We start from the raw sequence: 108,034 nt of genomic DNA on the forward strand, positions 1-108,034 counted from the left end.
TTCTTCATATCCCTGATTTCAGGTATTTTGAAGGCCATTCACTTCACTCCAGTCATCGCAATAGGCCGAACACCTTGGCGGTAGCCGGTGTGGTCGGGATTGTGCTTGGCTGGATCGTAGACTTCATACTCCAGCTTGCCCGGAGCGCGCAAACGGGCCTCGCGGTTGAACTTGGCCATTGCTTGATCGGGCGTGAGAACGGGTTTGCAGAGTTGTGCGGTTCGTTTCATGTGTGATCCTTAGATGATGACGGCTGACATGCGTGGGCCTTTTCTGTGCGCGCTTGCAAGCACGTCGCGCACTACGTGCAACGCCTTTTCCATCTGCCGGGGCGTACTGTTGCGCACGATTTCTTCGTTAGCGCCAATGGCATCAAGCACGGCCAGTAGGCCTGGGCCATCGAAGCCAAAACGGCCATGAGAATCAAACCGGGCTTTGCAGCGCATCATCGCGTCTTGCGCGACTTCGATGTGATCGGCAAGGATTTCATCGATCTGCAGGGCCCGCACTTTGGCAAGATTGATCGCAACCGCCACGCGATTGAAATCGTCCTCAGTGCCGCTGCCATCGCGCAACCGAGCGAAGCACGACCGAATCTTGATGTGATCCATCGTTAAGTCGTGGTCGTCGTACTGTCGGCAGTCATCAAGCAGCCGCAACGGCGCCAAGCTGCCCAAGCGACTGCGCTGTAGTTTTTGCGGGGACTTTGCAAGCCGTGCGGCTTGGCGTCGTTGCTCTCGGTTCATGGTCTGGTCCTTACAGTGGTGTTTCTTCGCCACCCAGCGCCTCGATCAGCGCAGGGATCATGATTGCTAGCTCGCCGGTGGTCAGGGCCACATCGGCATCAAAGTGGTCATCGGCTTTGTCTTTGTCCTGGTGCACTACATCACTGAAATGCAGCTTCTTGACCTGCAGTGTGTCGGTTAGCACAAAGGCTGCGCGGTCTGCGTAGCCCAATGACAGCCGGGTAGGGCGCTTGCCCGCTTGCAGATGGCCGCGCACTTCCTCAATCTCTAGCGAGTGCCGCGCATACTTGACCGTGGCCTTGGTGTCGTCTGCTGCTTTCAGCTCGCACTCGGCGCCCAGTGAGAATGCGCCAGGCGCAACCTGATCTTCAAGCCATGCCGTCATGGCCGTGGCCGGTGAAACGACGGTCTGCAAAATCTTGGGCACAAAGCCCGGCAGCTGCTCGACCAGCGCTGTGAGGATTTCGTCGGCTTTGGCTGGGCTGCTTGCGTCAATGACCAAGAAGCCTTGCTTCACGTCCAGCCATACCCAGTAGCCGACTTTCTTTGTGAACGCAGCGGGCAATAGTGATAGCCGCGCATCGTCCTTGATGTCGCGCATTTCTTTACGCCCAGGTTTGCGGCCTGTTTGCTGTTCGATCTCTTTGCACTTTGCTTCGACTGCCGCGTCTACGACTGAGCCGGGCAGCACCTTGGTTTCAACGACGAAGCGAGTAATCCAGTGGCCGCCGATGTTTTCGATGATTGCACCGTGTTCTTTGCCTCGTGGACTGACCCAGCCCATGCTGCGCTCTTGGGTTGGCGCGCAGGGCGTGAATGGGTGAGCCTCTAGGGCTTCGCAGGCCTTCGCCAGATCGGCAACCCAGCTCGACGCGACACGGAAAATAAGTAAATTCTTGAGCATGCTTTATCCAAAAAGAAACCCGCACTTGGCGGGCTGGGGTTATGCGGTGGCGAGTTGCTCTGCCGAAAGACGCTCTGCGATGGCCAGGAAGTGCCGCGCCGATGCCATGGCAATTGCTGGCAGGTCGCACTCGCGGTAGAGCTTGGCGCTCTTGTCTGTGTCTACGTGGACAAAACCGAGTTGCGCCAGACCGTCAGCAGTGAGGGTATGCGGCGCAATCAATGCATTGATCTGGCCCAGCTTGACGCGGCTGCCGTCGTCTTCTGGCGCGCTGGCTTCATGCTGAGGCACTGGCTTCACATAGTCGTTATGGCCTGAGTGGCGGCGGTAGCCGGTGGCACTTGGGCTATACGACGTTGCGGGCGGTGCTGGCGCGGCCACTGAGGATTGCGCAGCTGGTGCCAGTGCTCCCGCCGCGATGCGCTCAGACTCCGCCTTGGCTTTGGCTTCTTCCGCTTCCTTGGCATCGTTCTTTGCCTTCAGCTTGGCTGCTTCTTCGGTGCGGATTTTCTCGCGCTCGGCCTCCAGGCGGTCGGCTTCGGCTTGTTTGTGCTGCCCAATGCGCAGCGCGGCAATGGCCTTGAAGTCAGCGGTTTCCTTTTGGCCTGCGTCGTTGAAGTCTGCAAACAAGAGAATCCAGTCTTTGCCTTCGGCGTCATTCAGACTTGCGCGATTCGCTGTCAGCTTGAGCGCCAGGGCATCTACTGCTGCAATTTCCGCAGCCAATGCGCCCTTTACCTTATCCTGCATCGAGTCAAAGCTTTTGAGGCCTTTGATTTCTTCGCCAAAGTTCTTGAGCTGCTGCGGGATATGCGCCGGAGCGGGCAAGGCAGCGTTTGTCTTGGCGACATGGTTGGCCAATGCCGTCTGCGCCTCCATCACGATCTGCAGCTTGCGGTTTTCTTTCTCGGCCTTGACCAGCTTGTCAGTCGCCAGCCGTGTAGTACGGGCCAAATTTTTGAGGTTGGCCACAGTGCGGCGCAACTGCTCAACGTCGCTGATTTGCGCCAGTGCCTGGCTTTCGGCTGCGTCGAGCGCATCTTCTGCTTGCTTGAGCGTCTTGCATGCCGCCTCGGCATTGGCAAACTCTTGGTCTGTGGCGGGTTTGGCTGGAATACGATCTACAAAGGCGCGCAGCGCATCGCCAAACTTGTCGAGGTTGGACACAACAACCAGTGCGCCATTGAGTTGCACAGCCACGGCGGGCAGGCTTTCCACGACTTCGGCCTGCACCTTAACCACTTCGGCTGGCGGGTTGGCCTTGTACGCCGCCACATCCTGCTCAAACAATGCCCAACCTGCAATGATCTGCTGGCGAATTTCAGCGTTCGGCGTGTACCAGCAATGGCGCTCTTCGACCAGGTTGCCCTCGGCATCCCATTGGCTGGCCATGAACAGAACCTTGTCGCAGCCGCTGACCATGCACTGCTGCTCCATCTGGATTTGGTAGTTCAGTGGCAAGGCTGTGCCGGTGGCTCCGTCAACCAGAGCTGCGCGCAGGCCGTCATTCAGCGTCTTGTGTTCAAAGGCCACATCTTCAAGCATCGTCAGGCCGTCGAAGCTGGCTGAGAGCTTTGAGCCATCCAGCACACCGGTGACGGGGTACAGCTCTTCGCCAATGATTTCTTCGGCCAGTGGGCGGGCCAGCGCTTCAAAGCGGTGACCAGCATCGAAGCGCCGCTGCGCAGCCGGATCGACATCGGGCACGATGCCGGTGGCGTGCTGCTTGACCAATTCGGCGCGAGTTTTGTATGGCGACTGGCCCAGCATGGCCGGCGCATCGCTGGCATTGAAGTGGGCCGCGCGGTGTGCATGCCATTCTGGCGTGCTTTGCTGCAAGGTGATGTGCTTCATTGGGTGGCTCCTTCGAGGTGTTCGCGCAATTCGTGGTACATGCCAATCAGGCGGTCACGATCTTCTTGCTGGGTGATGCCAGCGATTGCCTTGGCGGCCAAGTCGAGCTGTTCGAGGCTGCTTGCGCTGGTCATGCTGTCGGCGATTTCATCGGCGCTTGTCGTGACCGGCTTTGGCTGCACATCCGTGGGCTGCTGCTCTGCCACTGCGGCGCGCAAGCGGCCAATCTGCTCGAGCGTCAAAGGTGCTTTGGCGCCGACCGTAGCCACCACATCGTCAACGCTCTTGCGGCCTGTTGTGATTGCCTTAACCCAGGCGGGCAGGTTCTTGGCAAAGTCGGCATCGTCATATTGCGCAGGCTTTGGCGGGGCCACGGGGGCGCCCACTTCTTGGGCCATGCCCATGTCCTTTGGCGCGTCCACCACTTCTTCAGCGACTGGCAGGCCGCGCAGCACGTCGGGGAACACGTCGCGCAATGCAAAGGCCCGGGCACGCATCTGCCGCATGCGCTTTGGGTACTGAGTCCAAGGTCCTTGCTTGCCTGCGAGGCCTGCCGCCTTTGCGTCATCCATGCCGAACGTGCGCACCTGCTCGGGCTCGCCGCGGCGCTTGACCTTGCATGTTGCTGTCTGGCCGTCGTCGGTCTCCAGCACATACTCGCAAATCGGGCTGCTGCGCACCAGCGCAATGACCGCATCACCCCAGAGAGCAGGGCGGCCATTGATGACCGCCAAATTCTGCAGTGCCTGCAGAGGCTTCAGGCCCAGCTCAGAACCCCACTGCATGGCGATCATGCAATTGCCTGGCTTGCCTTTGTAGTCCTTGGGCACCAGGTCAGAGTCGGCCAACATGTTGCTGAACGCCATGGCTTGATCGAATGTTTGAGGGCTCAAGTCAAAGGTCTTGGTCGTTGCGATTGCTGCGCTCATGATTTCTCCATGAAAAAAAACCGCTATTGCGGGCTATGGTGTGTCTAATTCGATTTATGCTCGCAACTTTTATGTACGACAAAATCGCCATCAGCATCTTTGCTGGCTTCGTTGTGCTGGCATCTGCAACTTATTTCGGACTCACATATGAGGGACGACAAAAAGAAGATGCATGCAAAAAATCAAGTTGGTCCATGACAGGCGACGAGCGCATACTTGCTGCGTGCCTTTTGAAATCTCATTAGTCCTTTGATTTTCTTGATGTCGGCAGCTTAAAAGCGCGCCGTGTTTTTGCTTCGATGCAGTGCCAGGCCTTTGATGTGATGGGGCAGGGCGTAGAGGTCGCTGTGGTCGTTAAAAAAGCCGCTCTTGGCGGCTGTGGTTGCTTTGTTTTCATTCATTTCCAGGATGATCTGCTGCCATCCTGTGTCGATCTGTGGCCGTTTGGCCGGGTCGTATCGGCTGCCGATAATCAGCTTGCCGGTGTCTGTGAAGGTCATATCAACCGCCTTTTCTGCGCATCAGGTCATTGAAGGCGCATTGCAGTAACCGTTGGCCTTTTTTGGTTGGCAGGCCGGATTTCTGAATCAGTCCCAACTCACCCATAATCACTGTGATCGTGTGCCCACAGTGATAGCCGACCGCCTTCTTCAGCACGCTGACTTCAAGCAGCTGCCGGTGGTCATCTGTGCCAAAGTTCGTATTTGTGAAGGCCTTCTGCAATTCTTCTTTGCTGACGACTTCCTCTGAGGGTGCGCCTTTCGGCTTCTCCTGAGGGGCATCCCGCAACTCTTGGTACTTCATGATGGCTTCCTCCGATGTGTGTGATTCAGGAATCCCCAGCCACCAGACGGCTTAGAGGTGTCTGTGTGGCCCTCGCAGTTGTCACAGAGGGGAGCGCCACAAACAAACTGACCTGTGTGGTCGCATTCGTTTGTTGCCTGCTCGCCGCATACTTTGCACTTCGTTTGCAAGTGTTTGTCGCAGAATGGCTGCCCATCCGCACACGCGGCCTTGCACGGGCCACGCCATGATTCATCGAATGTGCACTGACTCATTCCAACCCCTTTCCCTGTTCTGCAGCGATCTGAGCCACAACCCGGTCAGCCTTCATTCCGGTAGATTCGGACGGAAAAAAAGCGCCTAGTGAGACGCTGGTGATGATGGCCGCAGCCAAGATTGTTTTAATACTCATAGCTCAATTCCCTGTGTGCTTTTCGCCACTTGCTCATTGGGGTTTTGTCGGCCAAGACGCCTTGAATTTCGCGCTCAATTAGTGCCTGGGCAGCTTGCTTGTGCTTGGTTGCCAGTTCAATATCACCGGCGCACCATGCGTAGAAGCTGGCAAACACGTTGTCCTCGAACTTGCTGCCGACAATGCAGGCTTGCGCGTCGTCGATAACGTCGCGGTTGGGCGCTTGATTGAGCAGCACGCTGTCTGCCTGCGCCGCGATCCAGTCTTGATAGGCTTCGCGGTCGTCTGCTGCCTGCTGCTGGGCTTCGTATGCCCGCTCATGCGCCCAGGCGTGGCTGTTTTCTAGAACTTGCATTGCTTGCTCCAATGAAAAAGCCCCGCGTTGGGGCTGTGTGTGGTGGCTACTCGCTGCATTGATTGGCCTGCACCAGGCTTTCCCAGCGCTCAACATCTGCTTTCGCCGTAACTCAATGGCGCCCTCATTGAGGAAGGCGCCATTTGGTAACTTGTTGATATTTATTAGATATCGCAATCACGATATCCGTAAATGCGATTGATTGGGCGGGCTGGCACTGATCTCCAGCATCTGCGTAATGGGTACGTCGAACATTTAGACCGCAGCCAGCCGTCGATCCTTGGTGCGCATCAGCCTGCGCATTCCGCCCAATCAATCACACTCGAAAAGGTGCAGTCTTTCCCGCTGTCCGCAATAGCAATCAGGCCGATGAAACATCGGGGCTACTGGCAGTAAATCCGTTGACGCTGCGCTGTCGCATTACCCACTCGACCCACCGAGCTTAGAGCGTTGTCCAGAAATGCTGCACCTTCATCTATTGCTGCATCGTGTTATGTGCGCCACACAATGCTGGGCTGATTCAATCCACAACACCGCACGCGATGCTCTGGATTGCTCCCTGATGCGCTCAGGGTACGCGGCCTTTCTTCGACTCAGGCTGCGAAGTGTGTTTTCTTGCATTTCTTCGCGTGGTACTTTCCAAAATGGAAATAACCACTCGCATGCAGCCCTCACCAGGGAGCGACAACTAGCGCACGACCGCCGTGATAGTTGAAGTTGATCGGTTTCTTTTCTTGGCCCTAATCAGCCTCACCCGGATTCGCTGCTAAGCCGCTCCCGGTTTGCGCCCACTACCAATTCAATGGCTGCCAACTATTCGGAAATCCCTAATAGTTGATCCGCAGGAAGCCAATTTTTAAAAAGCCTGTCGGTGCTGCGTCGATCCACTTCACCCGTCGCAGTGTTTTGCTGCAATGGGATGGATTATGCATAAGTGCATGATATGAGTCAATGCAGTTATGCATTATTTTTAAAATTTCTTCTACAATCTCACCCATGCACCCATCCGGGCGCAAAAAAAGCCCGCGAGGTGCGGGCAGGGGAATCGGATGATTAAATTTTTACTCTCGATGATCGCGGCAATGAAAACAGCTCCCGGCGAGGATGGTGCCCAGACGGGTTGGCGTGTGGCTCGCGCCTATACAAGTTGCCGCGACGAAATTACTCGTCAGCAGAAGGCAGGGGCTGATTCTGAAAGCCATTAATTAATTGCTGGCGGAATTCAACAATACTCTGCGCTTTGGCGCTAATTGCGTTGAAGTCGGCCGCATCGTGCCTACTATTACTGTAGACGGCGGGATTGACTCCAACCAGCGCCTCTGGCTTTGTATTCAATATGATTGTGATGTAGTGATCGGCTAAGTCTGCTGCTGCAATAGATTTCTGGTCGGTCGACATAGTTTCACGCCCTCCTTGGCGATGGTTGATTGGAAACTCCATCGTAGCCCAAGGAGGGGCGGTTTTTACATGGCGCAGACATGAAAAAGCCCGCTCGGGGCGGGCTGCTGGCTTATCTGTCTCCTTCATTAAGATCCAGAGGGATCGTGTCTCCAAAACGCGGATGAAGAATATTTAATTTGTCGATAAAGTCTTTGTAGTCTTTAGATAACTTCATCGCTGTAATGACGGATGCAAGGTGCTCCCTAAGTTTTGGGTGTCCAACCTCTTGCGTGAGTCTTCGGTGTAGGTGTGATTTTTTTTCATCTTTTGCCGCCTGCCTCTTCAGTTCTTCAAGTAGACCTGGGGCCAATCGCTCATAAACAATATCATTTGTCAATAAGCCAAAATATTGCGGTCTAAATTTTGGATTTTCTGGGGGGAATTTAAGGCCGCGCAACCGAAAAAGTTGCTCGTAATAAGTCGCATCGAAGGTCTTAACGTATGGTTGCAGTTCTTTTGCGACATAGGCCTCCAATATCTTTGCCAGTGCATCACGCGCACGATCCTTCTGGTATCCGGTTACTTCATCGACTAAGGCAATAATCCCAACACGAGCGAAGGCCCTGACAAGAAGCTCACACTGATTTGCGATATTTTCGTAATTTGGCGGCAGCGTCCCATTGGCTCTGGCTGCTAATACACCCTCACAAATGTCAGCCAAAACAGTTGCTGGGTAGCCATAGTTAACACGTCCAGCATCTGGCCTTTTAAATTTGATTGGATTCTTTAGAGTCTCGACAAGATTTGTTGGGCTTGCTGCTGATACTGCAGGGTGTGCAGCAAAGACAGTGAGGCGCGAGTCTCCGCTGGCGGTAGAGCCGCGACTTATTGTTAGCGCAGCAGTGAGGCCGCGCTCTGACAGAACGCGCTCGCCAGTTTCCAGAACATAGCAAGGGATTTGAACATCGCCCAGTATTAGTGGGCGATTATCAGAGCCATGCGTTGCCATAGGTAGTTTTTTTAGCTCAACCTTTGCTTTGGCCGCGTTGCTCGCGGATTTGCTTCTTTGCTCTGGCGTGAGCGCTGCTGCCCGAGCTTTACCGCCTGCGGATTTGGATGACGACATTTGGCACCACACTTTCTCAGTTGAAGTGCGTGCATTTTATTGATATGCACGCAAAAAAGTCAAGTTGCGTGCATAAATAGTTTATTCCGGCACCAGCATGGATTGTTGCAGGATGGATTTTCTGCTGTCCTCTGCCCCCCCCGGCAGCCATTCGCCGCTTCGCCTCTGCCTCGCCTACACCGCAAACTGCTTAATCGAAGACGTCACCACACCCCATATCTCCAGCGTCAGCCCATCCTTAAAGCTGATGTTGGGGAAGTCAGGATTTGCTGCCTGGAGCTTGGTCACGCCGCCCTCTTGACCACCTGAAGTTCCATGCTTTCTAAGCACTCAGAAGTTACAGACGTACCTGTTTTGCCCAGTTATGCGGTCACAAGCAATCATCAATACCTCTTGATGTTTGCTGTCCGATTCCCATCGACCAGCAAAGAATCCGCCAAGAACGACGAGCCAAGATAAACCAAAGACAGAGCAAGACTTGCCGAAGTCTTTCTCTATTGCGTGGTAGTAGATAAATCCGGCTGCGAAGGGTAAAAGTGCAGCAGTAAAAAAGTACATACAAGTGTTTGTGGTGTGGTTCGGATCTCAAAACCGCGTCATGATCTGCTTGCGGTTATCCCAGCCGACGACGATGCTTCACTGCCTTGCCAATGATGCGGATAGATCGGGAGTAAGGCGGATTGGGCAAAATTCGATAGGAGCCCATGCTGCAAAGATTACAGCTGGACTTGTGACATTGGCTGACCGGGGTTCAATGTGCTCGAGTAAGGGGATGGGTAGGTTTTCAGGATTAGGGGCTGCGACGGATCAAAGTCGCCCTGAAGAGCTAAAGTGAATGGAGTCCGTGTTTTGCATGACAGAAGAAGATCAAAACCTGGTGTCGCAGTCACTTCCTTGCCATTTTGAGTCACGTAGAAAGATTTACTGGAAATTACTGAGCGTGTTCCGCAGAGATTCAAATCTTCTCCAACACGAACTAGCAAGACGGCTTTGCCATCGTCTTTGTATTGGCGCCATGCCTCATATCCAAATTGATAAATGGAATTTTCAAAATAGCTCGGCGTTACTGCAAATGATGGAGCCTCGTCTGGCAAAGCAGTTGGTGCACCATTATTGACCGGAAATTCCTCCGCTGACCAGCCGCACACTTCGCGAGTTTGATCGACCATGGCTGGAAAGCCGTCGGCTCGAAGAGTCGACGTCCGCATGCCGCCGCCATAGCGATGGGCCTCAAAAACTACATTCCAGTTTTGATAAAGCTGCCGGTAGATATTAGGATTTGCATAACTTGGCACTAACAGTTTGTAGCCACTGGCTTCTCTCCATGTCTCATTTCGAATCTCATTGTTCCCAATACGATATGCGACCTTGCCTGATCCGGTTATGAAATCTGTGGTTAGGTAATATGACCTGCGACCTTCGCTGCATGAAATCTTGAATTCGATGTCGCCACTATTTGATGCTGTTAGAACGGTTGTTTTTTTTCCATCTAAAGCTGACGTGAAGCTAAAGCTAGTCCACTGAGTCTTAGTTCTATCCACGTCATATGAGGGGCGCGGCAATTCAGGCTCTGGAGCTGGAGCTGGAGCGGACTCATCTCCGCCGCCGCCGCAACCAGCCAATAGAGCGACCGTAGCAAAAGTCAGTGCATAACCCAATTTCATAACCACTCCAGCGTTAAAAAAAGTGTGTATTGTATGCAAAACGTGTCCGTTTATAACTTTCGCCCATTCCAGACCCAAACAACTTTGCCTTTAACTTGCACCTCACTGTCACCATTCAGCTCGTCTGTGGTCTTAATGCTGGGGTTGTCACTTGTGACGATGTGTCCGCCGCTAAGCTTTTCTGTTACTCGTTTGATGAAGATGCGGTGATTCGCCTCCAGCACATAAACGCCGTCTGCGCCAGAAGGGTCGCGTAGACCGGTATCGACTAGAAGAATGTCACCATCCTCAAATGTTGGGCTCATAGAGTCGCCGTAGGCATGGATAAATCCCAAAGCCCTGTGCGAAGTAGGCCTGATGCGTTTGTCGAGCCATTCAGGCGACAAGGAAATGGCCCCCACGATCACATCACTGTGATGCACGTCATTGCCTGGCCCCATGCTGCCCGCATTTGCCAGCAACGGCACGCGCACAGCATCTTCACCCGGCGCAGGCGCGGGCGAAAGGTTGGCGGTCACTACAACAGAATCTTGCTCGCCTGATTTTCCACTGATTCGATTCCACTCCGAGTCAGCAACCCGCTCGTCGTAGAAGGCAAGTACATCAACTTTCAGGTACTTGGCCGCATCTTCGATTGGCCCGCCGCGCTTGGGCTGTTTGATCTCGCCCTTTCTTAGGCGGTCAAATCCAGATTGTGCCGTTTGCTTGCGTATGGCTGCCGCAAGGGCGTTTGGGTTTAGCTCGCGCAAGGCAAGCACTTTGTTGAAGAAGGTTGAAGCATCCATAGCGCAACTATGCACAAATACATAATGCTTTTATGCTTGATTTAATAATGCAGATGTGCATAATTGATGCATGTCTCAAATTCAAAATGATCTGAAAAAACTGCGCACGAAGATGTCTCAATCCGAGATTTCTCGCATCACAGGAGTATCGCAACCGAAGCTCTCGCGCTGGGAGTCAGGTCGTATTCCAGACGGGGCTGATGACGCTCTGAAAATTTCCGCATTGGCTCGCAGCACCTTCCCCGAACTCACCAAGGAGGCGGCGCATGGATAAGCGACCTAACGAGTCCACTAAAGGCAAGTCTACAGACGATCCCTTGCCATTCCACGCCAACAAATTCGGGGTTGTACTCTCATCAGTAGCCGCAGAAGTCAATAAAGCACCTTTGTATTCTGCTCTGAAAGAGAAGGCGCGTTTGGCTGAGTTCATCCACCCCCAAAAAGTCAAACTTCGAGAACAGGAAGCCAGAGCGCAAGAGCTGCTTACGCTGTTGGAAGGATTGCCGTTCTCCGATGCTTCTGATGTGCTTGCTAGGGCGAGCGAAATGTTCGACAGATCAAAGGATTTGCTTTTTGAGAACAGTGTTTTCAGCCGGGTGACTTCCCAATGTTCTGCTCCCAAAGATTTGGGAGATCGTCCTTGAACAAGCGACGAAGCTTTTTGTCCAGCGCATCGATTTGGTCGCGAGTGGAGTTTACGTACTCGTACCAGTCGTCGTCGTTGGAATCGGCAATGTTGAGCTTGCGTCGTATCTCCTGCAACTCTACGAAGTTGGCAATGCACATCATCTTGATTGTGCGCAGCTCGTCGAGCAACTCTTTTTCCATGGCAAAGGCCCTTTCTAACGTGATTGAGTGGAATCGTCATTTTAGGTCGGCGTCCTTTGCCTCCAGTGTGATTCACAGCAGCCCATGCCTAACAAGCAAGTCATATGACTCTGGCCCCAATAGTCGCGCTAGCTGCGCATGGCTCTCCATTTCATCAACTGACGAAATCCAATAAGCGCACCAGGCGCGGACAAGTTGCAGGTCATCCATATTTTTCCTTGAGGCGCAAGCCATGACTGATTCACTGTTTTCTCGGGGTGTGTCGAGCCCACTAGGTAAATGCGACGAGCCCATGAAGACGCTGGTGCCTGAAGTTGTGCGCCTTGAGTTTCAGCGCATCGCTTCCGCCGTTGGCGCCAGTGAGGCCGAGCTGCTGCGCGATGCAGTTTTCAAAATTTGCTACGGCAAAACCTATGTGGAGCATTGCGCCAATCTTCGCGCATCGGTGTTCGACAAGGAAGTTGAGCAACAGGGCCGCAATCGGGCCGCAATCGGGGAGTAGTCATGAGCGAAACGGCTGACATCAAGACGCATCAGCGAGTAGCCCGCAAGCTAGGGCAAGAGGCTGGCCAAGCCTGTGCTGATAAGCAAGAGCAGGCCACGCCTGGGTTTAGTGAGCGAGCCTATGCATTCATCGTTGAGTACATCGCGGTGCACGGACCAATCAGCGGAGAGCTTGTGACGAATGCGGCCAAGATGGCCGGCATCCGCCCTGCAGATGACCGTGCATTTGGCTCCATTTACGCACGCGCATTGCGTGAGGATGCAATTCGAATAGTTGGCTCTACAACCCGCATTAAGGGCCATGGCACAGGTGGTGCGCGGGTGTATGCGGCAGGAGGTGTGTGATGGCAGGCGACTGGATCAAGATGCGTGCATCACTGTGCACAAACCCCAAGGTTCTGATGATTGCGGAAATCATCGGCGGATCGACTGACGTTGGTCGCCGCATGTCCACCGGCTTTACTGGAACGCTGTCGGAGATCGTAACGAGTGACGTAACGCGTGACATAACGATTGGCGGGCTGTTACGCGTGTGGTGCGCAACCAATGAACACACAGTTGATGGCGTTTGGCATAACAGCACGCTGAAGGTGATCGATCAAGTTGCGGGCATACCTGGTTTTGGTGACGCAATGGCGTCTGCTGGCTGGGCTGTATTTGATGCTGAAGAAGGCACGGTAACCATGCCCAACTTCCTAGAGAACAACGCGCCTGCGAAGAATAACGCTCGGTCTTCTTCTGCTGAAAGACAGGCCCGATATCGCGAGAAAAAGAAAGCAAAAAGCAGCGAAGTTACGCCCGCTGATGACGTAACGCAAGGCGTAACGCGTGACGTAACAAGTAACGCTAGAGAAGAGAAGAGAAGAGAAGAAGTAAATACATCCTCACTTCGTTCGGAAAGCGCGAGCGAGGAAGGTTTGGCGACAAAGGCCATGAGGACTGCCGGACTGCAAGACGCAAACCCATCGCACCCCTTGCTGACAAAACTTCTCGCCGAAGGCGTAACGGTTGACGAGCTTGTCTACGCAGCATCCGAAACTGTGAGACGGGGCAAGGGCTTTGCCTACGCACTGACCATGGCCGCAGGACGGCGTGAGGACGCGGCAAAGCTGCAGGTGGGCAAGCCGCCGGGGCGTCGAATGCCGCCGCCTGAGAACTTTGAAAACAAAAACTATGGCCAAGGAGTAGAGCTGGTATGACCTTCGACACCATCATCCACAACCCGCCGCTCGAGCGCGCAGCGCATTGCGAGACGCACGGCGATTACATCGGCAAGTGCCACATGCGGTCCGTCTGGCTTGGCTGCCCAAAGTGCTCGGTCGAAAAGCAGGCGCGAGAGGAATCGGAGCAGGCCGCACACGACGAACGCGTTAAAACGCAGGAGTGGAACGCGAAGATTGAGCGCGCAGGCATTCCCCCACGGTTCCGCGATCGCACGATTTCCGGCTACGTGGCCACAACGCCAGAGCAACGCGCCGCCGTGGCATTTGCCCGCGACTACGCCATGAATTTCGAGCAGGTCCGCGACAGTGGCCGCTGCGCATTATTCCTTGGCAAGCCTGGAACCGGCAAAACGCATCTGGCCACGGCTATCGGGCTACACGCCATGCGCAAGCACCACGCAAAGGTCATGTTCACCACCGTGCTGCGCGCGGTCCGCATGGTCAAGGACTCATGGATTAAAGGCTCGGGCGTGTCGGAGTCGCAGGTGATCCAGTCGATGGTCGAGCCAGACCTGTTGATCCTTGATGAAGTCGGCGTGCAATTTGGCTCTGAGTTTGAAAAGAACATCCTGTTCGATGTGTTCAACGAGCGCTACGAGCTGCGCAAGCCGACCATCCTGCTGTCGAACCTGACCAAAGATGAGGTGCAGTCCTTTGTTGGTGAGCGCGTCATGGATCGAATCAAAGAGGATGGTGGGGCCGTCGTGGCCTTCACTTGGGATAGTCATCGGAAAAACGTTACGGCAGGAGGCTGAAGGGCATGTATGACGATTTGGCAATTTCAGAACCCACCTGCGGTGCGCAGACAGGCGCCGGAGAACCCCAAGCCGCTGGGCACCCTGAGTGCGACCGGGGCGACGGCTCAGGTGCTATTCATCCTCTCGGAGGCACCTCAGCGCTATTGGAGCTATCGGGAAATAGCCAAGCGATTGCCGCAGCCCAAGAGCCTGTCATGGGCGCTGAGGCATGCGCAGCTGCTGGGCTGGATAGAGCGCGCAGAAGATCACAGATCCAGTCGCTATCTGCGCTATCGCATCACGGAGCTGGGTGCGCAAGTGTTCGGGTAGATCCGTACTTTGGTAACAAGCCAGCTTGGCCAGAGGTCGGAAAAGCCCCACCGCCTTTGCCGGCCAAGCATGCGGCCCCCAAGTTGACGATGCCAAAGCCAGGTAGCCGCGGTGAGCGCGAGCAACTGAATGCTCTGGTGCAGCTGGTCGGTGCACGAGGTGGGTGCATTCAGCAATACCAAGATCGGCTTGCGGACTTGGGAGGCGTCAATGACTAATACCAATCCAAGTTTTGCGCTGGGCCGCTTGAAAACGGGCCAGATGAATAAAACCGAGGCTGCTTATGGTGCTCATCTTGCGCTGCGGCAGCATGCTGGCGAAATCCATTGGCACAAATTCGAAGGCTTGAAGCTGCGCCTAGCCGACAACACGTTTTACACGCCAGATTTTGCGGTGATGGCTGCCGATGGAGTGATGGAGCTCCATGAGGTGAAAGGTTTCTGGCAAGACGACGCGCGGGCAAAGATCAAGATTGCTGCCGACATGTACCCGTTTCGGTTTATTGCGATCAAGGCAAAAACAAAGAAAGCCGGTGGCGGCTGGGAAGTGGAGGCGTTCTGATGGCTGAAATTCAATTGGTGCGCATGCCAGGCGTTGAGTTGTCGGAGGCTGATCGGTTGGTAATGCGCCGCGGGATTTTTGAGCACATCGATGGCATTGGCGAGAGCAATCAAAAGAGCTGGAGACGCTGGTGGAATAGGGTGCTTCGATTAGAGCCCGGCGAAGTCATGGAAGTTAGGACACATCAAGAGCGCCTTGGCTGGTATCACCGCAAACACATGGCCTTGGAGCAAGCAGTATTTCAGGCGCAAGAGCGGTTTGATGTGTTTAAAGGGTTTCGTGACTGGATTAAGGTCGGCGCCGGGCACTGCGACTGGTATCCAGGGCCCAAAGGTGGAGTGTTTCCCGTCCCTAAGACCATCAGCTACTCAAAGCTGGAGCAGGCCGACATGGAGCGATTTCACGATGAGGCGGTGGCTTTTCTGCGTACTGCGCATGCTGGCAAGACATTGTGGCCCCACCTGACGCCTGCTGCGCGCATCGACATGATTGAAGTGATCCTGAGGGGGTTCAATGAGTAAGGTTGCGCGAACTGCATGTTTTGTGGTCCTGGCTGTCGCCGGAATGGTGGGGCTACACATAGGCGTTGAGTATTCAGGCTGGGTGTTGTTTGTCGCATTGATAGGGGCGCTTGGATCATGAAGAAAAATGCAACACGCGCAGAGCGCGAATACATGGGCCGGGTGGCCGCGCTGGGCTGCTTTGTGTGCCGAACGATCGGCTACGGCGAGACGATGGCCGTCGTGCACCATGTTCGGGAAGGCTCAGGCATGGCGCAGCGGCCAAGCCACTTCCTGACCGTGCCGCTGTGCCCGCGCCATCACGACAACCACAGCAAAGACGGTATCCATGGCGGGCGTGAAGAGTGGAGGCGTCATGGCCTGGATGAGATGGATGCCCTAGCGGACACAATACAGCGTTTGGCGTCCTAGGTGTGAATGTGGTTTGAGACTCAGACAGCGCCAAGGTCAAGCGCTGCTTTGTGATAAAGCTGGGAGACTACGCGGATGTTTGACGCGGTAGGCCAAAAGTTTGTGAGGTCAGAAGATGTGTTTCAAGTAGTAATTTTGACGGTGCTAGAATGCTGTGAAATGATTTAAGTGCTTACAAAATTTCTGTTTGAAGGAAAGATATGGAAAAAGAGTTATATGATTTTCTTGCCTCGTCAAATATTTCTCACGAAGTTTGGGTGAAGAGTGGCTGTGATTTATCTGAAATGATGGAGATTAAGAAAGATCATGCTGACAATATTTCTAGGCTCTCGCAAAGTGCTGCGATGTATGCTGCATTAATTCAGAAAATAGAAGGAGTGCATTCCGTAAGATGGAGGGTCAAAGATCCGTCTCATCTTATTGAGAAGATCATAAGAAAGAAGGCGTCCGATGCTGATTTCAAGGATGAAGATGACTCTGAGCCTTCTAAATATAAAAATTTAAATATCAATAATTATCATGAAATAATTACTGATTTGATTGGAATTCGAGCGCTGCATTTATTTAAGGATGATTGCTTTAATATTAATGATGAAATATCTAGATTGTGGGAGAAGGCAGAGAGTCCGGTTGCTTATGTTAGAAGCGGAGACTCTGACTCTATAATAGATAAGTATAAATTTCATGGTTTAGATGTAAAAGATCATCCAGCTGGGTATCGATCTGTGCATCATGTTGTTAAGGCGAGGCCATTAAATAGAGATATTTACTTTGAAATTCAGATTCGTACGATTTTTGAAGAAGGATGGAGTGAGATCGATCATAAGGTGCGCTATCCAAATTTCTCGAATGATCAGCAAATTATGTATTTTTTGGGAATATTTAATCGTTTGGCTGGGAGTGCCGACGAAATGGGGGGCTTTGTTAAGGATTTAGTGGCGACAAACGAAGCCTATGAAAAAAAGATAGTGATAGCTGAAGAGTCAAGAGATAATAGTTTCAAGGAAATTGACCGACTTTTGGGAGAGCTTTCTCAAATGGAAAGCCAAGATGGAGAATCAAAAAAATTAATAGCTTCTCTTCAGCGTGAATTATCTGGATTGAAGGAAGTGGGTGTTGATCCTGCAGTGGATGTGGTAGGCGATGATGCAGTTAATTCGGCGCCAAGACGTGGTTTGGCGATTCATGATATTGATTTAAGCAAGCGAAGCGCTGAAAATTCTAGTGATTTTTGGTTGAGGGTGATGGAGATGAGCGCTGCTGCGGCATTGACTGATGATCATGCATTGTCGAAGATTAGGGGCGTGCGTGCGAATAATAAAGCAACGGGTAAGTGGCTGGATTATTTTAATCAAAAAAATTTTAAAGCGAACAGTAAGCCCGACACTAAAGATGACGAGTGACGTTGAAAATAACTTGCACTTGTTAGTCTGAAAAATTGAGAGGGGTGCATCTAGATTTGATGTTAGCCCTTCTACACAATTCCTTTGCTCGATGCTTGACTGCCGTTCCAATCATTGCCCAATGTGGAAATGACGGATAAAGCCAAACAAACACCCGACTGGGAACGCATTGAGCTCGACTATCGGGCGGGCGTCAAAACACTGCGCCAGATTGCAGAGGAAAACGGCGTCTCGCACCCGGCAATCACGAAGCGCGCTAAGCGTGATGGCTGGAGCCGAGACCTGTCTGTGAAGATTCAGGCGAAGGCCGACGAGCTGGTAACCAAGAGCATGGTTACCAAGGCGGTTACCGTGGAAACCAAAATCGCAGAACGCGAGCTGGTAGAGGCCAATGCGCTGACAATTGCCAACGTTCGGCTGGCACACCGAAGGGACATCCACAGAGCCAGACGCCTGACCAATGCATTGCTTGATGAGCTGGAGCAGGAAACTGATCCAGAGACGCTGCAGGCATTGCGCGGGCTTGGTGAGATGCTGCGCAATCCGGATGAGCGCGGCAATGACAAGCTCAACGACATCTACCAGGCAATCATCAGTTTGCCCGAGCGGTCCAAGACTATGAAGGTGCTGGCCGAGAGTTTGCAGAAGCTGGTGGATATGGAGCGCACGGCATTCAGCATGGATGCAATCACCGGCGGCGACGTGCAAGGCTTAGCCCAGGCGACTCGTGCGCTGCTGGGCAAGGTGGTTGGTGCAGGCGGCGTGAGCATGGCAGATGGCGAAGCGGATTGATCCCTCTAAGCTAAGTGACGCAGAGGCGCTGGAGCTTTACCGTGATCCAGCCTGGCGGCTCTCGCACCTCTACAAAATCGTAGCCAAGGGTGATGGTGAGGGCGGCGAGGGCTCGCTGGTGGTCACCTTTAAGCCAAATCGAGCGCAGCGGCGCTTGCTGGCGCGGCTGCACAGCCGCAATGTGATTCTCAAGGCTCGGCAGCTGGGCTTCTCCACGCTGGTCTGCATCCTTTGGCTTGATACGGCGCTATTTTCTGAAGACCCCATGGCGTGCGCCATCGTTGCGCAGGACCGTGACACGGCCGGCAAGCTGTTCGCCAAGGTGATATTTGCCTACGACCGACTGCCAGATGCGCTCAAGGCGCAATTCCCAATCGTCAAGCGCACGGCAGAGGAAGTGCAGTTTGGGCATAACGGTGCCAGTGTGCGTGTGGCAACTTCGGCGCGGGGCGGCACGATTCACCGTCTGCACGTCTCTGAAATGGGCAAGATCGGCGCAAAGTACCCGCAAAAGGCCAAAGAGATCGTGACCGGCTCCATTCCAGCCGTGCCATTGACGGGCATCGTCATCGTGGAGTCCACGGCAGAGGGGGAATCGGGGCGCTATTACGAAATGGTCAAGGCTGCAGGAGAGCTGCAGGCCAGTGGCAGGCCATTGACGGCGCGTGATTATCGGCTGCACTTCTTTGCCTGGTGGGAGCAGCCAGAGTATCGAATGGACCCGGATGGAGTGCTGCTGACGCAAGAGGATGAGCAGTATTTCAGAGACGTAGAAGGGCGCTGCGGCATTGCGCTTGAAGCCAGCCAAAAGGCTTGGTATGTGGCCACGCTGCGCAGCGCAGACATTGCTGGCGAGCGGCCGCTGATGTGGCAGGAGTATCCCAGCTATGCGGATGAACCGTTTAAGGTACCGCAAGAGGGGTGCTATTACTCGGTACAGTTGATGGCGGCGCGCAGAGAGGGGCGCGTGCTCCCAATACTGCCAATCGAGCCTGGTGTGCCGGTCAATTCCTTCTGGGACATTGGCAGCAACGACAACACCGTCATTTGGTTGCACCAGCAGGTGGGGCCAGAAGATCGCTTTGTTCGCTTTCACAAGTCAAGTGGTGAGCCACCAGCGCACTATGCCAAGTGGCTGCAAGAGCAGGGCGTGGTGTTTGGCGCTCATTATCTGCCGCACGATGCGGAGCAAAAGCGCCAAGGCACAGACCCCCAGCGCAACAAGTCTTTCCGGGAAATGATGGAAGAGTTAATGCCTGGCCAGCGCTTTGAAACCGTAGACCGCATTCCTCGTGTCCTGGATGGCATTCAATCCACACGTATAGCGCTGGCAAGCTGCTGGTTTGATGAGGCGCACTGCAGCGAAGGCCTCAAGGACTTGGGCACATACCGCAAAGAATGGGATGAGCGGCGCGGCACATGGAAAGACACGCCGTTTCACGGTCCAGACTCGGATGCGGCTGACGCATTCCGGCAATTCGCACAGGCCAAAGCCATGGGAATGATCAAAGGCTTTGTGGGTTCGGCAAGTGGCGGCTACGTGCGTAGGGCTAAGCCGGGTGTGCTGCGCAGGCGCGGCGGCCCCATGTCCGTCTAGATCCGTCCGATCCAATCATGCGAAAACCTCTGCTATTGCAATCAGGGGTAACGATGGGCATTTCGATCAACACTAAGCGAGCACACAAGGTACGGCACTTAGGTGACCTGACCGTGATTTTGACGTGGGTCAACGATGAGCGCGCGCTGGTGCTGCTGCCAACGCACAGGCCTGGAGCGCCCTGGTACATCGTGATGGACAGCGCTGCATGGCAATACGACGACATGGCCTATCTTGCCCGTGCATCAATCAAAGCGGCCGAAGTGCTGGGCATGCAAGGCAGCGAAACAAAGATCGGTTCAATCCTGCATGACCACCTTGGCGACCTGGTGACCATGCCCAGCGCGCCGCCGGTGGAAAAGACCAAAACCACGTTTGGCGAAATGCGCGCCATGGCCGATGGCCAATTGATCGGCGGTGAAGAGATCCGCATGGATCGCGCAGAGGGTCCAGTCTATGGATGATGTGCGCACCAATCACCGGGTGGCTGGCGATTCTCTCTTTGATGACGAGTCCTTAGAGGGCGCCAAGCCCGGCAGCCCCCTCGATAGCGACGAATCCCGTGCGCTTTTGCGGCAGTTGCTGGCGTGGCTGTATGACGAGCGTGAGTTGCAGGCCGAGAACCGTCTAGACATGGCCATTGATGCCGACATGTACGACGGCATGCAGTGGCGGCCAGAAGATGCGGCAGAAGTTGAGCAGCGCGGGCAGATGCCGCTGGTGTTCAATGAACTGGCCCCGATGATCGACTGGATGATTGGCACAGAACGCCGCAGCCGCGTGGATGCCAAAGTTCTGCCGCGCTCCGAAGACGCGGTGAAGATGGCCGACATCAAGACCAAGGTCATGAAGTACATGAGCGACGTGAACCGCGCTGTGTTTGTGCGTTCACAGGCTTTTGCTGAATCAGTCAAGTCTGGCTTGTCGTGGATCGATGACGGTGTACGCGACGATCCGACCAAAGAAAAACTCTACAAAACCCACGAGTCATGGCGCAATGTGCTGCACGACTCGCGCGCTGTGCGCAGCATGGACTTGAGCGGCTGCCGCTATGTCTTTCGTTGGCGTGATATCGACTTAGATGTGGCGCAAGCCATGTTTCCTGAGCGGGCTCGGTTGCTGGAAGAGGCGGCCATGGATTATTCCGCACTGGCTACTGAGGATGAATCCCTTGATGGCTGGGGTGGGCCAATGGCTAGCCATATGGCAGAGACGCGCGCCATGATTCGGCGCGGCGGCACGGGCTCAATGATTGCGGGACCAGGCGGGCAAAGCCAAGCGCGGCGCGTTGTGCGCATCTATGAGTGCCAGTATCGCAAGCCTGAGCAGTCGCGCATCGTGGAGTCAGGGCCATTCCGTGGCTCCATCCTGTCTGAATTTGACCCAATTGTCCAAGCCATCATGGAGCAGGACCAATCACTGGGCATCGTGGATAAGGTGGCTATGCGCATGCATGTGGCGGTGTTTGTGCCTGGCGGCATGCTGGCTAAGGGGCCAGCACCGTGGCGGCACAATGATTTCAGCCTGACACCAGTGTGGTGCTTTCGCCGCTCGCGTGATGGCGCGCCTTATGGGCTTGTGCGCCGTGTGCGTGATCTGCAGCTGGATTTGAACAAGCGTGCCAGCAAAGCCAACTTCCTAATCAACAGCAACCAAATCATCGCAGAAGAGGGTGCAACGGACGATTGGGACAATTTGCGCGACGAGGCGAATCGGCCGGATGGGGTGCTCATTAAGAAGCGCGGCACTGAGCTCACAATTCGCCGCGACTCTGAGCAGGTCGCCGGCCAAGTGCAGATGATGCAGTACAACGCCGCTGCGATCCAAAAAACTGGTGGTGTGGCTGACGAAAACCTTGGTCGCCAAACCAATGCAGTGTCAGGCGAGGCAATCAAGGCGCGGCAGCTGCAAGGCTCCGTGGTAACGACTGAGCCATTTGACAACCTGCGCCTGGCCACCCAGCTATCCGGCAGCAAAGAACTGTCATTGATCGAGCAGTTTGTCACCGAAGAAAAGGTGATTCGCCTTGTTGGCGAGAAAAACCGCATTGACTGGCAGAGGATCAACCAAGTTGAAGTGGATGCCACTGGACAAGTACGCGTGCTGGATGACATTACCGCGAGCATGGCCGACTTTGTGGTGTCTGAGCAAGACTATGCCGGCACGCTGCGTCAGGTGATGTTTGACAGTATCAATGCATTGGCCATGAAGGTTGCGCCCGAACTGGGTCTGCGCTTGATGACCATGGCCTTTGAATACTCCGATTTGCCCAATAAGGATGAGATCGCCAATGCATTCAGGCAAATCACTGGCGATAAAGATCCAGATCAAGAACTGAGCGAAGAAGAAGTGCAGCAACAGGCCGAGCAGGCCCAGCAGCAAGCCGAGGCGATGGAAATGCAGCGCCAAGATGCCAAGCTGGCACTGGAAGAGCGGCAAGCCAGAGTGCGCGAGATCAATGCACGCGCCTCGGAGCTTGAGGTAAAAGCCCAGCAGGCGATGCAAGCGGGCCAGGTGACTGGCGAGCAGGCTGGCGCGGTTGAGAGCGAGGCATTGCGTGCTCGTGCCCAGGCGCAAGACGAGATTGAGCGGCTCTCCATGCAGTTGGCGCAAAGCCAAGGCGAGATTGCCCGCCTCAAGGCGCAAGCCGCAGGCGAAACGGAGCGTGCCCGCATCGATGCCGAGGCCAAGGTGCGTGTAGCCCAAATCAATGCTGGTACGGACACGAAACTGGCCAATATCACCAAACGCCTTGATGCACTCGCAAGCGACTTTGCGCAGGCGCAGCGCACAACCCCAATTCAAAACCAAGCGGCCACGGAGCCGCAGCAACCACCACAGGAGTCTCGGGTATGACAAATCAAGTCAATGCATATGAACCAACCGACGAGGAAGTCGCGCTATCCCTTTTGTCACCCGAAGAGCGCGAAGCCCTTGGCTACGAGCTGGAGCCAGAGCAGGGCGGGCAGAGCGCCAAGGGCGGCGATGATGAAGACGACGACAACGACCGTGATGACGACGAAGAAGGCGACACTGCGGGCGAAAAAACGCCTGGTGATGATGGCGCACCTGATGCAGGTGCAGCAGCCGCTTCTGCGCCAGACGAGGCGGCAATGCCGGAAGTCAATGACCCTGCAGCCGCTTCAGCCACGCCAGTGGTGCAGGCGCCAGTGGCTGCGCCAGAACCTGCTGGCATCTACCAATACAAGCTGCCGGACGACTATGGCGACCGCGTGAAGGCGTTGCAGGACAAGTTTGAGGCCTTGGACCAGCGTGTCGAAGATGGCGATCTGACCAGCTCTGAATACGCCAAGGAAGTGCGTGCACTCACGCGAGAGCAAAGCGAGCTGGATTCAATTCAAGCCCGTCATGACATTGCCAAGGACATGGCGGAGCAGGCGCAGCAGCAGGCTGCCCAGCGCGAAGTCGGACTATGGGAGGCTGCTGTGGCAAAGCTGGTGGATGAAGTTGAGGCTGATGCAACGCTGAAAGATAAGCCAGACTATCGCAACGATCAGCGCGTTGGTGCGGCGCTGAGCCAGCAAGTGCAGGCCATCATGGCCGCGCGCGGTATTGATGGAACGCAGCCCATTGCCGACAAAGAGGGTTTGCTGCGCGATGCGCATCGCGCACTGCACTTCCTGCGCACCGGCACGATGATTGGCACATCGCCAGCTCCAGCGGTAGCAGTCGCTTCTGATGCGGTGAATGCCAAGGCAGCCAAAGAGAAGGCAGTCAAGCAGCGTAAGGCTGATTTGAGTTCTGCGGTGCCAAGTCTTGGAGCGCTGCCAGGGGCAGACTCAGGCACTGATGGCGGTGAGTTCGCATCTTTGGCCAGTTTGGATGGCGACAAGCTGGAAGACGCTCTTGGCAAGTTGGCGCGCAGCAACCCTGCGGCTTATAAGCGCTACATGACTGAGGCTTAACACAATGGCATTGACGCTTGATTTGCGACCCGGAGAGGCGCTGAGCATTGGCGATGTTGTGATTCACTATGAATACAAAAGCGGCAATGCTGCGCGCCTGCATATTGAGGCCGCGCCCAGTGTTCCAGTGCGCAAGGCGGCGCCTGATGCACAACAAAAGTCTGCCATGGCTCAGGCCCCTACGGTTCCAATCATGCGGAAATAGATCAAGGGTTCAAAAAGTTAACCCCTCCCTTTGCGAGCGCAAGAGTGCTGCGAGGTCAATCAAACCTTTCAGGAGAAATAAATGGCTCGTACTGTGGTGGGCGTTAATGACGCCAAGGCCGTCAAGAAATACAGTGCCGCCCTGGCGATTGACACATCGCAGAAGGCGTACTGGAACCAACGTTTCATGGGGCGCGGCGCTGATGCTGAAGTGCCCCTGCAAATCCTCACGGATCTGGAATCGGATTCGGGCGAAGAAATCAAATACGACCTGTTGGCCGAGCTGCGCATGGAGCCGGTCGAGGGCGACGACATTCTCGAAAACAAGGAAGAAGCCCAGCGCTTCTTCACGGATTCGGTCTACATCGACCAGGCGCGTTGCGGTGTCAATACAGGTGGCCGCATGACCCGCAAGCGCACATTGCACGATCTGCGCGAGAAGGCGCGCCGCCAGCAATCCAACTGGTGGGCGCGATTCATGGATGAGTTGTGCTTTATCTACTTGTCTGGTGCGCGCGGCGTGAATGACAACTTCTTGGTCCGTCAAGGCTACGCTGGTCGCGCTGGCAATGAGTTGACTGCGCCAACTGAGAACCACCGCTTCTATGGCGGCAGTGCAACCTCGTTTGCCAACTTGGCCGCCGCCGACAAGATGACGCTCGGCATGGTGGACACCCTTGTGACTCGCGCCCAAACGCAAGGCGGCGGTGCCACCGACATCCCTGTGCTCCAGCCCTGCAAGATCGACGGTGAAGACCACTTCTGCATGGTGATGCACACATGGCAAGAAGATGACCTGCGCAAAGAATCTGGTGGTGCAAGCTGGTTGGACATCCAAAAAGCGCTGGCCACTGCAGTTGGCAAGGCATCTCCGATCTTCAAAGGTGGCCTGGGCATGTACCGCAACGTGGTGCTGCATTCGCACCGTAATGTGATCCGTTTCGACAATGCAGGTGCAGGCGCAAATGTGCAGGCAGCACGCGCATTGTTCCTCGGTTCGCAGGCTGGTGTAGTGGCCTTTGGCTCGCCTGGTACTGGTTTGCGTTTCGACTGGCACGAAGAGTCTCGTGACAACAACAACCAGATCGTCATCACCTCGTCTTCGATCTTCGGCATCAAGAAAACGGTGTTTGAAACTGATCGTGGTGCGCAAGACCACGGCATCTTTGCTCTTGATACTGCTGCGGCCAGCCGCTAACGGTCAAGGGCTGCGCTCAGGTGAGCGCGGCTCGATCCACTTAAACCTCATTCTTAGGAGTACGTCATGGGCTTTCAAACCCCTAACGACTGGATTACTGGCCGCAAGCCGGTGCCTACTCAGTCCGATACGAACATCAGCGCGCCACGCTTTGTGCAGATTCTTGCGGCTGCAGATTCCGCCGCCAATAACGTGGGCGTGATTGGCATTTTGCCCGCTGGCACCACACCAGCACTGCCGTTGCTGGTAGATGCGAGTGCATTGGGCGGCACTGCCGCTATTTCGATTGGCATCCTCAATGCCGATGGCAACGATATCTCTACTGCTGCCGTCGATGGTGGCGCAGCTTGGGCCACTGCTGTAGCTGTGGCTGACGCAGGGGCCGCTCAGATTGAGCCAACTCAAGCATTGCTGGCGGTCAAGGCTGCTGGCTATGACCGCAAGATTGCCGTGAAATTCACTGCGCCTGGCGCTGCTGCCGGTGAGCTGGGCCTGACAGTGGCCTACCGCTCGCCGAACTGATCGACTTTGGTGGAGAGGTTTTGGCCAGCTTCGGCTGGCCTTTTTTTAAGGAGCGTTGCCACATGAAGTTGATGAGCAGTTTGGTGCCCCGTAAGGATGGAACGGTGTTGTTCGCCTTCGGTGCTGCCACGTACAAGTTTCTGCCCGCCGGTCAAGGTCAGACGGTTGCGGACGTGGATGACCCTGAGGCTGTGCGCCATGCGCTAGCAACGGGTAATTTCTATCCTGCCTCAGAAGAGGACGAGGATGCTGCAGAAGCGCTTTTGAGTAATACTGCCTCGCCTGAGCCTGAGCCGAAAAAGCAGACCCGAAAGCGCGCAGTTGGTTCTAGCGCGGAGTAAGCAATGCGGCTGGCCGAATCCATTTACCCAGATCTGCTGCCTACGCTGCCTGGTATTCCTGAGCCTCGCGTGGAGCGGGCTCTTGTGCGTGCTGCACAGGAGCTGTGTCGGCGTGCGCGCTGCTGGAAAGAATGGACAGACCCGGTGCGCACGCGTGGTGCAGGTGAATACGACGTCGATTTGCCAAGCTATGCGCAAGCCGAGGTCGTTGAGCTGATGACCGTCAACGGCAATCAGCGCGACATGCTGCCATATGGCTTGCTACCTGAAACTCCCGCAGATGCACGAGGCGCAAATATTGTGCCTGGCAGACTGCAATTCCATGTGACAGGCAACTATGCAGACGGCGCGGAAATCCGCTTTCGTTTGGTTTTGGTGCCCACCGATAACTCGCCCGGTGTGCCCGATTCAGTCTATGACCAGCACAGTGAATTGTTAGCCATCGGGGTCCGATCGATTTGCATGCTCGACCGGGATAAGCCTTGGACGGATTTGCAAATGGCAGCAGTCAATGCTCAAGCCTTCAGCGCCGGAATTGCCCGTGCAACTGTGCGAGCTTGGCGGGGCTACACCGACGGCACGCGCCGCGCGCGAGTGGGGTGGTGCTGATGCGAGCCATGGAATTGATCCAGTCTGCGGCCACAGAACTGCAAGACGCTAGCCACATCCGTTGGTCAGTCGCGGAACTGGCTGGCTTCATCAACGATGGCCAGCGTTACGCGCTCTCCAAGATGCCTGCCGCAACCTCTGACGAGCGTGTGCTGGCCCTGGCTGCCGGTGTTGCGCAAACGGTGCCAGCCGACTGCTTTGGTCTGCTGGACTTGGTGCGCAATGACGGCACCAGCAAACGCGCTATTCGCCAAGTTTCACGCGACGATTTGGATGGCAGTGCACCAGGCTGGGCTTCTGGCTCACAGCGCAATGCTGTTATCCACTTTATTCAAGACCCCAGAACGCCAAAGCGTTTTGATGTGTATCCGCCCGTGGCGGCCAATGTGCCAGTACTGGCCATTGTTGCGCGCACGCCTGAATCAGTTGCTGAAGATGGCACGGGCGAAATCGCCATGCGTGAGGAGTACACGGAAGCATTGCGCCATTACTTGCTGTTTCGTGCGTGGTCAAAAGACGCGGAATACGGCGGCAACAACGCTATGGCTTCGGCACATTGGGGTGCATTCACCGAAGCACTGGGCATTGTGCCAGCGCGTTCATCGACTGGCGCAGACCCAACACAGTAAACAACCATCGGCGGCCTATGGGCGCCGAATAAGGAGGATCTATGTTTTCATCTACATTTGCCAATGAGTTGGCGCGACTGGTGTTTCAAGCAGTCCCAATTGCAGGCATTGCTGATAACGCCGCGGCCTCTGCTGAAACCCAATTGTTTGTTGCGCTACACCGAGCGGACCCAGGCGCCGCAGGCACACAAGCAACGAGTGAGGCAAACTACACCGGCTACGCGCGTGTGCCGGTGATCCGCACGTCAACTGGCTGGACTGTGAACAACAACGTCGTGCGCCCGGCGGCTACCGTGGAGTTTCCAGAGATGACTGGCGGCGCAGAGCAAACAATCACCCATATCACAGTGGGAACGACGCTGGCCGGTGCTGGACGTGTGTACTTTCGCGGTGCAATTGCCCCAACCATCGAGTGCAAAGTCGGGGTGGTTCCGCGACTGCGCGACACGACAACCATCACATTGCTGACCGCAGCCCCCTAACCATGAGCGCGGAGTTCGGACTCAGCGAGTTCGCCCGACACGAGTTTGCGAAAGACCCGCGCACCTATGTTGAGGCGGTGGGCCTCGCCGTGTTGGAGGCGCTTCTCGCTCCAAAGATGCAAGCCCTGGTCAATGCGACCGGAAATATAGGCAGTCCTGGCGAACTTGATCCTGAGTTCCAGGTACTGGCTACGACCGATGCAGAGATCGAGGTGATGGCGCAGGCCGTGGCTCGCATGCAGATAGTTGCGCCTGCCGTGGGCGCAGCTCGTATGGTCGTGGAGGCTGCCGCTGTAGGTGGAGCAAAGGCCAACGCAACAGCGCTGGCAACATGGGCTGTCGTTTTCCGTGCGTCAGGCTTGCTTGATGCGGAGGCCGCCATAGAGGCTGCCGTGGAAGTAGCGGGTATTAGCGGCAGTGTGAACAAGGCGGCAGCGAGTAGTAGGGCGCAAGTTGCTGTGGTGGCGCGGGTGCAGCAGGTGTACCGCGCAGTTGCATCCGCTGTTGGAACGGCAATATTTCGGGGCGCTGTGTCAGCGGTTGCAGCAGCCAGGGCTACATCACAGCCGCAGACCCTTGTAGAAGGGCGAGGATCTGCTTTTGCCTCAGCACAGTCAGATGTACTGTGCGCAGCGCAGGTCCATGCCGCGTTTTCGGTATGGGCTACGGCAGTGTCTGGGATTGAGTTGCAGGCAGCTGTGACTGCGGATGGCGGCTCTATCTTGCGCGTCTACACGGTCATGCAGGCCACGCTTGCGGCTCTACTTCAGGGGCATACCTCAGTGGCAGCAAATGCAGCCGCTATGGTCACGCTAACCACATTGCTGGCTGCGGCAGGTCTTTGGTACTTCAACACAGCGGGCCAGATCAGGGCGATGGCTCTACTGGAAGGCGTGCGCGGTTCAGCCAGGCTGACGCGGATGCCAGAAGCATATAGGACATTCGACCGGCCGTTCGTGAACCGCGAGTTCGTCCGGCCACAGTCTGTAAGGGAGTTCGTTTCAACATGACAGTTTTCAAACCGCCAGAGGCGAAGCAGCCATGGGAGCGCATGGATTACGCTGTCACGTACCAAGATTGGCTCAATGGCGGTGATGTGCTTGAGGACGTTGATGCGTTTGTTGAGTGCATCACAGATCCTGCTGACATCAGCTTGTTAGTTGATGGCGTTGAGTTCACCGCAAATACGGCCAAAGTTTGGATTGCCGGTGGTACGGCTGGCAATCGTTACAAGGTGACGGTCCGTTCAACAACGCAGCAGCAGCGCCGTGATGAATCGGAAATCATTATCACAGTCAAGGAGTATTGAGATGGCTGAACTGTTTTGGAATGCTGGCAAATACAAACTTGCCTCGCCTGTATCTGCAAGCCAGACAACACTAGAACTGGAGAGTTATGAACAAATACCTGCAGGAATTGGCCCAAACACATTCCGCTTAGTGTTGGAAGATAAAGACGGAATTGAGGTTGTTGTTGTTCGAGAAGTGACTGTAAGCAGCGGAGCAATTACAGGATTGGCTAGAGTGCTTCGTGCTCAAGAAGGTACTAGCGCAAGGGATTGGGTGGTCGGCACTACAGTAGGCAACCGCTGGACTGCAGCGTTAGCGAGAGCAGCTCTGGCCCCTCCTGACCAAATGAATAACCCGTATGGTTCAGGTCTTGTGCCTTCGCAATTTGCCGTACATGCCAGTAATGCGTATTACGGTGAAAAGCCTGGCACTGAGACTATAGATTGTAATAATCTACCTAATGGGTTTGCTGGATGTGTGAGTGCTGCATACGCATTAAGCGCACCTGAAGATGTTAGTGCGCAATTTTGGATAAGCCAACAAAAAGTAGATAACTTCAATAATTGCGTACAAACTATATACAGTATCGATGATCGCAATCAGATTATCCCAACACGGGTATGGAGAAGAACAGGAGTAATTGGGGGAAGCTCAGAGTCTTGGACGAGTTGGGCAGAATTTTCCAACAAAGGTGAATTGCTGACTGTGACTGATGCTAACAACATCAAAGGGAGTGGGGCGTTTTATTTTACTGGGTCTTTATTGCAAGCTACGTCTGCTAACTTTCCTGCAATTAGCGGTGCTCCTACGGATACTCTGCGGATTGTAGTTGCGCAAAACCTTGCCCCGTTTAGTGCTGGAGTACAAGAAGCAATAGTGTTTTCACAAAACTGGAATGCAGATATTACGCGCAAATTTGTGCGAAATAGGAGATCTTCTGGATGGTCTAAATGGAAAGAAGTAGACGTAGGTATATTAGAGCTGAACAAAAGGCATATATATAGATCATCTACAAATATGGAAGTACCTGATCATCTAAAAAATACTGCATTTTCGATGTACGCGATTGTTATAGGTGGCGGCGGTGGCGGTGGAAGTACAGGAACTACAGCAGGATTTAAGAGTGGAGGTGGCGGAGCAGGCGGTAAATGGGAAGGGTATATACATTTTCCTGCAGGGACAACTGTCATTAGTATTACTGTGGGGGCAGGAGGATCTGCTGGAGACACAGTAACCACTACCATAGGCAATGCAGGAAAGGATGGAGGGTTTACTTCTGTCCAAGGAAAGACTTCTAGCGGTAGTATTACTGCCATAGTTACTGCTGGAGGTGGTGGTGGCGGTGGGGCAGGGGCACCTTTAAGTAATCCATTGCTTAATGGCCGCCGTGGTGCTGCATATGATGCTTCAGGTTTAGGTGGGGGTGACGGATCTTCTAGAAGCACACACTTTGCTGGCAGTGGAGGTTCTGTGTCCAGAATGACAACAAAGGCTCTAAGCGCTACAGGATTAGGAGCTGCTATAGGGGAAGCAACCTACACAGCGCCAACAGATTATGCTGAAACACCTGAATACGAAATTGTTGTTCCTAAACTAAATAACGGGGATACGCTGAAATATACATCTGGAGCAGGAGGACAGGATTTTGGTACAGGGTATCCTGAAAGCAAAATTAGTTCTAGGTATATAGGTGCAGGAGGTGACGGAGCAGCGAACGGAGCAAATAAAGTAGCTGTAGCAGGAAGTAGAAAGGGCGGTGACGGTGTTGTAGGTGGAGTTATATTGTTTTTCTCAAATCCCGGCTAACCAAACCCATACTAAAAGAGTATATGAATAAGATAGCAGTCATAGAAAACAGAAAAGTAGTAAACATTATTGTTGCTACTATTGGATGGGCGCAAGAATACTACGAAGCAGTAGATATTACTGATATGCCTAATGTCGGGATAGACTACACATACACAGAAGAAGGAGAATTTATTCCTCCTGAAGAAATGCCTGTAGCCATTCCTGATGTGTATCAAATTACCCGAAGACAGGGCTTAATTGCCCTATTTCGTGAAGAAGGAGTTAAAGATTCTGATGTTCAAGCCATCATCGACTCTATTGAAGATCCTGGAAACAAATACGAGGCACAATTAGAGTTTATGAATGCTGCTTGGGAAATAAGCAATCCTTGGGTTATTCAATTCGCTACTGCTCTAGGGCTTACAAAAAAGCGACTTCAGGAGTTATTCAATATAGCTGACACGCTCTAAATAACAACACACCACCACGGCCTGCGGGCCGTTTTATTTGATTGGATTCAATGAAATACATCCTTTTTTTCTGGTGTGCTTGGAACGTTCCAGCGATATTGCTTGCACTTTTCTTTTGCTCTATTCCTTGGAAAGAGCGTATTGCAGTAACGCGCTCTATGTTAAATGCCGCTGTACGTGGTACTCTATTGCTGCCCATTGATTTTATTGCGCCGGCAATCGTTCCAATTGGGCTGTTGTTTACTAAGTGGGAGGACGAAAAGCTACCCAAGCTATTCCGGTTGTGGGATAACGATGTGAGTATCAATGGCGACCTGCGCGAGCCTGATGGCGCTTTATCGCAGGTGCAAAGTAATAAGGATGACCGCATTGTATACGACGCAATTGTGGCACGCAACTATTGGGCCAAAGGCCAGCACCCGCGTAGTTTTTGGAGCCGGTATGTGTGGCTTGGCTGGCGTAATCGCGCCTCCTGGCTGGCGATGAAGCTTGGCAAAAGGTTTGTTGAGGCTTCTTTTCAGCAATGGGGCGATCCAGCAACAGGCAATGGCCACCCCGGGCGGACGATCAACGAGCATGACGGTGCATATCAGCTCTACATCGTACGCAAATTTGGCCCGTTCCAATTCAGATTCAATTGGGGCTTCAAGATTTGGGGCGGCGCATCACTTGGCAGGACGTACGCACCGGTGGTTAATACATCCTTCAGTTTGAAGAGGTGGAAAGCGCGGTGAAGTAGTTGGCTGGGTGCCCGTTCCTTGCTACATAGAAGCGAGCAACGGAACTTATGAAAAGAGCACTTACTGCTTTACTTGCCCTGATTGGGGTGCATCAGCACCTGAATGCGCAGCAGAAGCACGATTTGGCCACAGCAGGATTGGCGGTAACGCCAAGTGCGAGTATGTCAGTCGTAACGCATGCCAAGAGTGATGTGTGGGGGGTAACTCCGGCAAACATGGTGGCATGGGTAACGTGCTTATTTATAGCGCTGCAGATTGGCCACTTAATCTGGAAGTGGCGCACTCAGGCGAGGTTGGCGCGCATCAAAGAGGCGGGGCTTGACGCAACTTGCACGGAGCTAGATAAGCTATGACGTCCAGAGTCCCAGAGCCCATAATCCGCTACACCACTGCGCTGCTGCTTGGCCTAGGTGTTATGGCTGGCGGCATCTACGTTGGCGATGCTCAGTTGGATGCAAACAAACTGGCTGCCGCACAGCGCAATGAGTACGTGCAGGCAGCCGCAGCAGACCCCGACACCAGTCTTGAGGTCAAGTTGGCTATGGTATGGGCGCAGTTCTACGAATCCAGCATGCAGCATGTGGGCTATGCCTACGTGGATCGCAATGGCCGTGGTCAGCCACTGACAGTATGTGCGGGCATCACAGGGCCAGAGGTGCTGGCGGGAAAGTGGTATACACCCAACGACTGCTACGAGCTGGAGAAGCGCCGCTACCTAGAGGCCGAGCGTGTAGCGCCTCAGCACTTGCGCTACTGGTCAAGCTACGACCCATTTGCACGCGCGACCTTCCTGGATTTTCTGCATAACAAAGGTGCGGAGAATTTCTCCACGTCGACGATGAAGCGAAAAGCAAACGCTGGCGATTTGGCTGGCGCATGCCGTGAAAACCCACGTTGGAATAAAGGCACAGTTAACGGAGCGCGCGTTGTGCTGCCTGGATTGCAAATTCGGGGCGATGCCAATAGCGAGATTTGCAGCTCTTGGCGGTTGCAGGAGGCCGGCTAATGCGTTGGGTCTGGCTTTGCTTACTGGTGCTGGGCCTGCTGTGGGGGTGGACTGAGCGCGAACAGCGCTTATCTAATCAGGTGCGACATGCGAAGGTAGTGGCCTACTACGAGAAAGCGTTTCGTAGCATTGCAGAAGACAGCGCAAAAACGATTGCCTCAATTGCCACGATGCGCGTGCGCATGGGTGAGTTGGTTGCGGGCATCGATGCCCGCGTGAGCATGGAGGTGCGCAATGCACTGGATGAAAACGAGCGTGAGCGCAGCGGTGTTGCTGCTGGCACTGTCCGGGTGCGGTACGTTGCCGCCAGTTGCCCAAGAGCCACCAGTGCAAACAATGGTGTGCCCGAGGCCGCCAGCACCTCCGGCTTGGATGATGGAGCCGGCATCGAACTCAGTCGAGAGGCTGGACAAGATGTTCTTGCGCTCCGAGCGGAACTGATTCGAGACAGGGCCAAGATTACAGGCCTTCAGGAGTACATCCGCGCCATGCGTTTGCAAGAGGAGTAGCCATGACGGCAATCACAATTACAAACTTTGGCGGCGAGATTCCTCGTGTATCACCACGCGTATTGCCTGCTCAGGCTGCGCAGTTGAACCGAAATTTACTTGCAACCTCAGTGGAGTTCAGACCTTTACTGGGTGATGCACATATTCAAAGCGCTCCGAGTGGCGCGCTGTCGGTCTACCGTCTGGCGCGGCAGGCGGATGGCCAACTTCGCAGCGACCCTGCACAGGGCTGGCTGATCGATGCTAGCGACAAAAGCCATGTGAAAGGTCAGGTGAACGACGATGCGACCGAGCGCACGGCAGTTTCGTGGAATGCTGGAACTCAACGGCCGCGCATCATTGATGCGACTGGTGCGGACCGGTTGCTTGGAGTGCCGCCGCCGCCCGTACTATCACTCACCTTGAACGAAGCGGTGCAGTTCACGCGCGAGGATGCTGACCTATGGGCAGATGAAACCCTTTATGGAACGGTGACTGATGCCCTAATCGCTGCATTGGTGTCGGCCCATGTGGTTGAAGGCAAGCCCTTGGCCGGGGCCAAAGAAATGTATGACATGCGGCAAAACACTGCAGACGGACGCTATGCAGAAAAGCTCATTTCCTTGGCGGTAGCGAATGAGAAAGAGTTGTTGCGTCCGGAATTTGGTGCTTACGAAGAGGGTGGTCAGTGCGTGATTCCGATTTGCGCGCTGCCACTTTGGGCGCATGTTCCTGATATGGAAGCCCTGCAAGATGCACTGCGATTGATTGAAAGCCCAGTGGATGGAGGGCAATTATTCCCAGATAAAGATCTGCCAAAGATTGCCAGAGGTTTAGCTGGTATCTTTGATCCTGCAGCCGACTCCATTGCCTCGGCGCGCAGTGCTTTGGATGGCGCGGTGAAGGACTTCATTGCGGCAATTGAGACTAATGTCGAGGTCCCTACAACTCCTGCACCGGTTGAACCCTCGAAGCCCACCGTGTCCGAATGGCGCATCGTAGGCGAAGACATGGTGCGAAACCAGCAGTGGATTACATACGATGCAGCGATGGTCCAGTGGCGCAACGATCTGGCCAAATGGGAGGCCAACCGCCTGGTTGTCAAACAAGACAATTCAGGACGCAATACGCTGATTGTGGCGGCCAAGGCCAAAGCCCAGGCACAGCATGACACCATCGTGGCTGAATACCATAAGCGTCGCGACAGCTTGCTGGTCCGTGTGACAGCATACCTCAATCGAGATGTGTCGGTCTTTGGTGAAGATGGCTTTATTAAACTTGACCCTGACCGTATCGTAGAGTCGCGTTACTACGTCGCCACCTACGTGACCGACTGGGGCGAGGAATCAGCACCCAGTCCAGTTAGTGAAATGGTCGAGATGGACCAAAACGACTCGGTCATCGTGACTGTGTTGGCGCCACCGGCTGGCCGCCATATCCAGAAATGGCGGCTGTACCGCTCGAGCGCAGGATCTGGCTCTGCCGCATTCCTGTTTGTCGACGAGATGCTGATTGCCACGCGCACCTATCTGGATGAACTCAAAGGCGAATTGCTTGGTGAGGTTTGCCCCACTTTCCTATGGGCTGAGCCTCCTTATCGGCTTGACAACAATAGCGCCCAGGAAACGAAGCCGCCCAAAGGGGATGATCCGTATCTGCGGGGTTTTGTCGGTATGCCAAACGGCATTTTGGCTGGCTTCATTGACAATTTCGTCGCGTTCTCACAGCCCTACGTGTATTACGCCTGGCCAGTGGAGTATCAAATCTCCACAGAGGCGCCAATTGTGGGCCTTGGCGTGTTTGGGCAGTCGCTGTTTGTGGGCACGATGACCTATCCCTACATCATCAGCGGCGCCGATTCAGCCAGCATGTCGGCGCTCAAGCTGCCGCAATTGCAGCCTTGCGTGTCACGCCGTTCTATTGTGGGGGTGGGAGACGGCGTGGTGTATGCATCAACTGATGGCCTGTGCTTTGCCAACACAGCAGGAGTACAGCTGCTGACTGGTGAGTTGTTCTCGCGCGAAGATTGGACTGCGCTGGAGCCCGCGGCGATTGTGGCTGTTGAGCACGAGAGTGTGTATTACTTCTGGGATGGCTTAGGGCGCTGCTGGGCGCTGGACTTCTTGGTGAAGAAATTGGCGCGCGTCGATTTGGAAGGCGTGACGGCTGTTTGCCGTGACGTGTTGACCGATAGCTTGTTTGCTGTGCGTGGCAATGCGTTGCAGCGGTTGTTTGCATCTGGTCGGCGCACTGGTGTTTGGCGTGGAAGCAAGGCTACATTTCCTATGCATACCGCGCTGGCTTGGGTGCAGGTGGATGGCAGGCAGTCAGAAGATGAGCCGGTCATTGTGCGCTGGTACGGCGAAGGTCAATTGCGCCACTCCGTGCAGTTAACCGACACATTGCCGCAGCGCCTACCACCTGGCCGATGGCTGGAGCATGAAATTGAGGTGGAAAGTGCCGCGCGACTGACCAAAGTGGTTCTGGCAAGTAGCACCGCGGAGTTGCAAAGCGTATGAGTGGAAAACCGAAAAACACCAAAGCGCTGCGTGTTTCCAAGGATACGGGCGCTGCGTCGCTGCCTGGCCTGCCTTCAGTCGCCACGGGCAATGCCAGTCTGGACGCATGGCTAAGAGCCGCGACCGAACATCTTGAGGTTCGTGGTGGCGCGCGCGGCAATGATGCAGAGCGGGCGCTAACGCAGCGTGATTTGAAAGAGTTAAAGGCAGCTGCTGATGCTTTGGGGGGCGTCGCTTCGCAAGAGGCAGATGCCGGCCAGACGGTGCCTATTGTGCTGCCTGGCGGGGGATCTGCCTCGATTGCTATTGACGCGTTTGAAAAGGCAATCAAGGACACCAAACTGTACAAAAACTTGATGATGCGCTTGGACGATCCGCGCCGCTTTGACGATTTGCGCGGCGAGGTGCGCGAAGAACTACTGCGTGACTTGGCCAAAGAGGCAGCTAGCCGCGGATCGGCTATTACGTCGGTTGAGAAGCTGATACAAGAGGCTTATCTGTCACTGGTGATGCGCATTAATACGGTGACTTCAGCGGTTGGAGATGCCGCATCAGGCGTGCGTCAGACGGCCTTTGCCACGTCAGAAAACGGCCGCGCCCAGGCCGGCATCATCAATCAGCTCTCTGCCAGCTTAGGCAATTACTACCAAGACGGCACACCTGGAAGAGCAGATCTTGAGCAACAAATGACGGTGACAGCCGACAGAATGGAGGGGCTGCGCGCGCAGTACACGCTCAAAGTGATGGCTGGTGGTGCTTTGGCAGGCTACGGCATTGCCGCAGAAGAAGTCAACGGACAGCCATCAAGCGCTTTTATTATTGGCGCCAACAAGTTCGCCATTGTTGATCCTGATACGTATTCCGCAGGCCTAACGAACACGCCAGACGCAGCACACTTGCCATTCGGCGTCGATACTTATGGCATTTACCTAAACAACAACGTCTATATCAAAGGCAGTGTACGCATAGACACCAGCGGTAAAACGCTGATTCAGGGGTTGCGCGGCTCGGTGGATTTGTACCGCACAGGCTCCTGGAGCGATACCAGTGCCCGCAATTTGGTGTGGACTGCGCTGGGCAATCCAGGAACACCGACCAATAATAACCATTTGGTGATCGGCGACACGGTGACAGCCACCAGCGCAGGTTTATCTGTCGTACGTGCATGGATGGGCAGCAGTTGGCAAAACCCCGGCATGGTACTGAACGGCGATTTTCTGATCAATGGCTCAGTGGCCGCTGAGAAAATAGACACCCGTGGGCTGACTATTAAAGACAACAATGGGAATGTGATTTTTGGCGCTGGTGTTGGCCTGAATGTCAGTCAGATTAATGGACTGGGGACATTGGCCACGCAGAACCAGGTAAATATTGGGTGGGACACGCAATACAGCAACGTGATGATTGACGGAGAACTTATCCGAACATCCGATCTTGTGAGTCGGTTGTCCCGTATCAACTCTGGGAATATCAGCACGTTCATCGACGGCCTAGCGATCACTACCGCGTACATCGGAAATGCGGCGATCGAAACGCTAAAGGTCAAAGGTGGGGACATAACGTCTATGCACGTCATGCAGTACCCCGGCCAACTGCAAGTAGCTGGAAACTCTACAGGCTGGACGCAGATCGCGTCTGTTGGCATTAACATGGCGGCGGGCTCGTCTGGCGTTGTGCTGATGTTCGACTCTGCCACGCACATCGCAGACTTGGGCGGCGGCACCGCATCATACACAGCCAACGAAATCCGAATCCTTAGAGTGCGCGACGGCGCGCTGCTGGCGTACACAAACAGGCACAACATAAACTTGTTGTGGATGGATATGAAGTTGTCCGCGTTCGACGCCAGCCCAGTCGGTGGGTATAACGAGTACATAGTACAGTTTAAACCGCTTACCAGTACCGGCGGTACGTGGACTCTGGGCAACAGGGCGCTGATTGCTGTGGGGGGTAAAAGATGAAATACTTTCTTGTATTGGTGGGTGAGTCAGTGGAGTGTAGAGGGTGCGGCTACGACGTCCCTGTCGGCGCGGTTGAAGTCGGCGAGGAAGTCTACAGCAGTGTCGTGGAGGGTTCCGAGTACCGCAACGGAGTAATTTACAGCCCGCCGCCTCGACCCTCCATCCACCATACGCTCAAAGCCGGGGCGTGGGTGCTGAACGAATCGGCTGCGTGGGCGGAGGTTCGGGCTATCCGAGATGCAAAGCTGGCGAACTCGGACTGGGTGGTGACAGCCGCTGTCGAGCGGGGCGCTCCTTTAGCCCCTATGTGGTCAGAGTATCGTCAAGCCCTGCGCGATATTACAGAGCAGCCGGACCTAGAGAAAATTGTTTGGCCAGAACCGCCGCACACTTAACTTCGATCCAATCATGAGAAAACACCGCCATGGCAGCCGGTGTTTTAACTTATGACTTTGAACGCATCTTGGCGTTTGCACAGTCACGCATGCCACTGGCGCGGCAAGAAGGCATGCGCGGCATTGGGCTGGAGCGGGACGGGCAAGTGATTGCATCAGCAATTTACGAAGGCTTCAACGGTTCCAATATTTGGGTTCATCTGGCTGCAGCAGAAGGCCGCTCTTGGCTCAATAGGACATTCCTGCAAGCTGGGTTCGCCTATCCATTTGCCGTATGTGGCGTTCAAAAACTATGGGGCTGGGTAGACGCAAGCAACGAAGATGCACGTCGTTTTGACGAGCACTGTGGCTTTGTTCAGCAAGCTGTATTGCCAGGCGCTGCCAGAGATGGCGGCGATGTGATCGTCTACGGCATGACACGCGTCGAATGCCGGTTTCTTTAATCTCTCGTGTGTGGGGGTAATCAATGGGTGGTAAATCAAGCGGTACGCCGCCGCCAGATCCTAAATTGATCGAGGCTCAAATTCAGAGCTTGGGCATTCAAAATGATGCGATCCAGCGCATGATGAGTATGTCTGAGGAAATGGCGCCGCTGCAACGTGAGCAGCTCCAGCAATCTATTGAGCAGTCAAGGCAGCTTTGGAATTGGAACCAGGACGACCGCGAATTTGCGATTGGCAAGCGCGACCAGTTATCAGGAATTCAAGACACCATCGTTAAAGATGCAGCAAGCTTTAGTGAGACGGATAGACGCGATCAGCTATCGGCGCAATCTGATTCGGATATCGCTCAAGCTTTTGACCAGCAGAAAAATATCATCGCGCGCGATCTTACCCGCAGCGGCGTGAATCCCAACGATGGACGGAATAGCGCAACCAAGGGGGCCATGGCCGTGAGCGAGGCTCTGGCGCGCGTGCAAGGCAGAAAATCGGCAAGCGATTCGGCGCGCCTTGAAGGCTTGCAGTTGACCGATCGTGCAAACAACGCTTTGGCTGGCTATCCATCCATGAGCATGGGGGCGCAAGGGCAGGGTGTTGGAACAATGGGGGCCGGAATAGCTGCATTCAATTCTGGCATGAATGGAATGATGCAATCCAATGCAATGATTTCTTCTGCCGCCGGACAGATGGGCAGCAACGCCACAAACATGTACGGCCAACAGGCCAACGCATACCAGCAGTCACAGGCAAGCAATAGCGGCTTAATGGGTTCTTTGGGGACTGCACTTGGCATTGCTGGCGGCGCTTGGCTCGGCAAGTAAAAGTAAGGGTAATTCAATGGCAAATGGAACGGCGGCTTTTCTCTCTGGGCTTCTTGGCGGCGGTGTGACCGGCGTGCAGCTGCGCAAATCTTGGGATAGCAAGTCCGAAAGGGATGCGCAGAACAAGGAGAGGCATGACCTCGATATGGCCAGGCTGGAGCGTGATCAGCGCAATGCTGAGCAAGAAGATCTCCTTCGCCAGCAATGGGTGGAAGCCACTAATAGCGAGTTAGGGATCGGCGCTGCAGCATCGCTGCCAGCCGCAACTACTGGCGGCCTTGGAGCGCCAGGTGCGGTATCAAATGCCATTCCGCAAACACAAGTCATCGCAAGAAGCCTGGCCCCAAACGCATCTGCCACGACCGTCGCCCCTGCGCAGGACCGGCAGGGAGCGCCAACGCAAAGCATGCCTATAGCCGATGGCGGAAGCCTAGGCGCAACAATTGCTAAAGATGCGGCCAACCTCAACGCCTTGACAAGCCAGATGGCCATGCTGCGCGGCGATTTCAATACAGCAACCGCATACCGTGATCGCGCCGTGAGCGAAAGAAATTCGCGTGATGACATGCGCTACGCCATGGGCATCTTGGCTGATCCGAAGGGAGAGGACGCGCAAGAGCTATTGAAGATGGTCACGCAAACCAGCGTGCCGGGCTTGAGTCCTCGGATTGACGAGCAGACTGGTATCGCTTATCTGGAAATTGCAAATCCGGAGGGCGGCTCCAAGCAGGTCGAATTGAGTGGATCAAACTTGATGCGCCTTGCCCAAGCAAAGAGGAAGCTAGATCGCGGCGATGCCAGCGCTTTAGAGGATCTGGCCGCCATTGATAAAGGGCTTGCGGGCGCTGCTGTTGCGAACTGGAAAGTGCAGCAGGATATGGCGAAGTTCAACAACGATGCTCGCAAGGATGCCTCTGGAATCCAGAAGGATGCAGTACAGGCCGCGAGCAGCTTGAACGCAGATCGACGCGCAGAAGATGAAGCGCAGCGAGCACAGCAGGGGCGTGATGCCGCGGCCACGGCTGCCGCGAACGCGGGCCAGGGGGCGGATATTGCACGCATGATTCAAACAGGCGCAGCAACCTACACGCCACCAGCTCTGCGCGATACTAGGCCGGTCTATGACACAAAGGATATTTCAGCAAGCCTGGGCGATGTGGTCATGGATCCTAAAACTGGCAAGCCTGCAGTGGACCCGCTTACCGGTAAGACGCAACAAATTCCGAACCCACAGCGTGAGGCTGCGTTTGCGCAGTTCATGGTGGATGGTGGATACCGTGACACGAATGAAGCATTGCCACGCTTTTTGGCAGCCGAGGAATCTAAGCGGCAGGCGGCCGCACCAAAAGAAAATGCAGCCAAGGCTCCGGCGAGTGCAATTGAGATGCTGCGCAAGCGACCTGAATTGGCATCAGCATTTGATGCAAAGTATGGCGCTGGCGCCGCGCAACAAGTGCTCGGCTCTAAGTAAGAGTTATCGGGTATTATTGATTGCCATTTCTGGGATTAATAACCACCAACCCTACTGCTGTTGCCTAAATGATCGACTCAAAAAAAGATTCTCCTGATAATTTTCCAAAAAAGAAGACTCTAGCCACCCGTGCTCCAGAGAAAGTTTTGGTTCCAACTTCGATTGGCAGCTTATATGCTAGGCGTGCAAGCAGTTCAGATTATGTTTCTTTGGCTGCTTCGAGCAAGGATCGCCTCGGGGAGTTGGCAGTCAAATTGTTTGTGAATGGCAACAAGGACAAGGCGGACAAGACCGCCTTGATTGATGCTGAATTTGAGCTACTCACCGATGAAGATATTGCTGCGGTTACTGCTGCTATAGCAAAAGCCAACGGCTGGAATATTTCAAATGGTGGTGGAATTAAGGACTTGGGGCTGTTAGCTGGAGCTGCAATGAAAAAGCGAAATGCTGATGCTCTCGCTAGACAAAAGGAATGGCTTGATCTAATCGATAAGACTATCAATCCACCATATATGAAGCTGTTTGATGAGGTCAATAAGTTTAATAACTTGGTTGATAAAATTGATGTTTTAAATAACTCGGCAATCAGAGGATTGCATGAGGAAATGAAAAGCCGCGATCAGATTGTTGCTCAAATTAATAAGCTGATAAATCCATCGGTTAATGGTGCCATTGAAGAACTTCAAAAGCATACACAACCCCTATCTGGCGCGTATTCTTTTTTAGATGCCGATACCATTGGTAGGTTGTCACTAAGTCTTGACTCAATAAAGTCCATAGGCGATGAGCATCGGAAGGCATTGGGCCCACTTTGGAGAAGTGAGGTATCGGAGGCGGTGAGAAATCATTCTCTGAATCAAAGTGAAAGCGCAATTAATGAATATTTAAGAGATATCCCGGATGGACTTCAGTCGTTTTCTAATAATGAGTGCGTTCTTAAGCCTGCCAAGGAGGAGGTGGACGAGGATAATGAAGAGCTGCCTTCATTGGACTGGCAAAATAGGCCTCCAATTGCAATGATGCGGCACCAAGATTCGTCCGTTGCTGTTGCTGCTATCGAAACTGCGGAGTATGTCAAAAAGTCTGCCATGAATTCAGAAAAATTGACGTTGGATGTTGCCGAGCTACATGCCATATTGATTGGAGAAATGATACCCCAATGGATGGAGGCGCAGGAGATAAACAGCAAGAAAGCAGAGGCCGACCGAGCTCACGCTGAGGCTAGTTTATCGGCCACACAAAAGGGCTTGGAGCTAACGCAAAATGGACTGGAGCTTACGCAGAAAGGCTTGAGTTTTACAAGGAATGGCTTAATTGTAGCGTTTGTTACTCTTGTTGTAACAACGGCCATGTCTTTGGCTACGGCTATTTATCAATATAATTCCTCCAAAGAAACTGAGGTAATTAATCGTGCAGAATCGCAGGCGCAAATTGAATTGCTGAAAAGTCAGCTAGACGCGAGTCAAGAGTTGCTGATTGAAATTAGGCAATTGCGAGCAGCAACTGAGGGGCGCACGCTTTTGGAGGTAGATACTAATCCGCCAGAAGTTGCCTCTAATGTTGATGGGCTGCAAGAATAGGCCTCAACACTCCGTTCCAATCTTGCCACCATCCCTTGCAAGTAAACCGCAAGAGGATGTATGGCGCAAGAACAGAACCCATTCGATCAGTTCGATAACGCTGTCGATGTAAACCCGTTTGATCAATTTGATCCGAAGCCTGAAACTGGCCGCACTTATGGCCAAGCCGCCAAAGACATTGCTGTACAGCTCGCAGAGGGTGTCAACAATTTTGCTGGCGCAGTGCCGAACTTGGTTTCTCCTGATGGAGTAGTAGCGGAGTTCTTCAGCGACAACGCTGATTACTGGCGCGACAAGCAAAGTGATGCAACGAAGCAGGCGGTTGAGCGAGTAGAGGCAAAGATTGCGCAAGCCAACCCAGATGGAGTTATTGATCAGGCTGTGGAGGCAGCCAAGGCTTATGCCGGTGAGCCGCTGGCCGCTCAACGCCTGGTCACAACGAACGTACCCAGCGTTGTGCCGGGCGTCGCCGCAGCCAAAGGTGCGCAAGTAGCTGCAGTGGCGCGCGGAGCGACGGCGGCGCAGGCTACGAGCCAAGCGCTGCTTGCTGGGAGTGTTACAAATGCCGGGCTTAATGCAGGCGGCGCACGCGGTGAGGCGTTTGAGGACATCCGCGACACCCTGATTGCTCAGGGCATGGATAAGGACCAGGCCACAGAAGTTGCCAAGTCTGACTCTTTGCTGCCTGCCGGCGTGGGTGCTGCTGCGGGCTTTGTTAGCGGACGAATGGGCTTGGAGAAGGTTGTCGCTGGAGGCGCGAAATCTGGTTTTAAGGCTGGCGTAGGCGCTGCTGCTGGTGAATTCCTAGGTGAGCAGCTAGAAGAAGTAGCGCCAAAGATCGCAACGAACTATCAAGCATCTGATTACGACGACCGCGCCCTGACACGAGATGTTGGCCGAACAAGCACCGAGGCTGCCATTGCGACGATGCCAGGCGCAGCGCTTGCTGGTGGTGCTACAGCAATACGTGGACGCAACGAAGCTGTGTCACCTGCAGTCGAGTCGGAGCAACTAGGTGAAGCCACAACTAACCAGGATAGCCGGCCGGCCTCAACAGCAGCACTCCAGTTTGACCAGGCAGCTTACACACAATACCGCCGCACTTTAGAGTCAGGTGGTGCAGCCGACGCAAAAAATCCAAAGTCCACGGCATATGGTGCAGATCAATTCACGCGCGGAACATGGCTGGATACCGTCAAGAAGGCCAAGCCAGCTTGGGCTCAAGGCCTGAGTGAGCAAGAGTTGCTGGCGCAGCGCGGCAACCTTGAGCGCAGCGCCGAGATGGCAGAAGCGCTGGATCGTGAAAACACTGCTTTGCTGCGCAAGGCAGGGCAAGAGGTCAATAACCACACCCTTTATGCCGCACACCATTTTGGCGGCGCGAAAGGGTTGGCTTTCGCCCGTGCCGATGGCAGTACGACAATGGCCGAGATCTTGTCGGAGAGGCAGCTAGAAGCGAATCCATACCTCAAGGGTATGACCAAGGCGCAGGCGATCGCTAACTGGGATCGCCGTGCTGGAGTACCTGCTGATGCGGCGCAGGCAGCGCCGACGCCAGTCGCTGATTCAACCGCTGCAAACCGACTGGCTGAGCTGGAGGTGCTTGAGTCCGCCGAGGGGTTGACTGATGCGCAGCTGGCTGAGAGAGAGGCGCTGCGCGCTCAGGTGGATGCTCAGGCGCAAATTGCTGCAGACGCTGAGAACGTGGGCACTTCGTTTCAGGATGAGCTGGCAGCGGCCACTGCCAAGGATGACCAGGCACGTCAGGCGCGCGAGTCGCAGCCGGTACCAATAACGCACCGTGATGCCCGCGCCGCTGATACGGTGCTGCAGAACCGTGATCGCAGCACCGCAGCCAGCATTGAGCAGATGAATTCGATTGCGGCCAATCCAGACTATTTGCGCACAGGCCCGTCCCGCACCATGGACCAAGGCGCCCCCGTTGTGTTTGGAGACTTCCCGGCAACTTCTGTGCTAGGCCGTGAGGAAACCGTGGCTGATGGTCGTGGTCAGCGCGTGCGCACCCGCTATGCCGTGGTGGATGCGGCGGATGTGATTGCATCCAACACTGCGGATGGTTTGTCGGCGCAAGATTATGCGCAAGGCCTGCCCGGCAAATTGCGTGCTGTCGCTGGTAATGGCCGCGCAGCTGGTTTGGCAGAGGCTTATCGGCGCGGCACGGCGGCCAACTACCGTGCTGAGCTGCAAGAAGATGCGCTGTCCTTGGGAATTGAAACCACGAGCATTGCGCAGATGCAGGCGCCCATGCTGGTGCGTGTGATGGATGAGGCGGACGTGACGCCGGATATTGGCGACCGCAGCAACACAGTGGCCACGGCGCGCTTGTCGCCAGTTGAAGAGGCAAGCAACGACGCCAAGCGCGTGAACCTGGCTGCGCTGGAGTACGACGACAGCGGAATCCCAACGCCGGCATCCGTTCGTGGCTTCATCAATGCCATGCCTGAGGCTGAGCGCGGGAATATGCTCAACCCTGATGGCTCGCCAACGCGGCAGGCCATTGATCGACTGACGGCCGCATCTTTCAAGCAGGCCTATGGCAATGATGAGCTGGTGAAGCTGTTCGCCCAGGCGACTGACCCAGAAGCGCGAACCGTGATGACTGCGCTGGCCGAGGCATCTGGCGCCATGGCGCAGCTGCGTGATGGTGGCGAGTTTGATATTCGTCAGGTTGTTGCTGATGCTGCCGCGTTGGCGGTGAATGCGCGCCGGCGCGGCATCACCCTGAACGATGCATTGAAGAATACCGATCTGGATCTGAATCCTGAAACGTTCGTTGTCGCCGAGTTCATGGCGCAAAACATTCGCAGCGCCAAGCGCATTGCCGAGGGTTTGCGTAATTTTGCAGATAAAGCGCTTGAGCAGATCCGCATTGCCCAAGAAAATCAAGTGCAAGGCGGAATGTTTGGAGATCGTCCAACACTAAGCCGAAGCCAATTACTGGAAGGATTAAACCGTGATAACCAAAGAGCAGCAACCACCGCAGCAGAGCCATCCTTTGTTGAGGACCAAGCCCGGTCTGGGCCTAATGAAGAGCTGGCTGAATCAGCAGGAGCCGAGCCAAGAGCAGAAGGAAGTGGCTGGCCAAATCGCGCAGAACGCGGTGCAGAGCAAGGGCAATACAACGCCGTAGCCAATGAGTTGCCGCTAACCACTCCCGCGCGTGAGCAGGTGTTGGGGCAACAGGATCGGGAGACGTTGCGCTTTAGCCGGCCAGCCCAAAAGCAAGAGCAGACGTTAGACGGATGGCGCAAGCAGGCCGAGAATGCTGGCGCAGGCGTGGCGGTCAGTGAGCGCGACGATATTGTTACGCTCTCGAAAATTGTGATTCCTGAGGCGGCGCGCAATAGTGGAGTTGGCTCCGAGTTGATGCAGTCGCTTGTCGATTATGCAGATGCGGCTGGCAAGCATGTGGCGCTCACGCCTTCCGAAGATTTTGGCGGCAGCAAGCCCCGGCTGAAGAGTTTCTACAAGCGCTTTGGTTTTGTGGAAAACAAAGGCAAGGGCCGCGTTTTTCAGACCATGGAGGCGATGTATCGCGAGCACGCTAATAAGACGTTATTCAGCCGCACAGACAATACCGCCTCCGACTATGAGGCGCGGATTGACGCCTTATTTTCTGGCGATAAGCCTCGAAGCGCTGCGCGTGGTGAAGAGCAGGCAAAAGTTTTAGATCGCGCCGATGTGCTGGACTTGCTCAAGGTTGGGCATGGCCCGGTATACCTGAATGAATCAGCTGTTGGAAAGCCAGATCGAAATGCTCCGCGGGGATCACCGCCAAAGCATCCTAATATGACCGCTGATCAGTGGAAGCGTGTGCCAGACTGGCTAGATCAGCCTGCTGCGGTGTTCGAATCAGCCACTATCAAGGGCGACATGGTGGTGATCGCGCCAGAGCTTGTGGATGGCTCTATTGTGATGCTGACGATTGACCCAAATGCGAGCGCGGGGCGCGGCGTATCTGTGAGGTTGCTGACCAATGCTTACGACAGAGATGGTGGCGCGCCGCCATTTCAGAGCTGGTACAACCAAGGGCTTGCACGCTATATCGACAAAAAGGTATTCCCAGCTGTTCTGCAGAGGGTTGGAGTCCAATCCTCCAATACTGTGCAGAGCAAACCGGGAATACCGAAAATTCTATCTGAAAAAAATCTCGATGGCTATCGCAAAGTGAATTTGTCGTTGGCACGAGTAGCAGATCTAGTGCGCACTCCAAGCAATGAGCGACTGTCTATGGTGCAGCAGCAGGCCGATAAAGTGCGTAAGCATTGGCGCAATGCCCCAGAGACTATAGTACTTGAGTCTCTGGATGATGCCAGAGTGCCGGATTCGGTGCGGAAAGCAATTACAAATAGCCAAGATGGCCTAGGCGCAGTTGAAGGTTTCTTTTACAGCGGCAAAGTGTTTCTTGTGGCCAAGAATCTACCCAAGCATGCTGATGTGGCGCGCGTCATGTTGCACGAGTCACTTGGGCATTATGGCCTGCGCGGCGTGTTTGGCAAGCAGCTTGGCCAAGTTCTCGACATGGTGCAAAGCGGTCGGCGCGCGGATGTGATTCGCCAGGCGCGCGAGTATGGCCTGCATGGCAAATTGCCCGAAAATGCCACAGATGCCCAAGTATGGGACAGCATGAGTCGTGAGCAGCGCAATGAGGCTGCCGAAGAGGTGCTGGCATTTATGGCGCAGGAGCAGCCCGAGATTGGCTTTGTGCGCCGCGCTGTGGCCGCTATTCGCTCGTGGCTGCGTGAGAATGTGCCCGGCTTCAACAAGATGCGCCTGAGTGATGGAGACATCATCCGCAATTACTTGCTGCCAGCGCGCGACTGGGTGGAGCAGGGCAAATCATCTGAGATGGGTGCTAAAAGCAATGGGCGCATGCGTGCAGCATTTAGCTTTGGCAGAAATGCAGAAGATGGCCGGCGATTAAGCATTGCGGACTGGGCTAAGGCCCACTTTGGCAGCGCCATGGCGCCGAACAATAAGCCCACATGGCAGAACTTTGCCGACTGGTTTGGCGACAGCAAGGTAGTGGATGAAAATGGATCGCCCTTGGTGGTCTACCACGGGACCGCTGCTGACCTCAGTTTTTTTGATCCACTTGCGCTTGGAGCATCAACGAAGGCGGCTTCAGCAAAAAAAGCGTTCTTTTTCTCGGGCAGCCCGAAGGTCGCCAGTGGATATGCATTCCTGTCCGAGACGCGCACCGGCTTAAATGTTTCGGTGCTGAAAAACGCTGCCAAGTCCGACGTCTTGCCAAAAGAGCTGCAAGACTACATGAATGCCGAGGCAGATCGCATGGCTAGCGATGCGCTTGAGCGTGGTGAGCCAGCGTGGATCAATGAAGATTCGGAGACCGGTGGCGGCACGCCAGGTGCAAACGTTTTGCCGCTATACCTGTCGGCAAAAAATCCTAAAGTCATCGACTACAACGGCAGTGAGTACCGAGAGGTGAGCTTTGCCAGTGCCATTGAACAAGCCAAGAAAGAGGGGTATGACAGCGTCATCTTCAGGAATGCCGAAGACTCCATGCATAAAGACTACAGCGAAGTGTCGGATATCTTCGCCGTTTTTAGCCCGGAGCAGATCAAGTCCGCCACTGGCAACTATGGGGATTTTGACCCGGCCAATCGCGATATTCGTTTCAGCCGTGTGCCGCAGGCGGCTCAAAGCGTTTTGACCAAGACACAGGATGCAGTCAAAAAACTGACTGGCTATGACAGCATGGATGCCGCCATTTACGCATGGCAGGACAAGTTCATTGATCTGAAGCGCATCCAGCAAACCATTAAGGATTTGGGCGGCACGGTTAGCGAGATCAATGACGCCTACCGTGGCGAAGAGTTATTTCATAAGCGAGTGGCTAAGCGTACTCAGGATTTCATGCGCGACGAGTTGCGCCCGCTGCTCAAAGGCATGAATGACTCTGCGGTGTCGATCGAGCAGATGGAGCAATTCCTCCATGCCCGCCATGCGCCAGAGGCCAATAAGGTTTTGGCCGAGCGCAACCTGTCCGAAAAAGAGCTGGATGCCAAACGCGCAGCAGCCGATGCGCAGGTGTTGCAGTTGCGTAAAGACCTGCAAGGTGCGCTTGCGAAAGGCACATCTACGACACACATCCAGAAGTCACTGGCTATGGCGCTTGATGAGCAATCAACCTGGAAGCAAGCCCAGCCATGGAAAGGTACAGAAGTTGATCGACTGAGCTTGTCAGGGATGAGCGATGCAGATGCCAAGGCAGTGATGGATGGCCTTGCTCCAGAGCGCCGCGCGGCACTGGATAAACTGGCCGCCAAGGTGGATGCCATCAACGATCAAACGCTGAAAACCCTTGAGAGCTATGGATTGATGGATCGCAAGAGTCTTAACGCCTGGCGCAGCACCTACAAGCACTATGTGCCACTGCATCGTGACGAAGCCAAGCCAGATAGTTTTGCGCATCCAATCGGCCAAGGCTTCAGCACCAAAGGGGATGCTTCTAAGCGCCGCACCGGCTCCAATGAAAAAGTCACAGACATCCTTGGGCATATTGCGATGCAGCGCGAGGCAGCGTTGACCCGAGGCGAGAAAAACAATGTGGCCAAACGGCTGTACTTGTTGGCGCAGCAAAACCCGGACGACAATCTTTGGACATTTACCTTGCCATCTAAACGCATGGTGGACCCTGATACTGGGCTCGTGAAGACGATGCCGGACCGGACGGCCTTACTCAAAGACAATGCAATGACCGTGCGGATAGGCGGTCATGACAAGTACCTGATTTTCAATGACCGCAATGAACGCGCCTTGCGTTTGGGCGCGGCCATGAAGAATCTGGATGCCTTGGAGCTGGATCGCTTCACACGCACCATGGGGAAAATCACGCGCTGGTTTGCCGCAGTCAATACCCAGTACAACCCTGTGTTTGGCGCCATGAACTTGGCGCGCGATGTGCAGGCCACAGCGCTGCAGCTTTCCAATACGCCGCTAAAAGGCAAAGAAACAGCGGTCCTTAAGGGTATCGCCAGCAATCTGCGCCCAATCTATAAAGACTTGCGCCGCTCTCGCAAAGAGGCGGGCATTGGCCAGGGGCCGTGGGCAAAGCTGTGGGATCAGCTCCAGCTGGATGGTGGCACTACAGGCTTCCGTGATTTGTACGCCACGCCAAACGACCGTGCAGATGCGCTGCGCAAAGAGCTTTCCCGCATGGGCAAGCGCAGCAACGCAAGCAAAATCACATATGGAGCGCTGGATTGGCTCTCTGACTTCAATGAAACATTAGAGGCCACAAGTCGCCTGGCGACCTATAAAGTGGCGCTTGATGAGGGGCTAAGTCGCCAAGAGGCAGCCAGCCTAGCCAAAAACATTACCGTCAACTTCAACCGCAAGGGGCGCAATACCAGCGTGATGGGGAGTTACTTTGCGTTCTTGAATGCCGCAATCCAGGGCAACGTGCGCATGTACGAAACACTGACGGGGCCGCGCGGCAGGCAGATCATGTTAGGGGGTGTTGCATTGGGGGCAATTTCCAGCATGGCCGGCATGCTGGTGATGGGTGGCGATGGTGACGATGACAACTGGTCCCGCATTCCTGATTTCGTGAAGGAGCGCAGTATCATCATCCCCATCAGCCGAGAGGATTACTTGGCGATCCCATTGCCGCTGGGATTTCACGTCTTTTCTAACATGGGTCGGACCATCGTGGAGGCGACCATGCTTGATGACCCGACCAAGAGCCGCGCAAGCTACATCGCTGAAATGGGGTTGATTAGCCTGAATGCCTACAACCCGCTGGGCGGGGCAGACAACATGATGCAGATGTTTACGCCGACGCCACTTGATCCTGTAATTGCGGTGACGCAAAATAAGAGCTGGACAGGCCAAGCAATCTACAGGGAGAATTTTTCTGCCCTCGATCCGAAGCCGCGTTATGCACTGGCCAAAGACAGCACCATGGGCATCACGCGCCATGCTGCGCGCATCATCAACAATGCCACGGGCGGCAGCGACTGGCAGCCAGGTCGCGTGGACTTGAATCCCGATGCCATTGAATACCTGATTGGCCAGCTTACTGGTGGTGTGGGCCGTGAGATCATGAAAGCGGGCAATATGGCGCAGTCGATGCTGACAGGCGACGAGCTACCGCCAAACAAGATCGTCCTAGCTGGTCGTTTTTACGGCAACACCCGTGGCGCCAACGGCCAAAGTGAGTCCTATTATGAAAACCTCAAGCGCATCAATGGCGCTGCAGCTGAGTACAAAGGACGCGTGGGGGAGGGGCAGGCTGCGGACTTGGTGCTTAATGACCAGCCGCTTGCGCGCCTGAATGGCGCGGCCGATGTGGTGCACAAACGCGTGCGTGGACTGCAAGAGCTGCGCAGGAGGGTGCAGGCAGGAGATGAGCCGGGTAAGCGCGAGATGGTCAAAGAGATTAATCAGGAGATCGAGCAGACTATGCTGCGCTTGAATACTGCCGTGCGGAATGCGCTGAAAAGCACTGAATGAGGCAATTATGTGCTGTAAATATAGAATCCTTGCATAGTCACTCGTACTGCAAGGAGCCGTATGCCAGCACTAACTGTCGCTCTAGCTTGTCTGGCTGGCTTTCAGAATTTGAAGCCGCCCGAAGAGACCTATTTTGATGTGCGGCGGGCTTGATCGTCCGATAGGTCGTGATGACCCAGTGTGAGACCATCAAAGCCTCAACAGCTTGTTGCCGTCAAGTTCTGCCTATGCTGCTAAACCAATGTGCAGGAAGGCACAGGGCCGAGTCTAAATAAATTTTATTTTTTGAGAAAATCTTACGTAATAAGATACACTTTATTTTTTATAAGCAGGCGGCACTATGGCGAGTAGGTGGTGGGAGTATTATGCAATTCGCTACTTTGTTGGTTCAGCGATTGGCGCTTTTCTTATTCTGTATTTGAATGGTTATCACTCCTCTGGATTTGGGGGAGTGCTTTGTTCTATTGGGATAGCTGGGATAAAGGATTTTTCTGATTTTGCGGTTTTGGCGTCAGTTGGATTTGCTTTTTGTTATTTATCAAGCGCTCCTATTTTGGTTTTTCATGCGTATAGAGCTCACCTGAGTTTCGGTGGCTTTGAAAAATCATCGTGTTGTTCATATTTTTGTATTGCTACTTCTATTGTAGCGGTGGGGATTTTTTCTTTTATTTATATTGATAATCAATTTGTTGCATTGCTTTTTACCTGTGTGACTGGGTTTTCAATTGGATTAACGCTGGCTGCTTTTTTTGATAAATATTCAAAAGTTGAGGAATATTACAAAAATCTATCCAAGGCTAGAGTAGAAATCCCAAAAGGCAAAAGAAGAGGTGATTCTGCATCTATAAGAGCTGACTATATAACTTCATATAAGCACTTGAGGGAGCATGGGAATGCATTTCTCATAGTTGTTTTTGAGTTTATTTTGGCTTTTTCTATTTTTCATAGTTCATCAAAGAAGGTGGGCCTAATTATTCTTGCTTTGTGGGTTGTGCCATCTGGTTTTGTTTGGTTGCTGGGGTCTGTGTTAGAGAGAAAAATGGTCAATAGGAATTCAAATTAATTTCTTCTTATATTTTCGCTGCAATTGTATTTTCCACTTCCTCGAGAAATTTTTTGTATTTATATGTCGCATCCCGGACGATCAATGTGCTGCAGCGCTGATCTAAGTGATCATTGAAAAAATCTTGGATAAGTAAAGGTCCAGATCCTTGATTTCTATGCTTGACCATGAGCGTATCTTCATCGTCTGCCACGGTGATTTCAGAAGTAGGTCTAACCGAAAGAATGTTGTGATTCCGCTGCCGTCTTGCGGTTTTTTAAAGAAATGCTGGCTGCAATGATGGGCACAAAAAACGCAAAAAATTGCAGCAAACGCGCTAGCAATAGCTGCAACCGTCGATGCAAAAAGCTGTTTTGTTGTAAGTACTGGAAGGCTTGGTAGAGATAGCCCATGGCGCAGAGGCTGAGCAATTTGGTTGGAGAGGTTTAGAAAATCTGGCGTAGCATTAGGCGTAGCATTGAAAGAAATATTAGCTTTTTCATTGGAGAATACACTGCAGCATCATCGGCGTGTGGCCAGATTGCTTGGTTTCTTTAAGTGATGGCTTTGTAGTGTTGGTGTCGCTCATGTTGACTGTCAATGACGGCTCTGATGCTTGTATTGCTAAAACGCGCTGCCTGCGGCCTGATTCGCAGTAGCACTGCGGTGCATGGCAGGGGTGGTTTCAGCATAAGTGGGTGAAAAACGGCCGCAGCGGCAAGCAATCGGTCGATGTTGAATGCGCAAAGCGTGTCAGGCATGTGAATCAAGTGCCTCTATTATTGTCTATGCGCTGTATGGACTCGGGTTCAATGGCCGCCATATTGCGACAATTCGTTGGCTCGCAATGCCCGAGCATTTATAAGGGGTAATAGTCGCTCAACTGTCGGTGCAAAGACATTGTGAGCGCAATCAAGCAGTTTGTTTCAGGCACTGAAAAAGCCCTTTTTAGCAGACAAAATGCACACATTTTCAGCCTCAAAAAGCCCCTGAGGTTAACCCCATTGCCGATTCCCCTCATTGTCGCTGCACTGCAGCATCCATAGCATTCAGTCCAGCTTGGTGCCTTCAACAATAGTTTTTTGACCTTGTTGCAGAGCGCTGTTCTGAGTGGCTTAACGTTTTGCGTGGATTGAAGAATGAGTGACACCATCCTGGCAACGAAGAATCTGACCAAAGAGTTCAAGGGCTTTACTGCCGTGGACAACGTCAACCTGCAAGTGCAGCGTGGCCATATCCATGCGTTGATTGGCCCCAATGGGGCGGGCAAAACCACCTGCTTTAACTTGCTGACGAAATTTCTGGAGCCCACCCGCGGCACCATCACCTTTAACGGCATCGATATCACGCGCGAAAAATCGGCCGAAATTGCGCGGCGTGGCGTGATTCGTTCGTTTCAGATTTCTGCGGTGTTCCCGCATTTGACCCTGCTGGAAAACGTGCGCATTGCACTGCAGCGCCAGTTGGGCACGCAATACCATTTTTGGCGCAGCGACAAAAGCCTGGACCTGCTCAATGACCGTGCGGTGCAGTTGCTGGCCGAGGTGGACTTGCGCCATCTGGCCGATGAGGTGACTGTCAACCTGCCATATGGCCGCAAACGTGCGCTGGAGATTGCCACCACATTGGCCATGGAGCCGGAGCTGATGCTGCTCGATGAGCCCACTCAAGGCATGGGCCATGAAGATGTGGACCGTGTGACCAGCCTGATCAAGGAGGTCTCCAAAGGGCGGACGATTTTGATGGTTGAGCACAATATGAAAGTGATCTCGACCATTGCTGACCGCATCTCAGTGCTGCAGCGCGGTGCGATTTTGGCAGAAGGCAATTACGCCGAAGTCTCGCAAGACCCGCGCGTGATGCAAGCCTATATGGGCACCACCGATGGCCAACTGCAAGGAGCACACGCATGAGCGTACAAGTTGTTGGCGCGGCTGCGCCTGCTTTGGAAATCACCAATCTGCAGGGTTGGTATGGTGAGTCGCACGTCTTGCACGGCGTGAATTTGACGGTGCAGCCCGGCGAAGTGGTGACGCTGCTGGGCCGCAATGGCGCTGGCAGAACGTCGATTTTGCGGGCCATCACGGGCTTGATTGGCAAGCGCGCCGGCTCTATCAAGATCGGCGGGGTCGAAACCATTGGCATGCCCACGCACAAGATCACCCATTTGGGCCTGGGCTACTGCCCGGAAGAGCGCGGTATTTTTGCCAGCCTGACAACCGAAGAAAACCTGCTGCTGCCACCAGTGCTCAAGGGTCACGGCAAAGGCATGGGCATAGAAGAGATTTATACGTTGTTTCCAAACCTGCAAGAGCGCAAGCACAGCCCCGGCACGCGCTTGTCGGGCGGCGAGCAGCAAATGCTGGCGGTGGCGCGTATTTTGCGCACCGGTGCCAATTTGTTGCTGCTCGATGAAATCTCCGAAGGCCTTGCACCGGTGATTGTGCAGGCCTTGGCGCGCATGATCACGCTGCTGCGCCAACGTGGTTACACGGTGGTGATGGTTGAGCAGAACTTCCGCTTTGCCGCGCCGTTGGCCGACCGTTTTTATGTGATTGAGCATGGCCAGGTGGTCGAGCACATTCTGGCGAGCGAGCTCGAAGACAAGATGCCCTTGCTCAATGAATTGCTAGGCGTTTAGTACCTTTCTAAGACCAGGCCCCACCAGGCTTTTTACAAGCGGTTTGAAGCCGCGCAAATGTCGATAACAAGGAGACACTTCAATGAAATTCCAACTGACCGCAATTGCCGCTGTTCTGGGTGTGGCAGGCCTGACCGGTGCGGCGCACGCACAAGACAAGGTCGTGATTGGCTTTGTGACCGATATGTCCAGCCTGTATTCTGATGTGGACGGCAAAAACGGTGCGACGGCAGCACAAATGGCCATCGACGATTTCGGTGGCAAGGTGCTGGGCAAGCCGATCGAGCTGGTCACTGCAGACCACCAGAACAAGGCAGATATTGCGGCTGCCAAGGTGCGCGAATGGATTGATACACAAAACGCCTCGATGATTTTGGGCGGCACGAACTCGGGCACGGCGCTCGCTTCCAGCACCGTGGCCAATGAAAAAGGCGTGCTCTACATCAACAATGGTGCGGGAACTTCGGCTCTGACCAATGAACAATGCGCACCGCTGACGATTCACTATGCGTATGACACCGTGGCGCTGGCACGCGGCACCGGCAAAGCCATTGTCGATAGTGGCGGCAAGGATTGGTTCTTCCTGACGGCAGATTACGCGTTTGGCCATTCGCTAGAAAAAGACACGGCAGCCACAGTCAAGGCCGCAGGTGGTGATGTCAAAGGCATGGTGCGTCACCCGCTCAATGCCTCTGATTTCTCGTCGTTCCTGCTGCAGGCGCAATCCTCCAAGGCCCAGATTTTGGGCATGGCCAATGCCGGTGGTGACACCATCAACACCATCAAAGCGGCCAACGAGTTTGGTATCACCAGCACGATGAAACTGGCTGGCTTATTGCTGTTTTTGACCGACATCCACAGCATGGGCCTGCCCACCACGCAGGGCTTGCAGTTCACCTCCAGCTGGTATTGGGACCAGAACGACGAGTCGCGTGCCTGGGCCCAGAAGTTCTACGACAAAACCAAGCGCATGCCAACCGATATTCAAGCTGCCAACTACTCTGCGGTGATGAACTACCTCAAAGCCGTTGAGGAAGCTGGCACAACCGACTCGAAAAAAGTCAACGAAGTGCTGCGCTCCAAAGAGCTCAAAGACTTCTACGCCAGCGGCATGATCCGCCCGGATGGCCGCTACGCCCACGATATGTACTTGATGGAAGTCAAAAAACCAGCGGACTCCAAGCGTGAGTGGGATTACCTCACCGTGGTCAAAACCTTGCCAGGTGAAGAGGTCTGGACACTGCAAGAAGAAACCAAATGCCCTCTGTGGAAGTAATAACGCAGTAAACGTGTAATAAGCGTGTAGTCAGCGCAAGGCCTGTGCCTTGCCGCTGACTGCATATGTTGTGTACTCATACAGCGGCACATTTTCATGGATACCATTTTTGGAGTACCCCTGCCGGCATTGCTCAGTCAGTTGCTGCTCGGGCTTGTCAACGGCTCGTTCTACGCCATCCTCAGCTTGGGCTTGGCGGTGATTTTTGGCCTGCTCAACGTCATCAACTTCGCCCACGGGGCTTTGTTCATGATGGGTGCGGTCGTTACTTGGATGGCGATGCACTATCTGGGCATCAACTATTGGTTGATGCTGCTGTTGGCGCCGCTGGTCGTAGGCTGCTTTGGCATGGTGATTGAGCGGCTTTTTCTGCGCTGGATTTATAAGCTCGACCATATCTATGGTTTGCTGCTGACCCTGGGTTTGACCTTGTTGATTGAAGGCGCGTTCCGCTCGGCCTACGGTGTCTCAGGCCTGAGCTACAGCACCCCAGCCTTGCTGCAAGGCGGCATCAATCTAGGCTTCATGTTCATGCCTAAATACCGTGCATGGGTGGTTGTGGCTTCGCTGATCGTGTGTTTGGCCACCTGGTATCTGATTGAGAAAACCCGCTTGGGCGCTTATCTGCGCGCAGGCACTGAAAACCCGCGTTTGGTCGAAGCATTTGGCATCAACGTGCCCTTGATGATTACGCTGACCTATGGCGCAGGCGTAGCCTTGGCCGCTTTTGCCGGTGTGCTTGCAGCGCCCATCTACCAGGTCTCACCGCTGATGGGGCAGAACCTGATCATCACGGTGTTTGCTGTGGTGGTGATTGGCGGCATGGGCTCGATCATGGGCTCGATCGTCACTGGCTTGCTGCTGGGAGTGATTGAAGGTTTGACGCGGGTGTTCTACCCAGAGGCCTCATCGACCGTGGTCTTTGTAGTGATGGCGATTGTCTTGCTGATTCGCCCAGCTGGCCTATTCGGCAAAGAACATTAACCCAGCGAGGATGACACACCATGAATAAACAACTCGCTTTCTGGGGTTACGCCGCACTGCTGCTGGTCTTGCTGGCTGCGCCGATGATGGGCGCCTACCCAATCTTCATGATGAAGCTGTTTTGCTTCGCCTTGTTTGCCTGCGCCTTCAACTTGCTGTTTGGCTATACCGGTCTTTTGTCTTTCGGGCATGCGGCGTTCTTTGGCGGCTCGGCTTATATTGCCGGACATGTGCTCAAAGTCTGGGGTGTCACACCCGAGATTGGTTTATTGCTGGGCACCGCATTTGGGGCATTGCTGGGCTGGTTGGTGGGGTACTTGGCAATCAAACGCCAGGGCATTTATTTCACCATGATCACCCTGGCTTTGGCGCAAATGCTGTATTTCGTCTGGTTGCAAGCGCCATTCACCGGAGGTGAGGACGGCTTGCAAGCCGTGCCGCGCGGCAAACTGTTTGGCCTGCTGGATTTGCGCAGTGACATGACGATGTACTACGTCTGCTTGGCGATTGTCGTGCTGGCGTTCTTGTTCATCATGCGCATCGTGCGCTCGCCATTTGGCCATATCCTGCATGGCATCAAAGAAAATGAGCCAAGGGCCATTTCGCTGGGCTATGACACCAACCGCTTCAAACTGATGGTGTTCGTGCTCTCAGCCGCCTTGTCAGGTTTGGCCGGTGCACTCAAGACCTTGGTTTTGGGCTTTGCCACCTTGAGTGATGTGCATTGGGCGATGTCGGGCCACGCCGTTTTGATGACCTTGGTCGGTGGCATGGGCACCTTGTCCGGTCCCTTGGTTGGAGCAGTGGTGATTGTGGCGATTGAGAACAAAGTCGGCGAGTGGGGCAATTGGATCGCCTCCGTCACACACATCGACTGGTTCCGCTCACTGGGTGAATCGGTCACGATTGTCACGGGCTTCATTTTTGTTGTCTGCGTGCTGTTGTTCAGGCGCGGCATTGTTGGCGAGATCCTGAACTTCCTGCGCAAGCCGCGCAGTTAGCAGCGCAGTCTCAGCCCCCCACAAGCAGCGTGCCCACGCTGCTTTTTTTGTGGCCGTTGCACGCTGGTGCCTGCACGAAGAGCTGGCCGGTTTATGGCATCACGGATGCAAGCCTGGGCAGGGATGTCTACAATAGCGACCTTCTTAGAACCTGTTCCTAATTTCCACGCTGCAGCGGCGGTGCCCGCAGGGCAAGGCATAAAAAGCGCCTCGCTCGGCCACTTTTTATGCTTGCGCGGCTGCGCGGAGGTGATGAATAGGCTCTTACTGATGTGCATGGCCGTTGCCCGTTCTGCGTGGGCTTGCCAATGCACAGGCTTTTTGACGCAAAGACTCTCGCTCCATTCGCTAGCCCATGTATCGGCCTTAAGCCGATACAAGCCAGCGCGCTCAAGCGCTCCGCACCATGCCCCCAGTTTCTTACACCCTTGCTGATTTCGATTACGACTTGCCTGAGGCCTTGATTGCCCACCATCCGGCTGAGCAACGCAGTGCCTCGCGCCTGCTCGATGCCCGCAGTGCCCAATTGCAAGACCGCATTTTTCGTGATCTACCTGGCCTGTTGCAAGCAGGTGATTTGCTGGTGTTCAACGACACCCAGGTCGTCAAGGCCCGTATTTTTGGAGAGAAGGCGTCTGGCGGCAAACTGGAGATTCTGATTGAGCGCGTGCTCGACGAGCAGCATGTGGCCGTGCATTTGCGTGTCAGCAAAAAACCTTTGCCAGGCTCGACCATGCACTTTGCCGGCGGCTTGCAACAAGGCGGTTTTGATGCAGTGATGCAAGGCCGCTACCCCGATGCCGATGGCCCGCTTTTCTTGTTCAAAATTCAGGCCCCTGAAGGACAAACACCGTGGAGCCTGATGGAGCGCTTTGGCCATTTGCCATTGCCGCCTTATATTGAGCGCCACCAGCAGGAAAACGACCTCGACGCCGAGGAAGATGCCGAGCGCTACCAGACCGTGTTTGCGCGCGAGCCAGGCGCAGTCGCCGCGCCCACTGCGGCCTTGCACTTTGACCAGATGACCCTGGATGCCTTGCAGGCCAATGGCATTGAGCGGGCCAATATCACCTTGCATGTGGGGGCGGGCACATTCCAGCCGGTCAAAACCGAGGACCTGAGCCAGCACCGCATGCACAGCGAGTACTACCACATTCCAGACAGCACCTTGGCAGCCATTGCCGCCTGCAAAGCCCGTGGTGGCCGGGTCGTGGCAGTCGGCACGACCTCCGTGCGCACTTTGGAATCATGGGCTAAAACCGGCAAAACCCAAGGCGACACGCAGATTTTCATCACGCCTGGTTTTGCATTCCAAGTCGTTGATGTGCTGATCACCAACTTCCATTTGCCCAAAAGCACCTTGATGATGCTGGTCAGCGCTTTTGCCGGCTACGAGCACATTCGCCATGTCTACCAACACGCCATTGCTCAGCAATACCGTTTTTTCAGCTACGGTGACAGCATGCTGCTGAGCCGTGTTGCACCCGCGACTGCTGTGTAAGCGCCTGCTTGCGATCTTTCCGTAGGCGCGCAAGGCACAAAAAAAGAGGCAATGCAGGGCGCCTATTGCCATCTAAGCCGTGTATCTAACTGCGTGCGTGGAAGTGCGCCCGGGCCAGGCTGAGCACCTGGTCAGTCCAGTTTTCTTGCCAGCTGACTTCCAAGCCAACCGCCCAGGCCTGCGGCAGCAGACGCCACAGCTTCACAGCGTCTTTTTCGGTGCAGACAATGAGTGTGTCAGCGTTTGCATCACGCAGCTCAACAGGCAAGCTGGTGAACGCATGGTGGTCGGGCAGGGCCAGTGTTTGGCTCAAGCGCAGACCGCGTTGCGCAAGCATTGCAAAAAAAGCCTGTGGCTTGGCAATCCCAGCCAAAGCGACGATCGGGCCGGGATGCTGTAGCAGCGCGTCGAATGCGCGCTGCTCGCCCAGGCCATTGTGCAGCACGGGGGCCAATTGCCGGCTCAAGTGCCAGCAAGGCGCAGCAGGTGCTGGCATAGGGATGCTTGCGGTGGCTTCGCCTTCGTTGAGTGATTGCACGATCACATCTACGGCTCTGGGCCAAGGCTCACGCAATGGGCCCGCGGGAATCAAACGGCCATTGCCAATGCCCCAGGGCGGAAACACACACACTTCACAATCACGCTCCAAAGCCCAATGCTGCAGCCCGTCATCACAGATGACCAGCTCGGTCTGGGGAAATGCTTGCAGCAAGGCCAGCGCAGCTTCTGCACGGGTGCTGGCGACAAACACCGGCGCTTGGGTCGCCTGCGCAATCATCAATGGCTCATCGCCAGCTTGTTGGGCGCTACTGGAGTGTGTGACGTGCATGCAGCCTGTCCCTTGGCGACCGTAGCCGCGTGAGATCACACCCACCTGCAGACCGCGCCGCTGCATGCCTTGGGTCAGAGCGATCACTACCGGGGTCTTGCCAGCGCCGCCGGCCACCACATTGCCAACCACTACCGTGGGCACTGGCAAGCGCGTGCGGGCACGCTTGCCATGCATGTATTGCGCGCGCTGCCTCGCACTGGCTGCGCCATACACGGCCGCCAGGGGCCGCAGCAGCCAATCCAGCAGCCGCGTGCGCGCTTGCGGCTGCTGCCAATGGGCCTCGAGCTGTTGTAGCCAAGTGGGCATGGATGGGGCAGGGTGCGCTGGCTTGTGCAGCGACCTCAGGAGCCAGAAATGGTTTGAGTGGCAAACGTCACGCGGGCCAGGCCCACGTTGCGCGCAGCTTCCATGACCGAGACCACCGACTGGTGCGAGGCCATGCCATCGGCGCTGATGATCAGCACTGCATCAGGCTTGTTCGCTGCTGCGCGGCGCAAATGGCCGGCCAACTGCGCCGGGTTGGCTGAGCCGATCACCACGCCATCAATCGCAAAATTACCAGCCGTGTCCAGTGACACTGTGATTTCTTGCGGACGCGTTGGCAGTTGCTCGGCATTGGCCAAGGGCAGATTGAGCTGCAACTCATTGAAGCGGCTGTAGGTGGTGGTCAGCATCAGAAAGATCAGGATCACCAACAACACATCGATGAAGGCGATCAGGTTGATTTCCGGCTCTTCATGGGCTTGCGGGTTGCGAAAATTCATGCTTGCAAGCCTTTGAGGTGCTTGAGAAAAGTTTCGCTGGCCACTTCCATCTCGAGCACGTACTGGTCAACGCGGCTGCGAAAATAACGCCAAAAGATCAGTGCAGGAATTGCTACGATCAAACCAAACGCCGTGTTGTACAGCGCAATTGAAATGCCGTGCGAGAGCTGGGCCGGATCGCCCTGGATGATGCCAGCATCCAAGCCGCCTTGTGATGCAAAGATCGAGATCATGCCAATGACTGTGCCCAGCAAGCCCAGCAGCGGCGCGGCCGAGGCGATCGTGGCCAGTGGCGCGAGGAATTTGCCCAGCCTTGCCACCACCAGGCGGCCTTGGTTTTGCATGGCTTGGCGCACGTCGTCTTCCGTCGAGTCAGGCCTGTTTTGCAACGTGCGCAGGCCCGTGGCCAGTACCTCGCCCAGCGCCGAGTTTTGCGCCAGCTTGTCAATCACATCGGTTGGCGGTATGAAGCGGGCAGAGGCGGTTTGGGCATCGTTGAGCAAACCAGCAGGCACAACGGATGAGCGTTTGAGGCTGTAGAAGCGCTCGACAATGATCGCCAAGGCAAAGATGGAGCAGGCAATCAACGGCCAAATCGGCCAGCCAGCCGCTTGAATAATGGAAAACAAGGAGGACTCCTGAAACAAAAGGGGGTTGCCACAATCTGGGCGATTATCGCCCAACGCCTTGTGGCTTCTCAACAAATTGTTCGGACTAGGTGCTGCTGCAAGGTGAATTGACTGGCCAACGATCAGTCGTTGGCCACCCAATCAATCAGCGAGTCGAAGGCCGCCCCTCGCGCGCCAGCGGCCAGCGGGTCGTTGACAACGGCCACAACCGCATAGCGCTTGCCGCTATTGCCATTGACATAACCAGCAATCGCATTCACATCACGCAGTGAGCCGGTTTTGATGTGGGCGGAGGCATTTGCACGGCTGCGGCGCATGGTGCCATCAACGCCCACTGCAGGCATCGAGGCCATCAGCTCAGGCATCACCGGCGAGCTCCAGGCGTGCACCAGCATGTTGCCCAAGGTTTGAGCGGTGACGCGGGCTGCGCGGCTCAAGCCGGAGCCATTGTCGATCACCAGGGTGCCAGGCGGGTTGCCCAGTCGTTGCACCCACCATTGCTCGATCGCTTTTTGTGCTGCTTCAAACGTCATCGCTTGGCCTCGTCCCCCGACACTGCCTTGAGCCAGGAACACATGGTCGGCCATCACATTGTTGCTGTACTTGTTCACATCCCGCACGATTTCGGTCAAGGACAACGAAGGCTCGGTAATCAACGGCGTCAGGTGCGCGGGAGTCACGCCCGCATGGACGCTGCCCGTCAAACTGCCACCGATGTCGCGCCACATGCCTTCCACGGCTTTATTGGCAAATGCCTCTGGGTCGGGGTAGGCGACCGACCAATTCAACTCGCCGCAGGCAGCCGGATAGCTGCCACCCAAAAGCCACTGACCACTCTGGCTTGCGTCGAGCTGCAATTGGTTGCGCCAATTGCTTGGGCAGTTTTTGAGTTTGGTGTTCAGCGCAACGCTGCTGGGCACCTGCAAATGCGCCATCGGTGGCGAGAGTTCGATTCTGGCAATGCCCAGCTGGCGATCCGGCACGAAGCGCATGATCACGGTCTTGAAATTCAGCAGCAGGGCATCGGGCGAGGCGTTGTAAGGGCGCAAAGGCTCATCGTCAAACTCGGCGGCATTGTGCGCGGGCAGCACAAAGGCACTGCGATCGAGCACGATGTCGCCAACAATCACTTTGACACCGCGCTGTTGCACCTGGCGCAGCAGCGCCCACAAACGCTCCATCACCAGTTTGGGGTCACCACCGCCTTGGATGTACAAATTGCCTTTGAGGCTGCCGTCAGTAATCTCACCATCGGTGTAGATGCGCGTATGCCAGGTGTAGGCAGGCCCCAAACGGTCCAAAGCCGCATAGGTGGTGACCAATTTCATCGTCGAAGCGGGGCTGACCAACTGGTCAGCGCGGTAATTGACACGCGGTGATGGCGCGCCATCCACCGCCTGAACCCATACAGAGACAGAGTTCAGCGGGATTTTGGCTTTATTCAGCGCTGCAACAAAACCCTCAGGCAGCGCCGATGCCATTGCTGCGCTTGTCTGGGCGTTGGCCGTGCGTGCGTCTTGTGCGTGCGCCAGTGGGGTCAACAAACTACTGGATGCCAGCGCCGCCAGGGCGGTTGCAGCCCATGCGCAGAGCCGGCGAATGGGCGCAGCAGCAGGCAATCGCAATGCGGCGGGGCGAAATGGCTTCGATGAACGGTTCATAATGTCGTTGGGGCAAAATACGGGTGATTGGCTGCTCTTGCTGACGCAGCCCTTGTTTTCCAAGCACTGTGCAGCAGTCCCGCGCGTGCTGGCGTACATGATGCACAGGCGTAGCGGCACGCGCAACGCCTCAGCCAGCCAAGGCCGGGGGGCAATGCAACCATTGGGTATTGTGCCCGCACTCTGAGCTTGAGCCATGCCGCAAACCCGTGCGGCTTTGTTAATTTGTTTGTTTTTTATTCATGCGACTGCTTGCTTTTGACACCAGCACCGATGTGCTGTCACTCGCTGTACAAAACCACTCTGTGCTGCTGGCCAGAGAGCTGGCCGGTGGGCCCAAATCATCCCGCGTTCTGTTGCCAGAAAGCCTGCAACTGCTCCAACAGCTGGGCTTGGCTTTGCAAGACCTGGATGCGATTGTCTACGGCTGTGGCCCAGGTGCCTTCACCGGTTTGCGCACCAGCTGCGCAGCTGCGCAAGGCTTGGCATTTGGCAGCCATTTGTCGGCAGTACCAGTTGATTCTTTATTGGCGATTGCCGAAGGTGCGCGCCATGCGCATGGTGTGGAGCAAGTCGTTGCCGTACTCGATGCCCGTATGCAAGAGGTCTATGCCGCGCCATTTCGCTGGCTCGAGGCTGAGCAACGCTGGCAGCGTGAGGCTGATATCCAGGTGATGAAGCCACAGGATGTGCAGGTACCAGACGGCTATGTGTTAGCTGGCAATGCATTTGCGGTCTATCCAGAGGCTTTTGCCGAGTATCGGGCAGAGCGCTTATTGCACCAATTGCCACAGGCCGAAGCCATGCTGCGTTTGGCCCCCGGTCTGATTGCTGCACAGGGTTTGCAAGCCCCGTCATCTATTGCGCCGTTGTATATTCGCAACAAAGTGGCGCAAACCACCGAAGAGCGGATGCGCGCGCGCCAAGCTCTGGAGCTGGCAGAAAAATCCCCTGCCGCGTTGGGCGACTAGAGATCGGCGCGCCTGCAGCGAGCGATCTGACAAAAAGCAGCGCACTCAAACGGTGAGGGCTTGCCAATCACAGCCCTAATCAGCGTGAAGGCAAGCAGAGCCTATGTGCATGTCGGCTAGCGAAAAACCGTGTGCACAAACAAAAAAAGCAGGAAATAATCCTGCTTTTCAAAATTGTGCGGCAAACCGCTGTGCTTAACGGTGACTGTTGTGTGCTGCCAGCAAGTCAGCCATTACACGGTGATCACTCATGGCCAACTGCCACATTTGCTCGTTGGCACGGGCATTGCGCTGGCTTTGCAACCATTGCTCGATCACGCCTGGGTGATTCTTGCTGCTAGGTGTCAACAGGGCGGCAACAGCGAATACGATGGCCCACAGTGCCAGCCAGGCACCCAGGCCACTTGGCTCGATCCATGCATTGGCCAGCACCACAATGGCTGCCAATACGCCGGCATAGACCAAGCGGGAATTATGGATATGGTTGGTAATGAAACCTAAACCATTGGAGACACGATTCAAACCCTCGTGCTCTGTGGCGGGATGGGAAGAAACGATAGCGGTCATGATGTGATCCTGTTTTCTAAGAGTTTGCACCTTGTGAGTGCGTGCTGTAAAAGTCCGATGGCTGAATCTTAGGGTTTCCCCTAGGGTTGTACAAGTTTATTTATTGAATCATTGGTATTCATGCCGTGAATGTATGAAATCCGGATCTGCCTCTCAATAAAAAACCACTATGGCCAGCTTTAAACACTTGGATTTGAATTTGCTGCGCGTGTTTGATGTCGTCATGCAAGAGCGCTCGCTGACCAAAGCGGCAGAGCGTTTGCACCTGACCCAGCCGTCCGTCAGCAATGCGATCCGACGCTTGAAGGACTCACTCAAAGACGAATTGTTTGTGCGTGTCGGCCAGGGCATTGAGCCGACAGCACGTGCGATAGAGCTGTGGAACACCGTTCACCAGGCTTTGCAGGACTTGTACCAGACGATTGAGCCTGAGCACTTTGATGCCGCGCACTCGGAGCAGACTTTCCATTTGGGCATGATCGATGCTACGGCCTCGCGTCTGCTGCCACCATTGGCGCAGATCCAGGCCAGCGAAGCGTCTCATATCCGACTGCATGTGTCTTCGCTGCTCAGCCGCGATCCACGCCTTTTGCTTGATGAAGGTGAGATTGATGTAGCGGTTGGTTATTTTCCAGCAGTGTTGGCCGACTTGACGGCCAGAGCGCAAAGCGATGCGACCGTGCAGTACGAGTCGCGTTTGCTCTACCAGCGCGAGTATGTGTGTGCCATGCGCGATGGCCATCCACTGGCCGAGCAAGAAATCAGCCTGGAGGATTTTTGCGCCGCCCGGCATTTGCTAGTGAGCCTCTCTGGCCGGCCTTATGGTTTTATTGATGAAGCCTTGTCGGGTTTGGGACTGAGTCGCCATGTGGCGATGACGGTGAACCAATACTACACAGCCGCGCGCATTGTTGCGCAAACCGATTTGCTCACGGCCTTGCCACGCAAGTTTGCGGCGACCACGGACGTTGGCAAAAGCTTGGAAATACGTGAGCTGCCCCTGCCTGTGGCGCCTGTGAGCGTGCATGTGCTGTGGCTGCGCGGCAGCCGCCAACCGGCTGCGATTGCCTGGCTGATAGAGGCGCTGCAAAGAAGCGTGCAAGCCTCCATTTGATGCACGGTCAAAGCATGTTTGGCTTTGTCTAGGCCCCCGCAGATTGCCTGACAATAGCGCCAGTATTGCATTTGAGCAGGCTCCAAGTGCCCGCCAACAAGCATATTTGTACTCCAGCGTGTCCGATGCGCCTCGCGTCGGGCACCCAATACCGTCCCAGTGAAAGGCAGTCCCTCATGCATGAAATCATTTGCCCGCATTGCGCCAAGGCCTTCAAAATTGACGAGGCAGGGTATGCGGATATTTTGAAGCAGGTGCGCGATAGCGACTTTGACAAGCAGTTGCATGAACGCCTGGAGTTGGCCGAACAAGACAAGCACAACGCTGTCGCGCTCGCTCAAGCCCAGATGGCCAGCCAATTACAGAAAACCACCACCGCCAAAGACGCGCAGATTCAAGAACTCAAGGCCAAGCTCGATGCCGATGCAGTGTCGCGCCGCCTGGCCGTGAATGAGGCCGTGGGCGCGATTGAGAAAGAGCGCGATGCACTCCTGAGCTTGCTGGAGCAGGCCAAACAAGACAAGCAAGCGGCGATGGTGCTGGCTGAGTCACAGGCCAGGGCTGAGCTGCAAAAGACCTTGGCCGACAAGGAAGGCGAGATCAAGGAGCTCAAAGCCAAGCTCGACTCTGGTGAGGTCGCCAGGCAGTTGGCCGTGGCCGATGCATTAAAACAGGTTGAGAAAGAGCGCGATAACCTGGCCAACGACCTGGCACAGGCCCTGCGTGACAAACAGGCGCAAACGGCGTTGGCTGAAGCCCGATTGGCCAATGAGCTGCAAAAAGTCACTGCTGCCAACGAAGCTGCAATCCAGGCCCTGCAAGCGCAAATCAACGCCAGCGGGGTCGCACACCAATTGGCGGTGACGCAGGCGGTCAGCGTGGTGGAGAAAGAGCGTGATGCACTCAAAAGCGGCTTGCAACGCAAGGAGTTAGAGAAGGACCTGGCCGAAAAATCGCTGAAAGAGCGCTACGAAATCCAGCTCAAAGACCGGGAGCTGGAGATCGAGCGCCTGCGCGACATGAAAGCGCGCTTGTCCACCAAGATGGTGGGTGAAACGCTGGAGCAGCATTGTGAAACGGAATTCAACCGCATCCGTGCCACCGCCTTTGGCCGCGCTTATTTCGAGAAAGACAACGATGCCAGCAGCGGCAGCAAGGGCGATTACGTATTTCGTGACTTGGATGCTGATGGCACAGAAATCGTCTCGATCATGTTTGAGATGAAAAATGAAAACGATACGACTGCAACCAAGAAAAAAAACGAAGATTTCCTGAAAGAGTTGGACAAGGACCGCACCCAAAAAGGCTGCGAATACGCGGTGCTGGTGAGTTTGCTTGAACCTGAGAGCGAGCTCTACAACAGCGGTATTGTTGATGTGTTCCACCGTTACCCCAAAATGTACGTGGTGCGGCCGCAGTTTTTCATCCCCATCATCACTTTGCTGCGCAATGCAGCGATGAAGTCGCTGGCCTACAAATCCGAACTGGCGCAGGTGCGCGCGCAAAACCTGGACATCACACGCTTTGAGGAGCAGCTCGACGACTTCAAGTCTGCCTTTGGCCGCAACTGGCGCCTGGCTTCGGATGGCTTTGAAGAAGCCGTCAAGCGCATTGATGAGGCCATCAAGGACTTGGAGAAAACCAAGGACGCACTCTACAAATCGGCCAACAACCTGCGCCTGGCCAATGACAAGGCCGAAGACCTGACCATCAAGAAGCTGACCCGTGGCAATCCGACGATGGCCGCGAAATTCGCTGAGCTCGACAAGCCGCAGAGCTGATGCCTGATGCAGGGCAGACAAGCCAAGCGCCATGCCAATGCGCCTCAATCAATGAAGTAAGATCGGTCTTATCGGCAAAATAATGCAATTAATTCATACTTTATGATTGAAAAAATCCATCTGGCCATCATCCAGGAGGTTGAAAAGCAGGGCTCTTTGACTGCTGCTTCGGAGGTGCTCCATGTCACGCAGCCGGCACTGAGCCACAGCATTAAAAAACTTGAGCAGCAGCTAGGCATTGAGATCTGGTCGCGCGAAGGGCGGCAACTGCGCCTGACCCAGGCGGGCCAGTATTTGTTGGCGGTATCGAATCGGGTACTGCCACAACTGCAGTTGGCGCAAGAGCGCCTTCAACAGTTTGCCCAGGGTGAGCGGGGCACATTGCGCATTGGCATGGAGTGCCACCCGTGCTACCAATGGCTGCTCAAAGTCGTCTCACCGTACCTGGATCAGTGGCCTGATGTTGATGTTGACGTCAAACAAAAATTCCAATTTGGCGGCATTGGTGCCTTGTTTGGCTATGACATAGATTTGCTGGTTACGCCTGATCCCTTGTTCAAGCCGGGTTTGCAATTTGAGCCTGTATTTGATTATGAGCAAGTGCTGGTGGTGGCCAGCGACCACCCGTTGGCACAGCACGACCATGTTGAGCCAGCGATGTTGTCAGACGAAATCCTGATCACGTATCCCGTTGCGCCCGAGCGCCTGGATATTTATGCTGATTTTCTAACACCTGCAGGCATTGCACCAAGGCGGCACAAAACCATTGAGACCACCGACATCATGCTGCAAATGGTCGCCAGTCGGCGTGGTGTGGCCGCCTTGCCGCGTTGGTTGATAGAGGAATATGCCAGCAAAATCGACGTTGCACCGGTGCGCCTGGGCGACAAGGGCCTATTCAAGAAAATTTACCTAGGCGCGCGCGTCGATGATTTGGCTACCGATTATTTGCGTGCCTTCATCCAAATGGCGCAGGCGAAGTCCTTGGCAAACTCAGGAAATACCTAATCGGCATACTGGGCATGCCCTCAGTGGCGACGCAGACATGCACCTATGCAGCAATGCATGCGCGCAGCAATCAGCAACCTTGTTCATTGAATGAAAGGAACCCAACATGCTAGTTCATGCCTACGGAGCCCACGCTGGCGATCAACCGTTGGAGTCACTCCAAATTGAACGCCGCGCGCCGGGAGCGCACGATGTGCAGATTCGCATAGCGTACTGCGGCATTTGCCACTCGGACTTGCACCAGGTGCGCGCCGAATGGGCGGGCACACAGTTTCCTTGCGTGCCAGGCCATGAAATCGTTGGTGAAGTCGTAGCTGTTGGCGAGCACGTCAAAAACTTCAAAGCAGGGGACTTGGTGGGGATTGGCTGCATTGTTGACAGCTGCCGGCACTGCGATGAATGCGCCGATGGCCTGGAGAATTATTGCGACCACATGGTCGGCACTTACAACAGCAAAACAGACGACAAACCCGGCTGGACCATGGGGGGGTATTCCGAGCAAATCGTCGTCAACGAGCGCTATGTGCTGCGCATTCAACACCCTAAAGAGCAGTTGGCGGCCGTTGCGCCCTTGCTGTGCGCGGGCATCACCACCTATTCACCACTGCGCCACTGGGGGGCAGGTCCTGGCAAAAAAATCGGCATCGTAGGCATTGGTGGCCTGGGCCATATGGGCATCAAATTGGCCCATGCAATGGGCGCCCATGTGGTGGCCTTCACCACCTCGGAATCCAAGCGCATGGCGGCCAAAGAGTTGGGTGCTGACGAAGTCGTGGTGTCGCGCAATCAGGCGGAAATGGCCGCGCATGCCCAAAGCTTCGATTTCATTCTGAATACGGTCGCGGCACCCCACGATTTGGATGCATTTTTGCAGCTGCTCAAACGCGATGGCACGATGAGCCTGGTTGGTGCGCCCGCAACGCCGCATCCGTCACCGCAGGTGTTTAACCTGATCATGAAGCGCCGCTCGTTGGCAGGCTCATTGATTGGCGGCATTCCAGAAACCCAGGAAATGCTGGATTTTTGCGCCAAGCATGGCATCACCGCTGATATTGAGCTGGTGCGCGCAGACCAGATCAACGACTCCTACGAGCGCATGCTCAAAGGCGATGTCAAATACCGCTTTGTCATCGACAATGCCAGTTTGAATGCGGCGTAAGAACCTGAACAAGCCCGCCACTGCGGCGGGCTTGGGTCTTATTATTCCAGGTGCAAGGCGCGGGCACTGATGACGATGCCATCGGCATCGGCATACAGCCAGTCATTGGGACTGACAGGCACACCTTGGATCAGCACCGGCAAATCGCTTTTGCCAGGCGCCTTGCGCTCAGTGGGCAAGGGGTTCAATCCCAGTGCGCACAAGCCGACATCGGCTGCCTGAAGCTCGGCCACATCGCGCACCACACCATCGACGACCACGCCGGCCCAGCCATTCTTGGCTGCTGCAGCGGCGATATTGCCACCCACCAGGGCGCGCCGCAAAGAGCCCCCACCATCAACCACCAGCACGGCGCCGTGGCCAGGTGACTCCAGCGCTTGTTTGACTGGCGTATTGTCCTCAAAACACTGCACGGTTTTGACCGGTCCGAAAAAGCGGTTGTGGCCGCCATAGTGCTTGAACACCGGCGGCAGCACACGAAAATCGTCTTGCTGGAGCGGTGCACTTTTGAATTGATCGCCGAAATCACAGGTGTTGAATGCTGTCTTGCTATCTGCCATGGCTGTCCTTTGTATGAGCGAAGTGAGCGGTGAACCCCCGCATGCTGCGGTGGTTGTGACTCTCAGAGCCTGTTAACAATCTCCACGCAGTCGCGCAAGACGCAAAAAGGGCAGTGCAAGGCGCCTGTAGTAGCTCAAACATCTGTATGAACTTAACGGGCAATGCCGCAATGCGTTTTTTGGGGCTTTTTACCCTTTTAAACTCCAACGCGGTCTGCGAAAAGTGCGTGAACACGCACGCAAGAATACACGTATTGGAGCAGCGCAAGCGCCAAACGCACTTCACGCAGCTGCAGCGCAATGCAATGCAATGAAAACAAGCAAGGCCTTGAAAAAGGCCTTGTGTGTGGGTAGAAATAGTAAGAGGAGGGCGGTTGCGGCCGATTCGCGCAACGGCAAAATAAGGTGTCTGCTTCGGGTCCCTGGACCGTCAGCCTGAACCGGAGGGTCAGGTGGGCTTGGTCAATCTGACGTTGGGTTCATCTGACGCGAGACGATCACGCTCATCAGATGATGTTCCAAACCCGAGCTCAATGAGCATTGGTTCAAGGAAATATAAAGCCCAAGGGGAAGCAGACGGTTCTGATTTTAATCCTTTTTCGGCCAGCGTGCATGGAAAATCACACGCAGCCGTTGCCAGGCATTGCCGTTTTAAAACGGGTTTGCGTTGTTAAAAAGGCCTGCGTGTTGGCTTTGCGCAGTGTTCGTCTCCGTGTGCTGCACAGCGCCTGCCTCTGGCTCGGATGCTTGGGCTTCAGCTAGGGTTTCAGAGGTGGATTCAAATCCTAGCGCAGCTTCCATGTCCGCGTCTGGAGCTGTTTGTGGCTGAACTTCTGCGGGTACATCCGCCTGGTCCATTGTTGGGTTGAGTACCGCTTCAAGCCGTGCGACCAAGGCTTCTAAAGCCAGGCTTTGGGCGCTGAAAGCAGCTGCGGCTTCTGGTCCATAGAGCGATTGCTCGGCCTCTTCTGCCGTGCCCGATGCACTGGGCGGGGGCAGTTGCTCCAGCAACTGCGCATGGGCCTGGCGCAAATCGCCTAGTTCGTAGGCCAGATTCAGCGCCGCCAACACGGCAATACGCTCGCGCGCGCGCACCTTGCCTGCATCGTGAATGCGGGTCATTGCCCCATCCACCAAACTGACGGCCTCCGTGAGGCGCGCCTCTTGGCCTTCTTTGCATGCGAGCAAATAACTCTGCTGCAGAATTTTGACTTCTACTTGGTTCATTACTTGCCTTCTAGTACGTTGTGCAATTCAGGTAATCTTGTCAGCAGTGCATCGACACGCTCACGTGCTTCGTTCAGACGCTGCACCAAACCATCGCGCTCTTGCGCCAATGCCTGGTTGAGCTGGTGTAATTGCGCACAACCCTCTTCAGCAGCGGCGAGCCGCTGCAGCAGCTGGTCAATTTGGATGGACAATTGATCCGTCAATGTGTTGGGCGTTTGCATGGATAGAAAAAGTGGATGGCGCTTGCTCGGTTCAATTCGCACCATGGTCAGCCTTGGCTTGAGTGAAAATCCTAGACGATGGACACACGATCATCGCGTTCGAATGTGAAGAATGTTGCCGAGCAAAACGCTTGAGTGATTTGAAATCAATACGCTTTTTTGACTTTATCATCTTTAGACGATTGAGCCGAGTGACAAAAGACAATAATCTCTTCTTTCTTTACAGAATTTCGGACCCATTCGCCAGTGCACCGGTCCATTCGACGCAGTGATTGTCGATCCGTGTTAACTAATGTCAACAATCGCCTCGGACTGAGTGTCTTGCGCGTTGTTGATGGGCGCTGGCAGCCACGCATTTCTTACACACCTATTGCACCGCCTTCTAGGCCAGATATTCCATGCAGACTTTTTTATGGCACGACTATGAAACTTTTGGGGCCAATCCCAGAGTCGATCGCCCAGCCCAATTTGCCGCGATTCGCACCGACTTGGACCTCAATGAAACGGAAGCCCCCATGGAGTGGTTTTGCAAACCACCATTGGACTACCTGCCAGACCCCCAGGCCTGCTTGATCACTGGTATCACGCCGCAGCAAACCATGGAAAACGGCCTGGCCGAAGATGCCTTTGCGGACCATGTACACGGCGCGTTTTCACAGCCAGGCACGATTGGTGTGGGCTACAACACCATTCGTTTTGACGATGAGTTCACACGCTACATGCTGTGGCGCAATTTGTACGACCCCTACGCACGAGAATGGCGCGATGGCAATGGCCGTTGGGACTTGCTGGATGTGGTGCGCATGACCTATGCACTGCGCCCGGAAGGCATTCAATGGCCTAAGGGCGATGATGGCAAAACCAGTTTCAAACTAGAACGCCTGTCAGTGGCCAATGGCCTGGCGCACGAATCTGCGCACGATGCAGTCTCGGACGTGCGCGCCACCATTGCCTTGGCACGTTTGCTCAAGGCCAAACAACCGCGTTTGTTTGAGTTTGCGCTGCAGTTGCGCGACAAGCGCGCAGTGGCCAAAGAGCTGGGCTTTCCAGTGGTGGCCAGCCAGGCCAAACCGTTTGTGCATGTCTCAGGCATGTTCCCGGTTGAGCAAGGCTGCCTGGCCGTGATGTGGCCCATCGCCAACCATCCGACCAACCGCAACGAGGTGATTGCCTGGAACCTCGACTACGACCCGCGTGAACTGCTGGACTTGGATGCGGAGACAATTCGGCTGCGCTTGTTCACCAGACAGGCCGATTTGCCCGAAGGCATGACGCGCCTGCCGATCAAAAGCATCCACCTGAACAAGTCGCCGATGGTGGTCGGCAACCTCAAGGTACTGACACCGCAAGTGCAAGAGCGCTGGCAAATGAACATGGACTTGATCGAGCAACATGGCCTGTACGCCCGTGACTTGCCCGATATGAGCGCGGTGTGGGCGCAAGTGTTTGAAAGGCCTGCCGCGCGCAATGCAGCGCCCGTGCCTGCAGAGCAGGATTTGTATGGCAGTTTTTTGGGCGATGCAGACCGCCGCCGCTTGCAAGACCTGCGTCAGCTGCCGGTAGCGCAATGGGGCAAGCAAGCAGGGCGCTTTGAAGACGCGCGGTTGGACGAACTGCTGTTCCTCTTCCGCGCCCGCAACCACCCAGAGACGCTGACCGCGCCAGAGCAAGCACAGTGGGAGCAGCACCGCATCAAGGTGCTGATTGAAGGCGAGGGCGGCACGCGCACAGCCTCGCAGCTGATGGCTGAAATCGATGCCTTGTCAGACGATGCCGATGAGCGCGAGCAAGACATTCTTGGCGCGCTCTACGAATGGGCAGATGCGGTCACGCCGGACTTGTAATAGACCAAGCGCCTGCTCTGTTGCTTTGGCACCCATGTGCGCAGAAAGAGATTGAACAGGCTCTTAGATTTGGATTGCCAAAGCCTTTTGTACCGCTGGACGGCCAGATATGGCCGCCACATAGCGCTGCACATTCGGGTAGTCTTTCAAATCGATGTGGTGCCACTCGTGGCTCAGGGCCCAGCTCACAATGGCCATGTCGGCAATCGAGTAGTCGCCCGCAACATAGTCTTTGTTCTCCAGGTGCTTGTCCAGCACGCTGTACAAGCGCTGGGTTTCCTTCATGTAGCGCTCAATCGCATACGGCAGTTTCTCGGGCGCATAGCGGCTGAAGTGGTGGTTTTGGCCCAGCATCGGCCCAAAACCACCCACTTGCCACATCAACCACTGCTCGACCTCGACGCGAGCGCGTTCTTGCTGTGGATAAAACTGGCCTGTCTTACGTCCCAAATACTGCAATATTGCACCCGACTCAAATACCGAGATGGGCTTACCGTCAGGGCCGTCATGGTCGACGATGGCCGGAATTTTGTTGTTGGGCGAAATTGCCAAAAACTCCGGTTGGAATTGCTCGTCCTTCATGATGTTGATGACTTTGACTCGGTAGTCGAGCCCCATTTCTTCCAGCGCGATCGAGGCTTTATGGCCGTTGGGAGTTTTGTAGTAGTAAAGGTCAATCATCTCAGAGTGCTTTCGGGTGGATAAGCCAGGCGGTACAAGCGCTCAGACAAGCAGTCAGCCGTGCTGAGCGCCTGCTCCAACATGCATGGCGGCAGTGAATAGTCATGCCATCTTAGCGTTTTCTGGCTGCGCGTGATCAGCCCCTGCCAAGGCAGCCCTAGCGCTTGCAAGGTGTCAGGCAAAGCACTGGCAAGGCATCAGGATTTCGTGCAGCAAGTGCGGGCATACCATGCCAGCCTAAGAGCTTGTTCAAAGTTTCCACGCAGACCGCGTTGGAGCCCAAAAGGATATGATGCGCGGCAAAAACCGCAGTCGGGCTATCTGCCTGGCGAGGATTTTTAACAAAGCAGCGTGCCTTTGGGGCTCCAACCAGAAGGGCAAGGCACAAAAAAGCGCATTACTGCGTTGCCCGCTGCGCTCATACGAGACATATACGCAGCAACAAGCGCCTTGCACTGCCTCTTTTTTGTGCCATGCACGACTGCGCGGGGATGGTGAACAGGCTCTGAGAACGCTGCATTGCCAGCGAACATTTGTCATATAAAACGGCCTCCCAGGCCATGACCACCACGAGCATGATTCACCTCCCATCCTCGATCCGCGCGATTCAATTGTGGTTGCAGGGCATTTGCTGCAGCTGACGGTGAATGCGGTATCTGGCAAAGCCAGTAAAAGTGAAGAAAATGGCCTTGGTGACAACGAGTTTTTGCCTTGGCAGCTTGGTGCGGTGATGTAATAGCGGGTTCGCATTTTTTCGCTGAATGAGACAAGCGCTGGGCACTTGGACTTGGTACTGAGCGCATCAGCGCGTTTTATAAATGAGAGGGTTATGACAAACTTGCAGCCTGCTTTTGATGTGTTGACCGTGGGTGAGCCCATGGCCTTGTTCATGGCCACCGAGCCAGCCCCTTTGCACGAAGTGCGCCAGTTTGCCCGTGTGGCCGCAGGCGCTGAGCTGAATGTGGCCATTGGCCTCTCCCGCCTGGGTTTACGCACCGCCTATGTGACCCGTGTAGGCGCTGATTCATTTGGCCAGTTTTTACAAGCCGAATTTGCCAAAGAGGGCATTGCGACGGACTTTGTGTCGGTGGTGCCTGAGCAACGCACCGGCTTCATGCTCAAGACCCGCAGCGCCGATGGCAGTGACCCGCAAATCGAGTATTTCCGAGCAGGCTCGGCCGCCAGCCATTTGAGCGTGGCTGATTTACCAACCGCATTTCCAGCTCGCCATCTGCATTTGACAGGCATCACGCCTGCGTTGTCGCCTTTTACCAAACCGATGGTGCTGGCCTTGATTGAGCGCGCCCGTGCGGCCGGTGCCAGCATTTCGTTTGACCCGAATCTGCGCCCACGCCTGTGGGCATCGCAAGCCGAGATGGTCAGCACCTTGAACCAGATTGCGTCCTTGGTGGATCTGGTCTTGCCCGGCATTGGCGAAGGCGAGATTTTGGTCGGCTCCACCGATGCCAAACAGATTGCAGATTTCTACCTGCAAGCCGGTGCCAAACAAGTCGTGGTCAAACTGGGCCCGCAAGGCGCTTACTACCAGGAAGCCGCAGGCAATTCGGGCACTGTGCCCGGTGTGCCAGTCAGCCAGGTGGTGGACACCGTCGGCGCTGGCGACGGCTTTGCCACTGGCGTGATCAGCGCTTTGGTCGAGGGCTTGCCATTGGAGCAGGCAGTCGCACGCGGCAATGCCATTGGTGCGCGCGTTGTGCAATTCCCCGGAGATTCCGATGGCCTGCCCACCCGCACTGAACTGGGCCTGGCTGCTTTGTCAGCCTGAATTTTGATGGCACGCTGCACGCAGCCTGCCAATCGCCAACCGATACATGGATTGTTTATGAGTTCTACATCCCTCTCAGCCCTGAACATTGTGCAAGACGCAGCGGTGATTCCGGTCATCGTACTGAACAAGGTGGAACATGCCGTACCGATGGCCAAGGCCTTGGTGGCAGGTGGCATCCGCATGCTGGAAGTGACCTTGCGCACGCCCGTGGCGCTCGACTGCATTCGCGCAATTGCCAAGGAAGTGCCAGACGCCGTAGTCGGCGCAGGCACGGTGCGCTCGGCCAGCGATGCGCAGGCCGCAGCGGCAGCGGGTGCGCAGTTTTTTGTCAGCCCAGGCTATATCTCCAGCCTTGGCCAAGCCTGCCAGGCACTGAACATTCCTTTGCTGCCAGGCGTGGCGACAGCCAGCGAACTGATGCAGGCCAAGGCCGATGGCTTTGATGTGCTGAAATTTTTCCCCGCCGTGCAAAGCGGCGGCGTGGCCATGCTCAAGGCTTGGTCGGGCCCGTTTGGCGATGTGCAGTTTTGCCCCACAGGCGGCATCTCGATCGACAACGCCCAGCAATTTCTGGCTTTGCCGAACGTCAGCTGTGTTGGCGGCTCCTGGTTGGTGCCGGGTGATGCGCTAGAGCAGGGCGACTGGGCGCGTATCACCGAGCTGGCCAAAGCGGCCAGAGCCTTGCGCGCCTAACAACAGGGTTTTGTAGGGCGGGTCGAGACCCGCCGGTTCTGATAAGACGCTCTGTTTGTTTGTGCACCTCGATTGTTGCCCATCAACCAATGGCGGGTTACGCGGCGCTTTAACCCGCCTTACGACGTTGGTGTGAGATCACCGTGAAATGGTGCTTGCTCTATCAAGGCGCCAGGCGCTCAATCTGCCAATCCCCTTGCTGGTTTTTCACATAGCTCAGGCGGTCATGCAAACGGCCATCGCGGCCTTGCCAAAACTCCCAGTAGCTGGGCACCAGGCGGTAGCCACCCCAAAACTCTGGCCGGGTCGGCTCATTGCCTGAGGCTGCAACTTCTTGCTCAATGCGAGCGAAAGCCTCGTCCAGCACTTGCCGACTCTCGACCACCTGGCTTTGTGGGCTGGCCAGTGCGCCAATGCGGGAAGCCAATGGCCTGCGGGCAAAGTAATGGTCGCTTTCGGTGCTGGAGGTTTTTTCAACCACACCTTCAATACGCACGACACGCTGCAGACTGGCCCAGTAAAACTGCAAGGCCGCAAACGGATTGCCCGCCAGCTCGTGGGCTTTGCGGCTTTCGTAATTGGTAAACCACACCAGACCACGCTCGTCATGGCCTTTGAGCAGCACAATGCGTGTGCTGGGGCGCAGGTCATTGCCGGTGGTGGCCAATGTCATCGCATTGGGCTCGGGTTGTTGGCTGGCCACCGCCTGTTCCAACCAGTGGTCAAAGAAAACATCCGGTGCCTGGGGCATCTCGCCCTCAGACAAACTGCCCAATGTGTAGCGCTCACGCATCGCGGCTAAATCCACTTGTGCCATCAAGACTCCCTTCGTATTGACATGGAGCAGATTGTGGCACGGCAAGCGCCCAGTCAAGTAATCGAACACGCCAGCTTGTGTCGATGTTTGGCCCATCGACCAGATAACGCCTGCCTTCGGCGAGCGCTGCATGCGCACGTTGATACCATCTGCGCACACGCTGTGCCCATTGAGCAACTGGGCTCACCCAGCTACTCGCAGGAGCTGGCAAATAGCCATAAAAAAACCCACCAAAGTGGGCTTTTGGCCATCGTGCCACTAGGCCAATCAGGCATTGCGCAGTGGGTCAAAGCGGGTGGTCGTGTCGTCGCTGGACTTGATTTGAATCAATTCAATTTTGTAGCCATCCGGATCTTCGACAAAAGCAATCACTGTGCTGCCACCTTTGACCGGGCCGGCTTCGCGCGTGACTTTGCCGCCTGCGGCTTTGATTTTTTCGCAGGCTTCATAGGCATCAGGCACACCCAAGGCAATATGGCCGTAAGCATTGCCTAGGTCATAACTGGAAGTGCCCCAGTTGTAGGTCAGCTCCAGCTCGGCCTGCGCAGGATTGCCGCCGCCATAGCCCAAAAAGGCCAAAGAGTATTTGTACTCAGGATTTTCTGAGGTACGCAGCAATTGCATGCCCATGACTTGGGTGTAGAAATCGATGGAGCGCTGCAAATCGCCAACGCGCAGCATAGTGTGTAGAAATTGCATGGGGGAATCCTTTATTCAATAGAGTGCGGCAAAAGGCGCACAAGCACAGGTAGCGTCAAAATTGTTGCGCTACCAGTCAGGCCAATGCGCTGGATGCCAACCGCAGCGCCATTACATCAGCATCCAAGAAAGCAGGTTCAACTCCACTCTGCGCACCACAATCAGCGCAATGTAGAGCAATAAGCTCAGCACCATCGGAGAGAAGTCAATGCCCGATGCCGTGCCTGGCAGCCGTCTGCGAATCGGGCCTAACAAAGGCTGGCAGAGGCGGTCTGCAATCGCGTAAAGCCAGTGGCCAGGCATCAGCCAGGACAGCGCCGTCATCAGCAGTAGCAAACCGATAGCCAACCAAATCGCAATCGAAAGCAATTCAAAGGCCGCCCGGATAGGCACCAGCGGCATCAGCTGCAATTGTCCAGCCACACCGATCAGCAATACCAATTGCAATGCGACAATCAGGTAGGCCAGCAGCACGCAGACCCAATCCCAGCGCCCAGTGGCTTGAATCAGCTTGCGCACAGGCCGCACCAGCCAATTGGTCGTTGTCAGAACCAGCTGCCCCAATGGATTGGAGAAGTTGATCCGCATCGCTTGCAGCACGCAACGCAGCAACAAGGCAGTGGCCAGAAACTTGGCAGCTGTGCCAATTAGAAAAGCGAAAATCTCGTAGAACATCGTGTCTTTATCTTAACCGAGCAGGACTATTCCCAAAGCGACGGGCTTTAAAAGAAAAGGCTTTCGCAAGGGCAATCGCCTATTTTTGTAGAAAGAACCGCATGCCATTGCTCCAGTCCGAGTTGCCCTCCACGTCTTTGCGCTTGTTGACACCCGCTCAAATGCTGCAAGCCGAGCAGGCGTCGATGGCGGCTAACGCCACTGACACCGCAGACCATGGCCTGATGCAGCGTGCCGCGCAAGCCGTCGCTGTGGCAATACAGCGGCGCTGGCAGCCATGCCGTGTCGCAGTGCTGTGTGGTCCTGGCAATAATGGCGGTGATGGCTATGTGGTCGCACATCTTTTGCGCCGGCAGGGCTGGAGCGTGCAGGTGTTCAGCTTAACACCACCGCAGCAAAACCAAGGAGATGCTGCTTGGGCTGCGCTGCAATGGGGTGCAAGCACCCAGCCTTTGAGCGCGTTCGAACCAACTGCGTTTGACCTTGTCGTTGATGCTATTTTTGGCGCAGGTCTGAACCGCGCTTTGGGTACAGACGTGGATAGCTGCTTGCAAGCCTGCGCACAGGCAAAGTTGCCAATATGCGCGGTGGATATGCCCAGCGGGGTCGATGGCAGCACTGGACAATTATTGGGCCAGGCTGCGGCCGCTGCGCTGACGGTGACCTTCAGCTGTGCCAAGCCTGGCCACTTCTTGCTGCCTGGCAAAGACTTCTGTGGCGAGCTGTTGGTGGCCGATATTGGCCTGGATGCAGCCTGTTTGCAGGCCATTGGCAGCCACACATGGCTGAACGCACCAGCCTTATGGGACCATCTGAAACCGCAGGCGCTGCCCAGCCAGCACAAATACAAACGCGGCCATGTTGTGGTGTTGGGCGGTGAGGTGCTCACCGGCGCCGCCCGGTTGGCGGCACAAGCAGCGCAGCGCAGTGGTGCGGGCTTGGTCACCATCGCTGCCCCAGCAAGCGTCTGGGGTGTCTATGCACAGGCCTTGCAAGGCTGCATGGTGCAATCCTTTACCGATGGCGACGCGTTGCGCTCCATCATCCAAGAGCCGCGGCGCAATGTGTGCTTAATTGGCCCTGGCGCGGGAGCGCTGGACACAACCCGCCAGGCGGTACTAGAGAGCGCCGCAGCAGGCAAGCAACTGGTCTTGGACGCTGATGCACTGACCGCGTTTGCCCAGCAGCCCCAAGTCCTATTCGATGCATTGGCTGCACTTGCCAAGCCTTTGGCCCAGGCGCGTGCTGTACTGACCCCGCATGATGGTGAGTTTGCGCGTTTGTTTGGCCACTTGAGCGCAGCCTTGGGCAAGGACAAATGCGCACAAGCGCGCCTTGCCGCGCAGCGCGCCCAGGCCGTGGTCGTACTCAAAGGCGCTGATACGGTGATAGCTGCGCCCGATGGCCGTCTCTGCATCAATGCCAACGCCCCTGCGACTCTGGCCACTGGCGGCACCGGCGATGTATTGGCCGGTCTCGTAGCGGGCCTGTTGGCACAAGGCATGCCTGCTTTTGAGGCGGCTTGTGCTGCGGTCTGGCTGCATGGGCAAGCGGCTCAACAAGTGGGGCCTGGTCTGATCGCAGAAGATTTGTTGCACGCCTTGGCATAAGAGCCTGCTGCTTAACGGCTAAGGCATGGGGAAACCTCTCATAAGCCCTAAAAACGCAAATTCATCGTCTGCAACTCATTGATTTAGTTGATGCAAATTTTTCGGGATTGAGGTTTTGAGAGGTTCCCATGGGATGATGCCAACGGCGAATTGGCTGTTGAATCCATTTTTCAAAGCCTTTAACGCAAGACGCTGCTTAAGATAAACAATCTGAAACATGGATTTCTCAAGGCCAATACGCAGCAGCGGCCAAACGAGAATCCGTATGATAAAAGCGCACTGTTGACGTTGCGATTCAACATGGCCTGGCCGATCTGGCCTTAGAGCCTGTTCAGCATCTCCATGCCGCAGCGTTGCGACCCAAAAGGTTGCAATGCGCGGCAAAACCGCAGTCGGGCTAGCTGCCCGGCGAGGTTTTTTGCAAAGCAGTGCGCCCCGTGGGCTTCAACCTGAAGGGCAAGTCACACGAAGCGCCTTGCGCGCTTTCGCGCCTGCGCCGAGATTTTGAATAGGCTCTAACAAGCTGAACTTGTATTGTGTTGATTTAAAAATATTCCGCTTGGCTTGCGAGCCGAGTTATTACAACCTGTCTCATTACTTCAACCAAGAGCACTTCACTATGACACTACAACGCAGACAAATTTTGACAGCCTCCATGCTGGCCTGGGCCACGCCTTGGTCGGCCTTTGCGGCTTCTGCCACTTCGCGCCAAGATGAACTCGTTTTTGATGGCGTGCGTTTGATTGATGGCAGCGGTGGGGCGCCACAAAACGACATGCGCGTGCTTGTGGCCAATGGCCGCATTGCTGCGATAGGTTCAATGCAGAACGTTGGCATTCCCCACGGTGCTCAGCGGATCGCTGTGCCCCAAGCCACTTTGCTGCCGGGGCTGATTTCCAACCATGTTCATCTGGGCCTCTACGACGGGCTGGTCAGTGGCGCAGCAGCACATACACCAGTCAATATTTTGGGCCAATTGCGCCTCTACCAACGTTATGGCGTCACAACCGTCGCTGCGATGGGCGTTAACACACCGCAGGTGTATCCAATGCAAGCGCTCGTTCAAAGCGGCGCTGTGACGGGCGCTGATTTTGTGGTGGCCGAAGGCGGTATTGGGACGCCCGATGGCGCGCCACCTATTGACATGGACCCCAGTCCGGTAGTGCGTCCGATCAATGCGCAACAAGCTAGGCAGGCCGTGCAGGATGCCACTTCGCGGGGAGCCAACTATATCAAGCTGTGGTTCGATGATTTTCAAGGCCAGCAACTCACCAAGATGGACCCTGAGGTGTATCGCGCTGCGATTGATGAAACGCATCGCCAAGGTAAACGGGCTTTTGTGCACATTTACTACCTGGAAGACGCCAAACAATTACTGCGCGCGGGCGCAGACGTGCTGGTGCACGGCGTCAGAGACCAACCCATAGATGGCGAGTTTGTCACTCTCATGAAGCGCAACAATGCCTGGTATGTTCCTGCGTTGACGGTGGAAGAAGCGTTCTTCCTGTTTGCTGAACAACCAGAGCTGCTTGAGCAGCCTTTTCTTCGCAATGCACTTCACGCAGATTTGCGCCAGCAATTTGCCACACCGCAATGGCAGCAAGCGCAGCTGGCCAATCCCGCGCTGCAGGAGTGGAAGTCTAGGCTTACGCAAAGCCAGCGCAATGCCAAAAGTGCAGTAGAGCAGGGCGTCAACGTCAGTTTTGGCACTGACTCGGGCGCAATGCCCCTGCGCGTGCCGGGTTTTGCCGAGCACCGTGAACTTGAATTGTTGGTGCAAGCTGGCCTCACGCCATTGCAAGCGCTGCATACAGCCACTGCCCGTGCGGCCCAGGCCTTGGAGTTGGCGGATCGGGGCACCATCGCACAAGGCCAGCGCGCCGACCTGTTGCTGGTCAGCGGTAATCCGGCCACCAATATCCTTGATACGCGCAATATTGTCGGTGTGTGGCAGGCTGGCTCACGGGTGGTTTGAGGGTGGGGCTCTTTGCCAGGAGTCCACCCCGCTAAATGCTAGCCAATTAGAGCAAACACCTGATAGGGGACACTGGCCGAACACGGTTTGCACCAAACCCTTGCATGAATGGGCAGGTCTTTGCTGACTTGGACCAGATGCCCTGCAATAGGCTAGTGCTAAGGCATCTATGCCATCCAACTGACGCATGCCAGTGTTAGTCTGTTGCATAGGGCTTTTTGCTGGGTGACAGTCTAGGCGTATTTGCAGAGATTCATAAGGCTGCAGCTCCAACAGCAGGCCCGCAGAGGCAGCAATCCAAGAGAGACATTCAAGAAAGAAAATGATGACCAAACACTTTGATTACATCGCCATCGGTGGCGGTAGCGGCGGTATTGCCTCCGTCAATCGCGCAGCCCAATATGGCAAAAAATGTGCATTGATTGAGGCCGGTGATTTAGGCGGCACCTGTGTGAATGTGGGCTGTGTGCCTAAAAAAGTCATGTGGCATGCAGCGCATATTGCCGATGCCATTCACCGCTATGGACCAGATTACGGCTTTGAAACCGGTCAGTCGCACTTGGACTGGGACCGCTTGGTCAGCAGCCGCAACGCCTATATCGACCGCATCCATCGCTCATATGAATCTGGTCTGCAGAAAAATCAGGTTGAAGTCATTCATGGCTTTGCCCGTTTTATCGATGCCCACACCCTCGAAGTCGATGGGCAACGCATCACTGCCGACCACATTTTGATTGCTACCGGCGGCCAGCCGATGCGCCCCGACATTCCTGGCGCCGAGCTGGGGTTGGACTCTGATGGTTTCTTTGCTTTGTCCGAGCTGCCCAAGCGCACTGCGGTCGTAGGGGCGGGCTACATTGCTGTTGAAATCGCTGGTGTGCTCAACGCACTGGGTTCACAAACACATTTGTTTGTGCGCAAACAAGCACCGCTGCGCCATTTTGATCCGCTGCTCAGCCACACGCTGGTTGAGGTGATGCAAGCCGAAGGGCCACAGTTGCATACCCATGCGATTCCTAAAAGCGTCAGCCGCAATGCAGACGGCAGTTTGACGCTTGAATTAGACAATGGTCAAAGCCATACCACCGATTGCATCATCTGGGCTGTAGGCCGGACACCCAATACCGCAGGCCTGCGTGCAGAAGCTGCTGGTGTCAACCTGGACAATGGCTATGTTGTGGTCGACAAATACCAAAATACCAACATATCGGGCATTTATGCGGTCGGTGACGCGACGGGGCTGGTGGAGTTGACACCGGTAGCGGTTGCTGCAGGACGCCGTTTGGCCGAGCGCTTGTTCAACCACAAGCCAGAGGAGCGACTGGATTACAAAAACGTGCCAACCGTGGTCTTTAGCCACCCGCCGATTGGCACCGTAGGCTTGACCGAGCCAGATGCACGCGCCAAGTTTGGCGACGAAGAGGTCAAGGTCTACCAATCATCTTTCACTGCGATGTACACCGCAGTGACCCAGCACCGCCAGCCAGCGCGGATGAAACTGGTGTGTGTAGGCCAAGAAGAGCGCATTGTCGGCATTCACGGCATCGGCTATGGCATGGATGAGATGCTGCAGGGCTTTGCAGTCGCTTTGAAAATGGGTGCCACCAAGCGCGATTTTGACGATACAGTGGCGATCCACCCAACCGCGGCGGAAGAGTTTGTAACGATGCGCTGAGTGCATTTACACCAGCACGTCATCTGGTGCTTGCAGGCTCAGCTTTCCAGCTGCTATGGCAGACTCCATGCGAGTCATAAACGCAGAAGGTTTGCTGCCCAGCAACACCAAACGCTCGATTGCGCGTGTCATGCCCACATAAAGCAAACGGGCATCTTCTTCGGTCTGTGCTTGTTGGCGTGGCATCGTTCCTAAAAACGGAATAAACACCTGCTGGAACTCTAAGCCTTTGCTGACATGCAATGTCAGCAACTTCACCGCGTCTTCGGCTTGAAATAAGCCCAGTTTATGGTCGGCGCTGACGCAAGCAATGCCCTCACGCAAAAAGGCCGACTGCAATTTTCCGATCTGCCAACGGTCGCGGCATAACACGGCGATATCTGACAAATCAGTGCCTTGGCCATGCGCTTCACGGATACGAGCGATCAAGGCATTGATTTCGCCCCATTCAGTGTCTAGTTTCAATAACTCTGGAAACGCCCCCCGTCTGCCGGTGCTTTGCGGCTCCACCAAAGGCACATCGTCCTCAGCAGCGTCACGGCAGGTCAGTAACTCTGCGGCAAAGCTGCGCGCTACAGTCAGCACTTCTAAGGTATTGCGGTAATTGATCTTCAAGATCGTGGTGCGTCCCTGGGCTTGCACACCCACGCTAGCAAAGCTGAATTTGCGCTTGCCTAGCGGCAGTTTGTTGCTGTTAGTCGCTGTGCTTTCACTGACAAGTGCGGGTTCAAGCCGTTTGCCGTAAATACTTTGGGCATCGTCATACAACACCAGCAAGCTATTGTTGCTAGGGTCGAGCATTTGCACCACCAGTCGATACCAGTCAGGTTTGAAGTCTTGCCCTTCGTCAATGAGGATAGCTGCATACTGGGCCCTGGGGATATGGCCCAGCTCCACGGCTTGCATGGCGCGGCTGACTAACGCTTCGTAGAAGTCCTCTGCAGACTCCGGCGGCAAATCCATGTTGTACGCCACAAGCATGGCGCGGCACCACGACAAGAAAGAGCGTACCTGTACTTTTTCTTGCAGGCCATGTTCGGCTATCACCTGCGTCAAACGCTGTGTCAGTGGGCGGTTAAAACACAAGACCAGCACTGGCTTGGCACTGGTTTGGGCCAGGTACACACTGCGATAGCACAAAATCATCGTTTTGCCACTGCCGGCCACGCCATGAATCACGCGGTGGCCATCGCCCAGCGAGCGGGCCAATTGCTCTTGCTGCAAATCCATCACCTTGATCAGCGAGGGAATAGGGGCCTCGTTGGCATCAAACAAGCCAAACTGGCCATTTTGCGGGTTGATGCGCACCTCTGGAAAGAGGTGATAGCGCACCCGGTCAATCTGCGGCAAGCTCAAATGGCAAGGAAATACATGGTGGAACATGTTCCAGAGCCGCTGCTGAAAAGCTTCGGCATCGACAGATTCGAGCATTTCGTCCTTGCACATGACCCGCGCCGGCTCCAGCACATCGCCCAGATTTGTTTGGTTGAACTGCTCTCGGGTGATATTCGTGAGCACCACGCCCCAGCCATGCGGTGCTAGAAAATTACCTGCGTGCGGATGGCCTTTGGGATGCAGCAGTTGTGGGTCATCGCCCAACATATTCGCCACTTGCAGTGTATAGAACCGCGCTTGAGCCATTGGGCTAGTGACTACTTTGCTATGGCCATTGACCAACAAGGTGGCGTGCGTGGCATCGAGCGATAGAATCGTCTCCAACTTCCAGTCCTTGACTTCGAGAATCAAGAAACCACGGCGCGGGTGCATGACGACAAAGTCGGGCTGCACCTTCATTGACCCAACTGGTGCATTGTGCCAACATAGGTAATCATCTTCGAGTTTTTGAGTCAGGCGCTCGGCAAATCTTCGCTCACCAGTGGTGTCGAAGCGGCAACGGCTAAAGACAGGAAACAGCAAGGCCATAGGCAAATTGAATGGCCAACTGCTGCACACAATGCGGTATGGCCTATATCTATATGTTAATTAATGCTATTGAGTGTACCCGCTCAAGACCCATGCCTCTGGCTTTCACGTCAAAGCGTTTTAGCGCTTTTCATTGACAGTTCAACCTGTGTCAGTGCTGCAGCCAAACGTGCAATACCGTCCTCGATTTGCACAATGGCTGCACATTGTCGGGCTTGAGGTGCGGGTCAGACGTTGGGAGGTCAAGCGCAAGCTCAGCCAAAACCAATCAGATCAAGACCGGCACGGCGTGATCCGCGCCTTATCCACGCTGGGCCAGCACGAACTGGCCAACACCATGGCAGAAGCCATGAATCAGAAAACACCTGAAAGAAGACCATAAAACCATGTACTGCGTCAGAGCTTGAAGAAACATCAACGCCACAGGAGGACATGGTCATGTATCTGGTACAACTTTTTAGAAACCTAATCAGTCTTTAATTTTATACGATGTATATTATGTTAAATCAAGGATCGACGATGACTGGCAGCTATCCTAGAGTACCCCTCTAGCCTCATCTTTCGATGTTTATTCATTTGTGAGTGCCTGAGCGACAAATAGCCAGATGCCCAGGGGTTTCGTGCGCGCGATGAAGAGATTAAGCGCAACGAACAACGCGCCCTGAGCTTGATCAGCAGTATTTTTGTTCTTCCGCTACTAATTGCCTGATTCGTTCCGGGCTCTGATGGCTGTAGCTCTTAGAACGTTCAAAGCGCAGGCTCCTGCGTGTGCCGTTACAGCTTTCAATATTTTTTGTTGATAAGCGCCGATTGCTGGTATTGCTGCTGTAGGCATTTTGTCTAAAACGCTGCACAGCTGCGGCATCGTTCCGTGCGCGTTGTTCCCTCTAATTTCTATCAGCTTCTTCGGCCCTGCGTTGGGCTGCTGTGCCTACGCCCTCATGCAGGACCTTGCCATCAGCACATGGCTGGTTTGTCCAAAGCCGCGCCCCTTTGGCGTCTTGGCATTTGTAAATTTGAGAAGACACATTGATAGAAATCAATGCGGTTAATAGAAATACCGCTTTTTGTAACATAGGGTAAGTCTATCACCAGGTGTTTGTCCTTGGCATGCGAAAAGTGCTCAAGCCCCCTGCTCTGATCCGCTTGCGGGCTGGCTATTGCATGGCAATTGGCGAGCAGCGTCTGATCTTTTAAACCTGTTTTATCAACTCGACTCAGAGTTTTTGGCAGTTTTACCAGGTTTTGGGTAACCCATTTTTTTGAGTGTTTTTTGCAGTTGAGCCATAGATTGCCACAGCTGATTGGCATAACTTGGCTCCAAAGGTTGCTCTGCCTGCAGATGCGCAATGGTTTGCTGTAGCGCCTCCTGCAAAGATTGCACACTGTAGTTGCGCCGCCAGTCGGCACTGTCCTGCCGTTTTTTTTCAAAATACGCGGTGACTTGTTCACGCTCTGCGGGTGTCAGCTTGTCAGCCTCTTCGGGTAATAAGGATGTCGCGAACCTTGAACATGACGCGACCACTTTGCTGGTGGAGCGTTTGAGATCACTCTGGTACTCGCTGCGGATGAACTGGATTTTTCTGCCTTGTTCGCGGATTTGCATGCTGACTCCATCAATCACAAAAGACTGATGAAATTCTATCCGATTAGACGGATAGATAAATGCAATGCGACAGATAATTTATTATCTGCTTAATCAGAGGTATTTTTATCCGACTAGGCGGATGAATTTTAATCCTTCTAGTCGGATAGAAATATATCGGACTTTAGTTTTGATACATTGGCTCATCTGGGAGCCCTCAAAGCGCCAAATTGCTGCTGCATACCTGGCAGCAAACCCCATTGAGCACCAGCAAACTACAGGCTCTTAACACCACGAATGCCTACTCGATACCCAGCGCACGTATTGCGTTGAACAACAGCGCAACCATGCAAAACACCTTGCATAGACCACTGTGGTGCAGTGGTTTGCAAGGTGTTTTTGTGCGACTGGCGGACTGGAAGTCCATCACATTGCGAGGGCTGGGCGCAGTTGCGCTGTGGTCTTAGCCACAGTCAGAAAGGCGCAGTCTTGGTCAGCGCGTACAAAGACCAATTTGGTTCGATTTGCATCGAACCGCCTCACTTTATTTCAGGTTGCCAGAAAGAAATTTGGCCAAGCGCTCACTGCGAGGATTGCTCAGAACCTGTTTAGGGTCGCCCTGCTCTTCAATGATGCCTTGATGCAAGAACACCACATGGTTCGAGACTTCACGGGCAAAGCCCATCTCATGGGTTACAACCACCATCGTGCGGCCTTGCTGGGCCAGCAATTGCATGATGCGCAGCACTTCACCAACCAACTCTGGATCGAGCGCGCTGGTGGGCTCATCGAACAACAGCACTTCAGGCTCAACCGCCAAGGCGCGGGCAATCGCCACGCGCTGCTGCTGCCCGCCTGAGAGCTGGTTGGGGTATTTGTCTTCATGGCCTTTGAGGCCAACCATGTCCAGATAACGCATGGCCGAAGCGATTGCCTGATCCTTGCTTTGCCCCAGCACATGCACTGGCGCCTCGATGATGTTTTGTATCACCGTCATATGCGCCCACAAATTGAAGTGCTGGAATACCATGGTCAATTTAGTGCGAAAGCGCTGCAGCTGTTTCAGGTCAGTGGCGTGCAGTTCTTTGTCTTTGCGCAAATCCAGCTGTAATTCTTCGCCGGTGAGCAGGATGCGGCCCTGATTGGGGCGCTCTAGCAAGTTCATGCAGCGCAAAAATGTGCTTTTACCCGACCCAGAGCTGCCAATGATGCTGATCACATCGCCCGCATTGGCGGATAAGGAAAGGCCTTTGAGCACATGGTTACTGCCATAGTATTTATGGATATCCAGTGCTTGCAGCTTGACTGCAGAAGAAGCGGTGTTGGTCATGCGAAAAAAAATCTCAATGGGTGCGCGGTTGCAGGTAGGCGGTGTAGCGCTTCTCGATCAGGCGGAAGATGCCCATCAGTGTGAACGTCAGCACGAGATACAAGCCTGCTGCAAACAAATAGGCTTCGAAAGTGAGGTAGTAGTCGCGGTTGATTTTCTGTGCCGCAGCCGTTAGCTCCAGCATGGCTGGAATCGTACTGGCCAGGCTGGTGCCGTGCATCATCTGCATCACTTCATTGGTGTATGGTGGCAAGGCGCGGCGCATCGCACTGGGCAAAATAATACGGCGCAGTACTTGAAAGCGGCTCATGCCCATTGCGTAGCCAGCTTCAACCTCGCCTTTGCTGGTATCGCGAATCGCGCCGGCCAAGATTTCGGCCAAATAGCCGGCGTGGTTGATACTGAAGGCCAGCATCGCGCAGAACATCGCGCTTTTGAACGGCTCCAGGAACCAGATCGTGTCCCAATGGCTCCTGACCCAATCGAGTTGTGCAATGCCGTAGTAGATCAAAAAGATCTGTATCAGCAGCGGCGTGCCGCGCACCACATAGGTAAAGCTCGATGCAATGCCGCGCAATACCGGTGAGCGCGAGCACAACATCAACGCAAAAATCAAACCTGCAATGCCGCCGCATACCAGCAGGCCGCCGAGCATCACGAAGGTGCCCTCCATGCCTTGCAGGTATAAGAGCCAGGTCGAGGCTTCGGAAAAAATCTCCCAATTCATAGTTTCCTCACAAGGTGATTTTTTCGGTACCAAGGCTGTAGCGTGCGTGCACTTTGCGCAGCACCCACAGGGAAATGCTGGTGAAAACCAAATACATCGCTGCAGTCATCAGAATGAACAGGAATGGCTCACGGGTCGCGGCCCCTGCTTGGCGTGCCAGGTACGTCATATCGTGCAAACCAATCAGGCTGACAAGCGCTGTCGCCTTGAGAATGCACATCCAGCTGTTGGTAAAACTAGGCACCACATAACGGATCATCTGCGGCAAGGTAATGCGTCTGAACACCTGCCAGCGCCCCATGCCAAAAGCGAGCCCGGCTTCACGCTGGCCTGCAGGAATGGCTTTGATGGCGCTGCGGAAGTTCTCGGTCATGTAAGCGCCGTATATAAAGCCAATGGTCAGCACGCCAGCGACAAATGGGTCTAGGGTGATCTGGTAGTTCCAGCCCATGTTCTCGATTAAGGTGTTGATCACCGTTGGGCCACCGTAAAACACCAGCAGCATCGTCAGCAGTTCAGGTACGCCCCTGACCAATGTGGTGTAGGCCTGGCCTACAATGACTGCAAAGCGGTTGCCCGAGAGCTTGGCGCCTGCACCAAGCAAGCCCAAAAAAATTGCCACAGCCAGCGATGTCAGTGCAATAGAGACTGTCATCACCGAGCCTTGCAATATAGATATGTAGTAACCGGTCATGCAGAGCGGGAGAAAAAAGTTAAGCACCACTTATGCCGCTGGGGCATAAGCTGCGAGGCCGCAATAGTAACAGCGCCATTAGTTCTGACGAACTAAGGCGCTGTATATATACGATCAAGTGAAAGAGTGACGAAACACTTGATGCAGATTGGCTATTGTATTAATCGTGACCGTACGGGTCAAAGTCAAAATATTTTTTTCCAATCGTTGCGTACTTGCCATTGTCGCGCAATGCTTTGATCGCATCATTCAATTGGCCTTTGAGCTCATCCTGGCCTTTGCGCAATGCAATGCCCATGCCTTCACCAAAGTACTTGGAGTCCAGCAGGTCCGGGCCTACGGCTTTATAGTCTTTGCCATCTGGTTTGCTCAGGAAACCACCTGTGACTTCGACCTTGTCAGCGACAGTGCCATCCAGGCGACCGGCGTTGATGTCCAAATACACTTGGTCTTGTGCTTCGTAAGGCACAATTTTCACGCCTTTAGGGGCCAGCTCGCCTTCAGCATAACGCTCTTGGGTGCTGCCTTTGAGCACGCCCAGAGTCAGGCCCTTGAGTGAGTCGTGATTGGTATATTCCTGCGAATTTTTCACCACAATCGTGCTGGGCGTTTTGTAGTAGCGATTGCTGAAGTCGATCACACGCTTGCGCTCATCGGTGATTGACATATCGCTGATGATCACGTCATAGCGGCGGCTTTGCAGGCCAGGAATCATCGCATCCCACACCTGTTCGACAAACACGCACTTGCGCTTGATTTCTTCGCACACGGCATTGGCAAAATCCACGTTAAAACCAACCAGCTCGCCTTGGGCATTTTTATACACAAACGGCTCATAGGTTGGGTCCACTGCCACGCGCAAATCTTGCGCAGAAACCGAGAATGCAGCGCCGGCCAACAGGCTGGCCAGCAGCGCTGTCATGACGTGTTTTTTCATATATCGAACTCCAAGGTGTAAATCATAAAAATGCGATTGCGCAGCACTTGCCCACCATTGTGGGATGCGGCTGGATGCAGGCAAAAGCACACCGGCGGTCTGCCCATAGATTCCAATTAAACCAGCAACGGGTTGCCGCGATTATCTTGGAGCAATCACTTTGTTAATGTGAGCAATTCTAGTGCCAGCCAGTGGGGTTGAGAGCCCAGATGCAGGTTTCAACCATGATTTGAGGGTTAATCTGCATGCGCCATTTCATAAAATTTGCAAAAGTGTGAATGCTTGTAACGTGCTCGGTTGCATCTGCGCATTTTGATTCGATCGAAATAGGCAGTGCCAATAGAGCAAAGCACAAATTCCAACAGATTGTTATAATGGAGGCTGTTCTACTCATCAACGTGCATGAAAAATGCATCTTTTTGAGCAACTCGCTCATGCATGCTGTAGGTCCACTGCGGCTTGGCAGGCATGGTGTTTTCAACGGCAGGCAGCCATTAACAACAGTTCCAGCTGCCCGCCATCTGGATGGTCGTTTTTCTCGACCCGATGCCCAACGACTTCATGGGATGCCATAAAGGCTTATCTACCCCAGAAGACCGTTTGTGTGAGGTGCAATGCTTTTGCTCCCCACTCGGCAGCCACTTGATGTGCGGCATATAGCCGCCATTATTTGTCTGAAGGCATGCGCTGTGTTTAGCGTTTGTTTTTGTTGTGATCAGTGTGCTGCACATGAGGCGTTATTGCCTGATGTGCTATTTTGCCCTTGCGCATCACTGCGATCCTCGCGTGCAAGAGCCAGGCCCTGATCAGCTGCTCGGCATCAGCCACATTTGTGCTTTGTGCATGCGTCATGCACTCAGTGCAGATCGGGTGTGCTCGTGCGCACCCACTCCAGAACAACGGAGGGGTACAACTCGATGGCCAAAAGCATTCACATCGACCACGTTTATAAGGTGTTTGGCAACAAACCAGAGGCAGCCATTGCTCTGGCCAAACAAGGCAAATCCAAGCAAGAAATCCTGCAAAGCACCGGCAACTCGATTGGCGTTTTTGATGCCAATTTTGAGATTGAGGCTGGCGAGATTTTCGTCATCATGGGGCTATCTGGCTCAGGCAAATCCACCTTGGTGCGCATGCTCAACCGCTTGATCGAACCCAGCGACGGCAAAATTCTCGTCGATGGCCAGGACATCAATGCACTGGCTGACAAGGCATTGCGTGATCTGCGCCGCAAAGACATCAGTATGGTGTTTCAGTCGTTTGCGCTCATGCCACACATGACCGTGCTGGACAACACCGCATTCGGCTTAGAACTCGCCGGCATTGACAAAAGCAAACGCCACCAAGCCGCGCAAGATGCACTGGAGCAAGTGGGCCTTGGTAGCTGGGCCAACAGTTATCCGGACGAACTATCCGGAGGTATGCAGCAACGCGTGGGGCTGGCCAGAGCCTTGGCGGCCGATCCATCCATCCTATTGATGGATGAAGCCTTCTCCGCGTTGGATCCGATTATTCGCACTGACATGCAATCTGAATTGCTGCGCCTGCAGGAAGTCAAGCAGCGCACGATTGTTTTTATCTCGCACGACTTGGACGAGGCCATGCGCATTGGTAGCCGCATTGCCATCATGAAAGACGGCCATGTGGTGCAAGTGGGCACACCTGAAGAAATTTTGCGCAATCCTGCCAACGATTATGTGCGCAGCTTTACCAAAGGCGTTGACGCATCCGTGGTTTTCAAGGTTGCCGATATTGCGAGCCGCAACTACCCAGTGCTGGACCTCAACAAGTCAGGCCAAGGTTTGCGCGCTGGGCTGCGTCTGCTGCAAGACCAGGACCGCGATTACGGCTATGTGGTCTCCAGCGGACAACGCTTTGAAGGCATTGTGTCCACGGAGTCCCTGCGCCAGGCACGTGATGGCTCCAGCGCACTTCAGCCTTTGAGCGATGCATTCCTGCCAGAGCCGATTGTGGTGCGTGGCGATGAATTGGTAGCAGATGTGGTGGGCCGTGCCGCAGAGCCACCCTACCCGCTGCCGGTGGTCAACGAGCAAGGCCGGTTTTTAGGCGCCGTCAGCCGCACACGCTTGCTGCGTTTCCTCGATCGAGACACCCCACCGCTGCCAGCAGATGCGGGTCAGGCCATCGCGCGCACAAACCCCACTACAGCACAAGCTCCGATGGCCACAGCAGCGTGAAAGGCACTTGCATGACAGATATGAATTCTTTCCAAATCGCACAAAACACGAATAACGACAATCCTTGGGCTGCCTCACAATCTGATGCGGGTAGCGCAGCAGCAGGCAATTCTGCCCAGGCTGCAGCCGATAATCCTTGGGCCAGCTCCAGCGCTTCGGCAGCTGCAGATACAAGCAGCAGCGCAGCGGCAGCAGCGGACAACCCCTGGGGGGCGGCTGCATCGGGCAGCGAAACGGCCAACTCGGTCAGTGATACGGCTAGCAATGCGGCTAGCTCTGGCACAGATTGGCTTTCTGGCGGCGCAGTTACACCCCAAGGCGGTGGTGACAGCTTCCAGATCAGCCAGCTTTGGGATGGCAGCCTGCCCGTGCAGAGCTGGATCAATGATGGCTTGGCCTGGTTTGTAGCGAGCTTTCGCCCTTTCTTCCAGGCGGTGCGCAGTCCGATTGACGCAGTGCTGGGCAGCATCCAGCATTTGCTGGTGTCGGTCCCAACCTTGGTGATGATCGCTATTTTGTCGCTGATTGCCTGGCAGTTTGCAGGCAAGCGCATTGCCATCGGCTCGCTCATATCTCTATTGGTCATTGCCATGCTGGGCGTCTGGCCTGAAGCCATGATTACCTTGGCGCTGGTGCTGACCTCACTGGTGTTTTGCCTGCTGATCGGACTGCCGCTGGGCATTGTGCTGGCCAGCAGCGACCGAGCACAGCGCGTGATGCGGCCGTTTCTTGATGCCATGCAAACCACACCCGCTTTTGTGTATCTGGTGCCCGTGGTGATGCTGTTTGGCATTGGTAATGTGCCAGGCGTGATAGTGACCATCGTATTTGCCCTGCCCCCACTGGTGCGCCTCACCAACCTGGGGATTCGCCAGGTACGTCCTGATTTGATTGAGGCAGCCAAAGCCTATGGCGCGTCGCCACTGCAAATGCTGGCCAAGGTCCAATTGCCATTGGCCATGCCATCCATCATGGCCGGTATCAACCAAGCCCTGATGTTGTCGCTGTCTATGGTGGTGATTGCATCGATGATTGCAGTTGGCGGCCTGGGCCAAATGGTGTTGCGTGGCATTGGCCGTCTGGACATGGGCCTGGCCACCGTTGGAGGTTTGGGTATTGTGCTGCTGGCCATCATGCTTGACCGCATCACACAAGCGATGGGCCAACCAAAGCGTGGCGGTCAGTCCTGGCTCGATGGTGGCCCGATTGGGTTGCTGCGCAAAGCGCTGGGAGCAGGCAAGCCTGTGGCATCTGCTGTTCCTGCGGCCACCACACAAACACCGCGCCCTGAACGGGCCGCCCCCACCAAATCAAAGCCCACTGCTGGCGGCAGCGACAGGGCTGAACCAGCAGGTCTGAAACCAGCCGGCCATTGATTTGAAAGCATGCCCATGGCGCGCGGCCTGGCGCCATGGATTGCCTCCCTCACCCGTTTTTGACGCCTTTCAAGCATCTTTAAGGAGCACCCTAGCGCATGCGTTTTTTTGATATTTTTTCTTTGACCCCCACACCGAACACCATCTGCGGCGCACAGCCGCGCACACGTAGCCTCGCAGCAGCAGCAGCAGCAGCAGCAGCAGCAGCAGCAGCAGCAGCAGCAGCAGCAGCAGCATTGCGCCTGGGCGCAAGTGGACTGGCATTGGCTAGTGCCGCATTGATTACGCAAGCCCATGCGAGCGACTTGCCTGGCCAGGGCCGCAGCGTGCAACCGGTACAAACCTCCGTGTCAGAGGAAACATTTCAAACCCTGATCGTCGTTAAAGCTTTGGAGCAACTGGGCTACAAAGTCCTGCCGATTCAAGAAACCGAATACGCTTCCGGTTATATGGCGCTGGCCAATGGCGATGCAAGCTTTACCGCCGTCAACTGGCAGCCCTTGCACAACGACTTCTATGCCAATGCCGGTGGTGACGACAAGTTCTTCCGTGTTGGCACCTACGTTGACAACAGTGCCCAAGGTTATCTGATCGACAAGAAAACCGCCGAGCAATACAACATTACCAACCTCGGGCAGTTGAGCGATCCAGAAATCGCCAAGCTGTTTGATGCCAACGGTGATGGCAAAGCCGATCTGACCGGCTGTACGCCAGGCTGGGGCTGTGAGCCTGTGATTGAACACCAGCTTGACGCATTTGGGCTGCGCGAGTCCGTCAGCCACAACCAAGGCAATTATGCCGCGCTGATGTCAGACACCATTACCCGCTACCAGCAAGGCCAACCAATTCTCTACTACACCTGGACGCCCTACTGGGTCTCAGGCGTGCTGGTGCCAGGCAAAGATGTGGTGTGGCTGGAGGTGCCTTTCACCAGTTTGCCTGGCGAGCAAAAAGCCATCGACAGCATGTTGCCCAACGGCAAAAACTACGGTTTTCCACTCAACCACATGAGCATTGTGGCGAACAAAGAGTTTGCCGCTGCCAATCCTGCTGCGGCCAAACTCTTTGCGATTATGAAACTGCCAATTGATGATGTGTCTGCGCAAAACCTGCGCATGCAGCAAGGCGAGAAAAGCAGTGCGGATATTGCCCGCCATGCGGATGCCTGGATTGCTGCACACCAAAGCACGTTCGATGGCTGGATTGAGCAAGCCAAACAAGCCGCGCAGCAGTAACGGCTTGCTGCGCACGTCTGCTATGGCAGTTGAACCTGCATTGCAGCCCACTTCTACCACTTACTTGAGGGACTCTTTATGAAGACATCTTTTTTGCGTATCCAACACATTACCGCTGCTGCCTTCTTGGGCATGGGCATGTCCTTGGGCGTAGCCCATGCACAGGACCTGCCAGGTAAAGGCATATCGGTCCAGCCAATCAAAAGCTCGATTGCCGAGGAAGGCTTTCAAACATTGCTGGTCAGCCGCGCCCTTGAAGCCCTGGGCTATGCGGTCAAAGACATCCAGGAGACCGAATACGCAACCGGCTACGTTGCCGTTGCCAATGGCGATGCAACATTTATCGCCGCCAACTGGGCGCCCCTGCATGACGATTTTTACAAGAATGTCGGAGGGGACAGCAAGCTCTACCGCAAAGGCACCTACGTGAATAACTCACTGCAAGGTTATTTGATCGACAAGAAAACAGCCGAGCAGTACAAAATCACCAATATTGAGCAGCTCAAAGACCCAGCCATCGCCCAGCTGTTTGACACCAATGGCGATGGCAAAGCCGACCTGACTGGCTGCAACCCTGGCTGGGGCTGCGAGGCGGTCATTGAGCACCAACTCAAAAGCTATGGCATTGATGGCAGCGTGACCCACAACCAAGGTAGCTACTCGGCCTTGATTGCCGACACCCTTGCCCGCTACAAAGCGGGCCAGCCAATTCTCTACTTCACATGGACACCGTACTGGGTCTCGGGTGTTCTCAAGCCCGGCTCTGACGTTGTCTGGTTGCAAGTGCCGTTCACTGCATTGCCTGGTGAGCAAGCAGGCGTCGAGACCAAACTGGGCGATGGCTCAAACTACGGCTTCCCAGTCAACACGCAGCATATTGTCGCGAACAAAGCATTCGCAGAGAAAAACCCGTCAGCTGCCAAGCTGTTTGAAGTCATGCAGCTGCCTATTGCCGATATCAATGCACAAAACCTGCGCATGCAGCAAGGCGAGAACTCCGCGGCCGATCTGCAGCGCCATGTGGATGGCTGGATCAAAGCCAATCAAGCCACATTCAATGGCTGGATTGAACAAGCCAAAGCGGCTAATTAACCATGTAGGCGGCGATGCCAGTGTGCTCGCCCGCCTACTCATTGATGCAAGGCAAAAAAAACGGGCCGCAATGGCCCGTTGTGTGCAATACCCTGGGGGTATTTCGCAGTGGGTATTTAATAAATCGCCAAACTGAGCCAGTAAGCCAAAGCCGCCACAAAGGCGCTGGCGGGAATCGTGAAAATCCAGGCCCAGACAATATTGCCCGCTACGCCCCAGCGTACGGCACTGGCGCGCTGTGTAGAGCCTACGCCCACAATCGCCCCTGTGATGGTATGTGTAGTCGAGACCGGAATGCCCATCGCCGTCGCAATGAACAAGGTCATGGCACCACCGGCTTCAGCACAAAAACCACCGACAGGCTTGAGTTTGGTGATCTTCTGGCCCATGGTTTTGACAATTCTCCAACCGCCAAACATCGTGCCCAAACCAATCGCGGCATAGCAAGACACAATCACCCAAGTCGGTGGCGAAGTCGCCTCCTTGCCCAAATAGCCAGTACCAATCAACAACAGCCAAATGATACCGATGGTTTTTTGCGCATCATTGCCGCCGTGGCCGAGGCTGTATGCACCGGCAGAGAGCAATTGCAAGCGCCTGAACCACTTGTCGACGTGGCCTGGTCGCGTGCGGCGAAACAGCCAGGCGACAATCACCATCATCGCCGAGCCCAGTAAGTAGCCCAGCAGCGGTGAGACAAAGATGAAAACCACCACCTTCATGATGCCCATCACCTCCAGCGCACTCACACCCCCCTTGGCAATCACCGCGCCAACAATGCCACCAATCAAGGCATGCGAAGAGCTGCTGGGGATGCCGTAATACCAGGTCAGCAAATTCCAGCTGATCGCGCCTAATAATGCGCCAAAGACCACGTGGGTGTCTACAAAATCTGGCGAAACAATGCCCTTGCCTACCGTGGCAGCCACGCTGAGATGGAAGACAAAAATCGCAACGAAATTGAAAAACGCGGCGAACAAGACTGCCTGAGCGGGTTTGAGCACCCCGGTCGAGACAACGGTGGCAATGGAGTTGGCCGCATCATGAAAACCATTCATGAAGTCGAAAATCAAGGCCAAGACCACCAGCAAGACTACGACCCATAAGGCCGCTTGTGCTATTTCCATTTTGAACTCCTGCTAGAGTGAAGGGATCAGGAGTTTTCCAGCACAATGCCTTCAATAATTTTTGCCACGTCCTGGCAACGATCACTGATGGATTCGAGCAGCTCGTAAATGGCTTTGAGCTTGATCAGCTCGCGCACATCTTCTTCTTGTCTGAACAAAGCGCTCATGGCCGAACGCAGCACGCGGTCGGCATCGTCTTCCAACTTGTCAATTTCTTCACAGGTTTTCAAGGCCGCTTCTGCCACCGACGCATCAGCAATCTTGTCCAGCGTGCCAACTGCGGCACGTACGCGGTCAATGCAGCGGCGATCCAGGTCGGTCAAGGTGCGCATGTCATCGGTGATCGCGTGCACATCGTAGAGCACTAAAGTTTCGGCGACGTCTTGAATCAAGTCGGCCACATCGTCCATGCGATTGATCAAGCTGTGAATCTGCTCACGATCAATCGGTGTGATGAAAGTCTGGTGAATCGTTTTGTTGACAAGTGTAGTCACGCTGTCAGCAGCACTTTCAGCCTCGTCAATGGCAGCAATGTATTGAGCCCTTAAATTGGCATCAGAGTAATTGGCAACCAGCTTGACCAAGGCATCTGCGGCCTCGACAGTGTGGTTGGCATGTTGATTAAAAAGCGCAAAAAAATTGCCCTCGCGGGGCAATAGCTTACCGAACAGCATTCAGGACCTCTGACATATGTCATACAAATGAAATAAAATTGTAAGATAACTTGGTGGCATCTGTCCAAACAAAGCTGCTCGCAAACCCAAGCTGCACGCAATTCAATACCAGATCAGCCCATTTTTCGTGGGAACGCAGCATTTCGATCAAACGCACGTTAAGTACATTCAGGACGTTATGTGCATGCAGGCATACATAGCCCACCCTAGCGTGTGCTGGCCGAAGCGGCCGGATGTCCTCAGTAATATGAATTACCTAGCGCTTCACCATTTGCCTTTATCAATGTATAATCGCTGGTTCTTTGCTGATTTTCCCAGCAAGCTTGAGCGTTTTTGAAGTTGCAGCTTAGGGTTGTTCAACCCTAAGCTGCGGCAGCGAGATGGGCAGGATGGGGTTCGCGGCAAAGAGAATGCAGCCAGTGCGGAGTCGTTCGCACTGGCTGCGTATTACAAGTGGACTGTAGGCTTTCAAAGGGATCTGTACTGTTGGCTTCGTGCCAAAACAGCTGCATCACGCCTAGCAGGCACAATGTCAAACCAAAGGTAGTAGTGATATGCCAAAAATGAAGAGCAAGAGCAGCGCGAAAAAGCGTTTTCGCGTTCGCCCAGGTGGTACTGTTAAGCGCGGTCAAGCGTTCAAACGCCACATCTTGACAAAGAAAAGCACCAAAAACAAACGCCAATTGCGCGGCGCAGTGAATGTGCATGAGTCCAACCTCGGCCACGTGGCACAAATGTTGCCATTCGCCGGTCTGTAATCTGCATTAAGGAGTTCACACATGCCTCGCGTAAAACGTGGTGTAACGGCACATGCCCGTCACAAGAAAATTCTGAAGCTGGCCAAGGGTTTCCGTGGTCGTCGTGGTAACGTCTATCGCGTTGCCAAACAAGCGGTAATGAAAGCGGGTCAATACGCTTATCGTGACCGCCGCAACAAAAAACGCGTATTCCGTCAGTTGTGGATTGCCCGTATCAACGCCGCTTCACGTGAGTTGGGCGTGACATACAGCCAGTTCACCAATGGCCTGAAAAAAGCACACATCGAGATCGACCGCAAAATGCTGGCTGATCTGGCTGTGTTTGACAAAGCCGCTTTTGCTAGCTTGGTTGACCAAGCTAAAGCCAAACTGGCAGCGTAATTACGGGAAGGCATGCCCCGTGCATGCCCCACTCTCCCGCACAAGGCTGGGCTTGGCGAATCTGCTGACAAAGCAGGTTCTCAAGGCACCAGCCTTTTTTATTGGAAATTGTTGGCAGCAAATGCCACCACTGTGTTGTACACGCCTGCAGCTTCGAGGATAAAGATATGAGCACTGCTGATTTGGATGCATTGATTGAACAAGCCCAAACCCAGTTTGCACAAAGCGACACCCCCGCCGCATTGGAAGATGCGAAAGCCCGATTCTTTGGCAAAAGTGGCCAAATCACCGAGCTGATGAAAGGCATGGCACAGCTGAGTGTGGATGAGAAGAAAACACGCGGCGCTGCCATCAACCAGGCCAAGCAAGCCATTGAGCAAGCCTTGCAAGCACGCCGCCAAGCACTGGCCGACGCCGAACTGGCGCGCCAATTGCAGGCCGAGCGTCTGGATGTAACCCTGCCTGGCAGACTGCGTCAGCCTGGCGGTCTGCACCCGGTCTCACGCACGATGGAGCGCATTGAAGCCATTTTCAGCTCGATGGGCTTTGATGTGGCCGATGGCCCAGAAGTCGAGTCCGACTGGCACAGCTTCACCTCACTGAACAACCCCCCCAATCACCCTGCTCGCTCGATGCAAGACACGTTCTACGTGGACATCAAGGATGAGCAAGGCCAGCACTACAACCTGCGTCCACACACCAGCCCAATGCAAGTGCGTTATGCACACCAGCATGTAAAAAAACATGCTGCCTTGAACGCCGCAGGCAAAACCATTCCAGATGTGCGCGTGATCGCACCAGGACGCACCTACCGCGTTGACAGCGATGCGACCCATTCGCCGATGTTCCACCAATGCGAAGGCCTGTGGCTGGGTGAGAACGTCAGCTTCAAAGACCTCAAATACGTCTTCACCAACTTCTGCAAAACGTTTTTTGAGCGTGATGATTTGGTGCTGCGTTTCAGGCCCAGCTTCTTCCCATTCACTGAGCCCAGCGCAGAAATTGACATCCAGTTTGCCAGCGGTCCGCTGGCTGGACGTTGGCTGGAAGTGGCCGGCTCAGGCCAAGTACACCCCAATGTGGTGCGCAATATGGGCCTGGACCCAGAGCAATACATTGGCTTTGCATTCGGTATGGGGCCAGATCGCCTCACGATGCTGCGCTATGGCGTCAATGATTTGCGCCTGTTCTTCGAAGGCGACGTCCGTTTCCTCAGCCAATTTCAATAAGCTGTCGATACACGTACCCACTTCTGCCAAAAGAAATAAGCCCTATGCAATTTCCTGAATCCTGGTTGCGCGAATATTGCAACCCCGCCCTGTCCACTCAAGCGCTGGCCGACACCCTGACCATGGGTGGCTTTGAAGTCGAAGAAATCACCCCGGTCGCTCCTGCATTTCACGGCATTGTGGTCGGTGAAATCATGGAAGCGGTGCAGCACCCTGACGCCGACCGCCTGCGTGTGTGCAAAGTCAGCATTGGCCAAGCAGAACCGCTGAGCATTGTCTGCGGCGCGCCCAATGCGCGCGTTGGCATCAAGGTGCCATGCGCAACGGTAGGTGCTGAACTGCCTCCCGGTGCTGATGGCAAACCATTCAAAATCAAAGTTGGCAAACTGCGTGGCGTCGAAAGCTACGGCATGCTGTGCTCGGCCAAAGAGCTGGGCATCGCCGATGACCAGAGCGGCTTGCTGGAGTTGCCGCTGGATGCACCGCTGGGCGTCAATCTCCGCGACTACCTGCGCCTCGATGATGCGCTGCTGACACTCAAGCTGACGCCCAATCTGGCGCATGGCCTGAGCATTTACGGCATCGCCCGTGAGCTGTCAGCCTTGACTGGCGCGCCGCTGCTGCCGCTGCCAACACCGGCTGTGGCCGTCAATGGCGCACAGACACTGGCTGTGAGCGTCAAGGACAAGGATTTGTGCGGCCGTTTTTCTGGTCGGGTGATCAACCAGATCAACACCCAGGCACAAACGCCTGCCTGGATGGTCGATAAGCTGGCCCGTTGCGGCCAGCGCAGCGTTGCGCCCTTGGTCGACATTTCTAACTACGTGATGTTCGAGCTGGGCCAACCTAGCCACATTTTTGACCTGGACAAAATCCATGGCGCGCTGCAAGTGCGCTGGGGCCAAGCCGGTGAAAAACTGGAATTGCTCAATGGCAATACCATCGAGGTCGACGGCAAAGTCGGCGTCATCAGTGATGACAAACAGCTCGAATCTCTGGCTGGCATCATGGGCGGCAATGCCACGGCCGTCAGCGATACCACACGCAATGTGTATGTTGAAGCCGCGTTCTGGTGGCCAGAAGCCATTCAAGGCCGCTCACGCCGCTATGCCTTCTCAACCGATGCCGGTCACCGTTTTGAGCGCGGTGTTGATCCGCAGCGCACCATTTGCGCTATCGAGCGCATCACCGAACTGGTCATTGCGATTTGCGGCACACCAGACACGGTGGTCAATCCGATTGACGACCAGATCATTCAATTGCCAGAAGTGAAACCGGTGGATCTGCGTGTCGCACGCGCAGCCAAAGTGATTGGCATGCCAATTTCCACCGAGCAATGCGAACAAGCGTTCACACGCCTGCAACTGGGCTTTAAGAAACTGCCAAGCAATGGCGGCGATATCCTGCGCGTCACGCCACCATCGTACCGCTTCGATATTCAAATCGAAGAGGATTTGATCGAAGAAGTCGCACGCATCATCGGCTTTAACTCGCTTCCAGACACGCCGCCGATTGCGCCGATCATTGCACGCATTGCACCAGAGGCAAGTCGCAGCAAATTTGCACTGCGCCACTTGCTGGCCGACTTGGGTTACCAGGAAACCATCAACTTCAGCTTTGTCGAAGAAAGCTGGGAGCGTGATCTGGCCGGCAATAACAACCCGATCCACTTGCTCAACCCGATCGCTGCACCGATGAGCGTGATGCGCTCTTCGCTGCTGGGCTCGCTGCTGAATGTGCTGCGTGTCAATTTGGACCGCAAAGCCACACGTGTGCGTCTGTTTGAAGTGGGCCGTGTGTTCAAACGCGATGACAGCGTACAAACCACTGACACCACAGTCAAGGGCGTGCATCAGCCGATGCATGTCGCTGGCCTGGCGTATGGTGATGTCGATGGGCGCCAATGGGGCCAGGGCGAGTCACGCGTGGACTTTTATGACGTCAAAGGCGATGTCGAGGCCTTGTTTGCACCATTGGTGCCTACATTTGTTGCTGCGGAACACCCCGCGCTGCACCCAGGGCGCAGCGCGCAAGTGCTGCTCGATGGCCAAGCGGTTGGCTGGGTTGGCGAGTTGCATCCACAATGGCGCCAACAGTGGGAGCTGAGCCACGCGCCAGTGCTGTTTGAGCTGGACTTGGCCGCTGCACTGCAACGCCCTGTGCCGGTTGCCAAAGCCGTGCCCAAATACCAAATGGTTGAGCGCGATATTGCGGTGGTGGTGCAAGAGTCCGTGGCATTTTCACAAGTGCAGACAGCGATTGCACGCGCGTCAACAAGTATTCGCATTGCAAACAGCATGCTGTTTGACATTTACCGCCCGGCCCCAGGACAGAACGCCACCGGCGTGAATCAGGGCGAGAAAAGCCTGGCCATTCGACTGACATTGGATGGGGCCGGCGCAACACTGACCGATGCGGATATTGATCTAACGGTCTCGGCTGTGTTAAAAGCTCTTGAAAGTGCGGTTGCCGCACGTCTTCGTACCTAAATCATTGGCGTCGAAAGAGAGTGAGACATGAACGAACTGCCTATCGATATTGACAGCCTTGCGCCTACGTCTTTGACCAAGGCGCAAATGGCTGAGTTGTTGTATGACCGAATTGGCCTGTCCAAGCGCGAATCCAAGGACATCGTGGACGCATTTTTTGATTTGATTGCCAAACGACTCATCGATGGCGATAGCGTTCGTATTTCTGGCTTTGGCAATTTCCAAGTCAGGGAAAAAGCTGCTCGGCCAGGTCGAAACCCACGCACAGGCGAATCAATTCCGATTGAAGCACGCCGTGTGGTGACCTTCCATGCCAGCAACAAGCTCAAGGAAAAAGTGCAGCAGGCCTAATGCCAGTGAATGCATATGACAAGGGGGCAATCGCCCTCTTTTTTATTGGTCTGTGTACACTGCCCAGTATCACCATGCGTTAGAGAGCCTCCAGCATCAACCGTGACCAAAACGCACAATGTTTGCATGCCTAAACAAGCAAATGCAAACAAATCAGACTGATCACAGTATGATGACAGCCCCCAAAAGGCACGGCGTCAAAGACGATGGCGCAGTGCTCAACTTGGGTAACTTGATGCTCAATCTTTGCATCAATGCGTTGAAACAATTAATAAGGCTTGGCGATTGGCTCAATACAACACGCGCGCGACCTCAGTGTGCCTGCAATGCACCAGCGGTACGTGGCGACAAACAAATTGATAAATTGCTTAATTAGGTTTACATGAATACTCCCCTGCCCCCCATTCCCGCGAAGCGGTACTTCACCATTGGCGAAGTTGCAGAACTCTGTGACGTCAAGCCCCATGTGCTGCGCTACTGGGAGCAGGAATTCACGCAATTGCGGCCAATGAAACGCCGCGGCAATCGCCGCTATTACCAGCACCATGAAGTGCTGATGATTCGCCGCATTCGTGAATTGCTCTATGGTCAAGGGTTCACGATCAGTGGTGCGCGCACCCGATTGCAAAGCTGGAGTGCGGCAGATGCCGAAGCGGCAGCAAACAGCACAGTGGCCGAATCCAACTCCGCCCCTGCCGCAACGGCTGCGGACCGGGTCACCGATCGACCCAATGCACAACACAGTGCTGCGCAAGCTCATGAGAAGCCAATGCTGGCAGATGAGGCAACGCAATCCGCTCAACAACACGAATTTTCCAGTGAATTGAATATTCGCCATGAATTAATTCAAATTCGTGACTTTTTAAGCCAAGCGACCTCAAAATACGGTCTATAATCTTGTTTTTCGGCGTGTAGCGCAGCCAGGTAGCGCACTTGCATGGGGTGCAAGGGGTCGCGAGTTCGAATCCCGCCACGCCGACCATAAAAATTTTGAATTAGCTTGATTATTTAAGTTATAATTCAAAGTTCTGTGACCCTATCGTCTAGCGGTTAGGACATCGCCCTTTCACGGCGGTAACCGGGGTTCGATTCCCCGTAGGGTCGCCACAGTTTGCTGACATTGACTGCAAGTCAATGCTCTACCAGGAGCGGTAGTTCAGTTGGTTAGAATACCGGCCTGTCACGCCGGGGGTCGCGGGTTCGAGTCCCGTCCGCTCCGCCAAAAGGTAGTTTGCAAAAAAAACAATTCAATTCAAATTGCCGCATNAAAGGTAGTTTGCAAAAAAAACAATTCAATTCAAATTGCCGCATCATGCGGCAATTTTTTTGCCTGTCTTCCTGCGCAATGGCAGTCAACTCAACACCACTTCTCGGCTGCGCAAGTAAAAACACGGCTGCAACACCAGCGCGCCATCTAACGCACAATAGCAAGCTGACCCCTCCTCTTCTTGCTGCGACAATCAATCATTGCCTCTGTCGCGCGTAAAAAAAGGATGCTTGTTGATGAGCATCCTTTTTAAAATCGTCAAACATGAGGATTAAGCGCCTCTACGCTCAATGGCAATTAGAACAACAATGCAATCAGAATAATGACTGGAATAGGAACTCCCAAAAAGAAGAGCAAGATAGATCTCATATCAATATAACTCCTGTCGTATGAATAAATTTTAAATAATCAGGCAGCTTTCGCGGGAACTCACTGCTTAGAACTTGGATATAACCAGAATCGATCGGAACCTATGTTCAGATAAAGGCATGCTTGTAGCACATGCCTGGCACAAACGATTAAACGTTGTCTCGCAAACGACCACCAAAAGTAGCCATCAAAGCTGCGGTAAATGCACCAATCAGCAAAGAAATAGCGATCCAGAGTGCTGTATAGGCTGCGGCTTTGCGTGCTGAGTCTGCCGCTTCACGCGCTGCAACTTCAGCTTGCTCAATTCGTTGCTCGATTTCAGTGATTGTGCTGTCAATGCGGCTGCGTGCCTCTTGCTGGCTGATATTCGTATAGCGCGCAATCAGTTGAGCCACATAATCACGATCAGTCTCTACAAACTCTCCACGGCTGATGCTTTGCACCACAATCGGTGTAATTTCCTGCGTCAGCCAAGCAGCTTCTTCTGCGCGGGTCGCCGCATCACTGGAGGTAAGACCGCTTTGCGGTACGTTCACATCAGAGCGACGAATCAGTGCATGGACGTAATAGTCCACAAAGCCGTTTTGTGCTGAATTGGAGCCAGAGTCAGTGCCACCTGCCACCATGGCCACCGTTTGTGCAGCGCCACCCGCCAGTGATCCGACAGCGCGGCCCGCACCACCAAGCACAGACGTAATCGCGCTGGCGAGCAATACCACTGTGATAATCATAGATAAAGCCCACGCCAGAAAGCCGTGCGCAGTATCGCGGAAGTACACCTCATCGGTCTTGACAGAAACCCAGTGCGTACGCAGGCGACCTGCCAAATACCCCCCCAAACCGGCAGCAATCAGTTGCGTAAGAGTCAACCAAATAATGGTTGACCAACCAATAGTGCTGGCACTGGCCCCTTCATTGGACCAGGCAGAAATAGAGGACAAACCGAGTCCTGAACCCAGGACGACCAGCAGCAAACCAATGGCTGCGGCACCGACGGCACCAGCAATAATGGCCCCCCAAGATACTGCGCTAGCACCGCTTTCATGCCCACCAGCTGGCGCCAGGTAAGCATCAGTTGCCGCATAATCAGAACGAAGTGTTGTCATTGTATTTCCTTTTTAAAAATTATTTAACAGGCATTAAGCCCATTTTGCTTATTAAATCAACCAACCAGAAACCAATAATCAAATAACGGGAAAACAGCTTTTACAATCGACAAAGAAAAATATAACAAAAACTATAAATAGTAAATTAAATAAATATACTTGTTTTCCGCAAAAAAACAGTATACCCATCAAATCTGTCAAATATTTATTACTAAATAGCCATTGAAAATATTTAATTATTTTTAACATATATTTCAAGTCGCAAGACCAAAACACATAAAACCCTTGTAATTAAAGGGTATTGGTTTGCGTGATTTGTATCATTTTGAAATTATGCGACTATTTAATGTTAGATATTTGTCGATATTTCTTGGACAAATTTGCAGAGTATTAGAGGCTAGCTTAAAAGCAAAGCCATTCGGTACAGTAGGCAGCTACTCTTGAGCCGCTAACACAACCCTTGTTACATCGTTGCAAAACCTTGTGGTTCCTACCCTGCTGCCTGCGGTTGTGCGCCTAGTCTCAACCGCCGACCTGTATTGACCCAGCCTTTTCTGCACAGG

General features: G+C 54.6%; 101 protein-coding genes, 3 tRNA genes and 1 pseudogene. 70 read left to right on the forward strand and 35 right to left on the reverse strand.

The features are described 5' to 3' along the window. Nucleotides 1-38 precede the first annotated feature (38 nt). From E8K88_RS11780 to E8K88_RS18350, 13 genes are all read right to left on the reverse strand, one after another. Complete coding sequence (locus tag E8K88_RS11780; RefSeq protein WP_136406874.1) at nt 39-230, reverse strand: hypothetical protein; 192 nt, start codon at nt 228-230, stop codon at nt 39-41. A 9-nt stretch (nt 231-239) separates the two neighbouring features. Beyond that, nucleotides 240-677, reverse strand: a complete 438-nt coding sequence (locus E8K88_RS11785; RefSeq protein ID WP_136406875.1) for a hypothetical protein — start codon at nt 675-677, stop codon at nt 240-242. A gap of 79 nt (nt 678-756) precedes the next feature. Beyond that, nucleotides 757-1,650, reverse strand: coding sequence for a recombination-associated protein RdgC (locus tag E8K88_RS11790; RefSeq protein ID WP_136406876.1), 894 nt, complete (start codon nt 1,648-1,650; stop codon nt 757-759). Nucleotides 1,651-1,689: 39 nt separating this feature from the next. Next, on the reverse strand, nt 1,690-3,504 hold the full coding sequence (locus E8K88_RS11795; protein ID WP_136406877.1) for a YqaJ viral recombinase family protein: 1,815 nt from the start codon (nt 3,502-3,504) through the stop codon (nt 1,690-1,692). After that, complete coding sequence (locus tag E8K88_RS11800; protein WP_136406878.1) at nt 3,501-4,433, reverse strand: hypothetical protein; 933 nt, start codon at nt 4,431-4,433, stop codon at nt 3,501-3,503. Before E8K88_RS11800 ends, E8K88_RS11795 begins: the two co-directional genes overlap by 4 nt. Before the next feature lie 272 nt (nt 4,434-4,705). Next, a complete protein-coding gene (locus E8K88_RS11805) occupies nt 4,706-4,933 on the reverse strand; it encodes a hypothetical protein (RefSeq protein WP_136406879.1) in 228 nt (75 codons plus the stop codon). A gap of 1 nt (nt 4,934) precedes the next feature. Beyond that, nucleotides 4,935-5,237, reverse strand: a complete 303-nt coding sequence (locus E8K88_RS11810; RefSeq protein ID WP_136406880.1) for a hypothetical protein — start codon at nt 5,235-5,237, stop codon at nt 4,935-4,937. A gap of 250 nt (nt 5,238-5,487) precedes the next feature. Continuing rightward, nucleotides 5,488-5,628 carry a hypothetical protein gene (locus E8K88_RS18040; RefSeq protein WP_168797319.1) on the reverse strand — a complete coding sequence of 47 codons (141 nt, stop codon included), beginning with the start codon at nt 5,626-5,628 and terminating at the stop codon, nt 5,488-5,490. Then, the gene (locus E8K88_RS11815) at nt 5,618-5,983 is read right to left on the reverse strand and encodes a hypothetical protein (protein WP_136406881.1); all 366 of its coding nucleotides are present in this window, start codon (nt 5,981-5,983) and stop codon (nt 5,618-5,620) included. The genes E8K88_RS18040 and E8K88_RS11815 overlap by 11 nt, the downstream gene beginning before the upstream one ends. Before the next feature lie 1,161 nt (nt 5,984-7,144). Next, entirely contained in the window at nt 7,145-7,510 is a 366-nt protein-coding gene (locus E8K88_RS11820; RefSeq protein WP_136406882.1) for a hypothetical protein, read from the reverse strand. Further along, nucleotides 7,494-8,489: a P63C domain-containing protein gene (locus tag E8K88_RS11825; RefSeq protein WP_136406883.1), complete on the reverse strand. Its 996-nt coding sequence runs from the start codon at nt 8,487-8,489 to the stop codon at nt 7,494-7,496. The genes E8K88_RS11820 and E8K88_RS11825 overlap by 17 nt, the downstream gene beginning before the upstream one ends. A gap of 716 nt (nt 8,490-9,205) precedes the next feature. Next, complete coding sequence (locus E8K88_RS11835) at nt 9,206-10,153, reverse strand: hypothetical protein (protein WP_136406884.1); 948 nt, start codon at nt 10,151-10,153, stop codon at nt 9,206-9,208. 50 nt (nt 10,154-10,203) lie between these two features. After that, the gene (locus E8K88_RS18350; RefSeq protein WP_240754497.1) at nt 10,204-10,938 is read right to left on the reverse strand and encodes a S24 family peptidase; all 735 of its coding nucleotides are present in this window, start codon (nt 10,936-10,938) and stop codon (nt 10,204-10,206) included. Nucleotides 10,939-11,008: 70 nt separating this feature from the next. Here E8K88_RS18350 and E8K88_RS11845 point away from each other — a divergent pair, with 70 nt between their 5' ends. Then, entirely contained in the window at nt 11,009-11,212 is a 204-nt protein-coding gene (locus E8K88_RS11845) for a helix-turn-helix domain-containing protein (RefSeq protein ID WP_136406885.1), read from the forward strand. Then, nucleotides 11,205-11,582, forward strand: a complete 378-nt coding sequence (locus tag E8K88_RS11850) for a hypothetical protein (RefSeq protein WP_136406886.1) — start codon at nt 11,205-11,207, stop codon at nt 11,580-11,582. Before E8K88_RS11845 ends, E8K88_RS11850 begins: the two co-directional genes overlap by 8 nt. On the opposite strand, the gene E8K88_RS11855 is transcribed toward E8K88_RS11850, so the two are convergent. Continuing rightward, entirely contained in the window at nt 11,527-11,766 is a 240-nt protein-coding gene (locus tag E8K88_RS11855; RefSeq protein WP_136406887.1) for a hypothetical protein, read from the reverse strand. The two genes, E8K88_RS11850 and E8K88_RS11855, sit on opposite strands and share 56 nt — an antisense overlap. A gap of 232 nt (nt 11,767-11,998) precedes the next feature. Here E8K88_RS11855 and E8K88_RS11860 point away from each other — a divergent pair, with 232 nt between their 5' ends. The 42 genes from E8K88_RS11860 (at nt 11,999) to queA (ending at nt 59,668) form a co-directional block, all read left to right on the forward strand. Next, nucleotides 11,999-12,268, forward strand: a complete 270-nt coding sequence (locus E8K88_RS11860) for a hypothetical protein (protein ID WP_168797320.1) — start codon at nt 11,999-12,001, stop codon at nt 12,266-12,268. 2 nt (nt 12,269-12,270) lie between these two features. Further along, nucleotides 12,271-12,615 carry a hypothetical protein gene (locus E8K88_RS11865; protein WP_136406889.1) on the forward strand — a complete coding sequence of 115 codons (345 nt, stop codon included), beginning with the start codon at nt 12,271-12,273 and terminating at the stop codon, nt 12,613-12,615. Continuing rightward, a complete protein-coding gene (locus E8K88_RS11870; RefSeq protein WP_136406890.1) occupies nt 12,615-13,469 on the forward strand; it encodes a hypothetical protein in 855 nt (284 codons plus the stop codon). Before E8K88_RS11865 ends, E8K88_RS11870 begins: the two co-directional genes overlap by 1 nt. Beyond that, a complete protein-coding gene (locus tag E8K88_RS11875) occupies nt 13,466-14,248 on the forward strand; it encodes an ATP-binding protein (protein WP_136406891.1) in 783 nt (260 codons plus the stop codon). The genes E8K88_RS11870 and E8K88_RS11875 overlap by 4 nt, the downstream gene beginning before the upstream one ends. Before the next feature lie 9 nt (nt 14,249-14,257). Further along, complete coding sequence (locus E8K88_RS11880) at nt 14,258-14,560, forward strand: MarR family transcriptional regulator (protein WP_136406892.1); 303 nt, start codon at nt 14,258-14,260, stop codon at nt 14,558-14,560. Nucleotides 14,561-14,719: 159 nt separating this feature from the next. Beyond that, entirely contained in the window at nt 14,720-15,121 is a 402-nt protein-coding gene (locus E8K88_RS11885) for a DUF1064 domain-containing protein (RefSeq protein WP_338092876.1), read from the forward strand. Further along, a complete protein-coding gene (locus tag E8K88_RS11890) occupies nt 15,121-15,642 on the forward strand; it encodes a DUF1367 family protein (RefSeq protein ID WP_136406893.1) in 522 nt (173 codons plus the stop codon). Before E8K88_RS11885 ends, E8K88_RS11890 begins: the two co-directional genes overlap by 1 nt. A gap of 117 nt (nt 15,643-15,759) precedes the next feature. Continuing rightward, nucleotides 15,760-16,053, forward strand: a complete 294-nt coding sequence (locus E8K88_RS11895) for a Ref family recombination enhancement nuclease (RefSeq protein WP_136406894.1) — start codon at nt 15,760-15,762, stop codon at nt 16,051-16,053. A 200-nt stretch (nt 16,054-16,253) separates the two neighbouring features. After that, entirely contained in the window at nt 16,254-17,456 is a 1,203-nt protein-coding gene (locus E8K88_RS11900) for an addiction module component (RefSeq protein ID WP_136406895.1), read from the forward strand. Between the two features lie 129 nt (nt 17,457-17,585). Beyond that, nucleotides 17,586-18,248: a hypothetical protein gene (locus E8K88_RS11905; protein ID WP_240754498.1), complete on the forward strand. Its 663-nt coding sequence runs from the start codon at nt 17,586-17,588 to the stop codon at nt 18,246-18,248. Beyond that, entirely contained in the window at nt 18,232-19,845 is a 1,614-nt protein-coding gene (locus tag E8K88_RS11910; protein ID WP_205880079.1) for a terminase large subunit, read from the forward strand. The genes E8K88_RS11905 and E8K88_RS11910 overlap by 17 nt, the downstream gene beginning before the upstream one ends. A 17-nt stretch (nt 19,846-19,862) precedes the next feature. After that, nucleotides 19,863-20,309: a hypothetical protein gene (locus E8K88_RS11915; protein ID WP_136406896.1), complete on the forward strand. Its 447-nt coding sequence runs from the start codon at nt 19,863-19,865 to the stop codon at nt 20,307-20,309. Beyond that, nucleotides 20,302-22,701 carry a portal protein gene (locus E8K88_RS11920; protein WP_420813574.1) on the forward strand — a complete coding sequence of 800 codons (2,400 nt, stop codon included), beginning with the start codon at nt 20,302-20,304 and terminating at the stop codon, nt 22,699-22,701. Before E8K88_RS11915 ends, E8K88_RS11920 begins: the two co-directional genes overlap by 8 nt. Beyond that, nucleotides 22,698-23,771, forward strand: a complete 1,074-nt coding sequence (locus tag E8K88_RS11925) for a hypothetical protein (RefSeq protein ID WP_136406898.1) — start codon at nt 22,698-22,700, stop codon at nt 23,769-23,771. The genes E8K88_RS11920 and E8K88_RS11925 overlap by 4 nt, the downstream gene beginning before the upstream one ends. Nucleotides 23,772-24,057: 286 nt before the next feature. Beyond that, a complete protein-coding gene (locus tag E8K88_RS11935) occupies nt 24,058-25,173 on the forward strand; it encodes a N4-gp56 family major capsid protein (RefSeq protein ID WP_136406900.1) in 1,116 nt (371 codons plus the stop codon). 66 nt (nt 25,174-25,239) lie between these two features. Further along, nucleotides 25,240-25,695, forward strand: coding sequence for a hypothetical protein (locus E8K88_RS11940; protein WP_136406901.1), 456 nt, complete (start codon nt 25,240-25,242; stop codon nt 25,693-25,695). Nucleotides 25,696-25,757: 62 nt separating this feature from the next. Further along, nucleotides 25,758-26,036 (forward strand): hypothetical protein, encoded by a 279-nt coding sequence (locus E8K88_RS11945; protein ID WP_136406902.1) that lies wholly within the window; start codon nt 25,758-25,760, stop codon nt 26,034-26,036. A 3-nt stretch (nt 26,037-26,039) separates the two neighbouring features. Then, on the forward strand, nt 26,040-26,645 hold the full coding sequence (locus E8K88_RS11950) for a hypothetical protein (RefSeq protein ID WP_136406903.1): 606 nt from the start codon (nt 26,040-26,042) through the stop codon (nt 26,643-26,645). Between the two features lie 8 nt (nt 26,646-26,653). Further along, nucleotides 26,654-27,274 (forward strand): phage adaptor protein, encoded by a 621-nt coding sequence (locus tag E8K88_RS11955; protein WP_136406904.1) that lies wholly within the window; start codon nt 26,654-26,656, stop codon nt 27,272-27,274. Nucleotides 27,275-27,315: 41 nt separating this feature from the next. Continuing rightward, nucleotides 27,316-27,756 (forward strand): phage tail fiber protein, encoded by a 441-nt coding sequence (locus tag E8K88_RS11960; protein WP_136406905.1) that lies wholly within the window; start codon nt 27,316-27,318, stop codon nt 27,754-27,756. A 2-nt stretch (nt 27,757-27,758) separates the two neighbouring features. Next, nucleotides 27,759-28,766 (forward strand): hypothetical protein, encoded by a 1,008-nt coding sequence (locus E8K88_RS11965; protein ID WP_136406906.1) that lies wholly within the window; start codon nt 27,759-27,761, stop codon nt 28,764-28,766. Continuing rightward, the gene (locus E8K88_RS11970) at nt 28,763-29,065 is read left to right on the forward strand and encodes a phage fiber-tail adaptor protein (protein ID WP_136406907.1); all 303 of its coding nucleotides are present in this window, start codon (nt 28,763-28,765) and stop codon (nt 29,063-29,065) included. The genes E8K88_RS11965 and E8K88_RS11970 overlap by 4 nt, the downstream gene beginning before the upstream one ends. A 1-nt stretch (nt 29,066) precedes the next feature. After that, on the forward strand, nt 29,067-30,851 hold the full coding sequence (locus E8K88_RS11975) for a pyocin knob domain-containing protein (protein WP_136406908.1): 1,785 nt from the start codon (nt 29,067-29,069) through the stop codon (nt 30,849-30,851). Between the two features lie 23 nt (nt 30,852-30,874). Further along, nucleotides 30,875-31,303, forward strand: a complete 429-nt coding sequence (locus tag E8K88_RS11980) for a hypothetical protein (RefSeq protein ID WP_136406909.1) — start codon at nt 30,875-30,877, stop codon at nt 31,301-31,303. Between the two features lie 50 nt (nt 31,304-31,353). Further along, entirely contained in the window at nt 31,354-32,037 is a 684-nt protein-coding gene (locus E8K88_RS11985; protein ID WP_136406910.1) for a DUF7338 family protein, read from the forward strand. Between the two features lie 355 nt (nt 32,038-32,392). Beyond that, the gene (locus tag E8K88_RS11995) at nt 32,393-33,049 is read left to right on the forward strand and encodes a glycoside hydrolase family protein (RefSeq protein WP_240754500.1); all 657 of its coding nucleotides are present in this window, start codon (nt 32,393-32,395) and stop codon (nt 33,047-33,049) included. Continuing rightward, nucleotides 33,049-33,558, forward strand: a complete 510-nt coding sequence (locus tag E8K88_RS12000; RefSeq protein ID WP_136406912.1) for a lysis system i-spanin subunit Rz — start codon at nt 33,049-33,051, stop codon at nt 33,556-33,558. The genes E8K88_RS11995 and E8K88_RS12000 overlap by 1 nt, the downstream gene beginning before the upstream one ends. 2 nt (nt 33,559-33,560) lie before the next feature. Beyond that, nucleotides 33,561-36,056: a hypothetical protein gene (locus E8K88_RS12005; protein ID WP_136406913.1), complete on the forward strand. Its 2,496-nt coding sequence runs from the start codon at nt 33,561-33,563 to the stop codon at nt 36,054-36,056. Next, the gene (locus E8K88_RS12010) at nt 36,053-38,017 is read left to right on the forward strand and encodes a phage tail tip fiber protein (RefSeq protein ID WP_136406914.1); all 1,965 of its coding nucleotides are present in this window, start codon (nt 36,053-36,055) and stop codon (nt 38,015-38,017) included. The genes E8K88_RS12005 and E8K88_RS12010 overlap by 4 nt, the downstream gene beginning before the upstream one ends. Then, entirely contained in the window at nt 38,014-38,412 is a 399-nt protein-coding gene (locus E8K88_RS18615) for a phage tail assembly chaperone (protein ID WP_136406915.1), read from the forward strand. Before E8K88_RS12010 ends, E8K88_RS18615 begins: the two co-directional genes overlap by 4 nt. A 29-nt stretch (nt 38,413-38,441) precedes the next feature. After that, complete coding sequence (locus tag E8K88_RS12020; protein ID WP_136406916.1) at nt 38,442-38,855, forward strand: GNAT family N-acetyltransferase; 414 nt, start codon at nt 38,442-38,444, stop codon at nt 38,853-38,855. A 23-nt stretch (nt 38,856-38,878) separates the two neighbouring features. After that, nucleotides 38,879-39,673 (forward strand): hypothetical protein, encoded by a 795-nt coding sequence (locus E8K88_RS12025; protein WP_136406917.1) that lies wholly within the window; start codon nt 38,879-38,881, stop codon nt 39,671-39,673. After that, entirely contained in the window at nt 39,639-41,144 is a 1,506-nt protein-coding gene (locus E8K88_RS12030; RefSeq protein WP_136406918.1) for a hypothetical protein, read from the forward strand. Before E8K88_RS12025 ends, E8K88_RS12030 begins: the two co-directional genes overlap by 35 nt. A gap of 68 nt (nt 41,145-41,212) precedes the next feature. Then, on the forward strand, nt 41,213-42,724 hold the full coding sequence (locus E8K88_RS12035) for a hypothetical protein (protein ID WP_136406919.1): 1,512 nt from the start codon (nt 41,213-41,215) through the stop codon (nt 42,722-42,724). A gap of 60 nt (nt 42,725-42,784) precedes the next feature. Then, on the forward strand, nt 42,785-51,223 hold the full coding sequence (locus tag E8K88_RS12040; protein ID WP_136406920.1) for an LPD38 domain-containing protein: 8,439 nt from the start codon (nt 42,785-42,787) through the stop codon (nt 51,221-51,223). 340 nt (nt 51,224-51,563) lie between these two features. Then, entirely contained in the window at nt 51,564-52,286 is a 723-nt protein-coding gene (locus tag E8K88_RS12045) for a hypothetical protein (protein WP_136406921.1), read from the forward strand. A 1,118-nt stretch (nt 52,287-53,404) separates the two neighbouring features. Continuing rightward, a complete protein-coding gene (locus tag E8K88_RS12050) occupies nt 53,405-54,178 on the forward strand; it encodes an ABC transporter ATP-binding protein (RefSeq protein ID WP_136406922.1) in 774 nt (257 codons plus the stop codon). Then, complete coding sequence (locus tag E8K88_RS12055; protein WP_136406923.1) at nt 54,175-54,906, forward strand: ABC transporter ATP-binding protein; 732 nt, start codon at nt 54,175-54,177, stop codon at nt 54,904-54,906. Before E8K88_RS12050 ends, E8K88_RS12055 begins: the two co-directional genes overlap by 4 nt. 82 nt (nt 54,907-54,988) lie before the next feature. Then, nucleotides 54,989-56,182, forward strand: a complete 1,194-nt coding sequence (locus E8K88_RS12060; RefSeq protein ID WP_136406924.1) for an ABC transporter substrate-binding protein — start codon at nt 54,989-54,991, stop codon at nt 56,180-56,182. A 96-nt stretch (nt 56,183-56,278) separates the two neighbouring features. Beyond that, nucleotides 56,279-57,166, forward strand: coding sequence for a branched-chain amino acid ABC transporter permease (locus E8K88_RS12065; protein WP_136406925.1), 888 nt, complete (start codon nt 56,279-56,281; stop codon nt 57,164-57,166). A 20-nt stretch (nt 57,167-57,186) separates the two neighbouring features. Next, nucleotides 57,187-58,167, forward strand: coding sequence for a branched-chain amino acid ABC transporter permease (locus E8K88_RS12070; protein ID WP_136406926.1), 981 nt, complete (start codon nt 57,187-57,189; stop codon nt 58,165-58,167). Nucleotides 58,168-58,573: 406 nt separating this feature from the next. Continuing rightward, nucleotides 58,574-59,668, forward strand: a complete 1,095-nt coding sequence (gene queA, locus E8K88_RS12075; protein WP_136406927.1) for a tRNA preQ1(34) S-adenosylmethionine ribosyltransferase-isomerase QueA — start codon at nt 58,574-58,576, stop codon at nt 59,666-59,668. 85 nt (nt 59,669-59,753) lie between these two features. On the opposite strand, the gene lpxK is transcribed toward queA, so the two are convergent. From lpxK to dacB, 4 genes are all read right to left on the reverse strand, one after another. Continuing rightward, nucleotides 59,754-60,806, reverse strand: coding sequence for a tetraacyldisaccharide 4'-kinase (gene lpxK / locus E8K88_RS12080; protein ID WP_136406928.1), 1,053 nt, complete (start codon nt 60,804-60,806; stop codon nt 59,754-59,756). A 35-nt stretch (nt 60,807-60,841) separates the two neighbouring features. Continuing rightward, the gene (locus E8K88_RS12085) at nt 60,842-61,264 is read right to left on the reverse strand and encodes an ExbD/TolR family protein (protein ID WP_136406929.1); all 423 of its coding nucleotides are present in this window, start codon (nt 61,262-61,264) and stop codon (nt 60,842-60,844) included. Further along, the gene (locus tag E8K88_RS12090) at nt 61,261-61,893 is read right to left on the reverse strand and encodes a MotA/TolQ/ExbB proton channel family protein (RefSeq protein WP_136406930.1); all 633 of its coding nucleotides are present in this window, start codon (nt 61,891-61,893) and stop codon (nt 61,261-61,263) included. Before E8K88_RS12090 ends, E8K88_RS12085 begins: the two co-directional genes overlap by 4 nt. Before the next feature lie 122 nt (nt 61,894-62,015). Continuing rightward, nucleotides 62,016-63,554 carry a D-alanyl-D-alanine carboxypeptidase/D-alanyl-D-alanine endopeptidase gene (dacB, locus tag E8K88_RS12095; RefSeq protein WP_136406931.1) on the reverse strand — a complete coding sequence of 513 codons (1,539 nt, stop codon included), beginning with the start codon at nt 63,552-63,554 and terminating at the stop codon, nt 62,016-62,018. A gap of 242 nt (nt 63,555-63,796) precedes the next feature. Between dacB and tsaB the strand changes: the two genes are divergently transcribed. Continuing rightward, nucleotides 63,797-64,525, forward strand: a complete 729-nt coding sequence (gene tsaB / locus E8K88_RS12100; RefSeq protein WP_136406932.1) for a tRNA (adenosine(37)-N6)-threonylcarbamoyltransferase complex dimerization subunit type 1 TsaB — start codon at nt 63,797-63,799, stop codon at nt 64,523-64,525. Between the two features lie 195 nt (nt 64,526-64,720). On the opposite strand, the gene E8K88_RS12105 is transcribed toward tsaB, so the two are convergent. Then, entirely contained in the window at nt 64,721-65,092 is a 372-nt protein-coding gene (locus tag E8K88_RS12105) for a hypothetical protein (RefSeq protein WP_136406933.1), read from the reverse strand. Nucleotides 65,093-65,261: 169 nt separating this feature from the next. Between E8K88_RS12105 and E8K88_RS12110 the strand changes: the two genes are divergently transcribed. From E8K88_RS12110 to E8K88_RS12125, 4 genes are all read left to right on the forward strand, one after another. Further along, nucleotides 65,262-66,206 (forward strand): LysR family transcriptional regulator, encoded by a 945-nt coding sequence (locus tag E8K88_RS12110; RefSeq protein WP_136406934.1) that lies wholly within the window; start codon nt 65,262-65,264, stop codon nt 66,204-66,206. Between the two features lie 176 nt (nt 66,207-66,382). Next, nucleotides 66,383-67,987 carry a DUF2130 domain-containing protein gene (locus E8K88_RS12115; RefSeq protein ID WP_136406935.1) on the forward strand — a complete coding sequence of 535 codons (1,605 nt, stop codon included), beginning with the start codon at nt 66,383-66,385 and terminating at the stop codon, nt 67,985-67,987. 102 nt (nt 67,988-68,089) lie between these two features. Beyond that, entirely contained in the window at nt 68,090-68,995 is a 906-nt protein-coding gene (locus E8K88_RS12120) for a LysR family transcriptional regulator (protein ID WP_136406936.1), read from the forward strand. 106 nt (nt 68,996-69,101) lie between these two features. After that, nucleotides 69,102-70,154: an NAD(P)-dependent alcohol dehydrogenase gene (locus tag E8K88_RS12125; protein ID WP_136406937.1), complete on the forward strand. Its 1,053-nt coding sequence runs from the start codon at nt 69,102-69,104 to the stop codon at nt 70,152-70,154. A gap of 41 nt (nt 70,155-70,195) precedes the next feature. On the opposite strand, the gene rraA is transcribed toward E8K88_RS12125, so the two are convergent. The 3 genes and pseudogenes from rraA to E8K88_RS12140 form a co-directional block, all read right to left on the reverse strand. Beyond that, nucleotides 70,196-70,714 (reverse strand): ribonuclease E activity regulator RraA, encoded by a 519-nt coding sequence (gene rraA / locus E8K88_RS12130; RefSeq protein ID WP_136406938.1) that lies wholly within the window; start codon nt 70,712-70,714, stop codon nt 70,196-70,198. 1,020 nt (nt 70,715-71,734) lie between these two features. Continuing rightward, nucleotides 71,735-71,941, reverse strand: a pseudogene (locus E8K88_RS18355) (cell division protein ZapA); the annotation flags it as partial. After that, complete coding sequence (locus E8K88_RS12140) at nt 71,941-72,210, reverse strand: DUF904 domain-containing protein (RefSeq protein WP_240754501.1); 270 nt, start codon at nt 72,208-72,210, stop codon at nt 71,941-71,943. The pseudogene E8K88_RS18355 and the gene E8K88_RS12140, both read right to left, overlap by 1 nt. A 353-nt stretch (nt 72,211-72,563) precedes the next feature. Here E8K88_RS12140 and sbcB point away from each other — a divergent pair, with 353 nt between their 5' ends. Next, a complete protein-coding gene (gene sbcB, locus E8K88_RS12145) occupies nt 72,564-74,009 on the forward strand; it encodes an exodeoxyribonuclease I (RefSeq protein WP_136406940.1) in 1,446 nt (481 codons plus the stop codon). Between the two features lie 63 nt (nt 74,010-74,072). On the opposite strand, the gene E8K88_RS12150 is transcribed toward sbcB, so the two are convergent. Then, complete coding sequence (locus tag E8K88_RS12150; protein WP_136406941.1) at nt 74,073-74,690, reverse strand: glutathione S-transferase N-terminal domain-containing protein; 618 nt, start codon at nt 74,688-74,690, stop codon at nt 74,073-74,075. A gap of 829 nt (nt 74,691-75,519) precedes the next feature. Here E8K88_RS12150 and E8K88_RS12160 point away from each other — a divergent pair. Both E8K88_RS12160 and E8K88_RS12165 read left to right on the forward strand, forming a co-directional pair. After that, complete coding sequence (locus tag E8K88_RS12160) at nt 75,520-76,476, forward strand: sugar kinase (RefSeq protein ID WP_136406942.1); 957 nt, start codon at nt 75,520-75,522, stop codon at nt 76,474-76,476. Between the two features lie 57 nt (nt 76,477-76,533). Continuing rightward, nucleotides 76,534-77,172 carry a bifunctional 4-hydroxy-2-oxoglutarate aldolase/2-dehydro-3-deoxy-phosphogluconate aldolase gene (locus E8K88_RS12165; RefSeq protein ID WP_136406943.1) on the forward strand — a complete coding sequence of 213 codons (639 nt, stop codon included), beginning with the start codon at nt 76,534-76,536 and terminating at the stop codon, nt 77,170-77,172. Between the two features lie 163 nt (nt 77,173-77,335). On the opposite strand, the gene pdxH is transcribed toward E8K88_RS12165, so the two are convergent. The 3 genes from pdxH to E8K88_RS12180 form a co-directional block, all read right to left on the reverse strand. After that, nucleotides 77,336-77,989, reverse strand: coding sequence for a pyridoxamine 5'-phosphate oxidase (pdxH, locus tag E8K88_RS12170; protein WP_168797322.1), 654 nt, complete (start codon nt 77,987-77,989; stop codon nt 77,336-77,338). Between the two features lie 267 nt (nt 77,990-78,256). Further along, nucleotides 78,257-78,688, reverse strand: a complete 432-nt coding sequence (gene gloA / locus E8K88_RS12175; protein WP_136406944.1) for a lactoylglutathione lyase — start codon at nt 78,686-78,688, stop codon at nt 78,257-78,259. Nucleotides 78,689-78,799: 111 nt separating this feature from the next. Beyond that, nucleotides 78,800-79,363, reverse strand: a complete 564-nt coding sequence (locus E8K88_RS12180; protein WP_136406945.1) for a YggT family protein — start codon at nt 79,361-79,363, stop codon at nt 78,800-78,802. A gap of 101 nt (nt 79,364-79,464) precedes the next feature. On the opposite strand from E8K88_RS12180, the gene E8K88_RS12185 reads away from it, so the two are divergent. The 3 genes from E8K88_RS12185 (at nt 79,465) to gorA (ending at nt 84,623) form a co-directional block, all read left to right on the forward strand. Continuing rightward, nucleotides 79,465-80,973: an NAD(P)H-hydrate dehydratase gene (locus E8K88_RS12185; RefSeq protein WP_136406946.1), complete on the forward strand. Its 1,509-nt coding sequence runs from the start codon at nt 79,465-79,467 to the stop codon at nt 80,971-80,973. A 619-nt stretch (nt 80,974-81,592) separates the two neighbouring features. After that, complete coding sequence (locus E8K88_RS12190; RefSeq protein ID WP_136406947.1) at nt 81,593-82,948, forward strand: amidohydrolase family protein; 1,356 nt, start codon at nt 81,593-81,595, stop codon at nt 82,946-82,948. Between the two features lie 325 nt (nt 82,949-83,273). Further along, nucleotides 83,274-84,623, forward strand: a complete 1,350-nt coding sequence (gorA, locus tag E8K88_RS12195; protein ID WP_136406974.1) for a glutathione-disulfide reductase — start codon at nt 83,274-83,276, stop codon at nt 84,621-84,623. Between the two features lie 6 nt (nt 84,624-84,629). Here the strand turns inward: gorA and E8K88_RS12200 are convergent, their stop codons facing one another. Then, nucleotides 84,630-86,546 (reverse strand): 3'-5' exonuclease, encoded by a 1,917-nt coding sequence (locus E8K88_RS12200; protein WP_136406948.1) that lies wholly within the window; start codon nt 86,544-86,546, stop codon nt 84,630-84,632. A gap of 169 nt (nt 86,547-86,715) precedes the next feature. Between E8K88_RS12200 and E8K88_RS18185 the strand changes: the two genes are divergently transcribed. After that, nucleotides 86,716-86,928: a hypothetical protein gene (locus tag E8K88_RS18185; RefSeq protein ID WP_205880080.1), complete on the forward strand. Its 213-nt coding sequence runs from the start codon at nt 86,716-86,718 to the stop codon at nt 86,926-86,928. An 825-nt stretch (nt 86,929-87,753) separates the two neighbouring features. Here E8K88_RS18185 and E8K88_RS12215 read toward each other — a convergent pair. From E8K88_RS12215 to E8K88_RS12235, 5 genes are all read right to left on the reverse strand, one after another. Next, nucleotides 87,754-88,152: a hypothetical protein gene (locus E8K88_RS12215; RefSeq protein ID WP_136406950.1), complete on the reverse strand. Its 399-nt coding sequence runs from the start codon at nt 88,150-88,152 to the stop codon at nt 87,754-87,756. Nucleotides 88,153-88,675: 523 nt separating this feature from the next. Beyond that, nucleotides 88,676-89,461, reverse strand: coding sequence for an ABC transporter ATP-binding protein (locus tag E8K88_RS12220; protein ID WP_136406951.1), 786 nt, complete (start codon nt 89,459-89,461; stop codon nt 88,676-88,678). Between the two features lie 13 nt (nt 89,462-89,474). Beyond that, complete coding sequence (locus E8K88_RS12225; protein WP_136406952.1) at nt 89,475-90,188, reverse strand: ABC transporter permease; 714 nt, start codon at nt 90,186-90,188, stop codon at nt 89,475-89,477. Nucleotides 90,189-90,195: 7 nt separating this feature from the next. After that, complete coding sequence (locus tag E8K88_RS12230; protein WP_136406953.1) at nt 90,196-90,882, reverse strand: ABC transporter permease; 687 nt, start codon at nt 90,880-90,882, stop codon at nt 90,196-90,198. Nucleotides 90,883-91,042: 160 nt separating this feature from the next. After that, on the reverse strand, nt 91,043-91,819 hold the full coding sequence (locus tag E8K88_RS12235; protein WP_136406954.1) for a lysine/arginine/ornithine ABC transporter substrate-binding protein: 777 nt from the start codon (nt 91,817-91,819) through the stop codon (nt 91,043-91,045). A gap of 917 nt (nt 91,820-92,736) precedes the next feature. Between E8K88_RS12235 and proV the strand changes: the two genes are divergently transcribed. The 4 genes from proV to proX (E8K88_RS12255) all read left to right on the forward strand — a co-directional run bounded on the left by proV (nt 92,737) and on the right by proX (E8K88_RS12255) (nt 97,720). Beyond that, nucleotides 92,737-94,017: a glycine betaine/L-proline ABC transporter ATP-binding protein ProV gene (gene proV / locus E8K88_RS12240; RefSeq protein ID WP_136406955.1), complete on the forward strand. Its 1,281-nt coding sequence runs from the start codon at nt 92,737-92,739 to the stop codon at nt 94,015-94,017. Between the two features lie 20 nt (nt 94,018-94,037). Continuing rightward, the gene (gene proW, locus E8K88_RS12245; protein WP_136406956.1) at nt 94,038-95,393 is read left to right on the forward strand and encodes a glycine betaine/L-proline ABC transporter permease ProW; all 1,356 of its coding nucleotides are present in this window, start codon (nt 94,038-94,040) and stop codon (nt 95,391-95,393) included. A 98-nt stretch (nt 95,394-95,491) separates the two neighbouring features. Continuing rightward, a complete protein-coding gene (gene proX, locus E8K88_RS12250; RefSeq protein ID WP_136406957.1) occupies nt 95,492-96,628 on the forward strand; it encodes a glycine betaine/L-proline ABC transporter substrate-binding protein ProX in 1,137 nt (378 codons plus the stop codon). Nucleotides 96,629-96,760: 132 nt separating this feature from the next. Continuing rightward, nucleotides 96,761-97,720 carry a glycine betaine/L-proline ABC transporter substrate-binding protein ProX gene (gene proX / locus E8K88_RS12255; protein ID WP_240754504.1) on the forward strand — a complete coding sequence of 320 codons (960 nt, stop codon included), beginning with the start codon at nt 96,761-96,763 and terminating at the stop codon, nt 97,718-97,720. Between the two features lie 116 nt (nt 97,721-97,836). Here proX (E8K88_RS12255) and E8K88_RS12260 read toward each other — a convergent pair whose 3' ends face one another. Together E8K88_RS12260 and E8K88_RS12265 are read right to left on the reverse strand one after the other, a co-directional pair. Beyond that, nucleotides 97,837-98,847, reverse strand: coding sequence for an inorganic phosphate transporter (locus E8K88_RS12260; protein ID WP_136406959.1), 1,011 nt, complete (start codon nt 98,845-98,847; stop codon nt 97,837-97,839). A 26-nt stretch (nt 98,848-98,873) separates the two neighbouring features. Then, on the reverse strand, nt 98,874-99,521 hold the full coding sequence (locus E8K88_RS12265) for a DUF47 domain-containing protein (protein WP_136406960.1): 648 nt from the start codon (nt 99,519-99,521) through the stop codon (nt 98,874-98,876). 554 nt (nt 99,522-100,075) lie between these two features. Between E8K88_RS12265 and rpmI the strand changes: the two genes are divergently transcribed. From rpmI to E8K88_RS12315, 10 genes are all read left to right on the forward strand, one after another. Further along, a complete protein-coding gene (gene rpmI / locus E8K88_RS12270; protein WP_136406961.1) occupies nt 100,076-100,279 on the forward strand; it encodes a 50S ribosomal protein L35 in 204 nt (67 codons plus the stop codon). Between the two features lie 21 nt (nt 100,280-100,300). After that, nucleotides 100,301-100,660 (forward strand): 50S ribosomal protein L20, encoded by a 360-nt coding sequence (rplT, locus tag E8K88_RS12275; RefSeq protein WP_136406962.1) that lies wholly within the window; start codon nt 100,301-100,303, stop codon nt 100,658-100,660. Between the two features lie 167 nt (nt 100,661-100,827). After that, the gene (pheS, locus tag E8K88_RS12280; protein WP_136406963.1) at nt 100,828-101,889 is read left to right on the forward strand and encodes a phenylalanine--tRNA ligase subunit alpha; all 1,062 of its coding nucleotides are present in this window, start codon (nt 100,828-100,830) and stop codon (nt 101,887-101,889) included. Between the two features lie 44 nt (nt 101,890-101,933). Beyond that, entirely contained in the window at nt 101,934-104,378 is a 2,445-nt protein-coding gene (pheT, locus tag E8K88_RS12285) for a phenylalanine--tRNA ligase subunit beta (RefSeq protein ID WP_136406964.1), read from the forward strand. 27 nt (nt 104,379-104,405) lie between these two features. Continuing rightward, the gene (locus tag E8K88_RS12290) at nt 104,406-104,729 is read left to right on the forward strand and encodes an integration host factor subunit alpha (RefSeq protein WP_136406965.1); all 324 of its coding nucleotides are present in this window, start codon (nt 104,406-104,408) and stop codon (nt 104,727-104,729) included. Nucleotides 104,730-104,898: 169 nt separating this feature from the next. Continuing rightward, a complete protein-coding gene (locus tag E8K88_RS12295; protein WP_136406966.1) occupies nt 104,899-105,105 on the forward strand; it encodes a hypothetical protein in 207 nt (68 codons plus the stop codon). A 6-nt stretch (nt 105,106-105,111) separates the two neighbouring features. Then, entirely contained in the window at nt 105,112-105,624 is a 513-nt protein-coding gene (locus E8K88_RS12300; protein WP_136406967.1) for a MerR family transcriptional regulator, read from the forward strand. 10 nt (nt 105,625-105,634) lie between these two features. After that, a tRNA-Pro gene (locus E8K88_RS12305) sits at nt 105,635-105,711 on the forward strand. A 50-nt stretch (nt 105,712-105,761) separates the two neighbouring features. Further along, nucleotides 105,762-105,836, forward strand: a tRNA-Glu gene (locus tag E8K88_RS12310). A gap of 38 nt (nt 105,837-105,874) precedes the next feature. After that, a tRNA-Asp gene (locus tag E8K88_RS12315) sits at nt 105,875-105,951 on the forward strand. 563 nt (nt 105,952-106,514) lie between these two features. On the opposite strand, the gene E8K88_RS12320 is transcribed toward E8K88_RS12315, so the two are convergent. Further along, nucleotides 106,515-107,471, reverse strand: coding sequence for a hypothetical protein (locus E8K88_RS12320; protein WP_240754503.1), 957 nt, complete (start codon nt 107,469-107,471; stop codon nt 106,515-106,517). Nucleotides 107,472-108,034 lie beyond the last annotated feature (563 nt).

It is taken from the genome of Lampropedia aestuarii, from assembly GCF_004803635.1.
GTDB lineage: Bacteria > Pseudomonadota > Gammaproteobacteria > Burkholderiales > Burkholderiaceae_C > Lampropedia > Lampropedia aestuarii.

Excerpts from the sequence above, each read along its gene's own strand:
- E8K88_RS12290 (WP_136406965.1), top strand. The coding sequence starts at position 104,406 with ATGAACGAACTGCCTATCGATATTGACAGCCTTGCGCCTACGTCTTTG.
- E8K88_RS11995 (WP_240754500.1), top strand. The coding sequence starts at position 32,393 with ATGACGTCCAGAGTCCCAGAGCCCATAATCCGCTACACCACTGCGCTG.
- gloA (WP_136406944.1), bottom strand. The coding sequence starts at position 78,688 with ATGCAATTTCTACACACTATGCTGCGCGTTGGCGATTTGCAGCGCTCC.
- E8K88_RS12260 (WP_136406959.1), bottom strand. The coding sequence starts at position 98,847 with ATGGAAATAGCACAAGCGGCCTTATGGGTCGTAGTCTTGCTGGTGGTC.
- E8K88_RS11965 (WP_136406906.1), top strand. The coding sequence starts at position 27,759 with ATGAGCGCGGAGTTCGGACTCAGCGAGTTCGCCCGACACGAGTTTGCG.
- E8K88_RS12005 (WP_136406913.1), top strand. The coding sequence starts at position 33,561 with ATGACGGCAATCACAATTACAAACTTTGGCGGCGAGATTCCTCGTGTA.
- rraA (WP_136406938.1), bottom strand. The coding sequence starts at position 70,714 with ATGGCAGATAGCAAGACAGCATTCAACACCTGTGATTTCGGCGATCAA.
- E8K88_RS11855 (WP_136406887.1), bottom strand. The coding sequence starts at position 11,766 with ATGGAAAAAGAGTTGCTCGACGAGCTGCGCACAATCAAGATGATGTGC.
- E8K88_RS12065 (WP_136406925.1), top strand. The coding sequence starts at position 56,279 with ATGGATACCATTTTTGGAGTACCCCTGCCGGCATTGCTCAGTCAGTTG.
- E8K88_RS11860 (WP_168797320.1), top strand. The coding sequence starts at position 11,999 with ATGACTGATTCACTGTTTTCTCGGGGTGTGTCGAGCCCACTAGGTAAA.
- E8K88_RS12070 (WP_136406926.1), top strand. The coding sequence starts at position 57,187 with ATGAATAAACAACTCGCTTTCTGGGGTTACGCCGCACTGCTGCTGGTC.
- E8K88_RS11900 (WP_136406895.1), top strand. The coding sequence starts at position 16,254 with ATGGAAAAAGAGTTATATGATTTTCTTGCCTCGTCAAATATTTCTCAC.
- E8K88_RS18040 (WP_168797319.1), bottom strand. The coding sequence starts at position 5,628 with ATGAGTATTAAAACAATCTTGGCTGCGGCCATCATCACCAGCGTCTCA.
- E8K88_RS12185 (WP_136406946.1), top strand. The coding sequence starts at position 79,465 with ATGCCATTGCTCCAGTCCGAGTTGCCCTCCACGTCTTTGCGCTTGTTG.
- pheT (WP_136406964.1), top strand. The coding sequence starts at position 101,934 with ATGCAATTTCCTGAATCCTGGTTGCGCGAATATTGCAACCCCGCCCTG.
- E8K88_RS12265 (WP_136406960.1), bottom strand. The coding sequence starts at position 99,521 with ATGCTGTTCGGTAAGCTATTGCCCCGCGAGGGCAATTTTTTTGCGCTT.
- E8K88_RS11895 (WP_136406894.1), top strand. The coding sequence starts at position 15,760 with ATGAAGAAAAATGCAACACGCGCAGAGCGCGAATACATGGGCCGGGTG.
- E8K88_RS12190 (WP_136406947.1), top strand. The coding sequence starts at position 81,593 with ATGACACTACAACGCAGACAAATTTTGACAGCCTCCATGCTGGCCTGG.
- E8K88_RS12225 (WP_136406952.1), bottom strand. The coding sequence starts at position 90,188 with ATGAATTGGGAGATTTTTTCCGAAGCCTCGACCTGGCTCTTATACCTG.
- E8K88_RS12320 (WP_240754503.1), bottom strand. The coding sequence starts at position 107,471 with ATGACAACACTTCGTTCTGATTATGCGGCAACTGATGCTTACCTGGCG.
- E8K88_RS11975 (WP_136406908.1), top strand. The coding sequence starts at position 29,067 with ATGGCTGAACTGTTTTGGAATGCTGGCAAATACAAACTTGCCTCGCCT.
- E8K88_RS11940 (WP_136406901.1), top strand. The coding sequence starts at position 25,240 with ATGGGCTTTCAAACCCCTAACGACTGGATTACTGGCCGCAAGCCGGTG.
- E8K88_RS11850 (WP_136406886.1), top strand. The coding sequence starts at position 11,205 with ATGGATAAGCGACCTAACGAGTCCACTAAAGGCAAGTCTACAGACGAT.
- E8K88_RS11905 (WP_240754498.1), top strand. The coding sequence starts at position 17,586 with ATGACGGATAAAGCCAAACAAACACCCGACTGGGAACGCATTGAGCTC.
- E8K88_RS11875 (WP_136406891.1), top strand. The coding sequence starts at position 13,466 with ATGACCTTCGACACCATCATCCACAACCCGCCGCTCGAGCGCGCAGCG.
- E8K88_RS12020 (WP_136406916.1), top strand. The coding sequence starts at position 38,442 with ATGGCAGCCGGTGTTTTAACTTATGACTTTGAACGCATCTTGGCGTTT.
- proX (WP_240754504.1), top strand. The coding sequence starts at position 96,761 with ATGGGCATGTCCTTGGGCGTAGCCCATGCACAGGACCTGCCAGGTAAA.
- E8K88_RS12000 (WP_136406912.1), top strand. The coding sequence starts at position 33,049 with ATGCGTTGGGTCTGGCTTTGCTTACTGGTGCTGGGCCTGCTGTGGGGG.
- E8K88_RS12295 (WP_136406966.1), top strand. The coding sequence starts at position 104,899 with ATGATGACAGCCCCCAAAAGGCACGGCGTCAAAGACGATGGCGCAGTG.
- rplT (WP_136406962.1), top strand. The coding sequence starts at position 100,301 with ATGCCTCGCGTAAAACGTGGTGTAACGGCACATGCCCGTCACAAGAAA.
- pheS (WP_136406963.1), top strand. The coding sequence starts at position 100,828 with ATGAGCACTGCTGATTTGGATGCATTGATTGAACAAGCCCAAACCCAG.
- E8K88_RS11980 (WP_136406909.1), top strand. The coding sequence starts at position 30,875 with ATGAATAAGATAGCAGTCATAGAAAACAGAAAAGTAGTAAACATTATT.
- E8K88_RS11915 (WP_136406896.1), top strand. The coding sequence starts at position 19,863 with ATGCGAAAACCTCTGCTATTGCAATCAGGGGTAACGATGGGCATTTCG.
- E8K88_RS11790 (WP_136406876.1), bottom strand. The coding sequence starts at position 1,650 with ATGCTCAAGAATTTACTTATTTTCCGTGTCGCGTCGAGCTGGGTTGCC.
- E8K88_RS12010 (WP_136406914.1), top strand. The coding sequence starts at position 36,053 with ATGAGTGGAAAACCGAAAAACACCAAAGCGCTGCGTGTTTCCAAGGAT.
- E8K88_RS12025 (WP_136406917.1), top strand. The coding sequence starts at position 38,879 with ATGGGTGGTAAATCAAGCGGTACGCCGCCGCCAGATCCTAAATTGATC.
- E8K88_RS11800 (WP_136406878.1), bottom strand. The coding sequence starts at position 4,433 with ATGAGCGCAGCAATCGCAACGACCAAGACCTTTGACTTGAGCCCTCAA.
- E8K88_RS18615 (WP_136406915.1), top strand. The coding sequence starts at position 38,014 with ATGAAATACTTTCTTGTATTGGTGGGTGAGTCAGTGGAGTGTAGAGGG.
- sbcB (WP_136406940.1), top strand. The coding sequence starts at position 72,564 with ATGCAGACTTTTTTATGGCACGACTATGAAACTTTTGGGGCCAATCCC.
- E8K88_RS12200 (WP_136406948.1), bottom strand. The coding sequence starts at position 86,546 with ATGGCCTTGCTGTTTCCTGTCTTTAGCCGTTGCCGCTTCGACACCACT.
- rpmI (WP_136406961.1), top strand. The coding sequence starts at position 100,076 with ATGCCAAAAATGAAGAGCAAGAGCAGCGCGAAAAAGCGTTTTCGCGTT.
- E8K88_RS11955 (WP_136406904.1), top strand. The coding sequence starts at position 26,654 with ATGGAATTGATCCAGTCTGCGGCCACAGAACTGCAAGACGCTAGCCAC.
- E8K88_RS11845 (WP_136406885.1), top strand. The coding sequence starts at position 11,009 with ATGTCTCAAATTCAAAATGATCTGAAAAAACTGCGCACGAAGATGTCT.
- E8K88_RS12125 (WP_136406937.1), top strand. The coding sequence starts at position 69,102 with ATGCTAGTTCATGCCTACGGAGCCCACGCTGGCGATCAACCGTTGGAG.
- E8K88_RS11825 (WP_136406883.1), bottom strand. The coding sequence starts at position 8,489 with ATGTCGTCATCCAAATCCGCAGGCGGTAAAGCTCGGGCAGCAGCGCTC.
- E8K88_RS12045 (WP_136406921.1), top strand. The coding sequence starts at position 51,564 with ATGGCGAGTAGGTGGTGGGAGTATTATGCAATTCGCTACTTTGTTGGT.
- E8K88_RS12050 (WP_136406922.1), top strand. The coding sequence starts at position 53,405 with ATGAGTGACACCATCCTGGCAACGAAGAATCTGACCAAAGAGTTCAAG.
- E8K88_RS11935 (WP_136406900.1), top strand. The coding sequence starts at position 24,058 with ATGGCTCGTACTGTGGTGGGCGTTAATGACGCCAAGGCCGTCAAGAAA.
- E8K88_RS11880 (WP_136406892.1), top strand. The coding sequence starts at position 14,258 with ATGACGATTTGGCAATTTCAGAACCCACCTGCGGTGCGCAGACAGGCG.
- E8K88_RS12235 (WP_136406954.1), bottom strand. The coding sequence starts at position 91,819 with ATGAAAAAACACGTCATGACAGCGCTGCTGGCCAGCCTGTTGGCCGGC.
- E8K88_RS11805 (WP_136406879.1), bottom strand. The coding sequence starts at position 4,933 with ATGACCTTCACAGACACCGGCAAGCTGATTATCGGCAGCCGATACGAC.
- E8K88_RS12035 (WP_136406919.1), top strand. The coding sequence starts at position 41,213 with ATGATCGACTCAAAAAAAGATTCTCCTGATAATTTTCCAAAAAAGAAG.
- E8K88_RS12060 (WP_136406924.1), top strand. The coding sequence starts at position 54,989 with ATGAAATTCCAACTGACCGCAATTGCCGCTGTTCTGGGTGTGGCAGGC.
- tsaB (WP_136406932.1), top strand. The coding sequence starts at position 63,797 with ATGCGACTGCTTGCTTTTGACACCAGCACCGATGTGCTGTCACTCGCT.
- E8K88_RS12215 (WP_136406950.1), bottom strand. The coding sequence starts at position 88,152 with ATGCAAATCCGCGAACAAGGCAGAAAAATCCAGTTCATCCGCAGCGAG.
- E8K88_RS11950 (WP_136406903.1), top strand. The coding sequence starts at position 26,040 with ATGCGGCTGGCCGAATCCATTTACCCAGATCTGCTGCCTACGCTGCCT.
- E8K88_RS11870 (WP_136406890.1), top strand. The coding sequence starts at position 12,615 with ATGGCAGGCGACTGGATCAAGATGCGTGCATCACTGTGCACAAACCCC.
- E8K88_RS11810 (WP_136406880.1), bottom strand. The coding sequence starts at position 5,237 with ATGAAGTACCAAGAGTTGCGGGATGCCCCTCAGGAGAAGCCGAAAGGC.
- E8K88_RS12160 (WP_136406942.1), top strand. The coding sequence starts at position 75,520 with ATGACAAACTTGCAGCCTGCTTTTGATGTGTTGACCGTGGGTGAGCCC.
- E8K88_RS11910 (WP_205880079.1), top strand. The coding sequence starts at position 18,232 with ATGGCGAAGCGGATTGATCCCTCTAAGCTAAGTGACGCAGAGGCGCTG.
- E8K88_RS12230 (WP_136406953.1), bottom strand. The coding sequence starts at position 90,882 with ATGACCGGTTACTACATATCTATATTGCAAGGCTCGGTGATGACAGTC.
- E8K88_RS11985 (WP_136406910.1), top strand. The coding sequence starts at position 31,354 with ATGAAATACATCCTTTTTTTCTGGTGTGCTTGGAACGTTCCAGCGATA.
- E8K88_RS11925 (WP_136406898.1), top strand. The coding sequence starts at position 22,698 with ATGACAAATCAAGTCAATGCATATGAACCAACCGACGAGGAAGTCGCG.
- gorA (WP_136406974.1), top strand. The coding sequence starts at position 83,274 with ATGACCAAACACTTTGATTACATCGCCATCGGTGGCGGTAGCGGCGGT.
- proX (WP_136406957.1), top strand. The coding sequence starts at position 95,492 with ATGCGTTTTTTTGATATTTTTTCTTTGACCCCCACACCGAACACCATC.
- E8K88_RS11835 (WP_136406884.1), bottom strand. The coding sequence starts at position 10,153 with ATGAAATTGGGTTATGCACTGACTTTTGCTACGGTCGCTCTATTGGCT.
- E8K88_RS12055 (WP_136406923.1), top strand. The coding sequence starts at position 54,175 with ATGAGCGTACAAGTTGTTGGCGCGGCTGCGCCTGCTTTGGAAATCACC.
- E8K88_RS12115 (WP_136406935.1), top strand. The coding sequence starts at position 66,383 with ATGCATGAAATCATTTGCCCGCATTGCGCCAAGGCCTTCAAAATTGAC.
- E8K88_RS12165 (WP_136406943.1), top strand. The coding sequence starts at position 76,534 with ATGAGTTCTACATCCCTCTCAGCCCTGAACATTGTGCAAGACGCAGCG.
- E8K88_RS12140 (WP_240754501.1), bottom strand. The coding sequence starts at position 72,210 with ATGGTGCGAATTGAACCGAGCAAGCGCCATCCACTTTTTCTATCCATG.
- E8K88_RS12300 (WP_136406967.1), top strand. The coding sequence starts at position 105,112 with ATGAATACTCCCCTGCCCCCCATTCCCGCGAAGCGGTACTTCACCATT.
- E8K88_RS12220 (WP_136406951.1), bottom strand. The coding sequence starts at position 89,461 with ATGACCAACACCGCTTCTTCTGCAGTCAAGCTGCAAGCACTGGATATC.
- E8K88_RS11960 (WP_136406905.1), top strand. The coding sequence starts at position 27,316 with ATGTTTTCATCTACATTTGCCAATGAGTTGGCGCGACTGGTGTTTCAA.
- E8K88_RS11970 (WP_136406907.1), top strand. The coding sequence starts at position 28,763 with ATGACAGTTTTCAAACCGCCAGAGGCGAAGCAGCCATGGGAGCGCATG.
- E8K88_RS12120 (WP_136406936.1), top strand. The coding sequence starts at position 68,090 with ATGATTGAAAAAATCCATCTGGCCATCATCCAGGAGGTTGAAAAGCAG.
- E8K88_RS11920 (WP_420813574.1), top strand. The coding sequence starts at position 20,302 with ATGGATGATGTGCGCACCAATCACCGGGTGGCTGGCGATTCTCTCTTT.
- pdxH (WP_168797322.1), bottom strand. The coding sequence starts at position 77,989 with ATGGCACAAGTGGATTTAGCCGCGATGCGTGAGCGCTACACATTGGGC.
- E8K88_RS12085 (WP_136406929.1), bottom strand. The coding sequence starts at position 61,264 with ATGAATTTTCGCAACCCGCAAGCCCATGAAGAGCCGGAAATCAACCTG.
- E8K88_RS11945 (WP_136406902.1), top strand. The coding sequence starts at position 25,758 with ATGAAGTTGATGAGCAGTTTGGTGCCCCGTAAGGATGGAACGGTGTTG.
- dacB (WP_136406931.1), bottom strand. The coding sequence starts at position 63,554 with ATGAACCGTTCATCGAAGCCATTTCGCCCCGCCGCATTGCGATTGCCT.
- E8K88_RS18350 (WP_240754497.1), bottom strand. The coding sequence starts at position 10,938 with ATGGATGCTTCAACCTTCTTCAACAAAGTGCTTGCCTTGCGCGAGCTA.
- E8K88_RS12040 (WP_136406920.1), top strand. The coding sequence starts at position 42,785 with ATGGCGCAAGAACAGAACCCATTCGATCAGTTCGATAACGCTGTCGAT.
- E8K88_RS11820 (WP_136406882.1), bottom strand. The coding sequence starts at position 7,510 with ATGAAGGAGACAGATAAGCCAGCAGCCCGCCCCGAGCGGGCTTTTTCA.
- proW (WP_136406956.1), top strand. The coding sequence starts at position 94,038 with ATGAATTCTTTCCAAATCGCACAAAACACGAATAACGACAATCCTTGG.
- E8K88_RS11865 (WP_136406889.1), top strand. The coding sequence starts at position 12,271 with ATGAGCGAAACGGCTGACATCAAGACGCATCAGCGAGTAGCCCGCAAG.
- E8K88_RS12150 (WP_136406941.1), bottom strand. The coding sequence starts at position 74,690 with ATGATTGACCTTTACTACTACAAAACTCCCAACGGCCATAAAGCCTCG.
- queA (WP_136406927.1), top strand. The coding sequence starts at position 58,574 with ATGCCCCCAGTTTCTTACACCCTTGCTGATTTCGATTACGACTTGCCT.
- E8K88_RS12110 (WP_136406934.1), top strand. The coding sequence starts at position 65,262 with ATGGCCAGCTTTAAACACTTGGATTTGAATTTGCTGCGCGTGTTTGAT.
- lpxK (WP_136406928.1), bottom strand. The coding sequence starts at position 60,806 with ATGCCCACTTGGCTACAACAGCTCGAGGCCCATTGGCAGCAGCCGCAA.
- E8K88_RS12180 (WP_136406945.1), bottom strand. The coding sequence starts at position 79,363 with ATGTTCTACGAGATTTTCGCTTTTCTAATTGGCACAGCTGCCAAGTTT.
- proV (WP_136406955.1), top strand. The coding sequence starts at position 92,737 with ATGGCCAAAAGCATTCACATCGACCACGTTTATAAGGTGTTTGGCAAC.
- E8K88_RS11795 (WP_136406877.1), bottom strand. The coding sequence starts at position 3,504 with ATGAAGCACATCACCTTGCAGCAAAGCACGCCAGAATGGCATGCACAC.
- E8K88_RS11890 (WP_136406893.1), top strand. The coding sequence starts at position 15,121 with ATGGCTGAAATTCAATTGGTGCGCATGCCAGGCGTTGAGTTGTCGGAG.
- E8K88_RS11780 (WP_136406874.1), bottom strand. The coding sequence starts at position 230 with ATGAAACGAACCGCACAACTCTGCAAACCCGTTCTCACGCCCGATCAA.
- E8K88_RS12105 (WP_136406933.1), bottom strand. The coding sequence starts at position 65,092 with ATGACCGCTATCGTTTCTTCCCATCCCGCCACAGAGCACGAGGGTTTG.
- E8K88_RS11815 (WP_136406881.1), bottom strand. The coding sequence starts at position 5,983 with ATGCAAGTTCTAGAAAACAGCCACGCCTGGGCGCATGAGCGGGCATAC.